At 60.7% G+C, this 115,343-nt stretch carries 93 protein-coding genes and 1 pseudogene (2 of these 94 cut by a window edge); 38 read left to right on the top strand and 56 right to left on the bottom strand.

What is annotated here, in order from left to right; translation table 11 throughout:
• Positions 1 to 199, bottom strand: the start of a protein-coding gene (locus tag JFU48_RS26480) for a 2-aminoethylphosphonate--pyruvate transaminase (protein ID WP_201138172.1). 911 nt of this gene lie to the left of the window's left edge; 199 of the gene's 1,110 nt are visible here — the first part of the coding sequence; the start codon lies at positions 197 to 199; its stop codon lies off the left edge, out of view.
• A gap of 113 nt (positions 200 to 312) precedes the next feature.
• On the opposite strand from JFU48_RS26480, the gene JFU48_RS26475 reads away from it, so the two are divergent.
• A complete protein-coding gene (locus JFU48_RS26475) occupies positions 313 to 1,173 on the top strand; it encodes a LysR substrate-binding domain-containing protein (protein WP_103486579.1) in 861 nt (286 codons plus the stop codon).
• Positions 1,174 to 1,269: 96 nt separating this feature from the next.
• Here JFU48_RS26475 and JFU48_RS26470 read toward each other — a convergent pair whose 3' ends face one another.
• Positions 1,270 to 2,142: a LysR family transcriptional regulator gene (locus JFU48_RS26470; RefSeq protein WP_201138171.1), complete on the bottom strand. Its 873-nt coding sequence runs from the start codon at positions 2,140 to 2,142 to the stop codon at positions 1,270 to 1,272.
• A 269-nt stretch (positions 2,143 to 2,411) separates the two neighbouring features.
• Between JFU48_RS26470 and JFU48_RS26465 the strand changes: the two genes are divergently transcribed.
• Positions 2,412 to 3,737 (top strand): MFS transporter, encoded by a 1,326-nt coding sequence (locus tag JFU48_RS26465; RefSeq protein ID WP_201138170.1) that lies wholly within the window; start codon positions 2,412 to 2,414, stop codon positions 3,735 to 3,737.
• Positions 3,738 to 3,807: 70 nt separating this feature from the next.
• Positions 3,808 to 5,199, top strand: coding sequence for an FAD-dependent oxidoreductase (locus JFU48_RS26460; RefSeq protein ID WP_201138169.1), 1,392 nt, complete (start codon positions 3,808 to 3,810; stop codon positions 5,197 to 5,199).
• Positions 5,200 to 5,725: 526 nt separating this feature from the next.
• On the opposite strand, the gene JFU48_RS26455 is transcribed toward JFU48_RS26460, so the two are convergent.
• On the bottom strand, positions 5,726 to 7,111 hold the full coding sequence (locus JFU48_RS26455) for a type VI secretion system Vgr family protein (RefSeq protein WP_201138168.1): 1,386 nt from the start codon (positions 7,109 to 7,111) through the stop codon (positions 5,726 to 5,728).
• Positions 7,112 to 7,332: 221 nt separating this feature from the next.
• Between JFU48_RS26455 and JFU48_RS26450 the strand changes: the two genes are divergently transcribed.
• Positions 7,333 to 8,037 carry a YebC/PmpR family DNA-binding transcriptional regulator gene (locus tag JFU48_RS26450; protein ID WP_003223660.1) on the top strand — a complete coding sequence of 235 codons (705 nt, stop codon included), beginning with the start codon at positions 7,333 to 7,335 and terminating at the stop codon, positions 8,035 to 8,037.
• A gap of 123 nt (positions 8,038 to 8,160) precedes the next feature.
• On the opposite strand, the gene JFU48_RS26445 is transcribed toward JFU48_RS26450, so the two are convergent.
• Positions 8,161 to 9,474, bottom strand: a complete 1,314-nt coding sequence (locus JFU48_RS26445; RefSeq protein ID WP_201138167.1) for a protein kinase — start codon at positions 9,472 to 9,474, stop codon at positions 8,161 to 8,163.
• Positions 9,475 to 9,689: 215 nt separating this feature from the next.
• Positions 9,690 to 10,811, bottom strand: a complete 1,122-nt coding sequence (zapE, locus tag JFU48_RS26440; protein WP_201138166.1) for a cell division protein ZapE — start codon at positions 10,809 to 10,811, stop codon at positions 9,690 to 9,692.
• 286 nt (positions 10,812 to 11,097) lie between these two features.
• On the opposite strand from zapE, the gene JFU48_RS26435 reads away from it, so the two are divergent.
• The 7 genes from JFU48_RS26435 (at position 11,098) to JFU48_RS26405 (ending at position 17,725) form a co-directional block, all read left to right on the top strand.
• Complete coding sequence (locus JFU48_RS26435; protein WP_201138165.1) at positions 11,098 to 11,619, top strand: spore coat protein U domain-containing protein; 522 nt, start codon at positions 11,098 to 11,100, stop codon at positions 11,617 to 11,619.
• 104 nt (positions 11,620 to 11,723) lie between these two features.
• A complete protein-coding gene (locus JFU48_RS26430; protein WP_201138164.1) occupies positions 11,724 to 12,257 on the top strand; it encodes a Csu type fimbrial protein in 534 nt (177 codons plus the stop codon).
• Between the two features lie 20 nt (positions 12,258 to 12,277).
• Positions 12,278 to 12,814, top strand: coding sequence for a Csu type fimbrial protein (locus JFU48_RS26425; protein WP_201138163.1), 537 nt, complete (start codon positions 12,278 to 12,280; stop codon positions 12,812 to 12,814).
• Positions 12,815 to 12,818: 4 nt separating this feature from the next.
• The gene (locus tag JFU48_RS26420; RefSeq protein ID WP_003223672.1) at positions 12,819 to 13,319 is read left to right on the top strand and encodes a Csu type fimbrial protein; all 501 of its coding nucleotides are present in this window, start codon (positions 12,819 to 12,821) and stop codon (positions 13,317 to 13,319) included.
• A 34-nt stretch (positions 13,320 to 13,353) separates the two neighbouring features.
• A complete protein-coding gene (locus tag JFU48_RS26415; protein WP_103486222.1) occupies positions 13,354 to 14,142 on the top strand; it encodes a fimbrial biogenesis chaperone in 789 nt (262 codons plus the stop codon).
• Between the two features lie 257 nt (positions 14,143 to 14,399).
• On the top strand, positions 14,400 to 16,757 hold the full coding sequence (locus JFU48_RS26410; RefSeq protein ID WP_201138162.1) for a fimbria/pilus outer membrane usher protein: 2,358 nt from the start codon (positions 14,400 to 14,402) through the stop codon (positions 16,755 to 16,757).
• A complete protein-coding gene (locus JFU48_RS26405) occupies positions 16,754 to 17,725 on the top strand; it encodes a Csu type fimbrial protein (RefSeq protein WP_003223679.1) in 972 nt (323 codons plus the stop codon). Before JFU48_RS26410 ends, JFU48_RS26405 begins: the two co-directional genes overlap by 4 nt.
• A 123-nt stretch (positions 17,726 to 17,848) precedes the next feature.
• On the opposite strand, the gene JFU48_RS26400 is transcribed toward JFU48_RS26405, so the two are convergent.
• Entirely contained in the window at positions 17,849 to 18,604 is a 756-nt protein-coding gene (locus JFU48_RS26400; RefSeq protein ID WP_201138161.1) for an anti-sigma factor family protein, read from the bottom strand.
• The gene (locus JFU48_RS26395) at positions 18,601 to 19,107 is read right to left on the bottom strand and encodes an RNA polymerase sigma factor (protein WP_003223683.1); all 507 of its coding nucleotides are present in this window, start codon (positions 19,105 to 19,107) and stop codon (positions 18,601 to 18,603) included. The genes JFU48_RS26400 and JFU48_RS26395 overlap by 4 nt, the downstream gene beginning before the upstream one ends.
• A gap of 157 nt (positions 19,108 to 19,264) precedes the next feature.
• On the opposite strand from JFU48_RS26395, the gene JFU48_RS26390 reads away from it, so the two are divergent.
• A complete protein-coding gene (locus JFU48_RS26390) occupies positions 19,265 to 20,359 on the top strand; it encodes a catalase family peroxidase (protein WP_201138160.1) in 1,095 nt (364 codons plus the stop codon).
• Positions 20,356 to 20,901 (top strand): cytochrome b, encoded by a 546-nt coding sequence (locus JFU48_RS26385; protein WP_201138159.1) that lies wholly within the window; start codon positions 20,356 to 20,358, stop codon positions 20,899 to 20,901. Before JFU48_RS26390 ends, JFU48_RS26385 begins: the two co-directional genes overlap by 4 nt.
• On the opposite strand, the gene JFU48_RS26380 is transcribed toward JFU48_RS26385, so the two are convergent.
• Positions 20,898 to 22,097, bottom strand: a complete 1,200-nt coding sequence (locus JFU48_RS26380; RefSeq protein ID WP_201138158.1) for an MFS transporter — start codon at positions 22,095 to 22,097, stop codon at positions 20,898 to 20,900. The genes JFU48_RS26385 and JFU48_RS26380 overlap by 4 nt on opposite strands.
• A 149-nt stretch (positions 22,098 to 22,246) precedes the next feature.
• Positions 22,247 to 23,398, bottom strand: a complete 1,152-nt coding sequence (locus tag JFU48_RS26375) for a M14 family metallopeptidase (RefSeq protein WP_003223690.1) — start codon at positions 23,396 to 23,398, stop codon at positions 22,247 to 22,249.
• Positions 23,399 to 23,494: 96 nt separating this feature from the next.
• On the opposite strand from JFU48_RS26375, the gene JFU48_RS26370 reads away from it, so the two are divergent.
• On the top strand, positions 23,495 to 23,659 hold the full coding sequence (locus JFU48_RS26370) for a hypothetical protein (protein ID WP_157160359.1): 165 nt from the start codon (positions 23,495 to 23,497) through the stop codon (positions 23,657 to 23,659).
• Positions 23,660 to 23,884: 225 nt separating this feature from the next.
• Here the strand turns inward: JFU48_RS26370 and JFU48_RS26365 are convergent, their stop codons facing one another.
• Positions 23,885 to 24,223 carry a DUF6124 family protein gene (locus JFU48_RS26365; protein WP_003223691.1) on the bottom strand — a complete coding sequence of 113 codons (339 nt, stop codon included), beginning with the start codon at positions 24,221 to 24,223 and terminating at the stop codon, positions 23,885 to 23,887.
• Positions 24,224 to 24,354: 131 nt separating this feature from the next.
• Between JFU48_RS26365 and JFU48_RS26360 the strand changes: the two genes are divergently transcribed.
• Positions 24,355 to 25,014 carry a LexA family protein gene (locus JFU48_RS26360; RefSeq protein WP_003223693.1) on the top strand — a complete coding sequence of 220 codons (660 nt, stop codon included), beginning with the start codon at positions 24,355 to 24,357 and terminating at the stop codon, positions 25,012 to 25,014.
• 39 nt (positions 25,015 to 25,053) lie between these two features.
• On the opposite strand, the gene JFU48_RS26355 is transcribed toward JFU48_RS26360, so the two are convergent.
• From JFU48_RS26355 to JFU48_RS26340, 4 genes are all read right to left on the bottom strand, one after another.
• Complete coding sequence (locus JFU48_RS26355) at positions 25,054 to 27,003, bottom strand: acetyl/propionyl/methylcrotonyl-CoA carboxylase subunit alpha (RefSeq protein ID WP_201138157.1); 1,950 nt, start codon at positions 27,001 to 27,003, stop codon at positions 25,054 to 25,056.
• The gene (locus tag JFU48_RS26350; RefSeq protein ID WP_003223699.1) at positions 27,003 to 27,818 is read right to left on the bottom strand and encodes a gamma-carboxygeranoyl-CoA hydratase; all 816 of its coding nucleotides are present in this window, start codon (positions 27,816 to 27,818) and stop codon (positions 27,003 to 27,005) included. The genes JFU48_RS26355 and JFU48_RS26350 overlap by 1 nt, the downstream gene beginning before the upstream one ends.
• A 119-nt stretch (positions 27,819 to 27,937) precedes the next feature.
• Positions 27,938 to 29,545, bottom strand: coding sequence for a carboxyl transferase domain-containing protein (locus tag JFU48_RS26345; protein WP_003223701.1), 1,608 nt, complete (start codon positions 29,543 to 29,545; stop codon positions 27,938 to 27,940).
• Positions 29,546 to 29,558: 13 nt separating this feature from the next.
• Positions 29,559 to 30,722, bottom strand: a complete 1,164-nt coding sequence (locus JFU48_RS26340) for an isovaleryl-CoA dehydrogenase (protein ID WP_003223703.1) — start codon at positions 30,720 to 30,722, stop codon at positions 29,559 to 29,561.
• Positions 30,723 to 30,930: 208 nt separating this feature from the next.
• Between JFU48_RS26340 and JFU48_RS26335 the strand changes: the two genes are divergently transcribed.
• The gene (locus tag JFU48_RS26335) at positions 30,931 to 32,628 is read left to right on the top strand and encodes an AMP-binding protein (RefSeq protein WP_201138156.1); all 1,698 of its coding nucleotides are present in this window, start codon (positions 30,931 to 30,933) and stop codon (positions 32,626 to 32,628) included.
• A 666-nt stretch (positions 32,629 to 33,294) separates the two neighbouring features.
• Here JFU48_RS26335 and JFU48_RS26330 read toward each other — a convergent pair.
• The 3 genes from JFU48_RS26330 to JFU48_RS26320 all read right to left on the bottom strand — a co-directional run bounded on the left by JFU48_RS26330 (position 33,295) and on the right by JFU48_RS26320 (position 35,870).
• Positions 33,295 to 34,194 carry a hydroxymethylglutaryl-CoA lyase gene (locus JFU48_RS26330; RefSeq protein ID WP_003223706.1) on the bottom strand — a complete coding sequence of 300 codons (900 nt, stop codon included), beginning with the start codon at positions 34,192 to 34,194 and terminating at the stop codon, positions 33,295 to 33,297.
• 147 nt (positions 34,195 to 34,341) lie between these two features.
• The gene (locus JFU48_RS26325; RefSeq protein WP_007951507.1) at positions 34,342 to 34,743 is read right to left on the bottom strand and encodes a MerR family transcriptional regulator; all 402 of its coding nucleotides are present in this window, start codon (positions 34,741 to 34,743) and stop codon (positions 34,342 to 34,344) included.
• 197 nt (positions 34,744 to 34,940) lie between these two features.
• A complete protein-coding gene (locus tag JFU48_RS26320) occupies positions 34,941 to 35,870 on the bottom strand; it encodes a LysR family transcriptional regulator (protein ID WP_201138155.1) in 930 nt (309 codons plus the stop codon).
• A 157-nt stretch (positions 35,871 to 36,027) separates the two neighbouring features.
• Between JFU48_RS26320 and JFU48_RS26315 the strand changes: the two genes are divergently transcribed.
• The gene (locus JFU48_RS26315; protein ID WP_003223710.1) at positions 36,028 to 37,257 is read left to right on the top strand and encodes an acyl-CoA dehydrogenase; all 1,230 of its coding nucleotides are present in this window, start codon (positions 36,028 to 36,030) and stop codon (positions 37,255 to 37,257) included.
• Between the two features lie 131 nt (positions 37,258 to 37,388).
• Here the strand turns inward: JFU48_RS26315 and JFU48_RS26310 are convergent, their stop codons facing one another.
• A complete protein-coding gene (locus JFU48_RS26310; RefSeq protein WP_003223713.1) occupies positions 37,389 to 38,723 on the bottom strand; it encodes a substrate-binding domain-containing protein in 1,335 nt (444 codons plus the stop codon).
• 188 nt (positions 38,724 to 38,911) lie between these two features.
• A complete protein-coding gene (gene xthA, locus JFU48_RS26305) occupies positions 38,912 to 39,724 on the bottom strand; it encodes an exodeoxyribonuclease III (RefSeq protein WP_201138154.1) in 813 nt (270 codons plus the stop codon).
• A gap of 303 nt (positions 39,725 to 40,027) precedes the next feature.
• Here xthA and JFU48_RS26300 point away from each other — a divergent pair, with 303 nt between their 5' ends.
• From JFU48_RS26300 to JFU48_RS26290, 3 genes are all read left to right on the top strand, one after another.
• Positions 40,028 to 40,678, top strand: a complete 651-nt coding sequence (locus tag JFU48_RS26300) for a GNAT family N-acetyltransferase (RefSeq protein ID WP_103485356.1) — start codon at positions 40,028 to 40,030, stop codon at positions 40,676 to 40,678.
• Positions 40,679 to 40,744: 66 nt separating this feature from the next.
• Complete coding sequence (locus JFU48_RS26295) at positions 40,745 to 42,472, top strand: autotransporter assembly complex protein TamA (RefSeq protein WP_103485355.1); 1,728 nt, start codon at positions 40,745 to 40,747, stop codon at positions 42,470 to 42,472.
• Complete coding sequence (locus tag JFU48_RS26290; RefSeq protein WP_201138153.1) at positions 42,469 to 46,143, top strand: translocation/assembly module TamB domain-containing protein; 3,675 nt, start codon at positions 42,469 to 42,471, stop codon at positions 46,141 to 46,143. Before JFU48_RS26295 ends, JFU48_RS26290 begins: the two co-directional genes overlap by 4 nt.
• Before the next feature lie 205 nt (positions 46,144 to 46,348).
• Here JFU48_RS26290 and JFU48_RS26285 read toward each other — a convergent pair whose 3' ends face one another.
• The 9 genes from JFU48_RS26285 to JFU48_RS26245 all read right to left on the bottom strand — a co-directional run bounded on the left by JFU48_RS26285 (position 46,349) and on the right by JFU48_RS26245 (position 60,356).
• Positions 46,349 to 48,835, bottom strand: coding sequence for a fimbria/pilus outer membrane usher protein (locus JFU48_RS26285; protein WP_201138152.1), 2,487 nt, complete (start codon positions 48,833 to 48,835; stop codon positions 46,349 to 46,351).
• A gap of 85 nt (positions 48,836 to 48,920) precedes the next feature.
• Positions 48,921 to 49,679: a fimbrial biogenesis chaperone gene (locus JFU48_RS26280; protein ID WP_201138151.1), complete on the bottom strand. Its 759-nt coding sequence runs from the start codon at positions 49,677 to 49,679 to the stop codon at positions 48,921 to 48,923.
• Between the two features lie 8 nt (positions 49,680 to 49,687).
• Positions 49,688 to 50,893 carry an ISL3 family transposase gene (locus JFU48_RS26275; protein WP_201135813.1) on the bottom strand — a complete coding sequence of 402 codons (1,206 nt, stop codon included), beginning with the start codon at positions 50,891 to 50,893 and terminating at the stop codon, positions 49,688 to 49,690.
• A 174-nt stretch (positions 50,894 to 51,067) separates the two neighbouring features.
• On the bottom strand, positions 51,068 to 51,664 hold the full coding sequence (locus tag JFU48_RS26270) for a fimbrial protein (protein WP_003223724.1): 597 nt from the start codon (positions 51,662 to 51,664) through the stop codon (positions 51,068 to 51,070).
• A gap of 108 nt (positions 51,665 to 51,772) precedes the next feature.
• The gene (locus JFU48_RS26265; RefSeq protein ID WP_003223726.1) at positions 51,773 to 52,420 is read right to left on the bottom strand and encodes a response regulator; all 648 of its coding nucleotides are present in this window, start codon (positions 52,418 to 52,420) and stop codon (positions 51,773 to 51,775) included.
• A 21-nt stretch (positions 52,421 to 52,441) separates the two neighbouring features.
• Positions 52,442 to 55,609 (bottom strand): hybrid sensor histidine kinase/response regulator, encoded by a 3,168-nt coding sequence (locus JFU48_RS26260; RefSeq protein WP_201138150.1) that lies wholly within the window; start codon positions 55,607 to 55,609, stop codon positions 52,442 to 52,444.
• Positions 55,610 to 55,695: 86 nt separating this feature from the next.
• The gene (locus tag JFU48_RS26255; RefSeq protein ID WP_201138149.1) at positions 55,696 to 56,883 is read right to left on the bottom strand and encodes an EAL domain-containing response regulator; all 1,188 of its coding nucleotides are present in this window, start codon (positions 56,881 to 56,883) and stop codon (positions 55,696 to 55,698) included.
• Positions 56,870 to 59,683, bottom strand: a complete 2,814-nt coding sequence (locus tag JFU48_RS26250) for an ATP-binding protein (protein WP_201138148.1) — start codon at positions 59,681 to 59,683, stop codon at positions 56,870 to 56,872. Before JFU48_RS26250 ends, JFU48_RS26255 begins: the two co-directional genes overlap by 14 nt.
• Before the next feature lie 52 nt (positions 59,684 to 59,735).
• Positions 59,736 to 60,356: a fimbrial protein gene (locus tag JFU48_RS26245; protein WP_242486721.1), complete on the bottom strand. Its 621-nt coding sequence runs from the start codon at positions 60,354 to 60,356 to the stop codon at positions 59,736 to 59,738.
• Between the two features lie 528 nt (positions 60,357 to 60,884).
• Between JFU48_RS26245 and JFU48_RS26240 the strand changes: the two genes are divergently transcribed.
• From JFU48_RS26240 to JFU48_RS26220, 5 genes are all read left to right on the top strand, one after another.
• Positions 60,885 to 62,204 carry a DUF308 domain-containing protein gene (locus JFU48_RS26240; protein ID WP_201138147.1) on the top strand — a complete coding sequence of 440 codons (1,320 nt, stop codon included), beginning with the start codon at positions 60,885 to 60,887 and terminating at the stop codon, positions 62,202 to 62,204.
• A 237-nt stretch (positions 62,205 to 62,441) separates the two neighbouring features.
• Positions 62,442 to 62,924, top strand: coding sequence for a MarR family winged helix-turn-helix transcriptional regulator (locus JFU48_RS26235; protein ID WP_045122382.1), 483 nt, complete (start codon positions 62,442 to 62,444; stop codon positions 62,922 to 62,924).
• Positions 62,914 to 64,383, top strand: a complete 1,470-nt coding sequence (locus JFU48_RS26230) for an efflux transporter outer membrane subunit (RefSeq protein ID WP_103522140.1) — start codon at positions 62,914 to 62,916, stop codon at positions 64,381 to 64,383. Before JFU48_RS26235 ends, JFU48_RS26230 begins: the two co-directional genes overlap by 11 nt.
• A 15-nt stretch (positions 64,384 to 64,398) precedes the next feature.
• Positions 64,399 to 65,601 (top strand): HlyD family secretion protein, encoded by a 1,203-nt coding sequence (locus JFU48_RS26225; protein WP_003223739.1) that lies wholly within the window; start codon positions 64,399 to 64,401, stop codon positions 65,599 to 65,601.
• Between the two features lie 166 nt (positions 65,602 to 65,767).
• Positions 65,768 to 67,297 carry a DHA2 family efflux MFS transporter permease subunit gene (locus JFU48_RS26220; RefSeq protein ID WP_103485343.1) on the top strand — a complete coding sequence of 510 codons (1,530 nt, stop codon included), beginning with the start codon at positions 65,768 to 65,770 and terminating at the stop codon, positions 67,295 to 67,297.
• A 125-nt stretch (positions 67,298 to 67,422) separates the two neighbouring features.
• Here the strand turns inward: JFU48_RS26220 and lpxH are convergent, their stop codons facing one another.
• Positions 67,423 to 68,175: a UDP-2,3-diacylglucosamine diphosphatase gene (gene lpxH, locus JFU48_RS26215; RefSeq protein ID WP_045122383.1), complete on the bottom strand. Its 753-nt coding sequence runs from the start codon at positions 68,173 to 68,175 to the stop codon at positions 67,423 to 67,425.
• Positions 68,172 to 68,678 carry a peptidylprolyl isomerase gene (locus tag JFU48_RS26210; RefSeq protein WP_003223743.1) on the bottom strand — a complete coding sequence of 169 codons (507 nt, stop codon included), beginning with the start codon at positions 68,676 to 68,678 and terminating at the stop codon, positions 68,172 to 68,174. Before JFU48_RS26210 ends, lpxH begins: the two co-directional genes overlap by 4 nt.
• Before the next feature lie 250 nt (positions 68,679 to 68,928).
• Here JFU48_RS26210 and JFU48_RS26205 point away from each other — a divergent pair, with 250 nt between their 5' ends.
• Positions 68,929 to 70,629 carry a glutamine--tRNA ligase/YqeY domain fusion protein gene (locus JFU48_RS26205; RefSeq protein WP_064586979.1) on the top strand — a complete coding sequence of 567 codons (1,701 nt, stop codon included), beginning with the start codon at positions 68,929 to 68,931 and terminating at the stop codon, positions 70,627 to 70,629.
• A 22-nt stretch (positions 70,630 to 70,651) separates the two neighbouring features.
• Positions 70,652 to 72,034: a cysteine--tRNA ligase gene (gene cysS / locus JFU48_RS26200; RefSeq protein ID WP_128614803.1), complete on the top strand. Its 1,383-nt coding sequence runs from the start codon at positions 70,652 to 70,654 to the stop codon at positions 72,032 to 72,034.
• Positions 72,035 to 72,097: 63 nt separating this feature from the next.
• Here cysS and uppP read toward each other — a convergent pair whose 3' ends face one another.
• Both uppP and JFU48_RS26190 read right to left on the bottom strand, forming a co-directional pair.
• Positions 72,098 to 72,970, bottom strand: a complete 873-nt coding sequence (gene uppP, locus JFU48_RS26195) for an undecaprenyl-diphosphatase UppP (protein WP_201138146.1) — start codon at positions 72,968 to 72,970, stop codon at positions 72,098 to 72,100.
• Positions 72,971 to 73,223: 253 nt separating this feature from the next.
• Entirely contained in the window at positions 73,224 to 75,071 is a 1,848-nt protein-coding gene (locus JFU48_RS26190; protein WP_201138145.1) for a sigma-54-dependent Fis family transcriptional regulator, read from the bottom strand.
• 383 nt (positions 75,072 to 75,454) lie between these two features.
• Here JFU48_RS26190 and JFU48_RS26185 point away from each other — a divergent pair, with 383 nt between their 5' ends.
• From JFU48_RS26185 to JFU48_RS26160, 6 genes are read left to right on the top strand one after another with little or no spacing between them, the layout of a single operon-like run.
• Entirely contained in the window at positions 75,455 to 76,549 is a 1,095-nt protein-coding gene (locus tag JFU48_RS26185) for an ABC transporter ATP-binding protein (RefSeq protein WP_003223751.1), read from the top strand.
• Positions 76,549 to 77,664, top strand: coding sequence for an ABC transporter ATP-binding protein (locus JFU48_RS26180; protein WP_201138144.1), 1,116 nt, complete (start codon positions 76,549 to 76,551; stop codon positions 77,662 to 77,664). Before JFU48_RS26185 ends, JFU48_RS26180 begins: the two co-directional genes overlap by 1 nt.
• Complete coding sequence (locus JFU48_RS26175) at positions 77,661 to 78,527, top strand: carbohydrate ABC transporter permease (RefSeq protein WP_003223756.1); 867 nt, start codon at positions 77,661 to 77,663, stop codon at positions 78,525 to 78,527. Before JFU48_RS26180 ends, JFU48_RS26175 begins: the two co-directional genes overlap by 4 nt.
• Positions 78,528 to 78,537: 10 nt before the next feature.
• A complete protein-coding gene (locus JFU48_RS26170) occupies positions 78,538 to 79,338 on the top strand; it encodes a carbohydrate ABC transporter permease (RefSeq protein ID WP_003223758.1) in 801 nt (266 codons plus the stop codon).
• A 10-nt stretch (positions 79,339 to 79,348) separates the two neighbouring features.
• Entirely contained in the window at positions 79,349 to 79,621 is a 273-nt protein-coding gene (locus tag JFU48_RS26165) for a DUF2160 domain-containing protein (protein ID WP_003223760.1), read from the top strand.
• A 45-nt stretch (positions 79,622 to 79,666) separates the two neighbouring features.
• On the top strand, positions 79,667 to 81,409 hold the full coding sequence (locus JFU48_RS26160) for an ABC transporter substrate-binding protein (RefSeq protein WP_103485333.1): 1,743 nt from the start codon (positions 79,667 to 79,669) through the stop codon (positions 81,407 to 81,409).
• Between the two features lie 777 nt (positions 81,410 to 82,186).
• On the opposite strand, the gene JFU48_RS26155 is transcribed toward JFU48_RS26160, so the two are convergent.
• Together JFU48_RS26155 and JFU48_RS26150 are read right to left on the bottom strand one after the other, a co-directional pair.
• A complete protein-coding gene (locus JFU48_RS26155; protein WP_201138143.1) occupies positions 82,187 to 83,620 on the bottom strand; it encodes a heavy metal sensor histidine kinase in 1,434 nt (477 codons plus the stop codon).
• Positions 83,617 to 84,291, bottom strand: coding sequence for a heavy metal response regulator transcription factor (locus tag JFU48_RS26150; protein ID WP_003223767.1), 675 nt, complete (start codon positions 84,289 to 84,291; stop codon positions 83,617 to 83,619). Before JFU48_RS26150 ends, JFU48_RS26155 begins: the two co-directional genes overlap by 4 nt.
• A gap of 411 nt (positions 84,292 to 84,702) precedes the next feature.
• Between JFU48_RS26150 and JFU48_RS26145 the strand changes: the two genes are divergently transcribed.
• The 5 genes from JFU48_RS26145 to JFU48_RS26125 all read left to right on the top strand — a co-directional run bounded on the left by JFU48_RS26145 (position 84,703) and on the right by JFU48_RS26125 (position 91,187).
• The gene (locus JFU48_RS26145; RefSeq protein WP_201138142.1) at positions 84,703 to 85,950 is read left to right on the top strand and encodes a TolC family protein; all 1,248 of its coding nucleotides are present in this window, start codon (positions 84,703 to 84,705) and stop codon (positions 85,948 to 85,950) included.
• Between the two features lie 49 nt (positions 85,951 to 85,999).
• Positions 86,000 to 87,193 (top strand): efflux RND transporter periplasmic adaptor subunit, encoded by a 1,194-nt coding sequence (locus JFU48_RS26140; RefSeq protein WP_201138141.1) that lies wholly within the window; start codon positions 86,000 to 86,002, stop codon positions 87,191 to 87,193.
• Positions 87,194 to 87,208: 15 nt separating this feature from the next.
• On the top strand, positions 87,209 to 90,358 hold the full coding sequence (locus JFU48_RS26135; RefSeq protein ID WP_201138140.1) for a CusA/CzcA family heavy metal efflux RND transporter: 3,150 nt from the start codon (positions 87,209 to 87,211) through the stop codon (positions 90,356 to 90,358).
• A gap of 212 nt (positions 90,359 to 90,570) precedes the next feature.
• Positions 90,571 to 90,774 (top strand): co-regulatory protein PtrA N-terminal domain-containing protein, encoded by a 204-nt coding sequence (locus JFU48_RS26130; RefSeq protein ID WP_003223774.1) that lies wholly within the window; start codon positions 90,571 to 90,573, stop codon positions 90,772 to 90,774.
• Positions 90,775 to 90,854: 80 nt separating this feature from the next.
• Positions 90,855 to 91,187 (top strand): DUF2790 domain-containing protein, encoded by a 333-nt coding sequence (locus tag JFU48_RS26125; RefSeq protein WP_003223776.1) that lies wholly within the window; start codon positions 90,855 to 90,857, stop codon positions 91,185 to 91,187.
• A gap of 118 nt (positions 91,188 to 91,305) precedes the next feature.
• On the opposite strand, the gene JFU48_RS30135 is transcribed toward JFU48_RS26125, so the two are convergent.
• The 22 genes and pseudogenes from JFU48_RS30135 to purB all read right to left on the bottom strand — a co-directional run.
• On the bottom strand, positions 91,306 to 92,007 hold the full coding sequence (locus JFU48_RS30135) for an acyltransferase family protein (protein ID WP_242486720.1): 702 nt from the start codon (positions 92,005 to 92,007) through the stop codon (positions 91,306 to 91,308).
• Complete coding sequence (locus tag JFU48_RS30130) at positions 91,941 to 92,489, bottom strand: acyltransferase family protein (protein WP_242486719.1); 549 nt, start codon at positions 92,487 to 92,489, stop codon at positions 91,941 to 91,943. Before JFU48_RS30130 ends, JFU48_RS30135 begins: the two co-directional genes overlap by 67 nt.
• 179 nt (positions 92,490 to 92,668) lie before the next feature.
• Positions 92,669 to 93,994: an OprD family porin gene (locus JFU48_RS26115; RefSeq protein ID WP_201138139.1), complete on the bottom strand. Its 1,326-nt coding sequence runs from the start codon at positions 93,992 to 93,994 to the stop codon at positions 92,669 to 92,671.
• A 426-nt stretch (positions 93,995 to 94,420) separates the two neighbouring features.
• Positions 94,421 to 94,516: pseudogene (locus JFU48_RS26110) on the bottom strand (transcriptional regulator); the annotation flags it as partial.
• A 270-nt stretch (positions 94,517 to 94,786) separates the two neighbouring features.
• Complete coding sequence (nuoN, locus tag JFU48_RS26105; protein ID WP_201138138.1) at positions 94,787 to 96,250, bottom strand: NADH-quinone oxidoreductase subunit NuoN; 1,464 nt, start codon at positions 96,248 to 96,250, stop codon at positions 94,787 to 94,789.
• Between the two features lie 7 nt (positions 96,251 to 96,257).
• Positions 96,258 to 97,790: an NADH-quinone oxidoreductase subunit M gene (gene nuoM, locus JFU48_RS26100; RefSeq protein WP_003223785.1), complete on the bottom strand. Its 1,533-nt coding sequence runs from the start codon at positions 97,788 to 97,790 to the stop codon at positions 96,258 to 96,260.
• Between the two features lie 39 nt (positions 97,791 to 97,829).
• Positions 97,830 to 99,683 (bottom strand): NADH-quinone oxidoreductase subunit L, encoded by a 1,854-nt coding sequence (gene nuoL, locus JFU48_RS26095; protein ID WP_201138137.1) that lies wholly within the window; start codon positions 99,681 to 99,683, stop codon positions 97,830 to 97,832.
• Positions 99,680 to 99,988: an NADH-quinone oxidoreductase subunit NuoK gene (nuoK, locus tag JFU48_RS26090; RefSeq protein ID WP_003223790.1), complete on the bottom strand. Its 309-nt coding sequence runs from the start codon at positions 99,986 to 99,988 to the stop codon at positions 99,680 to 99,682. The genes nuoL and nuoK overlap by 4 nt, the downstream gene beginning before the upstream one ends.
• 3 nt (positions 99,989 to 99,991) lie before the next feature.
• Positions 99,992 to 100,492, bottom strand: a complete 501-nt coding sequence (gene nuoJ / locus JFU48_RS26085; RefSeq protein WP_003223793.1) for an NADH-quinone oxidoreductase subunit J — start codon at positions 100,490 to 100,492, stop codon at positions 99,992 to 99,994.
• A gap of 9 nt (positions 100,493 to 100,501) precedes the next feature.
• Entirely contained in the window at positions 100,502 to 101,050 is a 549-nt protein-coding gene (gene nuoI / locus JFU48_RS26080; RefSeq protein WP_003223795.1) for an NADH-quinone oxidoreductase subunit NuoI, read from the bottom strand.
• An 11-nt stretch (positions 101,051 to 101,061) separates the two neighbouring features.
• Complete coding sequence (nuoH, locus tag JFU48_RS26075; protein ID WP_003223797.1) at positions 101,062 to 102,069, bottom strand: NADH-quinone oxidoreductase subunit NuoH; 1,008 nt, start codon at positions 102,067 to 102,069, stop codon at positions 101,062 to 101,064.
• Positions 102,066 to 104,780 (bottom strand): NADH-quinone oxidoreductase subunit NuoG, encoded by a 2,715-nt coding sequence (nuoG, locus tag JFU48_RS26070; RefSeq protein ID WP_201138136.1) that lies wholly within the window; start codon positions 104,778 to 104,780, stop codon positions 102,066 to 102,068. The genes nuoH and nuoG overlap by 4 nt, the downstream gene beginning before the upstream one ends.
• Before the next feature lie 135 nt (positions 104,781 to 104,915).
• On the bottom strand, positions 104,916 to 106,271 hold the full coding sequence (nuoF, locus tag JFU48_RS26065) for an NADH-quinone oxidoreductase subunit NuoF (RefSeq protein ID WP_027614663.1): 1,356 nt from the start codon (positions 106,269 to 106,271) through the stop codon (positions 104,916 to 104,918).
• Positions 106,268 to 106,765 carry an NADH-quinone oxidoreductase subunit NuoE gene (nuoE, locus tag JFU48_RS26060; RefSeq protein ID WP_003223804.1) on the bottom strand — a complete coding sequence of 166 codons (498 nt, stop codon included), beginning with the start codon at positions 106,763 to 106,765 and terminating at the stop codon, positions 106,268 to 106,270. The genes nuoF and nuoE overlap by 4 nt, the downstream gene beginning before the upstream one ends.
• A gap of 2 nt (positions 106,766 to 106,767) precedes the next feature.
• The gene (nuoC, locus tag JFU48_RS26055; RefSeq protein ID WP_003223807.1) at positions 106,768 to 108,552 is read right to left on the bottom strand and encodes an NADH-quinone oxidoreductase subunit C/D; all 1,785 of its coding nucleotides are present in this window, start codon (positions 108,550 to 108,552) and stop codon (positions 106,768 to 106,770) included.
• Between the two features lie 72 nt (positions 108,553 to 108,624).
• On the bottom strand, positions 108,625 to 109,299 hold the full coding sequence (locus JFU48_RS26050; RefSeq protein WP_003223809.1) for a NuoB/complex I 20 kDa subunit family protein: 675 nt from the start codon (positions 109,297 to 109,299) through the stop codon (positions 108,625 to 108,627).
• Between the two features lie 10 nt (positions 109,300 to 109,309).
• Positions 109,310 to 109,723 (bottom strand): NADH-quinone oxidoreductase subunit A, encoded by a 414-nt coding sequence (locus tag JFU48_RS26045; protein ID WP_003223812.1) that lies wholly within the window; start codon positions 109,721 to 109,723, stop codon positions 109,310 to 109,312.
• A gap of 644 nt (positions 109,724 to 110,367) precedes the next feature.
• Positions 110,368 to 111,693, bottom strand: coding sequence for an isocitrate lyase (aceA, locus tag JFU48_RS26040; RefSeq protein WP_003223815.1), 1,326 nt, complete (start codon positions 111,691 to 111,693; stop codon positions 110,368 to 110,370).
• 473 nt (positions 111,694 to 112,166) lie between these two features.
• Positions 112,167 to 112,904, bottom strand: a complete 738-nt coding sequence (locus JFU48_RS26035; protein ID WP_201138135.1) for a secretin N-terminal domain-containing protein — start codon at positions 112,902 to 112,904, stop codon at positions 112,167 to 112,169.
• A gap of 243 nt (positions 112,905 to 113,147) precedes the next feature.
• Positions 113,148 to 113,573: a GNAT family N-acetyltransferase gene (locus tag JFU48_RS26030; protein ID WP_003223818.1), complete on the bottom strand. Its 426-nt coding sequence runs from the start codon at positions 113,571 to 113,573 to the stop codon at positions 113,148 to 113,150.
• On the bottom strand, positions 113,566 to 114,738 hold the full coding sequence (locus JFU48_RS26025; RefSeq protein ID WP_003223820.1) for a ribosomal protein uL16 3-hydroxylase: 1,173 nt from the start codon (positions 114,736 to 114,738) through the stop codon (positions 113,566 to 113,568). The genes JFU48_RS26030 and JFU48_RS26025 overlap by 8 nt, the downstream gene beginning before the upstream one ends.
• Before the next feature lie 86 nt (positions 114,739 to 114,824).
• Positions 114,825 to 115,343, bottom strand: the end of a protein-coding gene (gene purB, locus JFU48_RS26020) for an adenylosuccinate lyase (RefSeq protein WP_003223822.1). It continues 852 nt past the right edge of the window; the window shows 519 of its 1,371 coding nt (coding positions 853-1,371); the start codon falls outside the window, past its right edge — the gene reads right to left on this strand; it ends in the stop codon at positions 114,825 to 114,827.

The following is a 115,343-nucleotide window of genomic DNA, read 5'->3' as shown; positions in this document are numbered from 1 at the left end:
AGGTGCCGCTGCCCTGCAACGGCACGCAGTGGTGAGTGGCAGCGCCGTTGAGGATCGCCAGCAGTTGCTCGCAGAGGCTGGCGGTCAGTTGATTGAAGCGGTCATCCCATGACCCCCAGTCGACCATCATTGCCTGGCGGGTGCGCGCCGAGGTGGTCAACGGGCCGGGAGTGAGCAGGATGGGGGCGGCAGTAGTCATTCGTGTGTCCTCGCGAAAGCGCTGTGGGATGAAGCTACGGGGCATACGTTGCAATTCGCCGTTGCATCAATCAAATTGTTTGTTGTTATGCCAGCCATCAGTGAGGATTATTCATGAATCTGTTCCAGCTGCGTGCCTTTGACGCCGTGGCCCGGGAAGGCAGCTTCACTCGCGCCGCCGCACGCTTGTTTATCAGCCAGCCGGCGGTCACCGGACACATCAAGGCGCTGGAGGAGCACTACCAGATCACCTTGTTGCGCCGTACGGCACGCCGGGTGGAACTGACCGAGGAAGGCACCAAACTGGCGGCGATCACCCGCGCCATGTTCGGTCTGGCCGAAGAAGCGCAGACCATGCTTGAAGCCAACCGCCAGTTGCTCACCGGGCGTCTGGAGGTGGCGGCGGACGGTCCGCACATGGTCATGCCGATGCTCGCCAGCCTGCGCGCACGTTATCCGGGGATCACGGTAAATCTGCGCCTGGGCAATGCGCAGGAAACCCTCGCCGCGCTGCTATCCGAGCATGCGGACGTGGCAGTGTTGACCGAGGTCGAACCGCGCAAGGGCCTGCACCTGCAAGCCTTGAGCGAATCGCGGATCTGCGCGCTGGTGCCCGCCGGGCATGCGTGGGCGCAGCGTGCCGGCGAAGTAAAGCTCAAGGAGCTGGATCAGGTGATCATGGTGCTGCGCGAGCCGAGTTCGATCACCCGGCGCACCTTTGATCAGGCCTGCATGCAGGCGGCGGTGCATCCGCGAGTGTTGCTGGAGCTCGACAGTCGCGAGGCGGTGACCGAAGCGGTGGCGGCGGAGCTGGGGGTGGGTGTGGTGTCTTCGGTGGAAGTCAGCCATGACCCGCGGGTGGTGGCGATTCCGATTGTCGGGGACGGGTTGGTCAATCGGCACATGATCGGGTGCATGGAGCGGCGGCGGGAGTTGCGCTTGATTCAGGCGTTCTTTGGTCTGACGACAGTCTGACAATTCGCGGCGCGTCATTCGCGAGCAAGCTCGCTCCCACATTGGAATGCATTTCAACTGTGGGAGCGAGCTTGCTCGCGAAGGGGTCAGGCCTGTTTACGCAAGACTCTCGCGCACCATATCGAGAAACGTCGCCACCACCCGCCGCGAACTCTGCTCACGCAAGCACACCAGCGTCTCGGTCAATCGCCGGGTGCAATCGGTAATCGGCAACGCACACACCCGCGAATCCGCGCCAAACTCCGCCGCCGACACCACCCCCACACCAATCCCCACCACCACCGCCTCACGCGCGGCTTCCCGGCCCTCGACCTGAATCGCCGGGCGAATACGAAACCCGGCGCGGGCCATTTCTTCTTCCAGGGTCTGCCGGGTCACCGAGCCGTGTTCGCGCAGCACCAGCGGCGTGTCGTCGAGATCGGCCAGGCAGATCGACTCACGCTCGGCCCAGGGGTGATGGCGTGAGACGAACGCCACCATCGGGTCGTTGCGCAGCGGCACGCACAGCAGACGTTCATCGCTGACATCGCGCCCGAGCAGCGCCAGATCGGCCTGATAGTTGAACAGGCGAAACAGCGATTCATCGGTGTTGCCGGTTTCGATCTTCACGCTGATCCCCGGGTAGCGCTCGCAAAACCGCGCGATCTGCGGCAGCACATGCACCGGCGCATCCACTGCCAGAATCAGGCTGCCGGTTTGCAAGGCCCGGGAATCCTGCAGCAACTCCTGTGCTTCAGCCTCGATCACAAACAGCCGTTGGGTAATCGCCAGCAGACGCTCACCGAGATCGGTCAGGCGCACCGAACGCTTGTTGCGGTGAAACAGCAACACGCCAAAGCGTTCCTCGAGTTTGCGCACCTGGTCGGAAATCGCCGGTTGTGTGAGAAAAAGCCGTTCGGCGGCTTTGGTGAAGCTTCCGTGGACAGCCACGGCGTGAAAGGCTTTGAGCTGGGCGTGGGACACCGACATGCAGCCTCCAGTAACAAGCTGAGCTTATGTGTGAAATACGATAAATCGATTTTATTTATTAAACAGTAATTGCTTTGATCCGCTCACGCCATCGCTGCCTGTCTGTTCGGACAGCAGGGTTGGCGATGAGCCTGTGCGTGCAACAACAGGACTCATCTGACCGCTATCGCCATCAGGGATGGGCGCTGGCGCAGTGCTCAACAATAAAAAACACAGGCGTTTACTTAACGATTCTGCCGGCACACTCACACCCTGAGGTCAGAACCACAATGAGCAAGCACATCGGCACTATTGCGCGTTGGCGCATGCAGATTTTCGCTGTCACCTGGCTCGCGTACGCCGCTTTCTATTTCACCCGCAAAGCGTTTTCGGTGGCCAAACTGGGCATCGCCGAAGACCCGACCTTCATGCTCGACAAGATGGCCATGGCCAACCTCGATGCGATCTATCTGGCGGCCTACGCCATCGGCCAATTCACCTGGGGCATGCTCGCCGACCGCTTTGGCCCGAGGGTTGTGGTGCTCGGCGGGCTGTTGATTTCCGCTGGCGCGGCACTGGTGATGGGTAGTTTTGCCACGCTGCCGATCTTCGCCACTTGCATGCTGATTCAGGGCCTGGCGCAGTCCACTGGCTGGTCGGGGCTGTGCAAGAACCTCGGCAGTTTCTTCCCGGCCGAACAGCGTGGGCGGGTACTCGGTCTGTGGAGTTCCTGCTACGCGTTTGGCGGTCTGGTGGCCTCGCCGTTCGCCGGCTGGTGGGCGTATACGCTGATGGGCACCTGGCACGCGGCGTTCATTTCCAGTGCGGCGGTAGTGGCGGCGGTGGCGGTGCTGTTCTTTATATTCCAGCGCAACAAACCGGAAGACGTCGGCTTGCCAGCGGTGGAGCCGGAGCCGGAACTCAGTGCAGCGGAAACCGAAGCCAACAGCAAGCTCAGCGTCTGGGAGCCGTTGAAGGAAATCCTGCGCAATCGCACGGTGCTGGTGCTGGGCCTGGCGTATTTCATGCTGAAACCGGCGCGCTACGCGATTCTGCTGTGGGGCCCGGTGATTGTCTTCGAACAGATGCCCAGTGTCGGCAAGGTCGGCGCGGCGATCATTCCCACCTCGTTCGAACTGGCCGGTCTGCTCGGCCCGATCATGATCGGCATGGCCTCGGACAAACTGTTCGGCGCCCGGCGCATGCCGGCCTGCGTCCTCAGCCTGCTGGCGCTGACCGTGACGTTGGCGCTGTTCATGGGCGCGTTGCACACCGGCAGCGTGATGCTGGTGGTGGCGCTGCTGTTTGTCATGGGCCTGACCCTGTACGGACCGGACTCGATGATCAGCGGCGCGGCGGCCATCGACTTCGGCAAGGCCAAGGCCGGTGCCACCGCGGCCGGTTTCGTCAACGGCTGCGGCTCGGTCGGCGCGGTGCTCGGCGGATTGCTGCCGGGCTACTTCGATTCGGTGACGGTGTTCATCGTCTTCGCCGGCTGCGCATTGTTCTCGGCGCTGGTGCTGATTCCGCACTGGAACAGCCGCCCGGTCGGGGTGATGGAGCCGCGCGCGTCCATCCCCAATTGCCCGCTGACCATCAAACCCCTGCGTAACTGAAACCCTTGCCTCGCGGCCTGCTGCGGCGCTCGCGGCAGGCTGTGTCGTGGCCATCTGACTGGAGAATCCCATGCGACCGTTTTGGCTCGAACAGGCCTTGCAGGCCGATCCATCCGCGACGTGCCCGCCGCTGCAAGGCGAAGTACGCACTGACGTGTGCATCGTCGGCGGCGGCTACACCGGGTTGTGGACGGCGATCATGCTCAAGCAGCAGAACCCTGAACTCGACGTGCTGCTGATCGAAGCCGACATCTGCGGCGCCGGTGCCAGCGGGCGCAACGGTGGTTGTGCGTTGTCGTGGTCAGCCAAGTATTTCACCCTCGAGCGGCTGTTCGGCGTCGAGGAGGCGGTACGTCTGGTCAAGGAATCCGAGCGCAGCATCCACGCCATCGGCGCGTTCTGCGAACAGTACGGCGTCGAGGCCGATTACCGCCTCGACGGCACGCTGTACACCGCCACAAACAAGGCGCAGGTTGGCTCGACCGACGCGGTGATCGCAGCACTGGAGCGCAACGGCATCAACTCATTCACCCAGCGCCCGGCGTCCGATGTGCAGCGCATGGCCGGTTCCAGCAAGCATCTGGAAGGCTGGTTCTCGCCGGCAGCTGCCAGTGTGCAACCGGGCAAACTGGTGCGCGGCCTGCGCCGGGTGGCGTTGCAGCTGGGCGTGGAGATCCATGAAAACACTGCGATGACCGGCCTGGAAGAAGGGCGCCCGGCGCGGATTCATACCGCTAACGGCAGGGTGATTGCCGACCGCGTGGTGTTGGCGATGAATGCGTGGATGGCCCGCGCGTTTCCGCAGTTCGAACGCAGCGTGGCGATTGTTTCCAGCGACATGCTGATCACCGAGCCACGCCCGGATCTGTTGCAGGACATCGGTTTGACCAGCGGCGTCACGGTGCTCGATTCGCGGATTTTCGTGCACTACTACCACAACACGCCGGACGGCCGGATCATGCTTGGCAAGGGGGGTAACACCTTCGCTTTTGGTGGGCGGATGTTGCCGGTGTTTGATCAGCCGTCGCCCTATGCGGATTTGCTCAAGCGCAGCCTTGGGGAGTTTTTTCCGGCGTTTGCCGAGGTCAAGGTCGATGCGACCTGGAATGGGCCGTCGGATCGTTCGGTGACCGGGTTGCCGTTTTTTGGCCAGATGAGTGCCAGTGGCAATGTGTTTTATGGTTTTGGTTATTCCGGCAGTGGTGTCGGGCCGTGTCACATGGGCGGGCAGATTCTTGCCTCGTTGGTGCAGGGGCTTGATAACCCTTGGACCCGTTCGCCATTGGTGAATGGGCCGTTGGGGTATTTTCCGCCGGAGCCGATTCGGTATCTGGGGTCGTTGATGGTGCGTAATGCGATTCGGCGCAAGGAGCGGGCTGAGGATCATGGGCGGCGGCCGCGGCATCTGGATGTGCGGTTGGCGAGGTTTGCGGCGGCGGCGGGGAAGGCTGACAAGGGGTGATTGGGGGGCTTTGATTTATGGGGGCATATCCGTTGCTGCGGTAACGGCTGCTTAGGGGGCCGCCCTTACGGCGGGTCACTTTTTCCAGACGCCGAAAAAGTAACCAAAAAGGCTTTACCCTGACGTTCGGCCCTCGCCTGGGCTCGGGTTCCTTCGCTGCGGGATTCATCCGGGGGGCAGCGCCTACGGTTTGCTTCGCTGCACCTCCTCTCGCTGTGTTTGGCTGCGCCAAACGGTCGCTGCGCTCCCACCCCCGGATAAATCCCTCCACTCAGCCTGCCGACGGGCCCTGAGATCAAAAGCTTTACTCGAGCTAACGCTCATTGTGTTGAGTGGGGCGGCTTCGCCGCATGCGGGGCACGCTCTCTGAACTGTAGGAGCCAGCCTGCTGGCGATGGCGGCCTGACAGCCGACCATTCTCTAACTGAACACACTTATGCCAACTGTAGGAGTGAGCCTGCTCGCGATAGCGCCCTCCCAGCCAACCAGTTTCCGGCCGCTGTACTCATTTCAATCTCTGCGGCGCTTACGGATCGGCGCCATGGAGCAGCCAATCGAGCAACAGGCTGCTGTCGCGCGGTGGCGACGTTTCGCGCGGTGGTGCGGGACGCGGGTTGGCGAGGCAGAGGATCGGTCGATCCGGGTCGCTGTCGAGGAAGCTCACCCACACCTCACTGCCGGCGCGGGGTAGCTGGTGGGCGGCGAGTTGGCCGGCGCCGGTCAGCGCGATCGGCAGCCACAGGCATGCAGACTCAGCGGTCTGCGCCGGCCAGAGGCTGACGCCGATGCGCCCGCGATCGTCCAGTGGCGCTGGCTGGCCGGGCGATCCCAGCACTTGCGCCAGGTGATAGCCGCCGATGTTCGGACGTGGCTGTGCCAGAGGCGGGCGGAAATCGCTCGACCAAGGCAGGGCAGTAAAGTCGTTTTGATAGCGATGCACACCCGTTGTTGGATCAAGAATCGAAGGGTGCTGGCCTTGATGGTGCAGTTCGGTGATCAGCCATTGTTCGTTGAAGGCATTGATCGGGTGCCCGCTGATCTGCAACAGATGGCCGCTGCGCAGTGCACTGCAATCGCAGCTGCCCCGGATCGTGCGCGACTGGCAGCGCTGGCGTTGCAGGTGGCGACGGCTGCGTTGTTCGGCGAGGCGCTGTTCGCCCGACAGGTTCAACGGTGTAAGCGCGGGCACGGGGTGATTGGCCGCGTCTGCGGCGCTGATCTCCTGGCCCCGGTTGCGAATGCTGTGCGCGGCCATGACGGGTGTCGCGTCATGGCGTTGCAACAGCGTGCTGATGCGCGGCGACGGCGTGTCGTCGGTCACGGCAAACGGCACGGGCAATGGTTCCTGCGGCAGGCTCAGGTTGTCATCGGCAAACACCACGACATGCCCCTGCGGGCGATGTTCGAAGTGATAGTGAATGCCTTCCTCCTCACACAGTCGTTGCATGAAGGCCAGGTCGCTTTCCTCGAACTGAAGGCAAAATTCCCTTGGTGGGTATTGGCCGACGCTCATCTCGATCCGGTAACTGTCCGCCGGCAGTTCATGTTCGCCGAGCAATTGCGCGAGGATCGCCGGCACACTCGCTTGCACGAAGACCCGGCGCCGCGGCGACTGCTCCAGACTCAGCAGATGCGGGACCAGCGTCAGCCGGTAGCCGATACGGTGGCTGGCGCGATGTTCGCAACTGACACTGTGGATCAGGCCATGAATCCCGTGATCGACGCCCAGACGCAGGAACGCTGGTTGGCGCAGCAGGCTTCCCGGCGGCAGGGCGGGGGCCAGACCGATCACATCAATCTCGAAACGAAAAGGCTGATTCAGTGCTTCCTTGCCGCTGAAACGCAGCACCGGCAGGCACAGTTGGCCGTCACTCAGGGTCAGGGTGAAAGGGCTTTCCTTGTCATTGAGCATTCGTACGGGCTCTGTGGGGCAATACGGACGGCAGAGGGTACGAAAACGCGAGCACGAATGGTCATGGCTAGTGTGGTTTTCAGAATCGCCCTACAAGGTGTGGTGAAGATGTCGATTCAACAATGAATATTTTTGGTCGATTGCCAACTTTAGGCCGTATAAACTTGGCGCCACGCGTCGGCCAATAGATGTCTCGGCGCCACAGATCAAGAGAGTGAGTAATGGGCGCACAGTGGAAGGTTAAACACAAAGAAGCGGCAGCCAATGCCAAGGGCAAGATCTTCGGCAAACTGGTGAAAGAAATCACCATCGCTGCCCGCAACGGTGCCGATACCGCCACCAACGCACACCTGCGTCTGGTGGTCGAACAGGCCAAGAAAGCTTCGATGCCCAAGGAAACCCTGGACCGCGCCATCAAGAAAGGCGCCGGCCTGCTGGGCGAAACCGTGCAGTACCACCGCGTGACGTACGAAGGTTTCGCGCCGCATCAGGTTCCGTTGATCGTCGAGTGCGTCACCGACAACATCAACCGCACCGTCGCAGAAATTCGCGTGGCCTTCCGTAAGGGCCAACTGGGTGCTTCCGGTTCGGTGGCCTGGGATTTCAACCACGTCGGCATGATCGAAGCTGCGCCGGACACCCCGGACGCCGATCCGGAAATGGCCGCGATCGAGGCCGGTGCCCAGGACTTCGAACCGGGTGAAGAGGGCGCGACCCTGTTCCTGACCGATCCGACCGACCTCGACGCCGTACAGAAGGCCCTGCCTGAGCAAGGTTTCACTGTGCTGTCGGCCAAACTCGGCTACCAGCCGAAGAACCCGGTCAGCGGCCTGAGTGCCGAGCAGATGGCTGAAGTCGAAGCGTTCCTCGAAGGCCTCGACAACCATGACGATGTGCAGGACATGTTTGTTGGTCTGGCGGGCTGATCTGTTGCAAAGATAACTGTGGCGAGGGCGCTGGCTCCCGCTCGGCTGCGCAGCAGTCGTTGTTTTTTGGACGGCTTTGCCGTCCAGCGGGAGCAAGTGCCCTCGCCACAGGATTTGCGTCAGTTACAGCTTTTCCAGCACCTCGATCACTTCGCTGAACCCCGGTCGCGCCAGCACATCCGGCTGACAGCAACGCTGTTCCAGCGCTTGCAGCCGCTCGCGCCGCTCATCGCTCAACCCCGAGTCGATGCGCGTCAGCAGTTCCCCGAGCAGAATCCCGAACGCCCGCACTTCGATGCGTTGCAGCGCCCGGGTTTCCAGGTTGTCGGTGGTGGCATGGAACGACGCCGCGCCGAAATCCCCCAGCAAGCAATCGCCCTGATCGTTCAACAGAATGTTGTGGCCGTAGAGATCGCCGTGGGTGATGCCCTGTTGATGCAGGTGTTCAGCCGCCGAAGCGATGCCTCGGGCAATGTTCAACGCCACCTCTGCACTGAACCGGCAATCCTCGGCATATACATCCCGCGAGCAACTGGCCAGGCTTGGCAATGCCGCGAGGTTACGGAAGCTCGGATCGATCAGTTGCATCACCAGGCCATGTTGGCCGTCAGGATGATCGTGAATGCGGCCCTCCACGCGAATCAGGTTCGGGTGCAGGCCAGCGGTGATGCAGGCGTTCATCTCGTGCAGCGGCGACCCGTCGCTGGTCATTTCACCTTTATAGAGCTTCACTGCGACCGGCACCTGCGAGCCGTCGGCGCGCTGCCACAATGCCCGGGAAATCACCCCCGAAGCGCCTTCGCCCAAGCGTTGTTCCAGACGCAGCGCCGACCAGTCGATGAGCGGCGTGGCTTCCAGCGCGGCGGCGTCGGCTTCGGTTTCCAGCGGATTACCGGCATAGGCCAGCCAGGTCAGGCTTGGCAGGGTCAGCAACCATTGCGGCAGTTCGCGCAAGCGGTTGGCGGCGATGCGGATCAGCTCCAGACGGTGACATTGGCTCATCGACGCTGGCAGCGTTTGCAGGCGATTGCCGGCCAGCAGCAGTTTTTGCAGGTAAGGACGCTCACCCAGCTCGGTCGGCAGGGTTTCGATGCAGTTGTCGGTCAGGATCAACCAGCGCAGCAGCGGCGGCAGTGCTGCGCCCGGCACGTGGCTGATGCGGTTGGCCTTGAAGCCGATCATCGTCAGCGCCGTACATTGGCCGACACAGGCTGGTACATCGGTGAAGTGGTTGTCCGAGCAGAACAGAATGCGCATTCGGGTCAGGCGATGCAGGTCGTCGGGCAGGCTGCTCAAGGCATTGCCGCTGAGGTTGAGTACCTCCAGCGTGTCGGCCAGCTCGAAAATTTCGCGGGGAAACTCGGTCAGACCGCAAGACAGATCAAGCCGGGTAATGCCCGACAACTCGCCGGCGCGCAATTGAGCAAGGGTGTGCATGTAGGTGTTCACTGTCCAGGGAAAGAAGCGCCGAGCGCTCGGAATGGGCGACATGATAGCGGCAAAGCCGGAATTTGCACTGATCTGACCCTGGACAACACCCTGATCCTCGGTGGGAGCGGGCTTGCTCGCGAAGGCGTCCTGTCAATCAGTGATTTGTCAGAGACACTCCGCTTTCGCGAGCAAGCCCGCTCCCACAATGGTGATCAATGGGCTCAGTGGATTTCCTGCAACTGCCCCAAACGGCTGCGGGTCCGGGCCAGGTCGATGGCGTTGCCGCCGAGCGCCTCGCGCAGTGGCAAGCGGCTGAGCAGAGTCAGGTGTTTGTCCTGGTCGTAGAGCACGTCGATCAGGTTGATGAAGCGTTGTTGCGCGGCGATCGAGCACTCATCCAGTTCCGGCAGGTCGTCGATGAGCCAGCGGTCGAAGCGCCGACACAGTTCCAGATAATCCATCACCGCCGTCGCTTGCTCACACACATCGTTGAACGTGAAGCCGACGGTGCGGCCCTCGCACAGACGTGCCTGAAAGTGCCGGGTGCCCACCGGCAAGGCAATGGCCGGCGCACCCTGCGGCGGCAGGTTCAAGGCCTGGCGCTGGGTCGCGGTGGCCGGCCACACATAGTGGCCTTGAGTGAACAACTGATGCGCATGATTGCTCGCCTGACTGCGGTAATCGTGGGGGCCGCCGACTTCCATGACCTGCATTCGCGCGTTGATCAAATCGATCACCGGTTTGAAACGCGCGTGATAGAGCGGGTTGGGCAGCAAGCCTTCCGGCGGATAGTTGGAGGTTACCAGCAACAGAATGCCGCGCTGGAACAAGGCCTTGAACAGGCGGGTAATGAGCATCGCATCGCCGATGTCATGCACATGAAATTCGTCGAAACACAGAACCCGACAATCGTCCAACAGCTCGTCGAGGGTGACGGCGAGGGCATCGTCCTGTTCGCGATGGTCGAACATGCCCTGATGCAGCCGGGCGAAGAACGCATGGAAATGCACACGCTGCTTCTGCGTGGTCGGCAGTGCCTGGAAAAAACCGTCGAGCAGCCAGCTCTTGCCGCGTCCGACCGCACCATGCAGGTACAGGCTCGGCGGCGTTTGCGCGCTGGCGCCGAACAACAGGCTGGCCTGCTGCGCCATGCAATCAATCACCCGCTGCTGGCTGTGGCTGAGGGTGTAGCCCTGACCATGGGCCTTTTGCCGGAAGTATTCGTGGATCGAGCGGGCAATGGCGTCATGCCCGGCGTTGGCTGGCCTGCCTTTGGCGAACCAGCGGCGCAACGCCGACCAGCGCGGGGCCAGTGGCGATCGTTTGGGCGCTCGAGAGGGCACTGTGCAGTCACTCCGTGTTCATCAGACCGGCGCCCGGGAGCGCGGCGACGTAGTGTAACCAGAGGCTGCGCCGAGCTTCCATCGCGGTTCGTCGACTGTGGGCGATAACTGAACAACTTTGTGCGGGGCGTATAGCTTTTTTCAGCGATGTAATTCGCCGTGTTGCCAAACTTTCGAAACATATCCCGGCAGATCCATGGATCCAATCGACTGGCGGATTCGTCGACCGTTGCTAACCTGAAACACAGTAACGTCATCCGGGTGGTCCCTCACAAGGAATGAGGCAGTGATTACACGTGTGGTGGTGGCCCTGCTCGGGTGGCTTGGGGGCTCGGTGTACGCGGCGGAGCTTCAGGTCGAGGTTCGCGTTGACGTGCAGCGCGGTTGCCAACTGATCGGCCAGCAGCGCGAGGCGCGTATCGAACAACTGGGCGTACTGGATTTCGGCAGCGCGGCGCGCCTCGATGATCCGGCCGGGCCACTGGGTGCGGCGCTGACCAACCAGCGCTTGCCGCGCCTGGAGTGCAACCCCGACACGCCGTATCAACTGCGTGTCGACGGCGGTCTGCATGGCGGGGTCGGCGAGGTTCGCTATCTGGTGGGGGCGGCGGGGAGCCAACCGATTCCTTACCGGCTGTATCAGGACGCGGCGCGGCGGGTGCCGCTGGTGGTGGACGTGCCGGTCAGCGGTCGGGTGCCGGACACCGGGACGGTGGAGTTGCCGCTGTATGGGCGAATCGAGCGCCTGGCGCAGGTGCCACAGGTCAGTCGGTATTCGGATCTGGTCAAAGTCACCGTGACGTGGTGATGACACGATTTCAGGCAATCCGCTGGAGGCGGGTTGCGCAGGGAAGGGGCGTTCAATGATGGACGCGAGTTTCGCAGGCATCCTGAAGGAGTAGGAAGGGCGCAATGACAGGCAAACACTGGATGGTCATCGCCACGGCTACGCTGCTGTTGCTCGCTGACGACGCACAGGCGGCGGTGAGTGGGCAGATACATGCGCGGCTGATCCTGATTGCCGGGTGCGAAGTCACCAACGGATCCAGTCCTGGAACCCCGGTCGGCAATCTCGGCTCCCTCGATTTCGGGCTGCAGGGGCCGACCTGGACTGCGCCGATCAAGGCCAGTCTCGACGCTGACAGCAGCGGCAGACTCAATGTTGCCTGCAACCCATCGGTCACCGGTTTCACCGTCACCATCAACGGTGGTACCCACGGTGATGGCAATACCCGGCGCCTGAGCAATGGTCGCCAGACCATCCCTTATCAACTCTATCTGGATGCTTCCGGCAGCCAGAGCTACAGCATTGGCCAACAGCACAATTTCGCTGTCACCAGCGGTGCGCAGATACCCATCCCGGTATTTGGCTCGGTGGTGGCGAATACCCGCGCGGTTCCGGCAGGGGTCTATACCGACACCCTGACGGTGACGCTCGACTGGTAACCCCGTAGAGGACGGACACCATGCGCAAGTTTGCATCAAGGATAGGTTTGTCATTGCTCGGCATGACGCTGGTTTCCAGTGCCAATGCCGCCACCACCGTTACTGGCCAGATCACTTCCAGCCTGATCCTGACCAGCAGTTGTCAGGTCAACGGAGCCGGGGGCACCACCGGGCTGAACTTCGGTGCGTTGAACTTCGGTACCGCCAACAGCCTGTTCACCACCGCCACCGGACAGGTGTTGGGCGGTGGCGGCGGAGCGCTGTCGATTCTGTGTTCCAGTGGCACCACACCTACGGTCACGGTAGGCGCGGGTGCCAATGACGGAAAATCGACGGGGGGCGCCCGGGCGCTGTACGACGGCGTCGCCAATTACGTGCCGTACGACTTGTACACCGACTCCGGGTTCTCGACGCTGCTGCCCGTCAACGGCACGATCAATCTGGCTCCCAGCACCGGTACGGCGCAGACGGTGAATATCTACGGTCAGGCCAAAGGCAAGGCTGGTTTGCCGGCCGGAACCTACACCGACACCATCGCCGTGCAACTGACGTTCTGATGCCATGCGCCGTCAGCTCTGCGCCGCGCTGCTCCTGCTCTGTGCGGGCAGTGTGCCGCTGCCGCTGGGGGCGGCGACCAGCCAGAGCTTTCAGGTCAGCGCCACCATCACGCCGGGGTGCCTGGTGGTCGGCGGAGTGTCGAATTACGGCGGGCTGAATTTCGGTTCGCACTCGGCCCTGGCCACTGGCACGGTGCAAGTCGCACTGACCGGGGGCGTGCAGCTGCAATGCACGCCCGGAGTGACATTGAACATGAGCGTCGATGGCGGCCAGTACAACAGCAGCGGCCGCCATATGCAGATCAACAGCGGCAGTGCGCGGGTGGCTTACGCGCTGTTTCGTGATGCGGCTTACAGCCAGAGCCTGGGCATCGGTCAGAGCGTGGCGGTGGCCTATAGCGATGCGAACAACATCAGCCTGCCGATTTACGGTCAGGTGCAATTGCCGGGCAATCAGCCTGGGGGGACGTATAGCGACGTGTTGCAGGTGCAACTGTCGTGGTGAGTAGACGTTTGGATGGCCGACAAGGAGCAGGTTCATGGGGGCAGTTACGTCAGGGCATTGGGTTGTACGGTGCGCGATGCTGGCACTGGTCATGCTCGGGGGCGGCAGTGCGCAGGCCGCCAGTTCGGTGTTGATCTGGCCGATCGATCCGGTGCTGGAAGCCGATCAACAGGCCAGTGCGTTGTGGCTGGAAAACCGTGGCACGGAAACCGCCAACCTGCAGATCCGTGTGTTCGGCTGGAGCCAGAGCGGCTTTGAGGAGCAATACCAGAACCAGCGCGACGTGATCGGCAGCCCACCGGTGGCGAAGATCGAACCGGGGCAGAAACAACTGGTGCGTCTGACCCGAACCAAGGATGTGCCACCGGGGCAGGAACTGGCCTACCGGATCATCATCGACGAAATCCCTTCCGCTCAGCCGCCGGCTGCCGAGGGCGGCAAAACGGCGGCGGCGATCCGCTTCCAGATGCGCTATTCGGTGCCGTTGTTTGCTTACGGCGCGGGGCTGTGGAGCAAGGAGGACAGCACGCGCCCGCGTGATCCCAAAGGTATCGGTGTGCCGCAGCTGAGCTGGCGCACGGTGGCGGTGGACGGTCGGCCGTACGTCGAGGTGCGCAACCAGGGCGCGGTACACGCGCGGCTGACCGACGTGGCAATCAAACAAGGTGGGCAAAGCAAGCCATTGGCCGAAGGCTTGCTGGGTTACGTGTTGCCGGGGGCGGTGATGCGCTGGCCGGCACCGGGGCCGTTGGCCAGTGAGTCGGCGTTGCAGGTGCGGGTCAATGGCGGGGCGCAGGTGCAGAGCATTGCGCCGGGACGCTGAAAAGAGAGCCATGCCGAGCGGACTTGTGTGGCGAGGGAGCTTGCTCCCGCTGGGTTGCGAAGCAGCCCCAAGTCAGGCGAGCGCGCAGCGTCAGTTAGTCCGCATAAACAGTTCTGACGACGGCTGCGCCGCCGAGCGGGAGCAAGCTCCCTCGCCACAATGATTGCATCGTGTCGTCAATAAACCAGAGAAAGATAACTGGCTCAGGCAAGAGTGGCATCAGGAGGATCAAGTCCATTGACGGACGTAAAGCGTGTATGAGCCCGGGATGGGCTCGTCGTATTCAGCGTCCGTTGTGGCTCATCGGCGGCGCCTGTTGCCTGATGTTCGTTCAACCATCCGGGGCCGGTGAATTGCCGCCGCCTCCCAGCGGCATGGAGGCCGTGAGTGATGCACAGCTGTTTCTGGAATTGGTGGTCAATCAGATGAATACCGGGCGGGTGGTGGCGGTGCAGCAGCGCGATGGGCGCCTGTTTCTGCCGACCAGTGCGCTGCAGGAAACCGGCATGAAGCTGCCGGACAATGTGGGGGCTGAAGTCGATCTCGACAGCCTGCCGGGCTTGCACAGTGATTACGACAGCGTCGGCCAGCGCCTGCTGCTCGATGTGCCGCCGCAGTGGCTGCCAGAGCAATTGATCGGCAATCGGCAGAACTACCCGCGCACCCCGGCGCTGAGCAGTTTTGGTGCGCTGCTCAACTATGACCTGTACCTCAATGACACCGACGATGGCGGCACCTATCTGGCGGCGTGGAACGAGGTACGGCTGTTCGACAGCTGGGGCACCTTGTCCAATACCGGGCAATACCGACGCACCTTGTCCGGCGATGCCGCCAGCACGCTGAACAACGGGTATCTGCGCTATGACAGCACCTGGCGCTATTCCGATGACGAACGCATGCTCACCTACGAGGCAGGTGACGTGATCAGTGGCGCCTTACCGTGGAGCAATTCGGTGCGTCTGGGTGGTGTGCAGTTTTCCCGGGATTTTGCCGTGCGCCCGGACCTGGTGACCTATCCGCTGCCGCAATTTGCCGGTGAAGCGGCGGTGCCATCCTCCGTGGACCTTTTCATCAACGGCTACAAGTCCAGCAGCACCGATCTGCAACCGGGGCCGTACACGTTGACCAACATTCCGTTCATCAACGGTGCCGGCGAAGCCGTGGTGGTGACCACCGACGCGCTGGGCCGGCAGGTCTCGACCACGGTGCCGTTCTACGTCACCAGCAGCCTGCTGCAAAAAGGCCTGAGCGATTTCTCGGTGGCCGCCGGTACCTTGCGCCGCGACTACGGCTTGAAAGATTTCAGCTACGGCACCGGGGTATCTTCCGGCAGTCTGCGATACGGTGTCAGTGACAGCTTCACCCTGGAAAGCCACGCCGAAGCGGCTGACTCGCTGACCCTTGGCGGGATTGGCGGCAACTTGCGCCTGGGCAATTTCGGTGTACTCAACAGCGCGGTCAGCCAAAGCCGCTTCGACGGCGACGGCGGCCAGCAATTGAGCCTCGGTTATCAGTACAGCAGCCAACGCTATAGCTTTACCTATCAACGCCTGCAACGTCGCGACCAATACGCCGACCTGAGCGTGATCGACAGCCCTTACATCAGCCTCAGTCGGCGCAGCGAGCAGGCGACCCTGAGTGTCAGTCTCGACCGCTGGGGCAGCCTCGGCGCCGGTTATTTCGATGTGCGCGCGGCGGACGATTCGCGCACGCGGTTGCTCAACCTGAGCTGGAGCAAAGCACTGTGGCGCAACAGCAGCGTCTATCTGTCGGCCAACCGCGAGATTGGCGACAGCAACTGGGCGGTGCAGGCGCAACTGGTGATTCCGTTCGATCTGCGCGGCAGCCTGGCGATCAGCAGCGAGCGCAGCAAGACCGGGCAGAGTCAGCAGCGGGTCAATTACAGCCGTTCGGTACCGACTGAGGGCGGAGTCGGCTTCAATCTGGGTTACGCCAAGGGTGACGGCCCGGATTATCGTCAGGCCGACGTGACCTGGCGTCTGCAATCGGTGCAATTGCAGGCCGGTGTCTATGGCACTTCGGAGGCTGAAACCCGCTGGGCCGACGCCAGTGGCTCGCTGGTGTGGATGGACCGGCAAGTGTTCGCCGCCAATCGCATCGATGACGCGTTTGTAGTGGTCAGCACCGACGGTTTCGCCGATATTCCGGTGCGCTACGAAAACCAGCAGGTCGGTCAGACCGATAAAAACGGTCACTTGCTGGTGCCGTGGAGTAGCGCCTACTACCGTGGCAAATACGAAATCGATCCGCTGAATTTGCCCGCCAACGTGCGCAGCCCCAACGTCGAACAGCGCATTGCCGTTCGCCGTGGCAGCGGCTATCTGCTGGAGTTTCCACTGACGCGGGTGGTTGCCGCGAGCATCGTGCTGGTGGATGCGCAGCAACGCGAACTGCCTTTGGGGGCGGGTGTGCTGCACGAACAGAGCGGTACGCGCACGGTGGTGGGCTGGGATGGTCTGGTCTATCTGGAAAACCTGCAGGCACAGAATTCGTTGCAGGTGACACTGGCCGACGGCAAGACCTGCAAGGCCCGATTCGACGTGGATACGCAGCAAAGCCAAGTGCCGCTGATCGGCCCGCTGGTGTGCCAATGATCGGTGCCCGAGTCTGCCTGTGTCTGGCGTTGCTGCTGCCGGGGGCGGCGCAGGCCCTGTGCTCGGTGGTCAGCACCACGCCGGCAGCGTTCGGTTCGATCAGCTCGATTGCCGTGCGCACCACGACGCAGCCCAGTTCCACGCTCAACGCCGGGTTGAGTTGTACCGGTTCGCTGCTGTCATTGCTGACCAGCAACGATCATTTCTACGCCACCATCACCTCGACCCAGAGCGGCTTGCTCGGGCCGACCGGCGACGTCATCGGCTACACGATCTACGCCAACAACAGCACCAGCTATCCGGTGACTCGCGGCACCGCCTATGACTTCGCGCGTAACGGCATCATCGATGCCTTGGGACTGCTCAACGGCACCACCCCGAAAACCGTGCCGCTGTATCTGGGCACGACCATTGGCAGCAACGTCGCCGCCGGGGTCTATACGGAAACCCTGAGCATTTTCTGGAACTGGAATTACTGCTCCGGGATCGGTATCGGCAGTGTTTGTCTGGGGCGCGACATCAATAGCGGTACCGCGACGTTGACCGTGAACCTGACCGTGTCCAACGACTGCACGATTACCGCGCCGAACATTGCCTTCGGCAGCGCACCGGTGATCAGCGCCTTTACCCCGGTGACCGGGCAGACGATCAATCTGGCCTGTACCAAGGGCAGTGCCTACACGGTCGGTTTGAGCGACGGGCAGAATCCGCTCAGTGTCGGCGGGCGACGACGGATGATTTCCGGGAGCAATTATCTGGCCTACGACATCTTCAAAAGCGCCGGCACCACTCGTTGGGGCAGTGTCGGCAGTGCGCGCCGCTCCAGTACCGATGCCGAGGTCAATCCGGGGAATGGCTTGGGCACGGGAAGTCAGATCTTCAATTACAACGCCAAGATCTACACCGACCAGACCACGCCGCCGGCGGGGACGTATCTGGACAATGTGGTGCTCGACGTTGGTTTCTGAATCATACGATGACCCCCTGTGGGAGCGGGCTTGCTCGCGAAAGCGGCAGATCAGTCGACAACATTGTTGAATGACACACCGCTTTCGCGAGCAAGCCCGCTCCCACAGGGGTATGCAGCAGATTCAGAAGGGTTGTGATTGCTTGAGCACCTGCGCCGCCGGCGAGTCCGTCGGGCTGACCAGGGCATAGTTGTATCCGCCACCGGACCAGTAATCGGCCTGCAGATCGCCGTCGCTGCGGCTGCCGCGTGGCAGGAAGGTGTTTTCAGGTCCCGGTGGTCGCACGTAGAAACTGATCTTGTGGCCGCTGCGATCCTCATACACCACCATCGCCGCCGGGCCTTCATCGGTGCTGAGCAGACGACCGCTGACCGGCTCGAAGCCGGCGGATTTCAGATCCGGCAAGCGACTGGCCCGGGTGAAATAGCGGTCGAGCCAATGCTGCATGTCGCCGTCACTGGCAACCTTGAAGTCCGCTGGCAGAATTCCCTGCTGGGCAACCAATCGATAGGCCTGCAAGGCATCGGTCATCGGTAGCGTGGAAGAGCGTACGAGGGTCATTTCCCGCGCCTGCCAGCCACTGAAACCGCCGATGCCGACCGCGATCAGCAACACCGCCGCGCTGGCCAGATGACGTCGCGACTGACGCTTGAGACGCTGGCGGATCAGCGCCGGTTCAAGCGCCGGATTGGCCGGTTGCTGCAATGCACCACCGAGTGCCGCGCGCAGTAGCTGGGCGTCGTGCTGCCAGGCGCGAACCTGCGCAGCCTCTTCCGGATGATTGACCAGCCAGGCGTCGAGTACCCGTCGGTCGGCCTCGTTGAGTTGATGGTCGACGTAAGCGTGCAGGTCACGCTCACTGGGAGGCATGCTGATCATTTGAGTATCCGCAAAGAAGGGCTGCTGATTTCGCCGTCGCTGAGCTGGCGCAGGGCCTGGCGGGCGCGGGACAGGCGCGACATCACGGTGCCGGTGGGGACGTTAAGGATTTCGGCGACTTCCTTGTAGCTCAGGCCTTCGACCGAGACCATCAGCAACAAAGCGCGTTGCTCGGTGGGCAGATGATCGAAGGCTCGCAAGGTGGATTGGGCGATGACTGTGCGTTCGGTGGAGGGCTCGGCGTCGTCGCGACCAGTGAAGAATTCGAGCATTCGCGCATAACGGCGTGAGCGCCGATGGGCGTCGAGAAACTGCCGATAGAGGATCGCGAACAGCCATGCGCGCACGTCACCCTCGGCGCGTTTTGCGCCCCAGCCGGACAGGGCCCGCTCGAGGCTGGCCTGTACCAGATCGTCGGCGCTGCTGCTGTTGCGGGTCAGTGACACGGCAAAGCGGCGCAATCTGGGAATGATTTCTCTCAACTGTTCGTCGAATTCGCTCATGAATTTCTGCTAGTCACTACGCTGTGGACTAGGGAGACGTCTGCCGTTCGAGGTTATTCCACGTTCGGAAAAATAAATACCGGGCCATGGAATAAATCCCGATGGGGTGCGTCTTGCTGATTCTTCCTACTTGTGGCCGATGGCCCTGGAGTTATTCATGGTTGATCGCACTTCACCGCCGGGCAGGCCGCCGCGCCCGCCCTTGAGTGCCGCGAGCACAGTGTTGCGCCTGACGGCGATTGCCGTGGTCGTTGCCGCTGTCGCCGGGGCGTTTGCCTACGTGCACGGTAATCTTGACCCACAACGTCTGACGCCCAAGGCGCTGGTTGATGTGCTGGAGAAAAACAACGGTGTGCATCCCGGGTTTCGGCGCAACCACGCCAAGGGCGTGTGCGTGATCGGGCATTTCGAAAGCAGTGGTGAGGCGCGGACGCTTTCTGCCGCGCAGGTGTTCAACGAGGCGCAGACTCCGGTAGTCGGGCGCTTCGCCTTGCCGGCGGGGAATCCCTACGCCCCGGACAGCAGCGTGCCGATCCGCAGTCTGGCGCTGCGTTTCACTCAAGCCAATGGTCAGCAATGGCGCACCGGGATGAACAGCATGCCGGTGTTCCCGGTCGGCACTCCCGAGGCGTTCTACCAGTTGCAGCAGGCACAGTCGCCGGATCCGGCCACAGGTAAACCGGACCCGTCGAAAGTGCCGGCATTCTTCGCCGCCCACCCGGAAGCCGTGCCGTTTCTGACGTGGGTGAAGACCGCCAAACCGTCGGCCAGCTATGCCACTGAAACCTACAACAGTGTGAATGCGTTCTATCTGGTCAACGCCAGCGGGCAGAAGCAGGCGGTGCGTTGGAGTGTCACGCCACTGGCGCGTGATGCCGCTGGCGCAGCGGCGCCGGAGGGTGCGGATTTTCTCGAGAAGGATCTGGTGCAACGTCTGGCCGAAGGGCCGTTGCGCTGGCAGTTGAATATCACCCTGGCCAACCCCGGTGATCCGGTGAACGATGCCAGCAAAGCCTGGCCCGAGGGCCGCAAGGTGATCAACGCCGGCACGCTGGTGCTGGAGAAGACTCAGCCGCAGCTCAGCGGCGAATGTCGCGACATCAACTACGATCCGCTGGTACTGCCGGCTGGTATCGAAGGCTCCGACGACCCGCTGCTCGCCGCGCGTTCCGCCGGTTACGCCGATTCCTATCTGCGGCGAACCAGCGAAGTCAGCCAATTGCCCGCCGCCCGTCAGGAGGCTCGCCCATGAGCACGCAACCGACTCATTTCGCGCTGTTGGCGCGGCTGCTGCACTGGCTGATGGCGCTGATGATCATCGCCATGTTGTTCATTGGCGCCGGCATGGTCACTTCGGTTTCACAGCGGCATGAATGGCTGATTCATCTGCATAAACCGCTGGGGATCGCGATTCTGCTGCTGGTGGTTGTGCGCCTGTTGGTACGGTTTTCTACCCGACAGCCGCCGCTGCCGGCCGATCTGCCAGGCTGGCAGGTGATGGCGGCCAAGGCTTCGCATGTGTTGCTGTACGCGTTGATGCTGGTGCTGCCGGTGCTCGGTTGGGCGATGATCAGTGCGTCGGGTGAGCCGGTGATGCTCAGCAATACCCTGCAATTGCCGTCGATCCTGCCGGCCGATGCGCAAGTGTTTGCCCTGCTGCGCAAGACACATGGCTATCTGGCGTACCTGTTGTTCCTGACGGTGCTGTTGCACCTGGCGGCGGCGCTGTTCCATGGTTGGGTGCGCCGCGACGAGGTGCTCGACAGCATGTTGCGCGGTCGCGATCGCGATTAACCCGCTTGTGTGGCGCACCGCTGGGGTGCGCCACTTCTCAGGGTCAGCCACCAATAACCCAGCGCCACTGCATTGATAGCGGCGCCAAGCAGACACACGCCGGTCCAGCCAGCCCAGGCGTACATCGCCGTCGAGGTAATCGAACCCAGTGCGCTGCCGATCGAATAGAACAGCATGTAGCCGGCGGTGAGGCGGCTTTGCGCTTCGGGACGCACGCTGTAGATCATGCTCTGGCTGGTGACATGCACGGCCTGCAAGCCCAGATCGAGGGTGATCACCCCCAGCAACAGCGCCCACAACGAGGACTGGGTGAGGGCGATCGGCAGCCACGAAGCGAGCATCAGCAGCAGCGACAGACCACTGACCCATTGGCCGAGGCCGCGATCAGCCAGATGTCCGGCACGCGCGGCGGCGAGTGCACCGGCGGCGCCGGCCAAGCCGAACAGGCCGATTTCACTGTGCGACAACGACAGCGGCGGGGCAGCCAGCGGCAGTACCATCGGCGTCCACAGGACCATGGCGCTGGCGAAGGTCAGCAACGCGAGGATTGCCCGTTGGCGCAGCACCGGCTCTTGCCGGAACAGGCTGAACACCGAAGCGATCAGCGCGCCGTAACGGCTCGCGGGCTGCGCGGCTTCATCCTTGGGCAATACGCGCAACAGCAGCAGCGCCATGAGCAGCGTCAGACCCGCAGACAGCAGATAGATCGCGCGCCAACCCGCCAGATCAGCCATGGCCCCGGCAATCGTGCGAGCAAGCAGAATGCCGACGACGATGCCGCTGGTGACCACGCCGACCACGCGACCGCGCTGCGCCGGGATCGCCAGTGTCGCGGCGTACGCCACCAGCACTTGCGTCACCACCGCGAGCAAGCCGGTCAGGGTCATGCCGAGCAACAACCACACGCTGCTGGGCGCCAGCGCGATCATCAACAGCGCGGCGGCCGAGAGCAGGGTCTGGGTGACGATCAGCCGGCGTCGGTTGAGCAGGTCGCCGAGTGGCACCAGCAACACCAGACCGATGCCATAGCCGATCTGCGTCAGAGTGATGACGATGCCGATGGTGGCTGGCGACATGGCGAAGGCTTCGGCCATGGCGTCCAGCAGCGGCTGCGCGTAATACACGTTGCCTACGGCCAATCCACAGGCGATGGCGAACAGCAGCACCACGCTGCTTTTGAGAGGTTGAGATTGCATGCCCTGATTCCTTTTTGGGTTTCAAATTAAAACCAGAATCACGGTAAGCATTCTGGTTTTAATTTGCAACCTTGTTGGTCGTGGCGGTTGATCGCGCAAAAAAAAGATCGCAGACACAGCTGCGATCTTTGGTTGGAGCGGGGGAGGGATCAGCGCAGGGTATCGACCATGTCGGCGATGGTGGTCAGCACGTCCTTGCCCAACTGTTTCGAGCGCTTGCCGGACCAGCCCGTTTCTTTGTTCGGATGGTCATCGTGATCCTTGAACGGCATTTCCAGGGTCAGCGACAGGCAGTCGTATTTCTGGCCGACAGCGTTGCAGGCCAGGGTCATGTTGGCCTGGCCCGGTTCGTCGCGGGTGTAGCCGTACTTGGTCTGGAAATCTTTGGTGGTGTGTTTGAGGTGGGTGCGGAAATGCTCTTCGAGCTTCTCGATGCGCGGCGTGTACCCCGGGTTGCCTTCGCAACCGGCGGTGAACACGTGGGGGATTTCCTCATCACCGTGTACGTCGAGGAACAGATCGACGCCGTACTTTTCCATTTGCTGCTGTACGAAAAGTACTTCGGGGCTGACGTCCTGACTGGCGCTCTGCCAGGCACGGTTCAAGTCCTGGCCCATGGCGTTGGTGCGCAGGTGACCGTGGAAGGCGCCGTCCGGGTTCATGTTCGGCACCAGATACAGATCGGCACTGGCGAGCAGCGTGTTCAGCACGGGATCGTCGTGGCGTTCCAGGCGCTCGATCACGCCTTCCATGAACCATTCGGCCATGTGCTCGCCCGGGTGCTGTTGCGCGATGATCCAGACTTTGCGCTGACCTTCGGCACCGCTGCCCTTGCGCAACAGTTGAATATCACGACCCTCGACGCTCTTGCCGGTGGCCAGCAGTTCGGTGCCGGCCTTGGTCAGCGCCTGCTCGATCAGCCAGTCGTGACGACCGCGGCTGTAGGGTTCGAAGTAGGCGAACCAGGCATGGGTTTGCTCGGCTTCGAGGCAAAAGCGCAGGCTGTCGCCTTCAAAACTGGTGGGAATGCGGAACCAGTTGACGTGATCGTAGGAAGCGACGGCCTGATAGCCGGTCCAGGCTTTGTTGTAAGAGGATTGGCTGGCGTTGACCAGGCGAAACCAGTGTTCCTGATGAACATGCAGGCCGCTGGCCTTGAAGTGGAACCACTGAAAATGCGCGCTGCGGGTATCGGGGCGAATGGCCAGAACCGGGTTGAGCGGATTGGAGATGTCGATGACTTGGATGTTGCCGCTGTCGAAATTGGCGCTGATGTCGAACGAAGATTTGGCCACGGTCATATCGATTCCTGAATATGATTTTTATGGCGGCTACTTTACACGCAAGACTGGAGGGAAACCGAGGGAAATTGCGGCTTGCGGTGGGGGGCGTCTTCCATGACGCGCAAGCAGCTTAGAGACTGTGCAATTGATTCTCAAGTGCTAATTGTCATTGGTTTGCCCCAATCTGGCCGGGCTGAGCTTGCCAAGCGATATTCTTTTGATATTATCCGCGCCATCGAATTTGCAGCATCCAAAGACTTCATTAGCCTGAAGCCATAAGCCCGAAAAACGGGCAAAAAAAAGACCCGGCAAAAAGCCGGGTCAAAAACCGTGATTAGCCTGATGAGGAGATAGTTCAGAGACCGACCTAAGGTCTCTGTTCCATCGACTGATCTCGCGACCAGCTGCTTGCAATAATAATAATAATCATTATCATTTGCAAGTCAAATGTTTTTATCTGCGCGATTGGAAAATTCTTTCCTGTCCGTCCTATTTCCGTGTTCGTCAGAGCTGCTCGCCATCAATTGAATGGTCGACCATCGCTCGTGCCATATCCACCATATGTACCACCGAAAATGCCAGGTCACGGCTTGCGCCTTGCAGGTTTTCGGCTGCCTTGAAGGCGGTGGCGGCTGCGCAGCGCAGCAGATCCGAGGCGTGCACCAGAGCCTCTTCGCCACTGAGGTGGCGTTTCACATCGAAAAAACGCTCGTCGACTTCGGGTTCTGACACAGCTGGTTTCAAGTAATAGTCCAGTGCTCGCTGCGCTGCTGCGTTGCCCTGAGGGGAGGTGAACGTGGTGTCCATTTGCAGGTCGGGCAAGTCTTTACTGCTGATATTCATGGTGAAGGGTCACTCCTTGTTCGATTGAAAGTCCGTGCTTTCAGCATAGTACGATGCGTAGTTGTGACCAGAATTTAAATACTACAATATGTGTTTTGCCGGCCGAAGGCGGGCCGAGTAAGGTGCCGCACATGGATAAATGGATTGAGTTGGTCAAGGCCAAGATGAGTGAACTCAAAATCACTCAAACAGAGCTCGGAGAGCGCGTCGGCATGTCCCAGGGCGGGATCGGCCATTGGCTGAACAAACGTCGCGAGCCGGGCATTACGGAAATGAACCGCGTGTTGCAGGCGCTGGGCATGGACTTCCTGGAAGTGGTGCTGGTGATTCGCGAACCGCAGGAAGTCGACGATGACGAGATGCCACTGGCGCAGAAGTACAACCCGTATTTCCGCTATCCGGTCAGCGACTGGCACACCCCGTGCGAAGTGCGTGAAGGTGCATCCACGACTTACGCCGCGACGCCTGACAAGCAGCGTTTCGAACTGACGGATTATCACGCCCGTGGCGCGGCGTTCTGGCTGACAGTGACGGGAAACTCGATGACCGCACCTTCGGGCCAGAGCATCGCCGAAGGCATGCTGATCCTGGTCGATCCGGAAGTGGAAGCGGTGCCCGGCAAACTGGTAATTGCCCAGTGGCAAGGTTGCGATGAGGCGATCTTTCGCAAACTGGACGAAGAGGGCGGCCAGCGTTACCTGGTACCGCTCAATCCGACCTGGCCCAAAGCCCTGTTGACCGACGAGTGTCGAATCATCGGCGTGGTGGTTCAGGCTACGGCGCGTTTCTAGTCAGATCGATCCTCGTTTTGCGTAGGATCGATCTCCCATTTACACGGCTTCCAGTTCAACCAAAGCGCTGCCTTCGCCGACCATTTCGCCTTCCTGGCAATACAGCGCTTTGATCACTCCCGCATGGGGCGCGCGGATGCTGTGCTCCATCTTCATCGCTTCCAGCACCACCAGTTGCGCACCGGCTTCGACCGACTGCCCGGCCTCCACCAATACCCGCACGATGCTGCCGTTCATTGGCGCGGTCAGACCGCCCTGATGGCTGTGGCTGGCGTCGACGGCGCTGATCGGGTCATACGCCTGAATGCGCCGCAACTCGCCGTCCCATTGCAGGTACAGCGAATCGCCCTGACGAATTGCCCGCAGGACACGGCGTACGCCGTCGTGCTCGACCACCAGTGCTTCACCGGACAGTGTGGCGTTGCCTGAGCTATTCAGCGTCAGCGCCCGATCCTGGCCCTCGCAGCTCAAATGCAAAGTGACTTCTGCCGGCAGACCGGCGCGCAAACCACTGTTCAACGCCCACGGCGACCCCGGATCATCCGCCCGAACAGTACCCGGCAAACTCTGCGCGAAAGCCTGCGCTGCCGTATTCCAGAACCCATCACTCAGTTCACCCGCAGCCGGCAGCAGCGTTTCCTGATAACGCGGAATAAACCCGGTGTCCAACTCCGCAGCGGCAAATGCCGGATGCGCAATGATCCGCCGCAGGAAGTTGATGTTGGTCTTCAAACCGCCAATCGCGAACTCATCGAGCATGCTCAACAGGCGCAGCCGCGCCTGCTCGCGATCCTCGCCCCAGGCAATCAGCTTGCCGAGCATCGGGTCGTAGAATGGCGAAATGTCGTCACCTTCTTCAACCCCGCTATCAACCCGCCGCCCCGGCCCTGCGGCCGATTCGCGGTAAAGCTCCAGACGCCCGGTGGCGGGCAGGAAATCATTCGACGGATCCTCTGCATACAGCCGCACTTCAATCGCATGGCCATTGAGCGGCACCTGATCCTGCGTGATCGGCAACGCTTCACCACGCGCCACACGAATCTGCCACGCCACCAGATCGAGGCCAGTGATCGCTTCGGTGACCGGGTGCTCGACCTGCAGGCGCGTGTTCATCTCCATGAAGAAGAATTCGCCACGTGCATCCAGGAGGAACTCCACGGTCCCCGCGCCGACATAACCGATTGCCTGCGCCGAACGCACGGCCGCTTCGCCCATGGCCCGGCGCAGTTCCGGGGGCAGGCCCGGGGCCGGGGCTTCTTCGACGACTTTCTGGTGCCGGCGCTGGATCGAGCAATCACGCTCGTTGAGGTACAGGCAGTTGCCGTGCTGGTCAGCGAACACCTGGATTTCCACGTGACGCGGCTTGAGCAGGTATTTCTCCACCAGCATCCGCGAATCGCCGAACGACGACTGCGCTTCACGCTGTGCCGAGGCCAGGGCTTCGGCCAGTTGGCTGACGTCCTCGACGACTTTCATGCCTTTACCGCCGCCACCGGCCGTGGCCTTGAGCAGCACCGGATAGCCGATGCGTGCGCAGGCCTCGCGGAAGGTTTCGAGATCCTGCGCCTCGCCGTGATAGCCCGGCACCAGCGGCACGCCGGCGGTTTCCATCAGCGCTTTGGCCGCGGATTTACTGCCCATCGCGTCGATGGCCGAGGCGGGCGGGCCGAGGAAAATCAGTCCGGCCTGTTCAATGGCACGGGCGAAGCCGGCGTTCTCCGACAGAAAGCCGTAACCCGGGTGAATCGCCTGCGCGCCGCTGGCCTTGGCCGCCGCGATCAGTTTGTCGATTTGCAGGTAGCTGTCGGCGGCTTTGCTGCCGCCGAGATCAACGCGGATATCCGCTTCGCGGCTGTGCCGCGCTTCGCGGTCGGTGGCGCTGTGCACGGCGACGGTGGTCAGGCCCAGCGCCTTGGCGGTACGCATGACCCGGCAAGCGATTTCGCCGCGGTTGGCCACCAGCAGGGTGGTGAGAACAGGTGCGCTCATCAACGCGGCTCCTTGGTGGTGGTTGCGGCTTGCCAGCTCGGCGCACGTTTTTGCAGAAAGGCGCGCAGGCCTTCCTGGCCTTCGGGGCTGACGCGGATGCGCGCGATGGCGTTTTCGGTGTAACGGCGCAGGGCCGGGGTCAGCGCGCCGTTGCCGACTTCGCGCAGCAGATCTTTACTGGCGCGCATCGCGGCGGGGCTGTTGAGCAGCAGGTTGTCGATCCATTGTTCGACGGCTTGATCAAGCTCGGCGGCCGGGTAGCTTTCGGACAACAAACCGATTTCCCGCGCCCGCTGCCCACCGAAGCGCTCGGCAGTCAGCGCATAACGACGCGCCGCACGTTCGCCGATGGCCTGCACCACGAACGGACTGATCACCGCCGGCGCCAGACCAATGCGCACTTCCGACAGACAGAATTGCGCATCGTCGGCGCCGATTGCCATGTCGCAGCAACTGATCAGCCCCAGCGCACCGCCGAACGCCGCACCCTGCACCACGGCCAGGGTCGGGATTTTCAGCTTGGCGAGGTTGTACATCAGCTCCGCCAGTTCGCGGGCGTCGTCCAGATTGGTGTGGTAATCGAGTTCAGCCGATTGCTGCATCCACGCCAGATCGGCGCCGGCGCTGAAGTGCCGGCCACGCCCGCGCAGCAGAAGGAAACGCAGGCTGGCGTCGCTGGCAACCTTGTCCAGTGCGAGGATCAGTTCGCGGATCATTTCGGCGTTGAACGCGTTGTTCTTTTCCGCACGATTGAGCCACAGGGTGGCGAAACCCCGAGGATCGTTGTGCAGTTCGAGGGTGTTGAAGTCGCTCATATTCTTCCGTCTCCACGGTTCTTGTGGGAGCGGGCTTGCTCGCGAAGACGGTCTGTCAGTTGCGGATACGTCGACTGATACACCGCTTTCGCGAGCAAGCCCGCTCCCACAAAAAAGCATCACATCCGGAACACGCCGAAGCGGCTCGGTTCGATAGGTGCGTTCAACGACGCGGACAAAGCCAGGCCCAGCACGTCGCGGGTCTGCGCCGGGTCGATGACGCCGTCGTCCCACAGCCGTGCGCTGGAGTAGTAGGGGTGACCCTGCTCTTCGTACTGATCGAGGATCGGTTGCTTGATCTCGGCTTCCTGCGCGGCGCTGAAGGTCTGGCCGCTGCGTTCGGCCTGCTCGCGCTTGACCTGCACCAACACGCCCGCGGCCTGCTCGGCGCCCATTACGCCGATGCGCGCATTCGGCCACATCCACAGGAAACGCGGATCGTAAGCGCGGCCGCACATGCCGTAGTTACCGGCGCCGAAGCTACCGCCGATGATCACGGTGAATTTCGGCACTTTGGCGCAGGCCACGGCGGTCACCAGTTTTGCGCCGTGCTTGGCGATGCCGCCGGCCTCGTATTTCTGGCCGACCATGAACCCGGTGATGTTCTGCAGGAACAGCAGCGGAATGCCACGCTGGCAGGCCAGTTCGATAAAGTGCGCGCCTTTCTGCGCGGCTTCGGCGAAGAGGATGCCGTTGTTGGCGAGGATCGCGATCGGGTAGCCATGCAAGTGCGCAAAACCGCAGACCAGCGTGGTGCCGAACAGCGCCTTGAATTCATCGAACACCGAACCGTCGACCAGTCGTGCAATCACTTCGCGCACATCGAACGGTTGCTTGGCATCGGCCGAAACCACACCGTACAACTCGTCGCTGGCGTACAGCGGCGCAATCGGCGTGCGCTGCTGCAGCTCGCCGAGCTTGCGCCAGTTGAGGTTGGCGACGCTGCGGCGGGCGAGGGCGAGGGCGTGCTCGTCGCTCTCGGCGTAATGGTCGGCGACCCCGGAAATCTTGCAGTGCACGTCGGCACCGCCAAGATCTTCCGCGCTGACCACTTCACCGGTCGCGGCTTTCACCAGCGGTGGGCCGGCGAGGAAAATCGTCGCCTGATTGCGCACCATGATCGCTTCGTCAGCCATCGCCGGTACATACGCGCCGCCAGCGGTGCAGGAGCCCATGACCACGGCGATCTGCGGAATGCCCATGGCGCTCATGTTGGCCTGGTTGAAGAAGATCCGGCCAAAGTGCTCGCGATCCGGGAACACCTCGTCCTGACGCGGCAGGTTGGCGCCGCCCGAGTCCACCAGATAGATGCACGGCAGGCGGTTCTGCTGGGCGATGGTCTGCGCGCGCAGGTGTTTTTTCACGGTCAGCGGGTAGTACGAGCCACCTTTCACTGTCGCGTCGTTGGCGACGATCATGCACTCGACACCTTCGACCCGGCCGATCCCGGCAATCACGCCCGCGGCGGGAACGTCTTCGCCATACACCGCGTGCGCGGCGAGCTGGCTGATCTCGAGAAACGGCGAGCCCGGATCGAGCAGGCGGTTGATGCGTTCGCGCGGGAGCAACTTGCCCCGCGAGGTGTGACGTTCCTGGGCTTTCGCGCCGCCGCCCTGCGCCACTTGGGCGAGCAGGGTGTGCAGCGCGTCGACCTGTTCAAGCATCGCCGCGCTGTTGGCGGCGAACTCCGCTGAACGGGGATTGAGCTGGGTATGCAGGATAGCCATGTGCAGCTCCGTTTTAGCGGGTTTCGTTGAACAGTTCGCGGCCGATCAGCATGCGCCGGATCTCACTGGTGCCCGCGCCGATTTCGTACAGCTTGGCGTCACGCAGCAGACGCCCGGCGGGGAATTCGTTGATGTAGCCGTTACCGCCGAGAATCTGGATCGCGTCGAGGGCCATTTGTGTGGCGCGCTCGGCGGTGTAGAGGATCACCCCGGCGGCGTCCTTGCGCGTGGTTTCGCCCCGCTCGCAGGCCTGAGCGACTGCATACAGGTAGGCGCGGCTGGCGTTGAGCTGGGTGTACATGTCGGCAACCTTGCCCTGGATCAGCTGGAATTCGCCGATGCTCTGGCCGAACTGCTTGCGGTCGTGGATGTACGGCACGATCAGGTCCATGCACGACTGCATGATCCCGGTCGGGCCGCCGGAGAGCACGACGCGCTCGTAGTCGAGGCCGCTCATCAACACCTTCACGCCGCCGTTGAGCACGCCGAGGATGTTTTCTTCCGGCACTTCGACGTCATCGAAGAACAGCTCGCAAGTGTTGGAGCCGCGCATGCCGAGCTTGTCGAACTTGTTGCTGCGGCTGAAGCCTTTCCAGTCGCGCTCGACGATGAACGCGGTGATGCCGTGCGGGCCTTTTTCCAGGTCGGTCTTGGCGTAGATCACGTAGGTGTTGGCGTCAGGGCCGTTGGTGATCCAGGTCTTGCTGCCGTTGAGCACGAAGCGGTCGCCGCGTTTGTCGGCGCGCAATTTCATCGAGACCACGTCGGAACCGGCGTTTGGCTCGCTCATGGCGAGGGCGCCGACGTGTTCGCCGCTGATCAGCTTCGGCAGGTATTGGCTTTTCTGTTCGTGGTTGCCGTTGCGGTTGATCTGGTTGACGCAGAGGTTGGAGTGCGCGCCGTAGGACAGCGCCACCGAGGCCGAGCCACGGCTGATTTCTTCCATCGCCACCACATGCGCCAGGTAACCCAGACCCGCACCGCCGTACTCTTCCGGCACGGTGATACCCAGCAGGCCCATGTCACCGAATTTGCGCCACATGTCGGCGGGGAACAGGTTGTCGCGGTCGATCTGCGCAGCGCGTGGGGCGATCTGATCGGCGACGAAGGACTGAACCTGATCGCGCAGCATGTCGATGGTTTCACCGAGGGCGAAGTTCAGGGATGGGTAGCTCATGGGTCACCTTTTGGCTTTTTTGTAGGGTGGGGAGGGCGGTCAATGGCTCTCACCTTTACGTTAACGTAAGCCTGTGGTGAATGGCTGTCAATCACCCTTTACGTTAACGTCAACTTGAGCGAGAGTAGGGGCAGTTCAAGATTGAAAGCGGACAGACTTGTTGAAGTGAGCTCCGGTAAACCCACTAATAAAGACAATAGGGGTCGTCATGGATCAACCCAGTGCAAACCCGCAGCGCAGCTACACCCGTGGTTCCCAGGACAAAGCCTTGCTGGCGATGACCATCGGGCAGAAGTTCGACCAGACTGTCGCGCAACACCCCCACGGCGAGGCGCTGGTGGTGCGTCATCAGCAGTTGCGCTACTCCTGGCAGCAACTGGCCGATAGCGTCGATCTGCACGCCAGAGCGTTGCTGGCGCTGGGTTTGCAGGCGGGGGATCGGCTCGGTATCTGGGCGCCGAACTGTGCGCAGTGGTGCATCACGCAAATCGCCACGGCGAAGATCGGCGTGATTCTGGTCAACATCAATCCGGCCTACCGCAGCTCCGAACTGGAATACGTGCTCAAGCAGTCCGGTTGCCAGTGGCTGGTCTGCGCCGGCGCGTTCAAATCCTCCAACTACCACGCCATGCTGCAAGGGCAGGTGCCGGAACTGGCAGAGCAATCCATCGGCCAGTTGCGCAGCGAGCGTCTGCCGGATTTGCGCGGGGTGATCAGCCTCGATGCGCAGCCTCCATCAGGCTTCCTGCCGTGGTCGCAACTGGCCGATCTGGCGAGCAGTGTTTCGCCCGAACAGTTGCGTGAGCGCAGCGACAGCCTGCACTTCGATCAGCCGGTGAACATCCAGTACACCTCCGGCACCACCGGTTTCCCCAAGGGCGCGACCCTCAGTCACTACAACATCCTCAACAACGGTTACATGGTCGGTGAAAGCATCGGCCTGACCCCGAGCGACCGCCTGGTGATCCCGGTGCCGCTCTACCACTGCTTCGGCATGGTCATGGGCAACCTCGGCTGTATCACCCACGCCAGCACCATGATTTATCCCAACGACGCGTTCGACCCGTTACTGACCCTGCAAACCGTCGCCGAAGAACAAGCCACCGGCCTGTACGGCGTGCCGACCATGTTCATCGCCATGCTTGATCAACCGCTGCGTGGCGAATTCGATCTGTCGAGTCTGCGCACCGGGATCATGGCTGGCGCGACTTGCCCGATCGAAGTCATGCGTCGGGTTATCAGCGAGATGCACATGAGCGAAGTGCAGATCGCCTACGGCATGACCGAAACCAGCCCGGTGTCGCTGCAAACCGGGCCAAACGATGAACTGGAATTGCGCGTGACTACTGTCGGTCGCACCCAGCCACAACTGGAAAGCAAGATCATCGACGAGGCCGGCAACCTGGTGCCGCGCGGCACCATCGGTGAACTCTGCACCCGCGGTTACAGCGTGATGCTCGGCTACTGGAACAACTCGCAAGCCACGGCCGAAGCCATTGATGAGGCAGGCTGGATGCACACTGGCGATCTGGCGAGCATGAACGATGAGGGTTACGTGAACATCGCCGGGCGCAACAAGGACATGATCATCCGGGGTGGCGAGAACATTTACCCGCGTGAGCTGGAGGAGTTTTTCTTCACCCACCCGGCGGTGGCGGATGTGCAGGTGATCGGCATTCCGTGCTCGCGTTACGGTGAGGAAATTGTCGCCTGGATCAAATTCCACCCCGGCCACAATGCTTCCGAACTGGAGTTGCAAGCCTGGTGCAAGGAGCGCATCGCGCACTTCAAGACGCCACGGCACTTCAAGTTCGTCGAAGAGTTTCCGATGACGGTGACGGGGAAGATCCAGAAATTCCGGATGCGTGAGATCAGTATCGAGGAGTTAAAAACAATCGAACGGTAACCACCACCCCTGTGGGAGCGGGCTTGCTCGCGAATGCGGAGTGTCAGGCGACAAATGTGTACCTGATACACCGCATTCGCGAGCAAGCCCGCTCCCACAATGGAGATAGAGTATTTTCAGGAATCACAGACAGCACAAAGGGGAGCCGAAGCTCCCCTTTAATTTTGTCGTCGCGTGCTCTTTCTTATTATTGAGGGGCGGTCTGTTGTTGTTTTTGGCAACCGTGGCCCTTTACCGCTGTTTTTGGCGACCCCCATCCGGGGTCAAGAGCAAACGTATTTTTTTGAGCGCTGATCTGCTTTCTCGTTAAACGATCCAACCGATTCGGGAGCTACCTGAAGGTAGTTTTATTGTTCTCTGCCCGGTTGCGGGTCACTCCTGAGAGCACCCTGAAAAGCACACCTTCTCCAAAAAAATCTGTTAGCTGCGTCTCTGCCGTGTTGTTTTTGTTATGTCAGAGTCGGTACGTCTTATTTTTATTGGTTTGCTGCTTTTTATTCTTGTTATGCCATAGAGATAGCAGAAGCCGTGCCAACTTTTAAAAACCCTTATAAATCAATTGCTTGAGTTTTTTGAAGGATTTTTCCTTCAGGGCAAACCAGACAATTTGTTTCCGTGTTACTCGTCTATGCCCACGTTTCGGACACAGCGGTAACACCTTCGCCCTCACTGTGCGCTGCGAGCCTTGGCGACACGCGAACCGCTCGGACGACCGAGCACCGCGCTGATCTGCTGACCCGCCGCAATCAAGGCATCCAGGTCGATACCGGTCTTGATGCCCAGACCATTGAGCAGGTACACCACGTCTTCGGTGGCGACGTTACCGCTCGCGCCTTTGGCGTACGGGCAGCCGCCGAGGCCGGCGATAGAGCTGTCGAACACCGCGATGCCTTCCAACAGGCTGGCGTAGATGTTGGCCATCGCCTGGCCGTAGGTGTCGTGGAAATGGCCGGCGAGTTTTTCCCGTGGCACTTGCGCCGACACCACTTCGAACAACCGCCGCGTGGCGCCTGCGGTGCCGGTGCCGATGGTGTCGCCGAGGGACACTTCGTAGCAGCCCATCGCGTACAACTCGCGGGCGACCATCGCCACTTGTTCCGGCGCGACTTGGCCTTCATACGGGCAGCCGAGCACGCAGGACACGTAACCGCGCACGGTAACGCCGTGCTGTTTCGCGGCTTCCATGATCGGCGCGAAGCGCGCCAGGCTTTCGCTGATCGAGCAATTGATGTTGCGCTGCGAGAACGCCTCGGACGCAGCGGCGAACACCGCGACTTCTTTCACGCCGGCAGCGAGCGCGTCTTCAAAGCCGCGCAGGTTCGGCGCCAGTGCGCCATAGGTCACGCCGGGCTTGCGCTGGATCTGCGCGAACACCTCGGCGGAGCCGGCCATCTGCGGCACCCATTTCGGTGAGACAAAACTGCCGACTTCGATATAACCCAAACCGGCGGCGCTCAGAGCGTCGACCAGTTGCACCTTGTCAGCGACGCTGATCGGTTGGGCTTCGTTCTGCAGGCCATCGCGCGGGCCGACTTCGATCAGGCGTACTTGGGAGGGGAGGGACATGGGTTGACCTGCTCATTTTCGGAATTACATGAGGTCCCTGGGGGAGCGGGCTTGCTCGCGAATGCGGTGTATCAGATACAAAATTTGTCGCCTGACACTCCGCCTTCGCGAGCAAGCCCGCTCCCACAGGGAATGAGTTGTGGCTGATTACTGCGCTACTTGCTGGCTCTTGAGTGTCTGCTCCAACGCCTGCACACAGCGCTCTTCAGCGGTATCGAGTTCCAGTTTCATCTGTTCGATGTCGAGCAACTGCTGCTCGAGCTGTTCGCGGCGTTCGCTGATTTTCGCCAGCATGCTGTTGAGCTGTTTGGTGTTACCGCTGGACGGGTCGTAGAGTTCGATCAGTTCGCGGCACTCGGCCAGCGAGAAACCGATGCGCTTGCCGCGCAGGATCAGTTTCAGGCTGACCTTGTCGCGTGGCGAGTAGATGCGTTCCTGGCCTCGGCGCTCGGGGCTGAGCAGGCCTTGTTCTTCATAAAAGCGGATCGCCCGGGTGGTGATGTCCAGCTCGCGGGCGAGGTCGGAAATGCTGTAGGTCTGGCTGCTCATGAAAGCGCTCGGAAAAAGGTCTTGGCGCTAAGCTAATGGCGAGTTGACGTTTACGTCAAGGTTCAAGATGTGTGCTGTGAGGGATGGCCCCTTCGCGAGCAAGCCCGCTCCCACATTTGATCGCGTTCCATCTGGTGGAACGCGGTCGTATGTGGGAGCGAGCCTGCTCGCGAAGAACGATAACGCGGTTGCCAGCCTTACACCTTATCCAGCTTCTTCTCCTGCGCCGTCACCTGCTGGCACAACTCGATCATCTGCTCGCGCATCCAGCGGTTCGCCGGGTCCTGATCGGTGCTCTCGTGCCAGTACAGGTGGGTCTCCACCGGGGGCACGTCGTTGACCGGCAGATTGAATGCATGCAAGTCATTACGCCGGGCGAAACGCTCGGGCACGGTCATCACCATGTCGGTCTGCTGCATCACCTGCGACGCCATCAGGTAATGCTGCGAGCGCAGGGCGATCTTGCGCTGAATGCCCATTTTGCCCAGCGCCAGATCGACATAACCCAGACCGCTGCGGCGGCTGGAGATGTGAATGTGAGTCAGCGACAGGTAATCATCGAGGCTGAGTTTTTCCTTGCCCGCCAGCGGATGGCCCTTGCGCATCGCACAGACGTAACGGTCTTCCATCAGCTTGACGTGGCGCACCTGCGGGTCGGTGTTGAGCGGTGCATCCACGGCGAAATCCAGGCGTCCGGCGGCCAGTTCCTTGGTGGTCTCGCGGCGTTTGGACAGAAAGCTCTCGATGATCACCGTCGGCGCCAGACGCCGCAAACGCTGGAACAGCGGCGGCAGAATCACTGCTTCAGTGAGGTCGGTCATGCTGATGCGATAAGTCTTCACCGCCTGCGCCGGGTTGAAAATCCGGCTCTCCTGCACCGACACCCGCAGCAACGACAGCGCGTTGCGCACCGGACCGATGATGTTCTGCGCCATCGGCGTCGGCACCATGCCTTGGGCGGTGCGCACGAACAGCGGATCGTTGAAGGTCTCGCGCAACCGCGCCAACGCGTTGGACACCGCCGGCTGGGTGATCCCGACAATCTGCCCGGCGCGGGTGAGGTTGGCTTCGGTGTAAATCGCGTCGAAGACGATGAAAAGGTTGAGGTCGACCTTACTCAGATTCATAACGCGGCTTCTCTTGTTCTAGGGGCTGACGATCAGCGGATCATATATCGGTGATGAATGTTTATACACGCCGAGAATAGGCTAGGTAGATTATCAACGCTGTTCTAGCATCGATTGCATGATCTGAACAACCTCTGCCCATAGAAGGTAATTGCTCATGGATTTCGCTTATTCGCCCAAGGTGCAAGAACTGCGTGAGCGCGTGACCGCGTTCATGGACACTTACGTTTACCCGGCCGAAGCCGTGTTCGAACGCCAGGTTGCCGAGGGTGATCGCTGGCAGCCGACCGCGATCATGGAAGAGCTCAAGGCCAAGGCCAAGGCCGAAGGTTTGTGGAATCTGTTCCTGCCTGAGTCGGAACTCGGCGCCGGGCTGACCAACCTCGAATACGCACCGCTGGCGGAAATCATGGGCCGGTCGTTGCTCGGGCCGGAGCCTTTCAACTGCTCGGCGCCGGACACCGGCAACATGGAAGTGCTGGTGCGCTACGCCAATGAAGAACAGAAACAGCGCTGGCTCGAACCGCTGCTGCGCGGCGAGATCCGCTCGGCGTTCGCCATGACCGAGCCTGACGTGGCCTCGTCCGACGCCACCAACATGGCCGCCCGCGCCGTGCGCGATGGCGACGAGTGGGTGATCAACGGCAAGAAGTGGTGGACCTCCGGCGCCTGCGATCCGCGCTGCAAGATTCTGATCTTCATGGGCCTGAGCAACCCTGACGCACCGCGCCACGCGCAGCACTCGATGATCCTCGTGCCGGTCGACACCCCCGGGGTGAAAATCGTCCGTCCGCTGCCAGTCTTCGGTTACGACGATGCACCGCACGGACACGCCGAAGTGCTGTTCGACAACGTGCGGGTGCCGTACGAAAACGTTCTGCTCGGTGAAGGGCGCGGCTTTGAAATTGCTCAGGGTCGCCTTGGCCCGGGGCGGATTCACCACTGCATGCGGTCGATCGGCATGGCTGAACGCGCACTGGAATTGATGTGCAAGCGTTCGGTGAGCCGCACCGCGTTCGGCAAACCGCTGGCACGTCTGGGCGGTAACGTCGACAAGATCGCCGACTCGCGGATGGAAATCGACATGGCGCGCCTGCTGACCCTGAAAGCGGCGTACATGATGGACACCGTCGGTAACAAAGTGGCGAAGAGCGAGATCGCACAGATCAAGGTCGTCGCGCCGAACGTGGCCCTGCGGGTGATTGACCGGGCGATCCAGATTCACGGCGGAGCCGGAGTCTCGAATGATTTCCCGCTGGCCTACATGTACGCCATGCAGCGCACCCTGCGCCTGGCCGACGGCCCGGACGAAGTGCACCGCGCGGCGATCGGCAAGTTCGAGATCGGCAAGTACGTGCCGAAAGAGATGCTGCGTAGCGGTCATTAAGACCGCGTCGCCGGCTTCGCGAGCAAGCCCGCTCCCACATTCGACCGCATTCCGACTGGAAGAATGCGATCAAAAGTGGGAGCGGGCTTGCTCGCGAAGGGGCCCATGCATCCAGCACACCTGCATCAGATTCAGTACACCCAAACCTCAACCCGCCGATTCTTGATCCTGCCTTCATCCGCGCTGTTCGTCGCCACCGGCATCTGCGCGCCAAATCCGCGTACCTCGCGCAGCACCACGCCGTTTTTCACCAGTTCGCGACGCACCGCCATCGCCCGCAGCTTCGACAGCAGATCGGCCCGTGCCGGGTCGTCTTTCTCGTCACCAAACCCCACCAGCGTCACCGCGCGCTCGGTCTTGTCGTGGCGCTTTATATAGTCGAGCACCCGCGCCAGATCCTGCCGTGCCTTGTTGTCCAGATTCGCGCTGCCTTCCTCAAAGCGGAAGTTCACCGTCAGACGCTGGGCGTGACGGCTGAGGGATTGATAACCCTCGGGCATCAGCGCATTCGGCGTGACGGTCATGGCACGCACGGTCTGGCTGATGAAACCATTGGCCGCGACGATCTTCTGGCCCTGTGGGCTTTGCGCAAAGGCCACCAGTGCTGACGCCCAGGGATTCTGGTTGCTGGGCGGTAGATAAAAGAACAAGCGGCGGGACAGCGGATAGTCTTCCGTCGCGATCAGACTATTGAGCGGCAACATCGATTGCGATGCGCCATCGGCGATTGCCACGGCTTTGGCCTGGCGCACATAAGGCAGACCGATAAAACCGATACCTTGCGGATCGCTGCTCACCGCATCGGACAATTGCTCGCTGGATTCGAAGCGTTTCGCAGTGGAACTCAGACTTTTCCCACGACGGCCCAGCACCAGTTCCTTGAACGTGTCGTAAGTGCCCGACTGATCATCCCGCGCATACAAATGAATCGCACCTCCGCGACCGCCGAGGTCTTCCCAGGTTTTCACCTCGCCGGCGAATATCCGCGCCAGTTGCTCGGTGTCCAGTTGCTGCAGCGGGTTGGCGGGATTGAGAATGATCGCCAGGCCATCGATGGCGATCACCTGTTCGGCGGCGGGACTTTTCAGGTCGCCGAGAAATTGCAGGCCCAGCAGTTCGCTGTCCTTGATTGGACGGGAGGAGGCGGCAAGGTCGGCGCTGGCGGTTTTCAGTGCAGTGAAGCCGGTGCTGGAACCGTGGGCGGCGACTTCCACTACCACCCGTTTGCCCTCGGTTGTCTGGCCGACGATGTGTTGTTCGTTGGCGGTATCGGGGTTTTCGCGGTGGATTTTCAGCAGACCCTGGTCCTGCAGAAAACCTTCGACCAGCGCCGGGCCGAGATCGGCGCCGATGGTGTTGGAACCCTGAATACGTAGCGCTGGGCCGTTTTCAGGGATGGGCAGGGCGGCGGCACTGACCGTCAGCCATGCACTCGACAGAAAAGCGAACAGAACACGCAGGGTCATGCCGGCACCGAATCAGGCCAAGGGGATTGCCGGGGAGATTAAGTCAGGTGCATGACCGAAACATGACAGGGATCCAATGTAGGAGTGAGCCTGCTCGCGATGGCGGAGTATCAGCCAACAAACATATCGACTGATCCACCGTCATCGCGAGCAGGCTCACTCCTACAAGGATCCCTTAAAGCTTGAGATCAGGCCAATTCCAGCCAGATCGGCGCATGATCCGACGGTTTTTCCATCCCGCGCAGTTCATAGTCCACGCCCGCATCCTTGACCCGTGGCAGCAAGCCATGGGACGCGAGGATCACGTCGATTCGCAGGCCACGCTTGGGCTCATCTTCAAACCCACGGCTGCGGTAATCGAACCAGCTGAACATGTCAGTCACGTCCGGGTTCAGGTGGCGGAAGCTGTCGGTCAGGCCCCAGTTTTTCAGGCGGGCCATCCACTCGCGCTCTTCCGGGAGGAAGCTGCATTTCCCGGTTTTCAGCCAGCGCTTCATGTTGTCCGGGCCGATGCCGATGTCGCAGTCTTCCGGGGAAATGTTCACATCACCCATCACCACCAGCGGCTGCTCGTTGTGAAACTGGCTTTCCAGCAGGGTTTGCAGGTCGCTGTAAAAGCGTTGCTTGGCCGGGAATTTGGTCGGGTGGTCGCGGCTTTCGCCTTGCGGGAAGTAGCCGTTCATGATGGTCACCGGCACGCCATTGGCGTCGGCGAAGGTGCCCCAGATAAAGCGGCGCTGCGCGTCTTCTTCATCGGTGGCGAAACCTTTGTGAATGGCAATCGGCTCTCTGCGCGAAAGCAGGGCGACGCCGTAATGGCCTTTCTGGCCGTGGAAATAAACGTGATAGCCCAGCGCCCGCACTTCTTCCAGCGGGAACTGGTCGTCGTGGACCTTGGTTTCCTGCAGGCCGATCACGTCCGGCTGATGCTTTTCGATCAGCGCTGCCAACTGATGCGGACGGGCGCGCAGTCCGTTGATGTTGAAGGAAACAATCTTCATGGTCGGCAGTCCTGGCAAAAGGGCGATGCTAGCTGACATGTGGGATGGGGGCCAGTGTGGGGTGGGAGAAATCATTTTTGTCTGTGGGATGTGGGTTGCCCGGGCGGGCCTCTTCGCGAGCAAGCTCGCTCCCACAGGGGTATGCATTCCAAATGTGGGAGCGAGCTTGCTCGCGAAGAGGCCCGCCCAGTCGATGAAGCTCACGGCTTGGTCTATACCTGTGGGGAACTGCGCCACCCGCAAAAGGTTCGTACCAACAAGAGCGCAGTCATTTGAGCCGCGCCCCGGGGGAGAATCACCGTCATGCCTGAAACCCAGACCGCCATCGCCGACATCCACATGCTCGACCGCGGTTACTCGCGCGAAGCCCGATCGCTGCTGTATCAGGCCTATCGCCACGAGCCGACTTTCGGCTATCTGTTCGAAGCCGAACGGCCGGGCTACGAGCAACGCGTGCGGGCCACGGTGCGTGAGTTGGTCAAACAGCATTTTCTACAGGATCTGCCGGCCATCGGCCTGCTGGTCAACGACCGTTTGATCGGCATCGCCCTGATCGCGCCGCCGCAGCGTCGTCTTGGGATTACCGAGAGTTGGGCGTGGCGCTTGCGCATGGTGCTCAGCACCGGATTTCGCTGCACCCGGCGCTATCTGGAATATCACGATGCGGTGGCCGCCTGCGTACCCAGCGATTCGGTGCACATGCTGCCGCTGCTGGGGATTCATCCGCAGTTTCAGGGTAAACACTTCGGCGAGCAGTTGCTGACGGCGGTGCACAACTGGTGCGCGGTGGATGAAACCTCGCAAGGCGTGGTGCTCGACACCGGCAACCCGCGCTATCTGGAATTCTACAAACGTCAGGGTTATGAGGAGATTGGCGAAGTGGCCGTCGGCCCGGTGCGCGAGCACGTGTTTTTCCACGCCAATCCGCAGGTGTTACAAACTGCAATGGCTTAGCGGTAGAACTTTTTCGGAAATTTCCTGTTCTATCACGCTCCCAAGCCCGTGATAGCATCCGCGCCTATGAAGTTTCCAGGAAGATTTACCAGTGGCGTGCTCATGCTGTTAACCAGCTGCGCGGCGCTGGCGCAAAGTGAATTGGACGTGCGGATCAAACCGTCCAACGACGAACTCAAGGCCAATATAGAAGGCTATATCGGCAGCCTCGGCGACCGTGACGAACAAGCCTTGCTGCGCTTCAGTCGCGGGGCCGAGGAGCAGGCGCGCAAAGCCGCGCAGGCCTTGGGTTATTACCAGCCGCAGATCGACAGTGACGTCAAGGGCGGTGAAAAACCGCGTCTGGTGCTGAACATCGATCCCGGTGAGCCGATTCGCCTGCGCAACGTCACCGTGCGCGTCGACGGGCCTGCCGCCTCCCTCAAATCCTTTCGTGTGCCAAGCAGCGACACGCTCAAGTCCGGCGCGGTGCTCAACCACGGGCGTTATGAAGACGCCAAACGCCTGATCCAGAACCAGGCCTCGCGCTTCGGTTTCTTCAGTGGCCATTTCACCAGTCAGAAACTCCTGGTCGACCCGCGAGCCGGGGTGGCCGACGTCGAATTGATCTACGAAAGCGGCCCGCGTTACGCGCTGGGCAAAGTCCATTTTGAAGGCGACACACCCTTCGACGAAGACCTGCTGCAACGCATGGTGCCGTTCAAGGCCGGCGACCCGTATGACTCCGAGCTGATCGCCGAACTCAATCGCGACCTGCAATCGAGCGGCTATTTCGAAGGTGTGCGCGTCGATGCTGCGCCGACGGCGGCGAAAAACGACGTGATCCCGGTCGACGTCAAACTCGACACGCGCAAGCCACGCACCATGGGCCTGGGCCTCGGTTACTCCACTGACGTCGGCCCGCGGATCAAGGCCAACTGGACCCGCCACTGGGTCAACCCGCAGGGCGACAGCTATGGCTGGGAAGCCGAGTTGTCGGCGCCACGGCAGAACGTCGGGCTGTTCTATGACATCCCGCTCGATCCACCGCTGACCGACAAACTGCGCTGGGCCGGTGGTTATCAATATGAAGACATCGACGGCTCGGACACCCTGAGCAAGCTGCTGACCTTCGGTCCCGAATGGCACAGCAAGTTGCCCAGCGGCTGGCAGCGGGTCATCTCGCTGAAATGGCAGCGTGAGGAATATCAGCTCGGTGACGACTCCGGTCTCAGTACCTTGTTGATGCCCGGTATCAGTTATTCGTACCTGAAAAGCGACAACCGCATCGACCCGCACAACGGCTATCGCCTGACCTTTGAAAGCAAAGTGGCGAAGGAAGGTCTCGGCTCTGACAACAATCTGCTGTATGGCACGGCGTTGATCAAAGGCCTGACCACCGTGTTCGACAACCACCGCTTCCTCGGCCGGGTGCAGGTCGGCGGCAGCGCCACCAACGGTTATAACTCGGTGCCACCGTCGCTGCGCTTCTTCGCCGGTGGCGACCAAAGCGTGCGCGGTTACGACTATCAAAGCCTGTCCCCGAAAAACTCTGAAGGCGACCGCATCGGTGGACGCTACATGGTCGCCGGCAGCGTCGAATATCAATATTCGATCGCCGAAAAATGGCGGGTCGCGACCTTCGTCGACCAAGGCAACTCCTTCAACAAACTCGAACTGCCGAACCTCAAGACCGGGGTCGGTATCGGTGTGCGCTGGGTCTCGCCGGTGGGGCCGATCCGCCTCGACCTGGCCCACGCGCTGGACGACGACGGCGGCATCCGGCTGCACTTTTCCATGGGGCCTGAGCTGTGAAGCGTGGTTTGAAAATTACCGCTCTGGCGCTGTTGGCGCTGGTGTTATTGATCGTACTGAGCATCAGCGCGGTACTCGGAACGCAGGCCGGCAGCCGTTGGGCGCTGGGCCTGGTGCCGGGTCTGAGCGTGGAAAATTTCCAGGGCCGTCTCGGCGGACAATGGAGCGCCGAACACCTGCTGTGGCAGCAGGGCAGCAGCCGGGTCGAGCTGAACCAGCCGATCTTCGCCTGGTCGCCGCTGTGCCTGACCCGCATGACGCTGTGCATCGAACAGCTCAAGGCTGATCAGGTGATCCTGCAATTTCCGCCGAGTGAAGAAACCAGCGAGAGCGGCCCGATCAAACTGCCGGATCTGCAATTGCCGGTGGCCATCGAGCTGGGTGACGTGCAGGTCGGCAGCCTGCTGTTCAACGGCAGCGAGCAGCTCAAGGGCCTGCAACTGGCGGCGCACTGGACCGCCCAAGGTATGCAGATCGATAGCGTGAAACTGCAGCGCGACGATCTGAGCCTGAACCTCTCCGGCCTGCTGCAACCGACCGGCAACTGGCCGCTGAACATCACCGGTGACCTGACCCTGCCGTCTCCGGGCGCAGGCCCATGGACACTGGCGTTGAAAGTCGACGGCGATCTGCTGAAAACCCTCAACCTGCATGCCGACAGCCGTGGCTACCTCGACGGCCAGTTGAGCGGCGAGCTGCAGCCGCTGGCAGAAAACCTCCCGGCCAAGGTGCGCATCACCTCCGAGGCATTCAAACCGAGCGCCGATCTGCCGGACACTCTGCAATTCAATCAACTGGTTTTGACCGGGGAAGGTGACCTGAAAAACGGTTACCAATTGCTCGGCAACGCCACGCTGCCCGCCGAAAAAGGTCCCGTAGCGTTGCTGCTCAAAGGCAAGGTCGATGCCAGCGGCGCGCAGATCGCCGGCCTCGACCTCAGTGCCAACGACAAGCAAAGCCTCAAACTCACCGGCAGCGTTGACTGGAGCAAGGGCCTCAGCGCTCAGGCCAACATCAACTGGCAGGATTTTCCGTGGCACCGGTTGTATCCCGAGATTGACGAGCCGCAAGTCGGCTTGCGCACCTTCACTGGCGAAGTCTCCTACACCGATGGCCAATACCTCGGTAACTTCGCCGCCGACCTCGATGGCCCGGCGGGGGCGTTCAGCCTGAGCAGTCCGTTCAGTGGCAGCCTGAAACAGATCGCGTTGCCGCAACTGAAAATGCAGGCCGGTCAGGGCAAGGCTGAAGGGCATGTGAACGTGCAATTCGCCGACGGCATCGCCTGGGACACGGCGCTGGATTTTTCGGCGCTGAACCCGGCGTACTGGGTCGCGGAGTTGCCGGGCACCCTGGCCGGGCCGCTGCGCAGCAAAGGCGAAATGAGGAACGAGCGCCTGAGCCTTACCGCCGACCTCGACCTCAAGGGCAAACTGCGCGGACAACCGGCGGTGCTGCAAGCCAAGGCTGACGGCGTCGGCGAACAGTGGAATCTCAACGCCCTGCAAATCCGCCTCGGCGACAACAGCATCAGCGGCAAGGGCAGCCTGCAACAGAAACTTACTGGCCAGATCGACATCAAGCTGACGCGTCTGGCCCAGCTCTGGCCGCAGCTGCGCGGACAGATCAACGGTCAGGTCAATGTCGCCGGCACGCTCCAGGCGCCGCAAGGCAAGCTCGACCTGCAAGGTTCGCAACTGGCGTTCCAGGACAATCGTCTGCAAAGCCTCAACCTCGACGCCACGCTCGACAGTGCGCAACGGGCGAAGATCGACTTGAAGGGCAGCGGCATTCAGGCCGGCGATACCAACCTCGGCGTGTTGACCGCCAGCGCTCAGGGCGATATCAAGCGCCAGACACTCAACCTCGACCTGCTTGGGCCGAAGCTCAAACTGGCCCTCGGTCTGGACGGCAATCTGGACAACGGCAACTGGCGCGGTCGTTTGGCCAGCGGCGATATTCAGGCCGGCGGCCAGGACTGGAAACTGCAGAACCCGGCCAAACTGGAGCGTCTGGCTGACGGCAAGGTCAACTTCGGCGCGCATTGCTGGATGTCTGGCAATGCCAGCCTGTGCGGTGAAGACCAGCGGCTGCTGCCCGAGCCGAAACTGCGTTACCACCTCAAGCAGTTCCCGATCGAAAGCCTCGCACAATGGTTGCCGAAAGACTTTGCCTGGCAGGGCAAGCTCAACGCCGATCTGCAACTGGACTTGCCGGCCAGCGGCCCGAACGGCGTGGTCAGCGTCGACGCCAGCGGCGGCACCTTGCGCATGAAGGAAAAGGATCAGTGGCTGGACTTCCCGTACCAGACCCTGAAGCTCACCAGCAAACTCACACCGAAGCGCATCGACACCGATCTCAATTTCGTCGGCGGCAAGCTCGGTGAATTGATGGTGCAGGCGCAGCTCAATCCGCTGCCGAAAAACAAGCCGTTGAACGGCTCGTTCCGGCTCTCCGGCCTGGACCTGTCGGTGGCGCGGCCGTTTGTACCGATGGTCGAGAAACTCACCGGGCGCCTGAACGGCAGCGGCACGATTTCCGGCGGGCTGCTGGCGCCGCTGGTCAACGGCACGGTGAAACTCAGCGACGGCGAAGTCTCCGGCGCCGAGCTGCCGATGGAACTCAAAGACCTGCAACTGCAAGCAGTGATTGCCGGCGAGTCCGTGCGTCTGGACGGCGGCTGGAAAAGTGGCAAGACCGGGCAGGGCAGTCTGAACGGTAATGTCGCCTGGGGTCAGGCGCTGATGGTCGATGTGGCGCTCAAGGGCACGCAATTGCCGGTCACCGTCGAGCCGTATGCCAAGCTGGAAGTGGCGCCGGATCTGAAAATCTCCATGGCCGGCGACGAGCTGAAGATTGCCGGCAAAGTGCTGGTACCCAGAGGCGAAATCACCGTCCGCGAACTGCCGCCCTCCACGGTTAAAGTCTCCGATGACACGATCATCGTTGGTGCGCAGACCGAGGAGGGTAAACCGCCGATGGCCATGAAGATGGACATTGATGTGGTGGTCGGTGACGACAAACTCAGCTTCGCCGGATTCGGCCTGACCGCCAACCTGCAAGGTCATGTGCACATCGGCGACAACATGGACACCCGTGGCGAGCTGTGGCTCAACGACGGCAAATACCGCGCCTACGGCCAGCGCCTGACGGTTCGGCGTGCACGGCTGTTGTTCGCTGGTCCCATCGACCAGCCGTATCTGGACATCGAAGCGATCCGCCAGACCGACGACGTGATCGCCGGTATTCGTCTGAGCGGCAGCGCCGAGCAGCCGACCACGCAAATCTTCTCCGAGCCGGCCATGAGCCAGGAGCAGGCGCTGTCGTATCTGGTGCTCGGTCGTCCGTTGAGCAGCAACGGCGAGGACAACAACATGCTTGCCCAGGCAGCACTTGGCCTCGGCTTGATGGGCAGTTCCGGGGTTACCAGCAGTCTGGCCAAAGACCTGGGGATTCAGGACTTCCAACTCGACACCCAAGGCAGCGGCAACACCACCAGCGTGGTCGCCAGCGGCAATATCTCCGAGAAACTCAGCCTGCGTTATGGCGTCGGTGTGTTCGAACCGGCCAACACCATTGCGCTGCGTTACAAGCTGAGCAAGAAGGTTTATCTCGAAGCCGCCAGCGGTGTCGCCAGTTCGCTGGATATCTTCTATAAGCGCGATTTCTAGATTGCACCTGTTTATTCGAATCGAGGCGCGGCCTGCGCGAGCAGGCTCGCTCCCACATTCGATCTGTGCCAGGCATGGATTTGTCTTCGCTCGATATCCCCTGTGGGAGCGAGCCTGCTCGCGAAGGCGTCTTCTCATTCATCGATGATGCTGAGGCTGACGAACGCTTCGCGAGCAGGCTCGCTCCTGATTTGAACTGTTGGGATTACTGGGGCGGGCGGCACACCAGCGCCACCCGCTCATAGTTCAGCGCCTTGTTGCGTTCCGGCAACGCATAAGGCGCTTCGCACTGCTGCCCCTGCCAATTGATGGTCAGGGTGCCGGTGTCGGCCTCCATGAGCGCCAGTGCCTTGCCGCCAGGGTCGGAGATCGCCAGTTGCTTGCCAGCGCTGTCCTCCAGCGATGCGCCAAACGGGATCGGTTTGTGCTGCGCGTCGAACAAGGCGAACTGCACGCGGCGTCCGGTCTTGCTGGCGTAACGCGCCAGTACCACGGCACCGCGGCGTGGCACCACTTGTCGGGTCGCATTGTCGATCTCGACGTCGCCGCCCAGATCGCGAGTGTCTAGGTTGATCCAGTTCACGCGATAGGGCTGGGCGTTGGGCACCACGGCGAAACCGTTGCTGCCGGTCTTGGCCCCGGAGAAACTGCCGATTTTTACCCCTTGCACACCTTCGACCTGCGCCAGCGCGAACGTCTCGCCAACGGTTTGCCCCAGGTTGATCCCGCCGGCATGGCCGACGATCGAACCTGCCAGGTTCAGGTTCTGCGAGTTGTAACCGCGGCCCTGACTGTAGCCGGCACTGATATCCATCACCGAGGTGCGGGTGCTCAGGTTGACCGAGCCGGAGCTGCCGCCGGTGCTGCTGTTGCCGGCTTGTACCGAGTAATAGGTGTCGCTGTCTTCTGACAGATAGCCGTTGATACCCATTTGCGTGGTGTCGCTGGATTTCTGCGTGCTGGCCGAGACAAACGCCCGCGGTGCACGAGGTTTGGAACCCAGTGGGAACGACACCGACAGGTTGACCAGCGTGTCATTGTTCGCCGTCCCGTAATTGCCGACATCCTTGGTATACGTCGCGCCGAGGTTGTAACTCACATCCCCCCAATAGTTGCTGTAACCGGCAGACAGGCTTTGCGAACCGCCGCGTCCCCAATAACGCTGGTCGCTGGCGTTCACGTAGACGCTGCCATATTCCTGGTTGCGCCCCAGGCTCTGGTTGACGGTCAGGTCGGTACGGGTTTTCGAGTTGCCGGTACGTTGCTGACCATCGCGGCTCAACTCCTCGACGTGCTCGGTAAGGGTGCGATAGCCCTCGGTCGAGTAGCGGTAGGCCGCCAATGTGAAGTTGGTGTCGGTGCCGGTGAACGTCTTCGCATACAAAGCGCGCAAGCTGTTGCCGGTGACCGTTTCGCCGAAGGTGTTACTCATGGAGTGGGTCAAGTCCAGTGAGATCGCACCGATGGCGGTATTGCGACCCGCTCCGACGGACAACGCCTTGAAGTCGTCCGTGGCTTGCATGCCGATGATCCCGGACAAGTTGCTGCTGATGCCACACGCCAGTGTGCTGCTGAAAAACTGCGGGGTCTTTTGATCCTCGCTGTTGCTGTTGTACTGGCCGGCCGAGACGCTGTACTTCAACTGGCCCTGACGCACCATGATCGGCAGGCTGGAAAACGCTTGCACGGTCACCCGGCGCCGACCATCGGCTTCGATAATCGTCACTTCCAGGTCGCCGTTGGAGCCGCTGGGATAGATATCACTGATCTCGAACGGACCCGGTGGCACGTTGGCCGAGTAGAGAATGTAGTTGTTCTGGCGAATCTCCACGGTGGCGCTGGACTGCGCAATGCCGCGAATGACCGGCGCATAACCGCGCTCGCTGTCGGCACGCATGCCGTCGTCGGACGCCAGTTTCAGGCCGCGGTAGCGCACGCTGTCAAACAGGTCGGCATCGGAGAAAATATCCCCGGCGCTGAACTGGCCTTTCAGGGTGGTCACGTCATGTTGCAGGTAACTGCGGTTGCTTTTGAACGTGCTGGGGCGACCAGTGCTGCTGCTGAAGTTCGACTCGTTGCGCAAGCGCCAGGAACCAAGGTTGATGCCGTTGCGCAGGCCGACGTTGTTGGACAGGGTGTTGTCAGCCTGAGTGCTGTTGCGGCTGCTGCTCAACTGATAATTGATGAACGCGGCGGGTACGCCTTCGTCCCACAGCGCCGGGTCGACGTAACCCCGTCGGCCACGCTCCATGGCGCTTTGCGGGACACTGACCAGCAGGCGCAGGCGCGGCACGTCGTAACGCACGCTGGCGTGATCGATCAGGGCGGGCAAGTTGATGCAGGCGTCTGGGTCATCACCGGCCAGTTTGCCGCTGGCTTGCAGTTTGCCGATGTCGACCCCCAGTTGCTGCACCATCTCCAGGGTCAGACAGGCCTCGACCTTGCCCGTACCGGGGTGGCGCCGGAAGTCGATATCGCGCCGGCCGACCAGCGTCTCGTTGCCGTAGAGGTCGACCCGGTAATTGCCGGGCAGCACGCGACTGCTGGCGAGCAGTGATCGCAGGTCGACAGAGGAGGGGGCGCCTTGCAGAAACGATGTATTGAATTGTTCTTCATCATCGGCCAGGCAGGTGCAACTGAACACCAGGGCAATCGAAAATGGTGCCAATCCGTCGCGCTTGAGTAAAAACATGCAGGAACCCTATATCACCTCCGATACGAACTAACGGAGCGAAGAGAAATACAGTGAAAGTGCTGCTGTAACAGCGGCACGAAAGTTATGGCGCTTCTTTATTCAAGCTGGCTCGAGTGTCGGCACTGCTGGAAAGTTGCGCGCTATAACGATCTTGTGCGCCGTAGTCATTAATGCTGTTGAATAACAGGCGCACTGTATTGGCGTTGTGAAGTTGTTTGAGACTGAACTCTTTTTGTTCGCCGGGCGCGATCATCATCGAATCAAAGGGATGTTCGTTGATTGCGCCGGATTGCAGAGTGATATCGGCAATCGACACGTGATACTGGCCTGGATTGTTCACCACCAACAAGTTCTTGCCGGCGCGTTGGGTCAGGCGCCAGGTCAGTTCGCTCGGTGCCAGATAGGCGTTGTTTTTCAATGCCGGCGGGCGGAAGAACACCTTGATGCGCTGGCGCACGGCCAACTGCAAAGTGTTGGCGGATTTCGCCGACTGGGGGATTTCCTGCACGTTGAGCCAGACCACCGACTCGCGGTCGGTCGGCATGCCCGCGCCTTCGTAGATCACCCGCAAGATCTGCTGTTCGTCGCCGCTGACGCGTACCAGTGGCGGGGTGACGGCAAACGGTACGGCGGCGGTTTCGCTGGAATCGGTGTCGATCCATGACTGAATCAATACATCTGCACCGCTGTTACGCACGGTGATTCCGGCTTCCTTGTGCTGGCCGTCGAAGACCAGACGGGTGCTGCTCAAGGAAATGCCGGCCATGGCCTGATTGGCCACGAGCAGGCCCAAAAGGCCCAAAAGGCCCGCGCAAAAGGACAATGAGTGACGATAAAACATAAGGTTCTTCACGGATTACCGGGAAAGACGCTCTTGATCTTCATGAAAAAGAATTCGCTATCCCGGTAACCGTACGCCATCCGCTTGATGACCTTTATTCGATTGTTTATTCCTTCCAACTGACCGGTGTGCATCGGCCAGCGAACCCGGCTCACGATGCCCCGCCAGTAACCCTTTAGCCGTGTGGCGAACTGGATCAGAGCTGGAATTTCGCTTTCATGCGCATGGCGCAGCCATTGCTTCCAGGCCGCTCGCCAACCCCAGGCAGTACTCGGAGTCCAGAGTGTTTTGAGTTCAGCCTTCATCAAATAGACCGTCATCAACGCTTGGTTGGCCGCCAGCAGATCCTCCAGGCGGACCTGTTGTTCCGGCGTTTTCAAGTTCTGCGGATTGCGCAGCAACAGCCATCGCGCCTGCTTGATAACCTTGCGGGCCGGCTTGTCGTGACGCAACCGGTTAGCCTCGTCGACGCGAACCCGATCAATCACCTCTCGGCCATATTTGGCCACCACATGGAAGAGGTCGTAGACCACTCGCGCGTTGGGACAGTGCTGACGAACCTCCAGGTCAAAAGCGGTGTTCATGTCCATCGCCACCGCTTCGATGCGAGCGCAACCCTCTGGCCCCAATTCTTCGAAGAAAGGCCTGACCGCTGCTCGGCTGCGGCCTTCACCGATCCACAGCACGCGGCGTGTATCCGCATCCAGCACCACGCTGGCGTAACGATGACCTTTGAACAGGGCGAATTCGTCCATCACCAGACGTCGCGGTTGCGCCTTTGGCAAAACGCTCAACGCCGCTTGCAAGGCTCGACGCTCCAGCAACCGAACGGTGTCCCAATGCAACCCGAACAGTTGAGCCACATGCAGTGTGGGGAGGCGTTCGCAGGCCTGAATGACCGCCTCGGCCAAACGCCGCGTCATGCGGGCATAGCGGTCCAGCCAACTGACGGCCTCCATACGTTTACCACAGTCACGACAGACAACACGCCTGAGCAACACGCTGAGGCGCACCGCACGGCCGAGAATCGGTAAATCGCGGACGGTTCGCTCGCAATACTCATGCGTGGTTGAACAGGTTTTTTGGCAGCCGCTACAGGAAGGGAATCGGGTGGCGTGGGGAATCAGGTCGATCTGAAGCGCGTCGCCATCAGGCTTGATCGTGACAACAGAAAAGCCCTCCCAAAAAGGAAGGAAAGTATTAATATCGCGCATAAGAACGCCGGTTTGTTAGATGTGTTTGCTCGCACGAACATCATCAATCAAATCGGCGTTCTTGTTTCTGTGTTTCCCGGGATTCCGTGAAGAACCAAACATAAGGGGTACCGCGCAGTTGAATGAGGGTGCAGGGCCGGACGGCCCCGCACCAGGCTTGATTGCTCGCGCGGGTTATTCGTATTGCAGCGTGAACGGCAGGGTGGCGTCACCACGACCGGCAACGGCGGTTGCCACGTCGCCAGTGGTGACATAGGCGGCCGAGAATTTCAGCGTGGCGTTGCTGTCTTGCAGGGTGTTTTCGATCTTCGCGGTGGACGGCGAACTCAGGTCGATCAACGCGCCGTTGGAGTCGAGCAAGGCGATACCGATGTTCTTCGCAGCGCCCAGACCGTCGATCAGCTTCAGCACTTTGGTCCCGGCAACGATGCCCGAACCTGCGCCCTTGGTCGGTTCGAAGATCATCGCAACCTTGGTCCCGGCGTTGCAGTTGATCTTCATGTCGAAGTTCTCGACGCTCAAAGTGCCGTTGCCTTTAGGTGCAGTGGCGGTGCCCATGTCCTTGATCGATACTTCGCCCATGTCGACAGAAATGGTTTTGTTCTTGCCGGCGCCTTCAACCGAGCAGGCATCGTTGTTGATGGTGCCGGTGAAGTTGATGGTGCCGCTGCCAGCCTTGGTCGGGGTTGGGGCAGGTGGATCTTCTGCCAGAGCGTTGCCGGCAGCGGCGATGATCGAAAGGGCGAGAAGTGCGCGAGTCAGCTTTTTCATGTTGTTTCCAATGGTTGGGATTAAAACAACAACACGATATAACGCGCACTTTTGCCGGGACATCAGACGATTCCTAGAAGTCGTCTTTAACTGGGGTGTGATTACCAGTTAGTTGAACAAGTCGCGCTCTATGCAATAAGTCAGCAAGTCCTGATCACTGCTGACTTCAAGTTTGCGCATGGCCGATATCTTTTGAGTGCTGATGGTCTTGGCACTTCTGTTCAAACTTCGGGCAATCTCGCTGACGCCCATTCCCGAAACGAACAAACGCAATATTTCATGTTCCTTGGGTGACAAGCGGGTAAAGCGCTCGTCGAGGTCAGCATTGTCGACGAGCACCGAAGTCGGCGGCGGCCCGTTGCTGCGCACCGGATTACCCCGGGCGATGGCCTTGAGCGCCGTTTCGATTTCGATGTGCAACTGGTTTTTCTGAATGATCGCCAGCACCCCGAGTTCTTGCAGGCGCGTCAGGATCAGCGGGTTGGAAATCATCGTCAGCACCAGCACGCGGACGCAGGGAAAGTGCCGCGTCAGGTACTCCACCAGTTTCAGACCATCGCCGTAGGTCGAGTCGCCGGGCATGTTGAAATCGGTGATGACCAGATCCACCTGGCGGGTTTCCAGCAGGTTGATCAGTTCGCTGGAGCAAACGGCTTCGCCCACCACGCGAAAGCGTTGGTCACGCTCAACCAGCTCACGTACCCCCACCAGAACGATGGGATGGTCATCGGCAATGACAACGTTGAGGGTTTCCATGGGTGATTATCCAGAGTGAGATTATTCAAGGGTATCCAATAGATCGTTCAATTGAGCCAGATTCCGGCGGACTTCCAGGTCCAGGGCGCTGGTCACGGCCATGCCGTGCAAACGGCACTCCAGCTCGACAAAGGTTGTGGCCATGGCTTCGATCTGCACTGCACCCAAAGCGCCGGCCATGCTGTGCAGTTGCTGCGCCACGCGATGGGCGTCGGCGCTGTCCAGTGCTGTCAGGGTGGTGTGGATGTCCTGACGCAGGGTGGTGACAAACAGTTCGCGCATTTTCGGCGACAGCTGGATCGGCGCAACGACTGCCGCCGGCAAGGCGATTTTGCAGTGTTTTTCCAGATGCGTGCGCAAGGTGGCCAGGTTCAGCGGCTTGACCATCCAGGCGTTCATGCCGACAGCGGCGCAGCGCTGGCCTTCTTCGCGCAGGGCGTTGGCGGTGACGCCGATAATCGGCAGGGCCTGATCCAGTTGGCGCAACGCCGTGGCCAATTGGTAGCCGTTCATGACCGGCATGTTGACGTCGGTCAGCAGCAGATCAAAGCGCCCCGGTACCCATTGCGCCAGTGCCTGTTCGCCATTCGTCGCGACGACCACCGAGCAGCCCAGCACCTCCAGTTGCTCCTTGATGATGGCCGAGTTGATCACGTTGTCTTCCGCTACCAGCACATGCAGCTTCAATGGCCGGGGCTTGTCCGCCGCCGCAGGCCGACTTTCGCTGCTGGCGCCGTGTTGCGCCCGATAAATCGCCCAGGCGATCGCGCGCACATCATGGGCGTCGACTTCATGATCGATCCCGCGTAACTGCGCCGGATTGGGGCCGTCCGCTGTGGCGATGATTCTCGGCCCGGGCCACGCGCTGATGTTGGCCAAAGGTGCAAGCTCGACCAGCAGCGCTGATGTCGCAGGGGTGTCGGCCGTCAGCGTAAGGCAGTCGAGGCCAAAACGGTTGAGCCAGGCGATCAGGTGTTGTGCCTGCTCAGTGACCTGTGCCCGCACGCAGACTGCGGGGGAACCGAGGCTGAATGCAGGGCAATCGGCAAGCTCGCCGGGCGCGTGTTCCAGCGCAAGTTGCAGGGTGAAACTGCTGCCGAGTCCGGGTTCGCTGACCACGTTCAACTGGCCTGCCATCAGCTCGCACAGCCATTTGCAAATGGCCAGACCCAGTCCGGCACCGGCCTGCTCGGTGGCGTCGTTGACCTGATAGAAGGGGTCGAACAGCTGCTGTTGTTGCGCTTGGGAAATCCCCACCCCGGAATCGCTGATCTGCCATTGCACGTTGGCTCGGCGATCGACGCTTTCCAGCAGCCGCACCCGCAGCACTACGCGCCCGTTATCAGTGAACTTGATGGCGTTGCTCAGCAGGTTGTTGAGGATCTGGCGAATCCGTATCGGGTCGCCGCGCAACCGATCCGGCAGCGTCGCGTCGATGCAGGCATACAGTTGCAGGCCTTTGGAACGGGCGAAGGCGCTGTAGGTGCGTACGGTGTCTTCGGTCAGTTCCAGTGGGCAGAAATCCTGAAGTTCGAGGGTCATCTGTCCGGTTTCGATTTTCGACACATCCAGCACATCGCTGATCAGTTGGAACAAGGTGGCCGAGGAACGCTGGATGGTCTGCAGGTAATTCTGCTGCCGCGGGGCGAGCGCGGTCAGACCCAGCAGTTCCAGAGTGCCGAGTACGCCATACAGTGGCGTGCGGATTTCATGGCTCATGGTGGCGAGAAAGCGACTCTTGGCCCGATTCGCCGAGTCGGCGGCCTGACGCGCCTCTTCCAGTGCTGCCGCATCTTCAACATGCCGGGTCACGTCGTGCAGCGCACACAACCAGGCGTCTTGACCCTGATAGCGGGTGGGCACGAAGGCAACGTGCAGGTAGCGTCCGTTGAGTTCAAGGTCAGCGTGGCCGGGGGCGGTGCGCGAGGAGAGCAAGCTCATCAACTGGCCGTTGTCATGCCACTGCTGCGCGCGCTGATTTTCCAGCAGCACATGGTGATCGCTGCGGCGAATCACGCACAGGCCGGTTGGTGCTGTGTCGATCACCGCGCGGCTGAACGCCTCGCTTTCGGCGATGCTGGCGTGCGCACTTTGCGCGGGCAGGATGACCCGGGTCTGGTACCAGCGATTGACCGCTCTACTGCAACCAAGCACCGCCAACACCAGCGCCAGCAGACACAGCAACGGCCACAGCGCGTAATCAAGGAAGCTGCGCACACTGATGAAGTAGATTGCCGTCCAGTGTTGTTCGCCGGGGCTGCTCAGTTTAAACACCAGTCCGTCACGCTTGAAGTTCACCCCTTCATCCAGCACCTCGCCGGGTTTCAGGGCGCCGGTCAAGACCACACCACGCGGGGTGATCAAGGTGAAGTCGTCGTAGATCGACCACTGCATCAGCCGCTCGATGTTATTGACCTGAGACAGGTTCATCAGCGAACCCAGTACCACCCAGGTATCGGCACCTTCGACGGTCAGCGCAGTGCTGGCCAGGTTGATACTCACGTAGGCCAGCAGGGTTGGCGTGCTCTTGTCATCCTCGGCAGAGACATAGGGTTCCCAGTGCACCTGAAGATCGGGCAGCGGCGAATTTTGCCCGCGCAGGCGCTGGTTCACCTGGGTCATTACGTCGACCAAATGACCGATCTGCGTCTGTCCCTTACCGCGCAAGCGCCCGGCAGAGGGTACGGCGACATCAAAATTATCGGGACCATTGATCAGCACGACGTGGGGCGACTGATAGTGCGACGCTGACCAGAACGCGCTGTAGTAAGCGGCCAGGTGGGTGCCGAGTGCGAAGATTTTCGGGTATTGGCTGGGCGCGATCCTGTCCGGATTGATCTTCAGGCTGTAGGGCAGCGAAAACGGCAGGCCACGGCCCTCATAGATGCCCGGCCCTTCATCGGGCAAGGGCTTTTGGGAGTAGGGCGGCAATACGGCATTGGTGAGCCGCTCGCCCTTGGCACTTTCCCGGGCGATATCCTGCAGGAACAGTTCCTGTTCGCGGACATTCTCCATCAGTCGGGCAAAGTGAAACTGCACGGTATCGTGTCGCTCTTCGACCATGCGCTTGACCCCCACGTAGCTGATACCCAGTAACAGCAACACCAAGGCGCCGAGCACCAGCAGGCTTTTATTCAGGCGCGATGAACTGCTGGCGAGCTTCTCCAGGAATGCATTGGGATGTGGCATCAGTGGGCCCGGGCAGCAGAGATGAGAGAGCCTTTGAACACAGTGACCTCGATAGCAAGTGACAGTCGTCAACACCCGCTTGCGGGTCAGTACGCGTTCGCCGGCCCGTCATGGGTCAGCAACTGCTGGAATTGATCCGAAGACACGGCATGGGAGATCAGGAAACCCTGAACCTGAGTGCAGTCGATTTTACGCAACAGAGCAAGTTCTTGCGCGGTCTCGACACCTTCGGCCACTACCGTCAGACCCAACTGCCGTCCCAGGCTGACAATACTGGTGAGGGCCTGGGCCAGCTCTTCGTTGGCGTTGCAGCCATGTACCAGCGTGCGGTCGATCTTCAATTCAGTGAACGGCGCCGAGACCAGATTCATGTACGAGCTGTAACCCTTGCCGAAATCATCCTGTGACAGATCGAACCCCTTGATCCGCAAGCGGCAGGCACCGGCGTAGAAGTTGCTGATGTCGTCGGGCACCGAGCACTCCATCAGCTCAAAACAGATCCGTGCCGGCAAGCCTTGATGGGCCAGCACGAACGCGTGGATACGGTCGGGCAGGTCGTGGTTGTTGAGCAGGTGCGTCGGCAAGTTGATCGAGACCGGAATGTCATAGCCCTGCTGGCGCCAGCCGACTTGGGCGGCAATCGCTTGTTCCAGCACTTTCCACAGCAGATGTTCTTCAAGGCCACAGGCGGCCAGCACCGGCAGGAACTCGCCGGGCAGCAGCGTGCCCTGTTCGGGATGAATCCAGCGCACCAGGGCTTCGGCGGCGACGATGCGGCCATTGTTCAGGGCTTTCTTGGGCTGGAACCAGGCTTGCAGTTCACCGTTGTCCAGCGCGTGCAGAATATGCTTGCAGCCAATGCCTTCGCGGGTCTCGGCCGGAACCATCTGGCGCAACGCCTGCAATTGATTGATCAGGCAGCGCAGGGCGGCGGTGGTCACCGGTTTGGAAATCAACCCGATCACTTTCACCTGCAGATTGCTCGCCACCAGACTGGCGCCCATCAACATCCGTCGCGAGGCCGCGCTCATGATCGCCAGTGCGGGGCGCGAACGTTGCGCGGCGAGGCCCTGAATGAGCTGCACGCCGTCCATGCCCGGCATCAGCAAGTCGGTGAGTATCAGGTCGAAGTCCCGCTGTTTCAGGCAGGCCAGTGCGGCTTCGCCGTCCCGGACGCCGACCACGTCAAAGTTGCCCAAATCGTTGAACAGATTCTGCAAATAACGGTGCTGGAAAGGGTGGTCTTCGACTATCAAAATGCTACAGGGCTTCATGAGCAACTCGTTCATAAGGAGCCAGGGCCGCGAGCAAGGCTCGCAGCGTAAAAGGTTTGACCAGACAGTGATTCATGCCGGCCGCCAGACACAGGGCATCTTCTCCGCGCAGGGCGTTGGCGGTGGCGCCGATGATCGGGGTGACACAGCCCGCGCGGCGCAGGGCTGCGGTCAGTTCGTAGCCGTTGAGGCGCGGCATGTTGACGTCGGTGAGGACAATGTCGAACTCACTGCCGCGCCAGAGTGACAAGGCCTCTTCGCCATCGCTGGCCAGCGCCACCGTGCAGCCCAGTTCTTCGAGCTGGTCGCGCAGGATCAGTTGGTTTATGGCGTTGTCTTCGGCTACCAGAATGTGCAGACGCAATGGACGCAGCCTATGCGGTTCGTGTTGCTCAGGGAGGGGGGCGATCTGGCCGCCCTGAGCCTGGCGAACGGCGCGCTGGATCGCTGCCAGATCATTCAGATTGACCTTCCAGCCATCAGCGCCGAACTGCGGCTCGTGAGCTCCGTCGCCGCTGGCCAATACTCGCGGGCCGAGCCATGCCTGGCTCGGGCGCAGATCGGAGGGCGTGGGATACAGCTCAAGCAGCACGACGCTACAGTCGGGTTCCGTGCAATCGGGTGTGCCTATCTGCGGACGGGCGCCCCAGCGGCGCAACCAGCCGCAGAGACTTTCGGCCAGTTCGCGCACAGGCGAAACCACGTAAACGAGGTCCGGCGCCAATGCCGGTACGACGGCCGGTGAGGTCTTGTTTGAGGTTTGCTCCAGCGGCACGCTCAAGGCAAAACTGCTGCCCAGCCCCGGCTCGCTGACCATGCGCAGGGTGCCGTTCATCAAGTGCGTCAGCCGCTGACAGATGGGCAGACCCAAGCCCGTGCCGGCCACCACGTTGGTGTTGCCTTCAGTCTGGTAGAACGGTTCGAAAATGAACGCCTGATCGTCATGGGCGATGCCTTTGCCGGTGTCCGAGACCTGCCATTGCAGGCACACCCGTTCGCCTTCGCGACCGAGCAGTTTGACCCGCAGCACTACGCGCCCGGAATCGGTGAACTTGACCGCGTTGCTCAGCAGGTTGTTGAGGATTTGCCGCACGCGGCTGGCATCGCCGATCAACCGCTCCGGCGTTTGCGGATCGACGCAGGCGTACAGTTGCAGGCCTTTGCTCTGCGCCGCCGCCGCGTAGCCTTGCACCACTTCGTGCACCAGCGTCGTCGGGCGGAACTCGCTCAATTCCAGCGCCAGTTGCCCGGCCTCGATTTTCGACACATCAAGCACGTCGCAAATCAGTTGCAGCAGGGTGGCAGAGGAGCCTTCGATGGCTTGCAGGTAACTTTTCTGTTGGGTATCGAGTTGCGTACGGGCGAGCAATTCCAGGGTACCGAGCACGCCGTACAACGGTGTGCGGATTTCGTGGCTCATGGTCGCGAGAAACAGGGTCTTGGCCTCATTGGCGGCGTCGGCCGACTGGCGAGCGTGTTCCAGCGCCGCTTCGATTTGCCGGCGTGCACTGATGTCGCTGAAGGCACAGAGCAACACGTCTTCGCCTTTGTAGCGGGTCGGCGCGCAGCTCAGGTACAAGTGACGGCCATCGGCGGTCTCGAAGTAATCGGTCAGACCGGGTTCGTTGTCGTCAAACGCCGCGCGGATCCAGCCCGGCCCCAGTTGTTCGCCACGGCGGCCCAGCCATTGGCGGGCGAGGGTATTTTCCAGCACCACTTGAGCGTCGGTGCGCCGCAGCACGCACAGCGCCACTGGCGCGGTCTGGATCACGTCGCGGCTGAACAGCTCGCTTTCCACCAACGCCTGGATCCGGTGAATCGCCGGGTTGATCACGCGGTGTTCCAGGCGTCGGGTCAGCAGGTACACCAGGCTGATGCTCAACAGGCAAAACAGCAGTGCGCCGAGCATTTGCGGCCACAGTGCCCATAGCACCTCGAGCAAATCGATGGAGTAAGTGAGCTGCCAATCCGATGATTTCAGTTGCTTGCGTAACACCAACTGTTCAGGCAGCCAGCCGTCACCGACAAAACCGAAAAAGTCCTGTTGCCGCAGCAGTGGCAGATACTGCCCCGGCGGCGGTTTTTGGCTGTTGCTGAACAGCGGCATGCCCTGCGAATTGAACATGGTGAACTCGCCGGCGCTGTGATCGCTCAAGGCGCTGGAAACTTCGCGGTCGTCCATTTCCAGACCGAGCCAGCCGGAGTTGATGTCGCGTTCGTCCAGGCGAATGAAGATGTACAGCTGCGAGTGCCCGTCAGCGGCATGGGTCAGCCAGAGTTCCTTCAGGTTGGCGCTGTTGTGGTGTTTGAGGGTTTGCAGTCGCTCAAGTGTGGCTCGGGGGAAAGCACTGGTCACCGGCGTCGCGTTGTAAAGGCGCCATACTTGAGACTGGGGGCCGCTGCTGACATATACCAGGTTGAGTTGCCGAGCCTTGAGGTAGTCGCGCATGCGTCGGGTCAGCCAGATGCTCCATTGCTGCGCCGGCGCTTGACCGAGCAGCAGGCGGATCTCTTCATCGGAGACCGGCAGGTCCATGTTGGCCATGCGCGTGGCCGACAGGCTGAGGCTTTCCAGGAGTGCTTCCCGGGTGGTGAAAAAGGTATGCGCTTCGGCGATCGCGCTGCTCATGTAGCTGCGCCGCTGGGACACTTCATTATTGAAGGTAAACAACAGAAAGCTGTAGACGCCGCCGAGAATGCCCACCAGCAGCACCAGGGCAAAAATGCGCAATAGGCGCCGTGCCGCGTGGGGCGAGGACAGGATCGGGCTGATCTGGTGGAGGTAGTTCTTCAATCTCATCCCGGCACTCTAGGGACGGCCAGGTGCCGGGAACATCAGACGATCCTTAGATTTAAAGGTAGTTGACGATGAAGGTGACCTCGGTGTTGGCACTGCCGGCCTTGAGTTCATCTGTCGGCAGACGGTAATACGAAGCCGACAAAGGAATCTTGAAGTCGGTGCCGGTGCTGGTGAACGCGTCGAACGGGTAGGTGGTGCCCAAGGCCATGGGCTGCCCGGCGTCATTCATCAATTGCAGGCCGATGCCCTTGGCGGTGGAGCTGTCATTGAGCGCGACGATGCCTTTGGCCGCATCGATCACCGTGGTATTGGCCTTGAGCGAGTAGGTGACTTTCTTGATGCCGGTCTGGCACTGGTTCAGGCCAATGTTGAATCGCACCGTGCGCGGTGTTGCGCCAGCCTGACTGAACTCGTTGAGTTGATAATCATCGCCCATGGCCACCGGTACGGACGGGGTCTGGCAGGAGGCTGCATTCAGTACCAGTGCATTGGCCAGATTAAACCTGTTCAGGATCAGCTCACCGGACTGCAGGTTGCCCAGATTGCCGGCATCAATCCTGACTTGCGACGCCAGTGGGCCGGTCTTGACGATTTCCAGTCTGACCGTACCGGCTCCGATGCCGTAGTAGGTTGAGCTGATCGCAAACAGGGAGGGCTCATAGCGACTTAACATATCCATCCAGATACGGAACGAGAGCCCGGTCTTGCCCAAGGGAAAGGTCGTTACGTTACTGGGTGGGGTGCCTAGCGCGGGATTGACTGCTACGCCGTATTGCGAAGTTGCGCTGCACGACCAGCTGTGCGAGCTCGATTGCTGCGCGGTGTCCTGGTAGACCACTGTGCCATCGGGTGTGTCGGCGGGGATTGTCAGGCCACCATTGGCAAGGCTTGCGCCAAAGTTGAGCGTTTGGGTGCGGGAAGAACCGTTGAATGTGCAATTCGCCGCTATCGCGTCCGACGCGCACGTCAGTAACGTCACCGCAGCCAGGGTGTGCATGGGGCGCTGAAGTTTTGATCGCTTCATGAAAAGGCTATTCGTGTTGGCCAGGGAGGACCGTACGTTAAACACGGGGTCTGCCGAGTGACATCAGGCGATTCCTAGAAAGCGCGTCCGCGCTTCGGAAATTTGAGGATGTATTAGACTCAGCGAAGCCTGAAATCCCGGTAGGTTGCAACTGCCCCAATGCAACAGGAAGCGCCTATGGTCCGCTTGAGTATGGTCTTGCTCGGTAATGACTTTGTCCGCAAGCGTTGGTCAGCACTGGCGGTGACCGGCATTGTCTGGGGCGCGGCCGGGGTGGCGATCTTTATCGATGCGCTGGACGGCGTGCTGTATTTTCCGCTGCATGTCTTTGGCTATCTGCTGTTACTCGAGGCCCTGATCATTCTGTTGGTGCCGGCACCGCAGACCGGCACCGCCGCCGCTTTGCGCAAGGCGCGCGGTCTGGCGTTCCTGCTGCTTGGGCTGCTGATCGTCGACCGACAACATGTCGCCAGCCTGATTCTGGCAGTGCTGTTCGGTGTGGCGTTTCTGCTCGATGGCGGCTTTCGGCTGGCGGCGGCGGTGGTGGTGCGCTTTGTCGGTTGGCGACTGTCACTGCTCACCGGATTGTTCGAAATCACCTTTGGCCTGTTCATCCTTGAACCGTATCCGACGCTGTATAAGGGCACGGTGCCGTTCTGCATTGGCATGAGCATCTTTCTTTCAGGCTGCGCGTTGTTGCGTCAATCACTGCGCTTCAAGCACCAGCCGCCGTTGGCTAGTCCGGCCTCGGTCGGTGGGCCGGCCCCCAGCACCGCGCTGGTGATCCATGTCTGGACACCCAGCGGCACCGTTGATGACACCCTGGTGCGCAACCGTCTGCTCAACCGCTATATCGCAGCGGTCGACATCAACGGTGTGATTTCTGCCGGCCACGCGGCCCTGGAATGCGGCCCGGATATTTACATCAGCCATTACCCGCTGGATGACATCGATCGTTCGGCGGGGGATTTCGTGCGTTTGCTGCGGGCGACGCCGAACAATGATGTCGCCGGCCGGTTTCTGTCTGACTATGCGGGTGAGGTGGCGGACTGGTGTCCGTCTTCGGTTCAGGTCAGTTTTGCTCACTATGACGCCCGGCGGTTGCAGGCGTTCTGGGCTGAGTATCGACAGAACAGCACATACAACCTCACCAGCCGCAACTGCTCGAGTGCCGTCGCCCACAGCCTCGAAGCAGCCCTTGAAGGGGCGATGAATCGCGGGCACTCGAGCATGCTCGATTTCGCCAGAGTGATCCTCAGCCCCGAGTTCTGGGTGGCGGCGCAGGTGCGTAAACGCGCCGAAGTGATGGCCTGGACGCCCGGTCTGGTGCTCGATTATGCACGGGCGTTGCATGCCGCCATCGAGCCGGCACCGCCGGGCTGGCACAGCATGTATGCGGTGATCAAACGCGCTTGCGGTTATGCGCTGACGGCCTTGCGCGGGCGCGAAGTGCATCCCCTCCAGCCGCCATCTGTGCATCCTTCCGACAAATCCTGACCGACGTTACACCCAGTCGCTGCCTTCGCGAGCAAGCTCGCTCCCACATTGATCCATGTATGCATGAGATCCCTGTGGGAGCGAGCTTGCTCGCGAAAGCGTCAGTGCGGGCAACACAAAAACCCACTCCACTGGTCAACTAATTACAAAGCAACCTAACTATTACGTTGACATTCGCTGCCTAGGCAGTAACATCTCGACATACATTCACTGCCTAGGCAGTTATTAGGTGAGCACATGAAGCATTTCACCCCGGACGAATTCAAGCATTGCCATCTCGGCCTGTTGCTGGGCCGTGCCGCGCTGCTCAAGGACAAGATCATCGACACCCACATGGACCCCCACGGTATCACCGCCGCGCAGTTCAAGGTGTTGATCATCATGGCCCAGTACGGCGTCGATACTCCGGCCGAGCTGTGCCGGCATCTGTCGCTCGACAGCGGTTCGATGACACGCATGCTCGATCGTCTGGAACAGAAAGGTTTCCTGGCTCGCCAACGCAGTGAAGGCGATCGCCGTCAGGTGCAGCTCAAACTCACCGAGCAGGGCCAGCAACTGGCCGATCGTCTGCCGCACATCGGCGCCGATGCAATGAATGAACTGGCCGGCGCCGTCACTACGGACGAGTTGAAGACCCTGGAATACATCCTCAAGAAAATCCTGCTGGCCGCCGGTGACCCGATCACCATCCAGCGCTTAGGTGAACACAATGAGCAGTAAAACCTTGCGCAGCAGCCTGACCCTGGTGCTGTCGGCGATGATCCTCGCCGGCTGCGCCAATTACAGCGGCCTCGACACTCAAGGCAAAAATCTTGATGCGAAAAGCCTGAAAGTCGGCCAGTCCCTCAACGGTGTGACCCTGTCGCCGGCGGCATGGCCGAAAAGCGACTGGTGGACCAGCCTTGGCGACCCACAACTCGACGGTCTGATCCGCGAAGCCCTGCACGACAGCCCGGACATGCAAATTGCTGAAGCCCGCGCGCATCAGGCCAGCGCCGCCGCGTATGCTGCCGATGCCGAACGCTATCCGACCCTCGACGCCAGCGCCGGTATCAGCCGCTCGCGTCTGGCCAAGGACCAGGATCCGCTGGGCAAGGGCGATGCCTATGCCACCGTGCGCAATATCAGCGCCGGTTTCAATTATAACTTCGACCTGTGGGGCGGCCAGCGAGATGCCTGGGAAGCCGCTCTCGGTCAGGCCCGTGCTGCGGAAGTCGACCGTCAGGCCGCGCAATTGACCCTCGCCGCCGACGTGGCCCGGGCCTACAGCGATCTGGGGCAGGCGCACATTGTCTACGACCTGGCCAACGACGATCTGAAACGCACCAAACAGATGCTCGATCTGAGCCAGCGCCGCTTGAGTGCCGGGATCGACAGCCAGTACCAGTTCCAGCAAACCCAGAGTCTGGAAGCCAGTTCCGAAGCCAGCCTGATCGATGCCGAAAAACGCTTGAACAGCGCGAAAATCGCCCTGGCCGTGCTGCTCGGCAAAGGCCCGGATCGCGGCAACGAAATTGCCCGGCCGAAAGTCCTGCAAGCCAGCGCCGTGGCGGTGCCGTCGGTATTGCCGGCGGAACTGCTCGGTCGGCGTCCGGATCTGGTCGCTGCGCGCTGGCGCGTAGAGGCGGCGAGCAAAGACATCGACTCGGCGAAAACCCGCTTCTATCCCAACCTGAACCTTACGGCGTCTGCCGGTGCCGAATCCTTGTTGGGTGACGCAATGTTCGGGTCGGCCAGTCGCTTCTTCAGCATCGCCCCGACCATCTCGGTGCCGATCTTCGACGGCGGGCGCCTGCGCGCCAACCTTGATGCGCGCGACGCCGATTACGATCTGGCAGTGGCGCAGTACAACAAAAGCCTGGTGAAAGCACTGGGTGATGTCAGCGACACGATCAACCAGTTGCGTGACATCGGCCGGCAGATCGGTGCGCAGCAACACGCCACCGAGATTGCCCAGGACTCTTACAACACCGTCGTCCAGCGTTACGGTTCCGGCATCGGCAACTACCTGGACGTGCTCAGCATCGAGCAGCAATTGCTGCAGGCCCAGCGTCAGCTGGCCAACCTCAATGCCGAGCAGATCGACCTGTCGATTCAACTGATGCAAGCGCTGGGCGGCGGCTTTCAGGGTGAAACCCTGACCGCAGCCAACGCCACCCCAGCCACGTCGCACAACTAATTTCAGGTATTTGTCATGGCCACCGCCGAAAACACTCAAACTCAAGACAACACCCCCGACACCGGTAATCCACGCAAGCGCAAAGTCATGCTGCTGGTGCTGGCCGTCGTGGTTCTGCTCGCCGGGGCCGGCGTGTGGGCGTATCACGAATTCATCGGGCGCTTCAACGAAAGCACCGACGACGCCTACGTCAACGGCAACGTCGTTGAGATCACCCCGCTGGTCACCGGCACCGTGGTCAGCATTGGCGCTGACGATGGCGATCTGGTCCACGAAGGCCAGGTGCTGATCAACTTCGACCCCAACGATGCCGAAGTCGGTCTGCAAAGTGCCCAGGCGAAACTGGCGCGTACCGTGCGTCAGGTGCGCGGCCTGTACAGCAACGTCGACGGCATGAAAGCCCAGGTCAACGCGCAACAGGCTGAAGTGCAGAAGGCCCAGGACAATTACAACCGGCGGAAAAACCTCGCTGCTGGCGGCGCGATTTCCCAGGAAGAACTGTCTCACGCCCGCGATGACCTGACCTCGGCGCAAAACGCCCTGGCCAACGCCAAACAGCAACTGAAAACCACCAGCGCGCTGGTCGATGACACCGTGGTTTCGTCGCACCCGGACGTGATGCAGGCTGCTGCTGAACTGCGTCAGGCCTACCTGACCAACGCTCGCAGCACCCTGATTGCGCCGGTCACCGGTTACGTCGCCAAACGTACCGTGCAACTCGGTCAGCGCGTACAGCCGGGCACCGCGCTGATGGCGGTGATCCCGCTGGATCAGCTGTGGATCGACGCCAATTTCAAGGAAACCCAACTGCGTGACATGCGCATCGGCCAACCGGTGGACATCGAGTCTGACATCTACGGCAGCAGCGTGAAGTACAGCGGCACCGTCGACAGCCTCGGCGCCGGTACCGGCAGTGCGTTTGCTCTGTTGCCGGCGCAGAACGCCACCGGTAACTGGATCAAGATCGTCCAGCGTGTGCCGGTGCGGATTCACATCAACGCCGAAGAGCTGGCCAAGCATCCGCTGCGGGTCGGTCTGTCGACCAACGTTGAAGTGAACCTGCACGACCAGAGCGGTCCGGTGCTGGCCCAGCAACCGCCGCAAAAGGCCTCGTTCAGCACCAACGTCTACGAGCAGCAACTGGCCGAAGCCGACGCGATGATTGCGCAGCTGATCCACGACAACAGCGCAGCGGTGAGCAAGACCGCGCAACGCTAAGGTCACACCCTTCAGGTGCGGGCTTTTGTGGCGAGGGAGCTTGCTCCCGCTCGGCTGCGAAGCAGTCGTGAAGCTTTTAGGGCCGCTTCGCGGCCCAGCGGGAGCAAGCTCCCTCGCCACAAAAAGCGCGCTCCCATAGCGTCAACCCGGTTTCATAGGATTCACAATGAGCAATAACGCCTCTTTCACGCCGCCCAGCCTGTTGCTCAGCACCATCGGCCTGTCGCTGGCGACTTTCATGCAAGTGCTCGACACCACCATTGCCAACGTGGCCTTGCCGACCATTTCCGGCAACCTGGGCGTGAGTTCGGAGCAGGGCACCTGGGTCATCACCTCGTTTGCCGTGAGCAACGCCATTGCGCTGCCGCTGACCGGTTGGCTCAGTCGGCGTTTCGGCGAGGTGAAGCTGTTTCTCTGGGCGACCATTCTGTTTGTGCTGGCCTCGTTTCTCTGTGGTATCTCCACGTCGATGCCGGAACTGATCGGCTTCCGTGTGCTGCAAGGCCTGGTGGCCGGGCCGCTGTACCCGATGACACAGACCCTGTTGATTGCGGTCTATCCCCCCGCGAGGCGCGGCATGGCCCTGGCATTGCTGGCGATGGTCACGGTGGTTGCGCCAATTGCCGGGCCGATTCTCGGCGGCTGGATCACCGACAGCTATAGCTGGCCGTGGATCTTCTTCATTAACGTACCGATCGGCATCTTCGCGGTGATGGTGGTGCGCTCGCAACTGGCCAAGCGTCCGGTGGAAACCAGTCGCCAACCAATGGATTACGTCGGCCTGATCTCGCTGATCATCGGCGTCGGCGCGTTGCAGGTGATCCTCGACAAGGGCAATGACCTGGACTGGTTCGAATCGAACTTCATCATCATCGGCGCGGCGATTTCGGTGATCGCCCTGGCGGTGTTCGTCATCTGGGAAATGACCGACCAGCACCCGGTGGTGAACCTGCGGTTGTTCGCTTACCGCAACTTCCGCATCGGCACGCTGGTGCTGGTGCTGGGTTACGCCGGGTTCTTCGGCATCAACCTGATCCTGCCGCAGTGGCTGCAAACGCAGATGGGTTACACCGCGACCTGGGCCGGTCTGGCCGTGGCGCCGATCGGCATTCTGCCGGTGCTGCTGTCGCCGTTTGTCGGCAAGTACGCGAACAAGTTCGACTTGCGCCTGTTGGCCGGTCTGGCGTTCCTGGCGATTGGCCTGAGCTGTTTCATGCGCGCCGGATTCACCAACCAGGTGGACTTCCAGCACATCGCTCTGGTGCAGCTGTTCATGGGTATCGGCGTGGCACTGTTCTTCATGCCGACCCTGAGCATCCTGATGTCCGACCTGCCGCCGAGCCAGATTGCCGACGGTGCGGGGCTTGCGACGTTCCTGCGGACCTTGGGCGGTAGCTTTGCGGCATCGCTGACCACGTGGATCTGGATTCGCCGCGCCAATCAGCATCATGCCTACATGAGCGAAAGCATCAGCACCTTCGAGCCGGCGACCCGCGAGACGTTGAATCATTTAGGCGGCGCGAGCCAATCGGCGTACGCGCAGATGGATCAGATCCTCACCAGCCAGGCGTACATGCTCTCCACCGTGGATTACTTCACGTTGCTGGGCTGGGGGTTCATGGGGCTGATTCTGATTGTGTGGCTGGCGAAACCGCCGTTTGCGGCGAAGGCCGGCCCGGCTGCCAGCGGTCACTGAGCAAAACGCGGTCAAAAATGTGGGAGCGGGCTTGCTCGCGAAAGCGGTGTGTCATTCAGCAGAGATGTCGACTGAACCACCGCCTTCGCGAGCAAGCCCGCTCCCACATTGGGTTTTGTGTTGTGTCAGTTGGCAGGTGCTGCCAGTTGTGGTGGCGGGGCGAAGTCGAACGGTGCCAGGGCATACCCGTTCTCATCCACCTGCAACGCCCAACCCTGACGATCCCAGTCCCCCAGCACAATCCGCTTGGCTGCCTGCTCACCGAGCTGCAGCTTGTGGATCGCCGGACGATGGGTGTGGCCGTGGATCAGGGTTTTCACTCCGTATTGCTGCATGATCCGCGGAATCTCTTCCGGCGTGACATCGACGATGTCATTGGCCTTCATCCGCACCTGCGCACGGCTTTCGCTGCGCAGCTTGCGCGCCAGTTTGTGGCGGGTGCTCAGCGGCAGGTGGCGCAGGATGAACAGGGTGATCGGGTTGCGCAGGTAGCGCCGCAGCTTCATATAGCCGACATCGCGGGTGCACAGGCTGTCGCCGTGCATCAACAACACCGGCTCGCCGTAAAACTGCACGACACTCGGGTCCTTCAACAGCGTGCAGCCGGCTTCTTTGCAGAAGGCCTTGCCGAGCAGGAAGTCGCGGTTGCCGTGCATCAGAAAAATCGCCGTGCCGCTGTCGCTCAATTGGCGAAGGGCCTGGCAGATGGAACGCTGGAAGGGCGTCATGGCATCGTCGCCAATCCACGCCTCGAAAAAGTCGCCCAAGATGTACAACGCACTCGCCGAGCGGGCGCGTCCGGCGAGCAAATCCAGAAACGCCCGGGTGATGTCCGGGCGCTCCTCTTCCAGATGCAAGTCTGAAATCAGCAATATCACGCTTCGATGATCTCGGCTTTCTCGATGATCACGTCGTCTTTCGGCACGTCCTGGTGACCGGCCTTGGAAGTGGTGGCAACGGCTTCGATCTTGTCGACGACATCGGTACCGGCAACGACTTTACCGAACACGGCATAACCCCAGCCCTGAGCGGTCTTGGCGGTGTGGTTGAGGAAGCTGTTGTTGGTGGCGTTGATAAAGAACTGCGCCGAGGCCGAATGTGGATCCATGGTGCGGGCCATGGCCAGGGTGTACTTCTCGTTCTTCAGGCCGTTGTCGGCTTCGTTCTGGATGCTCGGGCGCTTGTCTTTCTTTTCCTGCATGCCAGGCTCGAAACCGCCGCCCTGGATCATGAAACCCTTGATGACGCGGTGGAAAATCACGTTCTCGTAGTGACCGTTTTTAACGTATTCGAGGAAGTTGGCAGCGGTGATCGGCGCTTTTTCCGCGTCCAGTTCGATGACGATGTCGCCGTAGTTGGTGGTCAGTTTGACTTGAGTCATGATCGCTACTCTTTATAAGGAATTCGTGGTTATGGGACATTCAGCCCCATGACCGGTTCAGCCTGCATCGGCCAAGGTGCGCAGTTTAGCGTGACAGGCGCGAATTTCGAGGCTGTTTTTCATATCCCGGCGATTAAATGCGCTCCTTTATAGGCCGCGCTCTGTCAGGCCCTTGACAGCATCGGCTATGATAGCGGCTTTGTTTTGTCTGGCCCCCTTTGCGGCCGCGCACATGTAAGTCAAGGATCCTATGAGCAAGCCCACTGTCGACCCTACCTCGAATGCCAAGTCCGGCCCTGCCGTGCCGGTCAATTTCCTGCGGCCGATCATCCAGGCAGACCTGGACTCGGGCAAGCACACCCAGATCGTCACCCGTTTTCCGCCTGAGCCCAACGGCTACCTGCACATCGGCCATGCCAAGTCGATCTGCGTGAACTTCGGCCTGGCCCAGGAGTTCGGTGGCGTGACGCACCTGCGTTTCGACGACACCAACCCGGCCAAGGAAGACCAGGAATACATCGACGCGATCGAAAGCGACGTCAAATGGCTGGGCTTCGAGTGGTCCGGCGAAGTGCGCTACGCCTCGCAGTATTTCGACCAGTTGCATGACTGGGCGGTCGAGCTGATCAAGGCCGGCAAGGCCTACGTCGACGACCTGACCCCTGAGCAGGCCAAGGAATACCGTGGCAGCCTGACCGAGCCGGGCAAGAACAGCCCGTTCCGCGACCGTTCGGTGGAAGAGAACCTCGACTGGTTCGCACGCATGCGTGCCGGTGAGTTCCCGGACGGCGCCCGCGTGCTGCGCGCGAAGATCGACATGGCCTCGCCGAACATGAACCTGCGCGACCCGATCATGTACCGCATCCGCCACGCCCATCACCATCAGACCGGTGACAAGTGGTGCATCTACCCGAACTATGACTTCACCCACGGTCAGTCCGACGCCATCGAAGGCATCACCCACTCGATCTGCACCCTGGAATTCGAAAGCCATCGTCCGCTGTACGAGTGGTTCCTGGAAAACCTGCCGGTGCCGGCCAACCCGCGCCAGTACGAATTCAGCCGTCTGAACCTGAACTACACCATCACCAGCAAGCGCAAGCTCAAGCAACTGGTCGATGAAAAGCACGTCAACGGCTGGGACGACCCGCGCATGTCGACGCTGTCCGGCTTCCGTCGCCGTGGCTACACGCCGGCTTCGATCCGCAACTTCTGCGACATGATCGGCACCAACCGTTCCGACGGCGTGGTCGACTTCGGCATGCTTGAGTTCAGCATCCGTCAGGACCTCGACGCGAACGCCCCGCGCGCCATGTGCGTGTTGCGTCCGTTGAAAGTCGTGATCACCAACTACCCGCAAGACCAGGTCGAAAACCTCGAACTGCCGCGTCATCCGCAGAAAGAGGAACTCGGCGTGCGCAAGCTGCCGTTCGCCCGTGAAATCTACATCGACCGCGATGACTTCATGGAAGAACCGCCAAAGGGCTACAAGCGCCTGGAGCCGAACGGCGAAGTGCGTCTGCGTGGCAGCTACGTGATCCGTGCCGACGAAGCGATCAAGGACGCCGACGGCAACATCGTCGAGCTGCGTTGCTCGTACGATCCGGACACCCTCGGCAAGAACCCTGAAGGCCGCAAGGTCAAAGGCGTGATCCACTGGGTGCCGGCGGCTGCCAGCATCGAGTGCGAAGTGCGTCTGTACGATCGCCTGTTCCGTTCTCCGAACCCGGAGAAGGCCGAAGACAGCGCGAGTTTCCTCGACAACATCAACCCTGACTCACTGCAAGTGCTGACCGGTTGTCGTGCTGAGCCATCGCTGGGCAATGCACAGCCGGAAGACCGTTTCCAGTTCGAGCGCGAAGGCTACTTCGTCGCCGACATCAAGGACTCGAAACCAGGTCAGCCGGTATTCAACCGTACCGTGACCCTGCGTGATTCGTGGGGCCAGTGATTTAGCGTCAAGGAAATATAAAGTGCTGACGATCTACAACACGCTCACCAAGAGCAAAGAAGTCTTCAAGCCGCTGGATGGCAACAAGGTGCGCATGTACGTGTGCGGCATGACCGTGTACGACTACTGCCACCTCGGCCACGGCCGCAGCATGGTCGCGTTCGACCTGGTGACCCGCTGGTTGCGGTTCAGCGGTTACGACCTGACCTACGTGCGCAACATCACCGACATCGACGACAAGATCATCAATCGTGCCCGCGAGAACGGTGAGTCGTTCGACGCGCTGACCGAGCGCATGATCGCGGCGATGCACGAAGACGAAGCGCGCCTGAACATCAAGAAGCCGGACATGGAGCCGCGTGCCACGGATCATATTCCGGGCATGCACGCGATGATCCAGACCCTGATCGACAAGGGCTTTGCTTACGCCCCGGGCAATGGCGACGTGTACTACCGCGTCGCCAAGTTCATGGGCTACGGCAAGCTGTCGCGCAAGAAGATCGAAGACCTGCGCATCGGTGCGCGCATCGAAGTCGACGAGTCGAAAGAAGATCCGCTGGACTTCGTCCTGTGGAAAGCCGCCAAGCCGGGCGAGCCGAGCTGGGAATCGCCGTGGGGCGCCGGGCGTCCGGGCTGGCACATCGAGTGCTCGGTGATGTCCACCTGCTGCCTCGGCGAGACCTTCGACATTCATGGCGGCGGCAGCGACCTCGAGTTCCCGCACCATGAAAACGAAATCGCCCAAAGCGAAGCGGCCACCGGCAAGACCTACGCCAACGCGTGGATGCATTGCGGCATGATCCGTATCAATGGCGAGAAGATGTCCAAGTCCTTGAACAACTTCTTCACCATTCGCGACGTGCTCGACAAGTACCACCCGGAAGTCGTGCGTTACCTGCTGGTGTCGAGCCACTACCGTAGCGCGATCAACTACTCGGAAGACAACCTCAAGGACGCCAAGGGCGCTCTCGAGCGTTTCTACCACGCGCTGAAAGGCCTGCCGAGCGTCGCCCCGGCCGGCGGCGAAGCCTTCGTCGAGCGTTTCACCACGGTGATGAACGACGACTTCGGCACCCCCGAAGCCTGCGCGGTGCTGTTCGAGATGGTGCGTGAGATCAACCGCCTGCGCGAGAGCGATCTCGATGCAGCGGCCGGTCTGGCGGCACGTCTGAAAGAACTGGCGAGCGTGCTGGGTGTGTTGCAACTGGAAGCCGATGACTTCCTGCAAGCGGGCGCCGAAGGGCGTGTCGATGCCGCTGAAGTCGACGCACTGATTGCAGCACGTCTGGCGGCACGCGCCGGCAAGGACTGGGCCGAATCCGACCGCATCCGCGACCAGCTCACCGCCATGGGCGTGGTGCTGGAAGACGGCAAGGGCGGCACGACCTGGCGTCTGGCTGACTGATTGCTTGATCCGCTTAAAACAAAACCCGCCTTGTGCGGGTTTTGTTTTATCTAGAGGGTGGGGTTAGCTCAAGGCCCCGGTGCTGACCGCGACGATCAGGAAAATCCCCAGCACCGCGCGGTAGATGACGAATGGCCAGGTGGAGAATTTCTCCAGAAAACGCATCAGGCCCCAGATCGCGAAGAACGCCGAGATGCTGGCAATCACCAGACCAAAAATCAGGTGTCCCCAAACGGCTGCTGGAAGATCGGCGTGGAACAACACCCACAACTCTTTCAAACCGGCGAGGGCAATCGCCGGCAGCCCGAGCAGGAACGAGAACCGCGCCGCTTCTTCACGCTTGAAGTTGAGAAACAACGCTGCCGTCAGCGTCGAGCCGGAGCGCGACACCCCGGGAATCAACGCGCCAATCTGCGCAATGCCGACGATCAGCGCATCGCGCAGACGCATTTCGTCCACGGTGCGCCGATGCCGGCACGACAGTTCGGCAGCGGCCAGCAGAACCGCCATGACCACGCAGGAAATCCCGATCACCATCAGGCCGCGAAGGGGCGAGTTGCAGGCGTTGAGCGTCGAGGACAGCGCAATGCCGGCAATGCCGATGGGTATGGTCGCCAGCACGATGGCCACCGCGAGAATGAACCAGCGGTTGTTGAAATCCCGTTGGCGCACCGCCTCGACGCTGCCACCGACCACTTGCTTGACATCGCGCCAGAAATAACTGACCACCGCCGCCAGTGCAGCCAGCTGCATGGCCGCGGAAAACGCCGAGCCGGGATCCGGCCAGCCGAGCAGGGCCGGGACGATGCGCATATGCGCGGTGGAGGAAACGGGCAGCAACTCGGTGATGCCTTGAATAATGCCGAGGAAGCCGATCTGCAGGTAATCCAGCGAGGCGAAACCGATATCAAGGCCGGTGGAACAGATGTTGGTCAAAGCACTTATCCTGTGAAAATCAGGAGGAGGGAGGTGTCTGAATCAATGGCATGGCGAAAAACTGAAACATTTCGTCACAGTCTAGTCGGTTCGGTCAATGGGGGCGGTTTGATAGTTGTGGGGTGACTGGGCTGGCGCCTTCGCGAGCAAGCCCGCTCCCACATTGGATTTTTGTCATGTCTGATTTTTGATTACGACACTGATCCCCTGTGGGAGCGGGCTTGCTCGCGAAGAGGCCGGTTCAGCCACCCTGTCACTCAGCCTGACGCAAGCGCTTGTAAAGGGTGTTACGACTAACCCCCAACCGCCGCGCCAGATGCGAAATATTGCCCCCAGCCGCCAGCAATTCGCGGCTCAACGCCTCGGCATCGTTCAGATCAACCCCTAGCGGCGGCGCCAACTCCACCGGCTCCATCTCCAGATCGACAAAAAAATCATCCGGCAGATGCTCCGGCCGCACCGGTTGTTCCTCGGCCATCGCCAGTGCCACCTGCATCACGCTGCTGACCTGGCGCAGATTGCCCGGCCATGGATGACGGATGAACAGCTCCAGCACCTCGCGGCTCAGCCCGGCCCATTGCGTCGGTTCGCGATGTTGCTCCCACAGGCGTTTGAACAGCGCCTCCTTATCGCTGCGCTCGCGCAACGGTGGCAGTTCCAGGGTCAGCCCACCGATGCGGTAGTACAAATCTTCGCGGAACCGCCCCAGTTGCACCTGCTCCCTGAGCGAGCGGTTAGTCGCCGAGATGATCCGCAAGTCCACCGCGAACAACTCGCTGCTGCCCACCGGTTGCACGCAGCGCTCCTGCAACACCCGCAGCAACCGCGCCTGAGTGGGCAGCGGCATGTCGCCGATTTCGTCGAGGAACAGGGTGCCTTTGTCAGCCTTGCGGATCAGGCCGATGCTGCCTTTCTGGTTGGCGCCGGTGAACGCACCTTTTTCATAGCCGAACAGTTCCGACTCCACCAGTTCGGCCGGGATCGCCGCGCAGTTGACGGCGATAAATGCCTGTTTGCTGCGTGAGCTGGCCTGATGCAGGGCTTTGACGAAGACTTCTTTGCCAACCCCGGTTTCGCCGTGGATCAGCAGCGGAATGTCTTTCTCCAATAGGCGCTCGGCCTGGCGCACGGCTTTTTCCACGCGGCTCTCGCCAAAATGCAGGGAACTGAGGCTGATCGTTCCCGGCACTTTGATCGGCGCTGCGGCGGGCTTGGGTTCGGCAAATACCCGAGCCTGAATCGGCGCCTGTTGCGGGCGCTTCAATAAACACTGAAAACGGTTGCGCCCGGTGGTCTGCAGGGCGAACGGCAAGCCGTCAGGCTGATTCAACAGCTCCAATAGCGACACGTTGAACAGGCTCTCGACACTGACCCGCGACAGGCGCACGCCGAGCAGATTGTCCGCCCGCCGGTTGGCCGACAGCACCTGGCCGCTCTCATCGAAGATCAACAACCCCGCCCACTGACTGTCGAGATTGTTCAACCCGGTGTTGAAGGTCAGTTGAAAGTGCTGGCCGTGGAACAGGTTGAGGATCAGCCGGTTCTCCACGGTCTGGCTCATCATCTTGACCATGCCCAGGGTGTGCGAGGGCGGCAGGTAGCTGTCACTGGACACATCGAGTACGGCGATGACCTTGCGCTCGGCGTCGAAAATCGGCGCGGCGGAGCCGGTCATGAAGCGATTGGCCTTAAGGAAATGTTCATCGTGTTCGATGTGCACCGCTTGTTCGCAGGCCAGCGCAGTGCCGATCGCATTGGTGCCGCTGGAGCGCTCCATCCAGCTCGCCCCGGCGCTAAACCCACGGGCGAGGTGCGGTTCGATAAAACGCTGAGTGCCCCACGATGTCAGCACTTGGCCCTGATGGTCGGCGAGCATGATCAGGCAATTGGAGTTGCTGAGGATGTTTTCGTAATAGGGCAGGACTTCCTGGTGGGTGGTCTGCACCAGTGAATGATGACGCTCAAGTAAATGCGCGATGCCGGAGGCGGGCAATTGATCGAACGCCGGGCTGCTTTGGTGGCTGAGGCCGAACGCGCGGCACCGTTGCCAGGAGTTCTGGACGATCGCGTCGTGGGACAGCGGCGGGGTAGGTGCGGCCATGGTGGTGGGCCTCTGAAGGGCATTTTTATTGTTGTTATGGCACTGCTTTCAAAACCAACCCAGATCAAAACTGTGGGAGCGGGCTTGCTCGCGAAGGCGGTATATCAGACACATTTACATCGACTGACACACCGCCTTCGCGAGCAAGCCCGCTCCCACATTGGATCTTCGGTGTTCACGAAATCTGGGCAAAAAGCGTTCACAGAGTGTTGTTCACGATTGTTCATTGTCAATCGCCAGACTGTTCAAATCTGTTCAGTCATGAACACCCATTCCCCACGTTTTCGGTGCTTTTCACGACAAATCAACCACTTGCCATTTCTGGCACGAATGTCGCTCTGCTGCACAGGTCGCTTGACTCCAATAATAAAAAAGGCCGAGCCATGTCACTCACCCTGGAGCACGTCTGCCGTACCGTCGAGGGCCAGACCTGGATCGACGATGCCTGCCTGACATTCGAACCCGGATCCTTCAACGTTCTGCTCGGCCGCACGCTGTCCGGCAAAACCAGTCTGATGCGCCTGATGGCCGGTCTGGACAAGCCTGACAGCGGGCGCATCCTGATGAACGGCGTCGATGTCACCCAGCGCCCGGTGCGCCTGCGCAATGTGTCGATGGTCTATCAGCAATTCATCAACTACCCGACCATGACCGTGTTCGAGAACATTGCCTCGCCGTTGCGTCAGGCCGGTGTTGCCAAGGACATCATCCACAGCAAGGTGCAGGAAACCGCACGGATGCTGCGCATCGAGAAGTTTCTGCAGCGCTATCCGCTGGAGCTGTCCGGCGGCCAACAGCAGCGCACGGCGATGGCCCGGGCGCTGGTCAAGGATGCCGAGCTGATCCTGTTCGACGAGCCGCTGGTCAACCTCGACTACAAGCTGCGCGAAGAGCTGCGCCAGGAAATGCGCGAGCTGTTCAAGCTGCGCCACACCATCGCGATCTACGCCACCACTGAGCCCAACGAAGCGTTGGCGCTGGGCGGCACCACGACGATTCTGCACGAGGGCCGGGTGATCCAGAGCGGCCCATCGACCTCGGTCTACCACCAGCCGCAAACCGTGCTGGCGGCGGAGTTGTTCTCCGAGCCGCCGATCAACCTGATGCCCGGGCGCATCGCCGGCAACGAAGTCAGCTTCGCCAACTTCGTGCACTTCCCGTTGAACGTCGACCTGCGCCCGGTGGGTGAGGGCGAGTTCCGCTTTGGCGTGCGCCCCAGCCATATCTCGCTGGTGCCGAGCAACGATGACGACCTGGAACTGGCAGTCACCGTCGAAGTGGCGGAGATCAGCGGCTCGGAAACCTTCCTCCACGTGCGCAACGAGCATTTCCTGCTGGTGCTGCACCTGCCGGGCGTCCATGAATACGACGTCGATGCGCCGATCCGCATCTACATCCCGACCCACAAACTGTTCGTGTTCGATGCGCAGGGCCGGCTGGTGCAGGCACCGGGCCGGCGTGTCGCGAGGGTAGCGTGATGGCCGAAATCCGTTTGCAGCACCTCGCCCACAGCTACAGCAAAACCCCGAGCGGGCCAGAGGAGTACGCGATCCGCGAGATGGATCACATCTGGGCGCAGGGCGGCGCCTATGCCTTGCTCGGCCCTTCGGGCTGTGGCAAGTCGACCTTGCTCAACATCATTTCCGGCCTGCTCAGCCCCTCGCAAGGGCATGTGTTGTTCGACGGCAAAGCGGTCAACGACCTGACCCCGGAGAAGCGCAACATCGCCCAGGTGTTCCAGTTCCCGGTGGTCTACGACACCATGACCGTGTTCGACAACCTGGCTTTCCCCCTGCGCAATCAGGGCATGGCCGAGGCGAAAGTGCACAGCAAGGTGCAGGAAATCGCCGAAGTCCTCGACCTGCAAAACCTGCTGGGCAAGAAGGCGCGCAACCTCACCGCCGACGAAAAACAGAAAGTTTCCATGGGCCGCGGCCTGGTGCGCGACGACGTCTCGGCGATCCTCTTCGACGAGCCGCTGACGGTGATCGACCCGCACCTGAAGTGGAAGCTGCGACGCAAGCTCAAGCAGATCCACGAGCAGTTCAACATCACCATGGTCTATGTGACCCACGATCAGCTCGAAGCTTCGACCTTCGCCGACAAGATCGCGGTGATGTACGGCGGGCAGATCGTGCAGTTCGGCACGCCCCGGGAATTGTTCGAGCGGCCGAGCCACACCTTCGTCGGCTACTTCATCGGCAGCCCGGGGATGAACCTGATCGAGGTGCAGCCGCAACCGGGCGGGGTCGGTTTCGCCTCGACGCACCTGCCGTTGTCCGACGCCTTGCAACGACATATCGAACACGGCCAGTGGAAAAATCTGAAGGTCGGCATCCGCCCCGAGTTCATCCATGTCTGGGACGAGCCGTTTGACGAGGCGATGCAGGCGCGGGTGGTTCACGTCGAAGACCTCGGCACCTACAAGATCCTCACCCTCGACCTCGATGGCGCGCCGTTGAAGGTGCGTCTGGCCGAAGACAAACCGGTGCCGCAGGGCACGGCGTACATCAGTTTTCCGGCGCAGTGGCTGATGGTCTACGCCGACGAATTCCTCCTGGACGACACCGACCTTACCGAGGGGCAGCCATGAACAAGGTGCAGAACAACAAGGCCTGGTGGCTGGTGTTGCCGGTGTTTCTGCTGGTGGCGTTCAGTGCGGTGATCCCGATGATGACCGTGGTCAACTACTCGGTGCAGGACATCTTCGACCAGTCCAGCCGCTACTTCGTCGGTGCCGACTGGTATCGCCAGGTGCTGCTCGATCCACGTCTGCACGACTCATTGCTGCGTCAGTTCATCTACTCGGCCTGCGTGCTGCTGATCGAAATCCCGCTGGGCATCGCCATCGCCCTGACCATGCCGACCAAGGGGCGCTGGTCATCGGTGGTGCTGATCATTCTGGCGATTCCACTGCTGATTCCGTGGAACGTGGTCGGCACCATCTGGCAGATCTTCGGCCGCGCCGACATTGGCTTGCTCGGGTCGAGCCTGAACGCGCTGGGCATCAGCTACAACTACGCGGCCAACACCATGGACGCCTGGGTCACGGTGCTGGTGATGGACGTCTGGCACTGGACCTCGCTGGTGGCGCTGTTGTGTTTCTCCGGGTTGCGGGCGATTCCCGACGTGTATTACCAGGCGGCGCGGATCGATCGGGCTTCGGCGTGGGCAGTGTTCAGGCACATCCAGTTGCCCAAGCTGAAAAGCGTACTGCTGATCGCGGTGATGCTGCGCTTCATGGACAGTTTCATGATTTACACCGAGCCGTTCGTGCTCACCGGCGGCGGGCCGGGCAATGCCACGACCTTCTTGAGTCAGACGTTGACCCAGATGGCCGTAGGCCAATTCGATCTGGGGCCGGCGGCGGCGTTTTCGCTGGTGTACTTCCTGATCATCCTGCTGGTCTCGTGGCTGTTCTACACCGCCATGACCCATTCCGACGCCAACCGCTGAGGGCCCGGCCATGAGCAAGACAAAGCTTTTCCCGCTGCTGATCTACATCCTGTTCGTGCTGGTGCCGATCTACTGGCTGCTGAACATGTCGTTCAAGAGCAACACCGAAATCCTCGGTGGCCTGACGCTTTTCCCACAGAACTTCACGCTTGCGAACTACAAGGTGATCTTCACCGATCCGAGCTGGTACAGCGGTTACATCAACTCGGCGTACTACGTGACACTCAACACCGTCATCTCCCTGAGCGTGGCGTTGCCGGCGGCGTACGCGTTTTCGCGCTATCGCTTTCTGGGCGACAAGCACTTGTTCTTCTGGCTGCTGACCAACCGCATGGCGCCGCCGGCGGTATTCCTGTTGCCGTTCTTCCAGCTGTATTCGTCGATTGGTCTGTTCGACACGCACATCGCCGTGGCGCTGGCGCACTGCCTGTTCAACGTGCCACTGGCGGTGTGGATTCTCGAAGGTTTCATGTCCGGTGTGCCCAAGGAAATCGACGAAACCGCCTACATCGATGGCTACAGCTTTCCCAAATTCTTCGTGAAGATTTTCATCCCGCTGATCGGCTCCGGGATCGGCGTCACCGCGTTTTTCTGCTTCATGTTTTCCTGGGTCGAACTGCTGCTGGCGCGCACGCTGACCTCGGTGAACGCCAAGCCGATAGCTGCGGTGATGACCCGCACCGTGTCGGCCTCGGGCATCGACTGGGGCGTGCTGGCGGCGGCGGGGGTGTTGACCATCCTGCCGGGCATGCTGGTGATCTGGTTCGTGCGCAATCATGTGGCCAAGGGCTTTGCTCTGGGTCGTGTATGAGGAACGAATGATGGAATGGATGAGCTGGACGGCCCCTACGGCGGGTTTCTTCATCGCCATTGGCTTGCTGCTGGTCGGCATGACCACCTGGGAGTTGCGTTCGCCGAGCATTCTGCGGCGAGGTTTTCTGCCGATTGCCACCACCCGTGGCGATCGCTTGTTCATCGGTCTTCTCGGCAGCGCCTACCTGCATCTGCTGGTCATTGGCGTCACCGACTGGAGCATCTGGGCGGCGTCCGCGCTGTCTTTGGTGTGGCTGTTGCTTGTGATGCGTTGGGGCTAGTCGACTCTCGGCAATCGTGCTCCGAAAATCAAACAGGAGGTCTCTATGTTCGACAAAAACAATAAGCTGCGACATAGCATTTCATTGGCGGCCGTGCTGGCACTCAGCGGTTTGAGCGCATCGGCCTGGGCCGATGCCTATGAGGACGCTGCGAAAAAATGGATCGGCAGCGAATTCAAGCCATCGACCCTGACGCCCGAACAGCAACTCGATGAATTGAAGTGGTTCATCAAGGCCGCCGAGCCGTTTCGCGGGATGGACATCAAAGTGGTCTCGGAGACCCTGACCACCCACGAATACGAGTCCAAAGTGCTGGCCAAGGCCTTCACCGAAATCACCGGGATCAAGTTGACCCACGACCTGCTGCAAGAAGGCGACGTGGTGGAAAAACTGCAGACGGTGATGCAGTCGGACAAGAGCATCTACGACGGCTGGGTCAACGACTCGGACCTGATCGGTACGCACTTTCGCTACGGCAAGACCGAGGCGATCACCGACCTGATGGCCAACGAAGGCAAGAACTTCACCTCGCCGACGCTCGACATCAAGGACTTCATCGGCATCTCGTTCACCACGGCGCCGGACGGCAAGATCTATCAACTGCCCGACCAGCAGTTCGCCAACCTGTACTGGTTCCGCGCCGACTGGTTCGAACGGGCGGATCTGAAAGCCAAGTTCAAGGAAAAGTACGGCTACGAATTGGGCGTGCCGGTGAATTGGTCGGCTTATGAAGACATCGCCAAATTCTTCAGCGAAGACGTCAAGGAAATCGACGGCAAACGTGTCTACGGGCACATGGACTACGGCAAGAAAGACCCGTCGCTGGGCTGGCGTTTCACCGATGCCTGGTTCTCCATGGCCGGTGGCGGCGACAAGGGTATTCCCAATGGTTTACCGGTGGACGAGTGGGGGATTCGCGTCGAGGATTGCCACCCGGTTGGTTCCAGCGTGACCCGCGGCGGCGACACCAATGGCCCGGCGGCAGTGTTCGCCACGCAGAAATACGTCGACTGGCTCAAGGCCTACGCGCCACCGGAAGCGGCGGGCATGACCTTCTCCGAGTCCGGCCCGGTGCCGTCGCAGGGCAATATCGCCCAGCAGATCTTCTGGTACACCGCGTTCACCGCCGACATGACCAAGCAGGGCCTGCCGGTGATGAATGCCGATGGCACACCGAAGTGGCGCATGGCGCCGTCGCCGCGCGGGCCGTATTGGGAGGAGGGCATGAAGCTTGGTTATCAGGACGTGGGTTCGTGGACGTTCATGAAATCCACGCCTGAGAAACAGAAACTGGCGGCGTGGTTGTATGCGCAGTTCGTCACTTCGAAAACCGTGTCGCTGAAGAAAACCATCGTCGGCCTGACGCCGATCCGCGAGTCGGACATCAACTCGCAGGCGATGACCGATCTGGCACCGAAACTCGGTGGACTGGTCGAGTTCTACCGCAGCCCGGCCCGCGTGCAATGGACCCCGACCGGGACCAACGTGCCGGACTATCCGCGTCTGGCGCAATTGTGGTGGAGCCACATCGCCGAAGCGGCCAGCGGCGAGAAGACTCCGCAACAAGCATTGGATGGCCTGGCCAAGGATCAGGACGCGATCATGTCGCGCCTCGAACGCTCCAAGGCGCAAGCAGTGTGCGCCCCGAAAATGAACCCGGAACGCGACGCGCAATATTGGTTCGACCAGCCGGGCGCACCGAAACCGAAACTGGCCAACGAGAAGCCGCAGGGCGAGACCGTGAGCTACAACGAACTGCTGAAATCGTGGGCGGATGCGCGTAAGTGATGGTTGATGTGTGAAGAGCAAACGGCACCGTGAGGTGCCGTTTTTTTTGTTGCCTGTGCCATTGCTATCGCGAGCAGGCTCACTCCCACAGATTTAGTGCCGTTCACAGACGCGTTGTATGCCGCAAACTTCTGTAGGAGTGAGTCTGCTCGCGATAGCGGAGTGTCAGACAACAAAAATGTGACTGAGCCGCCGCCATCGCTTGCAGGCAAGCTCCCACAGGTTTTGTATTGCCATCAAAATTCGGGTTCACCTCGATTCACTGTAGGAGTGAGCCTGCTCGCGATAGCGGAGTGTCAGACAACAAAGATGTGACTGAGCCGCCATCGCTTGCAGGCAAGCTCCCACAGGTTTTGTATTGCCATCAAAATTCGGGTTCACCGCGATTCACTGTAGGAGTGAGCCTGCTCGCGATAGCGGAGTGTCAGACAACAAAGATGTGACTGAGCCGCCGCCATCGCTTGCAGGCAAGCTCCCACAGGTTTTGTATTGCCATCAAAATTCGGGTTCACCACGATTCACTGTGGGAGTGAGCCTGCTCGCGATAGCGGAGTGTCAGACAACAAAGATGTGACTGAGCCGCCATCGCTTGCAGGCAAGCTCCCACAGGTTTTGTATTGCCATCAAAATTCGGGTTCACCGCGATTCACTGTAGGAGTGAGCCTGCTCGCGATAGCGGAGTGTCAGACAACAAAGATGTGACTGAGCCGCCGCCATCGCTTGCAGGCAAGCTCCCACAGGTTTTGTGACGCCATCAAAATTCGGGTTCACCACGACTCACTGTGAGAGCTTGCCTGCAAGCGATGGGGCCATGGGGGGCGCCGCGGGAAAACCGAGGCGGAATACGGTCATGACGCCGGGCAAGCTCTTCACCTCAGCTACTCCCTGATGCAAGCTCATGATCGAACGCACGATCGCCAGTCCCAGCCCGGTGCTGCCCTGCGAGCGCGAGCGGGCGCTGTCGACGCGGTAGAAGCGGTCGAACAGATGCGGCAGGTGTTGCGCCTCGATGCCGGCGCCGGGATTGCTGACCAGCAGTGAAGCCTGCGTCGCGCCTTGCTCGATCAGCAAGGTGATGGTTTTGCCGTTCGGGCAATGACGCAGCGCATTCGACAGCAGATTGGAAATCGCCCGCTGGATCATCAATCGATCGCCCAGCACCGATGCGCAACCAACAACATTCAAATGAATCTGCTTGTCCTGCGCCGACAGCGAAAACATCTCCGCGACCTTCGCCGCTTCATCCTCCAGCGCCACCGATTCAAACGGCGCCAGCGCCGACGGATGACTGACCTGCGCGAGAAACAGCATGTCGGAAACAATCCGCGCCACGCGCTCCAGCTCCTCGGTGCAGGACACCAACACGTCCTGGTATTCCTCGGTCGTGCGCTCACGAGACAGCGTCACCTGCGCCTTGCCCATCAAGTTGTTGATCGGTGTGCGCAGCTCATGCGCCAGGTCATCGGAGAACTGCGACAACTGCTGCACCCCGGCATCCAGCCGATGCAGCATGAAGTTGATGCCCTGTGCCAGTTCACTCAGCTCCTGCGGCATGTTCACCACCGACAGCCGATGATCCAGATCCTGAGTCGAGACCATCGCCGCCACCTTGCGAAATTCGCGCAGCGGCGCCAATCCACGCTGCACCGCGCCCCACGCCGTCAGGCCGATGAACACCAGCAACAGCGGCAAGGCAATCAGCGTCGAGCGCAGGTAGGCGCTGAGCAGCGCCTGATCATGTGCGTTGTCCATCGACAGCAGCACCGGCACGCGGCTGCCGTCCTTGAGGCGAATCAGCTTTGACGCGGTAAGGAATTTCGCACCCTCGCCATCGCTGCTGTCGCTGTAGGTCAATTGCTCGGTGGCGGCTCGCACCGCGCGCAACTCGGCGCGCGGATCCTTCAGTCCTGAGCCGGACTTGAGCAGCGGCGAACGCAGATTCGAACGGTCATAAATCGTCAGCGTCAGGTTGTCATGGCCCATGACCTGATCGAGCAGAATGTGCGGCTTACCACTGACTTCATTGGCGTCGACGTACAGCGACAGGCTGTGTTCAACCTGCGCCATCTTCTTGTCCAGGCTGTCGCGGGACAGCGCATTCAGCTCATGGGTCAGGGCGAAATAGGCGAGGATCGCCAGAAACACCACCAACAGCGCGCCGAGAATACTCACGGTCAGACCGAGGCGCATCGACAGGCTGGCCGGCTTCATTCCCGCGCCTCCAGCACGTAGCCGACACCGCGCAGGGTGTGGATCAGCTTGTTATCGAACGGGTCATCGATCTTCGCCCGCAAGCGCCGGATCGACACTTCGACCACGTTGGTGTCGCAGTCGAAATTCATGTCCCACACCAGTGAGATGATCTGCGTGCGGGTCAGCACCTCGCCGGACTGGCGCATCAACAAGTGCAGCAGGGCGAATTCCTTGGTGGTCAGGTCGATGCGCTGTTCGCCACGAAACGCCCGATGCCGGCCCGGATCAAGCTCCAGATCAGCGACTTTCAACACTTGCGGCACCGGGATATTTTCACTGCGGCGCATCAGGGTGCGTACCCGCGCCAGCAGTTCGGGAAACTCGAACGGCTTGACCAGATAGTCGTCGGCGCCCAGATCCAGACCACGAATCTTGTCCGCCAGCCGCCCGCGCGCGGTGAGCATCATCACCCGCGTCGAGTGGGTGCGGCGCAGTTGTTCCAGCACGCCCCAGCCGTCCAGTTCCGGCAAGTTCACGTCGAGAATGATCAGGTCATACGCCTGCTGTTGCGCCAGATGCAATCCATCGGCACCGGTGGCGGCGTGGTCAACGATATAACCACTTTCGGTCAAACCCTGATGCAAGTATTCGGCAGCTTTAAGCTCGTCCTCGACGACAAGGATTCGCATGATCTATCACCACTTTTATTTAAGGGATATTTAATTAAGGTGGCCGGGAAAATTATGGTTTTGTAAGTTCTTCCGGACGCAGTTCAATAACTGAATGACGAGCACGGTAAAGGCTGTAGTGGCTACAGAGTCAATCTCGGAGGCCTTTAAAACGGCCATCCGCGACAGCCTGTCGCAGCTTGAATGCGCCAGCAGACATGTATTGCATTCAGGCAAGTGCTGTTCGGCAGATAACTACCGAGTATTTGTTTCCATGTATTACGGCAAAGCCGTTTGCACTTCGCATCCTAGAACAAAACAACTTTGCCAAACCGTGGATAACGGATTTGTAATGTTCCAGTCACCTTGTCGATAAGTTCAAAACCCTAACGTGGCGGCATCGAAAAATCCTGAATTAAAGGAAGTCCTCCATTGCCCGGTTTAATCGAACTGACGGCGCGATCACGCCTGAACAAAACCGCCAGCGGCCTCTTGTTGTTGGCGTGCAGCAGCCTGGCCAGCGCATCGACCTTGACGCTGGATCAGGCGCTGCAAAGCGCCTTCGCCGGCAACCCCGATCTCGCCGCCGCGCAGTGGGAAATCGGCATAGCCGAGGGCGACCGCCAACAGGCTGGACTGATCCCCAACCCCGAGGTGTCGTGGGAAGCCGAAGACACCCGACGCGACTCGCGCACCACCAAGGTGATGCTCAGCCAGCCGATCGAACTGGGCGGCAAACGCGGTGCGCGCATCGATGTTGCCAGCCGTGCGCAGGACGCCGCCGGTATCGAACTGGAGCGCAAACGCAATGCCTTGCGCGCCGATGTGATCCAGGCGTTCAACAGCGCGCAAACCGCGCAGCAACGCTTGCAGTTGTCGCGCCAGTCACTGCAACTGGCCGAGCACGGTTTGCGCGTTGCTCAGGGGCGGATCGAGGCCGGTAAATCGTCGCCAGTCGAAGGCACGCGAGCGCAGGTGCAGCTCTCGGAAGTGCGCCTGGAGGTGAGCCGCGCCGAGCGCGATCAGGCCAACGCCTATCAGCAACTGGCGCAAGTCATGGGCGCACCGTTGCCGACCTCGACCAATGTGCAAGCCGCGACGCAAAACCTCGCCACGCTGCCGCCGCCCAGTCGTTTGCTCGAGCGTCTGAACCAGACCGCCGAGCTGCGTCTGGCGAAACTGCAGATCGATCAACGCGAAGCATCGTTGGGCCTGGAAAAGTCGCAGCGCATTCCCGACCTGACCGTGAGCATTGGCAGCCAGTACAGCGAAACCGAGCGTGAGCGAGTCAACGTGGTCGGGCTGTCGATGCCGATTCCGCTGTTCAACCGCAATCAGGGCAACGTGCTCGCCGCGGCACGGCGCACCGATCAGGCGCGGGATCTGCGCAACGCCACCGAGCTGCGTTTGCGCACCGAAGTCCAGACCAGCCTTGAGCAATGGCAGACCGCCAATGGCGAAGTCAACGCGTTCAACCAGAGCATCCTGCCCGCCGCACAAAGTGCAGTGGACAGCGCCACCCGTGGTTTCGAAATGGGCAAATTCGGCTTCCTCGATGTGCTCGACGCCCAGCGCACCCTGATTGCCGCGCGCAGCCAATACATCCAGGCCGTCAGCGAGGCGACCGACGCCCGCGTGCGCCTTGAACGGATCTTCGGCGACCTCAGCGTCAGCCCTTGAATTTCACTTTTCAGACAACTGCGCGATGGCACGGCGCAGAGGAGTTTCCATGGATAAAAAACTGCTGGTGGTCGCGGTCGCGACCTTGGCGCTGGGCATCGGCATCGGCTCGATGTGGCCGGCCAATTCAAATATCGACGCGCATGCCGATGAAGCGGCGGAGCACGCCGATCACGCCGAGGAGGGCGCGGCCGCCGAAGGCGAACATGCCGAAGAAGGCCACATCGAATTGAGTACCGAGCAGATCGCGGCGGCAGGCATTCAACTGGCCGAGGCGCGGGCGCAGAGCATCAGTCTCGGCCTGTCGTTCCCCGGCGAAGTGCGCTTCGACGAGGACCGCACGGCGCACGTCGTGCCGCGCGTGCCGGGGGTGGTCGAGTCGGTGGCGGTCAACCTCGGGCAACCGGTGAAGAAGGGCCAGTTGCTGGCGGTGATCGCCAGTCAGCAGATCTCCGATCAGCGTAGCGAGCAGGCCGCCGCGCAACGTCGCTTGGCGTTGGCGCGCACCACCTACGAACGCGAGAAAAAGCTCTGGCAGGACAAGATCTCCGCCGAGCAGGATTTCCTCCAGGCCAAGCAAGCGTTGGAAGAGGCGGAAATCGCCATGAACAACGCCCGGCAGAAAATCAGCGTACTCAGCGGCAGCGTGGTCGCCACCGGCGGCAATCGCTACGAACTGCGCGCACCGTTCGATGGCGTGGTGGTGGAAAAACACCTGACGCCGGGCGAGGTGGTCGATGAGACCACGGCAGCGTTCACCCTTTCGGACTTGTCCCGCGTGTGGGTGACCTTCGGCGTTTCGCCCAAGGAGCTGACCCAGGTGCAGGTGGGCAAAACCGTCACCGTCAGTGCGCCGGAATTGCAAGCTGAAGTCACTGGCAGCGTGGCGTACGTCGGCAGCCTGCTCGGCGAACAAACGCGCACCGCGACCGTGCGCGTGACGCTGGAAAACCCGCAGGGTTCATGGCGCCCGGGGCTGTTCGTGACCGCGCGGGTCGCCACCGACAGCCGCCAGGCCAAAGTCGCGGTGCCGGAAACCGCGATCCAGACCGTCGAGGACAAACCCACGGTGTTCGTCCGTACCGACGACGGTTTCAAGGCGCAGGCAGTGGAACTGGGCAGCCGCGCCGCCGGGCACGTGGAAGTCACCCAAGGGCTGGAACCGGGCGTGCAAGTCGCCAGCGCCGGCAGCTTCGTCCTCAAGTCGGAGCTGGGCAAAGCCTCAGCCGAGCACAGTCATTAATTCTGGAAGGTTCCCATGTTCGAACGCCTGATCCAGTTTGCCATCGAGCAGCGCATCATCGTGCTGCTCGCCGTTCTGCTTATGGCCGGCCTCGGCGTCGCCAGTTATCAAAAGCTGCCGATCGACGCCGTGCCCGACATCACCAATGTCCAGGTGCAGATCAACACCGGCGCCGCCGGGTTCTCGCCGCTGGAGACCGAGCAGCGCATTACTTTCCCGATTGAAACCGCGATGGCCGGGTTGCCGGCGCTGGAGCAGACCCGTTCGCTGTCGCGCTCGGGCCTGTCGCAAGTGACGGTGATCTTCAAGGACGGCACCGACCTGTTCTTCGCTCGCCAACTGGTCAACGAGCGCTTGCAGATCGCCAAGGCGCAATTGCCCGAAGGCGCGGAAGCGGTGATGGGGCCGATCTCTACCGGCCTCGGTGAGATCTTTTTATGGACGGTGGAAGCCCAGGAGGGCGCGCTGAAGGAAGACGGCAGCGCCTACACGCCGACCGATCTGCGGGTGATTCAGGACTGGATCATCAAGCCACAATTGCGCAACGTGCCGGGTGTCGCCGAGATCAACACCATCGGCGGGTTTGCCAAGGAATACCAGATCGCGCCGGACCCGAAACGCCTCGCCGCGTACAAGCTCACCCTCACCGATCTGATCACCGCGCTGGAGCGCAACAACGCCAACGTCGGCGCCGGGTACATCGAGCGCAGCGGCGAGCAATTGCTGATCCGCGCGCCGGGGCAAGTGGCGAGTACCGAGGACATCGCCAACATCGTCATGGCCAACGTCGATGGCACGCCGATCCGGGTGAAGAACGTCGCCAGCGTGGAAATCGGCCGTGAATTGCGCAGCGGTGCGGCCACCGAAAACGGTCGTGAAGTGGTGCTCGGCACGGTGTTCATGCTGATCGGCGAGAACAGCCGCACCGTCTCGCAAGCGGTGGCCAGCAAGCTCGAACAGATCAACAAATCCTTGCCCAAAGGCGTGATCGCGGTGCCGGTCTATGACCGTACACACCTGGTCGACAAAGCCATCGCCACGGTGAAAAAGAACCTGATCGAAGGCGCGATTCTGGTGATCGCGATTCTGTTCCTGTTCCTCGGCAACATCCGCGCCGCGTTGATCACCGCGATGGTGATTCCGCTGTCGATGCTGTTCACCTTCACCGGGATGTTCAGCAACAAAGTCAGCGCCAACCTGATGAGCCTCGGCGCGCTGGACTTCGGGATCATCGTCGACGGTGCGGTGGTGATCGTCGAAAACACCCTGCGCCGGTTGGCTCACGCACAGCAGCATCACGGCCGTTTGCTGACTCGTGCCGAGCGTTTCAAGGAAGTTTTTGCGGCAGCGAAAGAGGCGCGCCGACCACTGATTTTCGGCCAGTTGATCATCATGGTGGTGTACCTGCCGATCTTCGCCCTGAGCGGCGTCGAAGGGAAAATGTTCCACCCGATGGCGTTCACCGTGGTCATCGCGCTGCTCGGTGCGATGCTGCTGTCGGTGACCTTTGTGCCGGCAGCGATTGCGCTGTTCGTCACCGGCAAAGTCAAGGAAGAGGAGGGTGCGGTGATGCGCGGCGCCCGTCGTATTTATGCGCCGGCGCTGGCCTGGGTCATGACGCATCGCGCGGTGGCCGTGGGCGCGGCGTTGGCGGTGATCGTGCTCAGCGGCGTGCTCACCAGCCGCATGGGCAGCGAGTTTGTGCCGAGCCTCAGTGAGGGGGATTTTGCCCTGCAAGCGCTGCGCGTGCCGGGCACCAGCCTGACGCAATCGGTGGACATGCAGCAGCGGCTGGAGACGCTGATCCTGGCCAAAGTGCCGGAGGTTGAACGGGTGTTCGCCCGCACCGGTACGGCGGAAATCGCTTCCGACCCGATGCCGCCGAACATCTCTGACAGCTACGTGATGCTCAAGCCCAAGGACCAATGGCCAGACCCGAACAAGTCCCGCGAAACCCTGATGGCCGAGTTGCAACAAGCCGCCGCGACGTTGCCGGGCAGCAACTATGAGCTGTCGCAGCCGATCCAGTTGCGCTTCAACGAACTGATCTCCGGCGTGCGCAGCGATGTCGCGGTCAAGGTGTTCGGCGATGACATGGACGTGCTCAACGCTACGGCGGCGAAGATCGCGGCGGCGATGCAGAAGGTCAACGGCGCCTCTGAAGTAAAGGTCGAGCAGACCACCGGGCTGCCGGTGCTGACCATCAATATCGATCGCGACAAGGCGGCGCGTTATGGCCTCAACGTTGGCGATGTGCAGGACACCATCGCCGTCGCAGTGGGGGGACGGCAGGCTGGCACTTTGTACGAGGGTGATCGGCGCTTCGACATGGTGGTGCGCTTGTCTGATGCGATGCGCAAGGACATCGACGGCTTGTCGGCGCTGCTGATTCCGGTGCCGGCGCTGAGTGGTGCGGCGAACCAGATCGGTTTTATCGCCCTGAAGGACGTCGCCAGCCTCGATCTGGTGCTCGGGCCAAACCAGGTCAGCCGCGAGAACGGCAAGCGTCTGGTGATCGTCAGCGCCAACGTGCGCGGGCGGGATATCGGCTCGTTCGTCAGTGAGGCGGGTGCGCTGATCGAGCGCGAGGTGCAGGTGCCGGCCGGTTACTGGACCAGTTGGGGCGGGCAGTTCGAGCAAATGCAATCGGCGGCCAAGCGCTTGCAGATCGTGGTGCCGGTGGCGTTGCTGCTGGTATTTGGATTGCTGTTCATGATGTTCAACAATTTGAAGGACGGCTTGCTGGTGTTTACCGGGATTCCGTTTGCCTTGACCGGCGGGGTGATGGCGCTGTGGCTGCGGGATATTCCGTTGTCGATTTCCGCTGGCGTGGGGTTTATCGCGTTGTCCGGGGTGGCGGTGCTCAACGGTTTGGTGATGATCGCGTTCATTCGCAATTTGCGCGAGGAAGGGCGCTCACTGACGGAGGCAATCAACGTCGGCGCGCTGACGCGCTTGCGGCCAGTGTTGATGACCGCACTGGTGGCGTCGCTGGGGTTTATTCCGATGGCGCTGGCGACTGGCACCGGCGCCGAGGTGCAGCGGCCACTGGCAACCGTGGTGATCGGCGGGATTCTGTCCTCGACGATCCTCACGCTGCTGATCTTGCCCGCGCTGTACCAGATCGCCCATCGCCGGGATGAGGACACCGTACCGTCTGAGTAGGTGATCTCCTGTGGGAGCGGGCTTGCTCGCGAAGAGGCCGTGTCAGTCGACATCAATGTTGGATGACACACCGCTTTCGCGAGCAAGCCCGCTCCCACATGGGTTCCGTGCACTGATCCGGCAGATAACGGATATGTAATTCCCCCGCCACCGTCACGAAAGGTTCACCTTGTTACCTTGATCCCGTCAGTTACTTAAACGAGGAATCAACCATGAAATTCGCCCAACTGAGTGCCTTCGCAACCGCCCTGATGCTGTCGTCACTGGCTATGGCCGAAGGCGGTGGTGACCGCACCTTCGACCGGATGATGACCGCCAACGACCGCGCCGTGGAGCTGTTCGTGGCCAAGGAAAAAGCCGCTGCCAACCCGGTGGTGGTCAATGAAAAGAACGACCAGAAAACTCAGGATCTTTAACGCGGCCTGAACCTGCGCAAGCCCGTCATCGCGCATCGATGCCGGGCTTTTTTTCGGGCCTGGAAGGGAAGGAAATGGAGATGAAAATGCTTAAGTCGATCGTGTTTGCCAGCGTCATGGCGATGTCCGTGAATGCACTTGCCGAGGGCGGCGGTGATCGCACCTTCGAGCGCGCGTTCAGCGCCAACGCCAAAGCCATGGAACAATACGCGGCTGAACGCGGCAAAGCGGCGCCGGTGGTCAAGGAATACGAATACGGCATGCAGCTCGACGTGGTGAAAATCGTCAGCGTGGTGAAGCCGCAACCTGCCTGCTCGGTGGTCCCTACCGCTATGACCTACGAAGACTCGCAAGGGCAACTCAACACCCTCAGATACAGCGTGGCCGGCGTGTGCCGCAACAGTGGTGGCTAACCAACACCTGATCCCCGGAGCTGCATTTAAAAGTTGTGTGGGAAAAGCAGAACCTTCCCACAATGTTTTCAGGTTGTCCTTCGGACGTCAGCTCTCTAGCCTTTGTGTTCAAGGAGGGTTACTTGGTCGGCAAGGGCTCGACGTCGACAGTGGCCGGGAGCGGAGACGCTTCCTGGTTCAACTTGCGTCGGGCAATCTCGGCGCCGCGCAGACGCAGAGGGGTTTCGATAAAGCGGTAGTTGAGTTCGCTCAGCAGCACCAGCAGACCCACCGACGTCAGTAACAGCTCAAGGGTGAAACGCCCATCCAGCGGCACGCCTTGGTTGGCGGCAACACGCGTCCAGATCTCTGTACTCAGGTGATTGGTGAAAACGTGGATCACGTAGAGCCCATACGACCGTGAGCCGAGCCACTGCATGAGACCGCGCATGAACGCCGGGCAGTAGATGTAGCCCTTCTGATAACTCGCCAGCCAGACAATCAATACCGCGACCATCGCGACGATGCCGACAGCAATGGGCATGGCAATCAGCTGGATGGCGACAGAACCCAGCATGTAGAGCAGGAACAGCGTGCAAAGCAGCGGTTTGATCGTTCCCTGACCCAGCCCGACCGGTTCTATCTGCCGATAGAGGCGGGTACGGGTGAACAGGCACAGGAGAATTCCCCAGAGCATTGCATCCAGACGGAAGTGCGTGAGGATGCTTGTGGGTTGGCCGTAGGGGTTTCGATCAATACCGAACTGCAACGCAATCAGTGCGAACAGGGCAATGATCCGCCAACGCGGGGCCGTGACAAACAGCAGAAAAAAAGGAAACACGAAGTAAAACTGCTCTTCGAGCGCCAGGCTCCAGTATTGAGGCTAGGGCCCAGCAGCGAGTTGTAATGCATCGCCAGATTGCCGCTGAAGGTCGCGACGGCGGTGAAACTGCGCAGATTGTCATACCACGAACCAAAGGCGTTCGATTGGTTGAAAACAACGGAAAACAACAGCGGAATCAGTATCCAGAGCCATGCTGTGGGCAGCAGGCGATAGGCGCGGCGCAGCCAGAAACAGGCAGTTGCCAGACCGAACTGACCTTGGGCGCGCTGTTGGTCGAAATGGTCCAGATAGGCCTTGCTGACCACGAAACCGGAAATGCAGAAGAACAGGTCGACACCGGTCCAGGGCATGAAAATCGAGAATATTCTCAGCAGCGTATCGGTATGGAACGGCAGCATCATGGTGACATGGCACAAGAAGGTCATGGCCACAGCAGCCCCTCGCAAGTACTCGATTTCCAGGTTCTTACGGCTACTCATCGGTCCCTCGTTATTCTTGTTGGTCAGCGCAGGCGAAGATGGCAGGTGGCTTGCGGTTCGGTCAAGAAAACGATGATTTTTCCCAGGGCAAAAAAAGGCGCCCCGAAGGACGCCAAAAAATTCACCTCTGACCAAAGGAGCAAGGAGCTTCTAAAGGTGAATGGTATTGCTCGGGAAACTCAGAGAATCGCCAGCGGGTATTCGACGATCACCCGCACTTCATCCAGGTCTGACTCGAACGCCGTGGCGCGGGTGGTGGCCTGGCGCAAACGCAGCGACAGGTCTTTCATCGAACCGCTCTGCACCACGTATTTGACTTCGACGTCGCGCTCCCAGCGCTTCTGGTCGGTCAGCGGATTGCCTTCGGCATCACGGCGCATGTAGACGGCGTTGGCGTTGGAATAGTCGGCGTCGGTGCCGCGTGCGTAACGGGTCATGAACGACAGACCGGGTACGCCGTAAGGGCTCATGTCGAGGTCGTAGCGCACCATCCACGAACGTTCCTTCGGCGAGTTGAAGTCGCTGTACTGGATCGAGTTATCGAGGAAGATCGAGTCGGACTGGCGCAGGTAATCGAAGTCGTCATTGCCGTTGTTGCGCTGGTGGGAGAGGGCGACGGAGTGCGCGCCGAGTTTCACCCCGACGCGGCCGCTCCAGATGTTGTTGTCGAATTGGCCGAGCAGTTGCTTGCCTTCGTCGACCGCCTTGTAATAGTTCAGGCCGCCGAACAGCGACAGGTCGTCCGCCAGCGGATAGGTCCAGGCGGTGCCGGCATAATACTGATTCCAGGCATCCTTGAGGCGGCTGGAGTACAGGCTGAAACTGAGGTTCTTGTTCAGCACGTAGTCGCCCCCGCCATAAGCGATCCACGGCGAATTGACCGGGCCGGCGTAGAACGTGGCGAAATTTTCGCGCATGTCGCTGGACACCGGTTGGCTCATCGCATGCAAACGACCGCCCTGAATCGACAGACCGTCGATGCTGGTGTTGGTCGCCGTCACACCGCGAAAGCTTTCCGGCAGCAGGCGCGAATCACCTGCGGCCACCACCGGGTTGGCCGGGAACACATCACCGACCTTGACCACGGTATCGAACGCCCGCACTTTGGCAGCGCCACCGATCTTGGTGTATTCATCCCGCGCCTGGCCGTCACGGTTGACCGGCAGCACATCGAACGAACTGCGCCCGCCGTTGCGGCCGTCACCGGTGTCGAGTTTCAAGCCGAGCATGGCAAATGCGTCGACACCGACCCCGACGGTGCCTTGGGTGAAACCGGATTCGAACTTGCTGATGACCGCATGCGCCCAGGCTTCGGAATAACCGTTGCCGGTTGGGCTGGACTGGCCGTTGCGGTGATCACGATTGAAGTAGAAGTTGCGGTTGAGCACCGTCAGGCTGCTGCCTTCGACAAAGCCTTCGGGCTTGTCTTCTGCAAACACCATGGACGGCCCGGAGCCGACCACCACCGCTAAAGCGGCCATCGACATTTTTGTATTGTTAACCATCAAACACTCCTTGGGTTCGGCAGAACGGGAACGTGCGTCGGCGTGGTTTTATTGTTCGACGGGCAAAGGCCCGCCGGCATTGGTCGCCGGGTCACATCGTTGCAAGCTGCGGATAACGCCAAGGTGATGGGGGAATTACAATTTCGTCATGTGGCTGAACCTGGGTTTTGTGAACGCCACGCAACCTGTGGGAGCGAGCCTGCTCGCGAAAGCGGAGTGTCAGGCACTGAAGATGGGGATGTGCCGACGCCTTCGTCGGAACGCCGCCCGGAGCAGGCTCGCTCCCATAGTGGGTTGAGTGAGTCTGATAGATCACATGAGAGCAGATGTGGCTTTTTATCGTTCGAAGGTATCCCGCAAACCGTGTGATAGAGAGGCATCAGTTTCGGCGGGAAGTAGGAGTTTGCCCTTCGTGTCGCCGATCCGTTTTACACGCGTCTTCTTCAAGGTAATTTTGCCTTGGCGTTCTTCGGCTATCGCATCAAGGCCATCCATCAACTCTGAAAAAATATCCCGCTTCATGGTTCGTGGATCTCCACTTGATAGGTGATCCTCAAATTTAACCGCAATTACCTTCTGCAGAATGTCAGCCATTGCTCACCGCTTTGCAGGCAAATTCCTAGAAAGGGGAGAGCGTTATAAGTCAAAAGATCGCAGCCTTCGGCAGCTCCTACAGACCGCATACCATCCCAATGTAGGAGCTGCCGAAGGCTGCGATCTTTTGATGTTGAATCCCGCAAAAACAAAAACGGCACCCGAAGGTGCCGTTTTCATGTGTAGCCAGCCGAGCAATCAGCCCGCCAGACCCGCCTGCTGAACCAGAGTCAGCAATGGCTGCGGGTACACACCCAGGAAGAACGCGACCAGGGCGATGGCCAGCAGCATTACGCCGCCAGCCTTCTGTTCCCAGTGCAGCTGGGCGTCGTGGCGGCGCAGGTTCGGTTCGATCAGGTACAGGGTGACCATCACGCGCAGGTAGTAGAACACGCCGATGGCGCTGCCCAGTACCAGCGAACCGACCAGCCACCATTGGTGCGACTCGACGCCGGTAGCGATGATGTAGAACTTGCCGATGAAGCCAGCGGTCAGCGGGATACCGGCCAGGGACAGCATCATCACGGTCAGAACGGCGGTCAGGTACGGACGGCGCCAGAACAGGCCGCGGTACTCGTACAGCGCGTCGGCGTCACGGCCGTTGTATGGCGACGACATCAGAGTGATCACGCCGAACGCGCCGAGGCTGGTGATCACGTAAGTAACCAGGTACACGCCGATGGCTTCCACCGCCAGACCCTTGCTCGCCACCAGGGCAATCAGCAGGTAGCCGAAGTGCGCAATGGACGAGTAACCGAGCAGACGCTTGAGGTTGCTCTGGGTCAGGGCCAGCAGGTTACCGAACAGGATCGAGGCGACGGCGATCACACTCAGTACGTCGCTCAGCACGCCACTGCTCGCGGCAGGGGAGATCTGGAACAGACGCACCATCACCGCGAACACGGCAACCTTCGACGCGGTGGCGAGGAACGCGGCCACCGGTGCCGGAGCACCTTCGTAGACGTCCGGGGTCCACAGGTGGAACGGTACCAGCGACAGCTTGAACGCCAGACCGATCAGCATCATGCCCAGACCCAACTGCGCCAGCGAGCTCGGCAGGTTGGTGGTGGCCAGGGCCTGACCGATACCGTTGAAGCTCAGGGTGCCAGCGTCAGCGTAGAGCATGGCCATACCGAACAACAGGAACGCGGAACCGGCCGCGGACAGCACCATGTACTTGATGCCGGCTTCCAGCGAACGCTTGTTGAAGAAGGCATAAGCCACCAGACCGTAGACCGGCACCGACAGCAGTTCCAGACCGATGAACAGCCCGGCCAAGTGCTGCGCGCTGACCAGAACCAGACCACCGGCGGCGGCCATCAGGATCAGCAGGTACAGTTCTTCACGGTTGCCCGGGTAACCCGAACCGCCATCGCCGAGGTAGGCGTGGGCGAGGGTTACACAGGCGAGGGTGGCGACCAGGATCAGCGCCATGTACAGGCAGGCGAAGGTGTCGACTTGCAGCAGTGGCGTCACGGCCAGAGGCGCGACTTTCAGGGCTGGCAGGATCGACAACAAGGCCAGGTTCAGACCGGCGACCGAGATCAGGAAGGTCTGCGAGTGGTTGCGGCGCCAGGCGATTGCCAGCATCACCACGATAATGGTGAGGCTGGTGATCAACAGTGGCGCAAGCGCAATAAAGTGTTGAATCGTGAATTCCATAGCGCTCTTACCGGGCCGAAGCGAGTTGAGTGAAGGCGGTGCCGAGCCACTGCTGCACGCCATGCATCGTGGCGGCGGAAGTGTCGAGGAACGGTTGCGGGTAAACGCCGAGGTAAATCAGCAGCACCGCAAGGCCCAGCACCATGATCAGTTCGCGACCGTCCATGCCGTGCAGGATCGAATCCGATTTCGACGGACCGAAGTAGGCACGGTGGATCATGATCAGCGAGTAGACCGAACCGAACACCAGACCGGAGGTGGCAATCGCCGTGATCCATGGCGCACTGGCGAACGTACCGATCAGGATCAGGAACTCGCCGACGAAGTTACCGGTACCCGGCAGACCCAGCGAGGCGGCGGCGAAGAACAGGCTGATCGCCGGCAGGTAAGCGATACGCGACCACAGACCGCCCATCTCACGCATGTCACGGGTATGCAGACGCTCGTACAGCTGACCGCTGAGGATAAACAGTGCCGCGGCCGACAGACCATGCGCCAGCATCTGGATCACTGCACCTTGCAGTGCCAGTTGGCTGCCGGAGTAGATGCCGATCAGTACGAAGCCCATGTGGGAAACGGACGAGAAGGCGATCAGACGCTTGATGTCGGTTTGCGCGAAAGCGAGGAACGCACCGTAGAAGATCCCGATCAGACCGAGGGTCATGGCGATCGGCGCGAACTCGGCCGAAGCATTCGGGAACAGCGGCAGGGCGAAACGCAGCAGACCGTAGGCAGCGGTTTTCAGCAGGATACCGGCGAGGTCGACGGAACCGGCAGTCGGCGCCTGGGCGTGGGCATCAGGCAGCCAGGAGTGGAACGGCACCACAGGCAGCTTGACCGCGAAGGCGATGAAGAAGCCGAGCATCAGGATGTACTCGGTGGTCATTGACATCTTGGTCTTCAACAGGTCGGCGTAGTTGAAGGTAATCACGCCAGTGTTGTTGAAGTTGACCAGCACCAGACCGAGGATCGCCACCAGCATGATCAGGCCGGAAGCCTGAGTGAAGATGAAGAACTTGGTCGCTGCGTAGATCCGGGTTTTCTTGCCGTCCGAAGAACTGTGACCCCAGAGCGCGATGAGGAAGTACATCGGCACCAGCATCATTTCCCAGAAGAAGAAGAACATGAACAGGTCGAGGGCGAGGAACACGCCGACAACGCCGCCCAGGATCCACATCAGGTTCAGGTGGAAGAAGCCAACGTGACGTTGAATCTCTTTCCACGAGCAGAGTACCGAGAGGATACCCAGCAGGCCGGTCAGCAGGATCATCAACAGCGACAGGCCGTCGAGGGCCAGGTGCACGTTGATGCCGAAGCGCTGGATCCAGACGTGCTTGAACTCAAGCGCCCAGGTCGGATCGGCGCCAGGCGCCGGAGCAAATGAATAGTCACCGTGGGCCCACAGCCAGAGGCCGAGGGCGAGTTCCAGGGTCATGGTCAACAGCGCAATCCAGCGGGGGAGGGTAGCGCCGAAGCGCTCACCCATCCAGCACAGCAGGCCGCCGATGAAGGGGATCAGGATTAGCCAAGGCAGAATCATGACGGGCTCGTTTCCTTTCGCAAATTCGCAAGGTTCATATCAGACCGCTACCAGCACGATGGCGCCGATTACCAGCACGGCACCAGCAGCCATCGAGGCGGCATACCAACGCAGTTGACCGGTCTCGGTGCGGCTCAGGGCGGTGTGACCGCCTTTGGCCATACGCGGGATCAGACCGATGGTCTGGTCGAGCGGGTCTCTGCGCAGTACATGGCTGATCGCAAGGTACGGCTTGACGAACAGTTTGTCGTAGATCCAGTCGAAGCCCCAGGCAGCGAACCACCAGGCCGAAAGGAAACGGCCGATGCCGCTGTTGGCGATTGCCGTCACGAAGCGACGCTTGCCGAGGAACAGCAGGGCCGCCAGCAGGATACCGGCCAGGGCGATGGCGCCCGAAGCGATTTCCAGACTGTGCTTGGCTTCGCCACCGGCATGGCCAACGCTTTCCGGCAGTACGCCGTGCAGCGGTGGAACGATCATGGCGCCGATGAAGGTCGACAGCACGATCAGTACCGACAGTGGCAGCCAGTGAGCGATGCCGTGACCGGCGTGGGCTTCAGTCTTGGCTTCACCGTGGAACGTGATGAAGATCAGGCGGAAGGTGTACAGCGAAGTCATGAACGCGCCGACCAGACCTGCGTAGAGCAGACCGTGGTTGCCGCTGGCGAACGCTTCCCAGAGGATTTCGTCCTTGGAGTAGAAGCCGGCGGTGACCAGTGGCAGGGCGGCCAGTGCAGCACCACCGACGATGAAGCTGGCGTAGGCCAGTGGCAGTTTTTTCCACAGACCGCCCATCTTGAAGATGTTCTGCTCGTGGTGGCAGGCAACGATCACCGCACCGGACGCAAGGAACAGCAGGGCCTTGAAGAAGGCGTGGGTCATCAGGTGGAAAATCGCGCCATCCCATGCACCAACGCCCAGCGCCAGGAACATGTAGCCGATCTGGCTCATGGTCGAGTAGGCGAGGATACGTTTGATGTCGGTTTGTACCAGTGCGGCGAAACCGGCCAGTACCAGAGTCACACCACCGACGATGCCGACCAGGTGCAGGATTTCCGGCGCCAGGGTGAACAGACCGTGGGTACGGGCGATCAGGTAGACACCGGCGGTCACCATGGTTGCAGCGTGGATCAGTGCCGACACCGGAGTCGGGCCAGCCATCGCGTCCGCGAGCCAGGTTTGCAGTGGCAGTTGTGCCGATTTACCGACCGCACCACCCAGCAGCATCAGGGTCGCCAGGGTGATCCAGAAGTCGCCGACCTGGAATTTCTGCGGTGCCAGCACCAGCAGTTCCTGGATGTTCAACGTGCCCACTTGCTGGAACAGGATGAACAGGCCGATGGCCATGAACACGTCGCCGATCCGGGTCACGATGAAGGCCTTGAGTGCGGCGTTACCGTTGTTGCGGTTGCTGTAGTAGAAACCGATCAACAGGTACGAGCACAGACCCACGCCTTCCCAGCCGAAGTACAGGAACAACAGGTTATCGCCGAGCACCAGGAACAGCATGCTGGCGATAAACAGGTTGGTGTACGAGAAGAAGCGCGAGTAACCCGCTTCGCCGCGCATGTACCAGGACGCGAACAGGTGGATCAGGAAACCTACGCCCACCACCACGCCGAGCATGGTGATCGACAGGCCGTCGATGTAGAGGGCGAAGTCAGGCTTGAAGCCTTCGACCGCCATCCACTTCCACAGCACCAGGGTGTAGTGACCGCCCTCGGGAGGCGCGACGTTGAATTGCCAGATGACGTAGGCGGCGACAATCGCCGACAAGCCAATGGAACCCACGCCGATCAGCGCCGAGAGGTTTTCCGACCAGCGTCCACGGGAGAACGACAGCAGCAGGAAACCGATCAGAGGGAATACAAAAGTCAGAAAGATTAGGTTCATCCGCGCATCTCACTGGCAGCGTCGATATCGAGCGTGTGGAAGCGGCGATACAGTTGCAGCAGGATCGCCAGGCCAATACTGGCTTCGGCGGCTGCCAGGCTGATCACCAGGATGAACATGATCTGTCCATCCGGTTGGCCCCAACGGGCGCCTGCAACGATGAAGGCCAGTGCAGAGGCGTTCATCATCACTTCCAGACTCATCAACACGAACAAAATGTTGCGGCGGACCATCAGGCCGACCAGACCAAGGCAGAACAGGATGCCGGCAACGGCCAATCCATGTTCGAGAGGGATAGCAGGCATGTCTTACTCCTTCGCCTCGTTACGGCCCAAATGGAACGCCGTGACGGCTGCGGCGAGCAGCAGCATCGAGGCGAGTTCGACCACCAGCAGATACGGACCGAACAGGCTGACGCCCACGGCTTTTGCATCGACGGTGGTGTGGCCGATGGCCTGGCCGCTTTGGTGAGCGAACAGCACATACAGCAGTTCGGCCAGCAGCAGGGCAGCGAGAATCACCGGCCCGGCCCAGATACCGGGCTTGAGCCAGGTGCGTTCCTGCTGAACCGAGGCGGGACCCAGGTTCAGCATCATCACCACGAACACGAACAGCACCATGATGGCGCCGGCGTAGGCGATCACTTCCAGCACGCCGGCGAACGGTGCGCCGAGTGCGAAGAAGGTCATGGCCACGGCGATCAACGAGATGATCAGGTAGAGCAGGGCGTGCACAGGGTTGGTGTTGGTGACCACACGAAGCGTGGACACCACCGCGATACCCGATGCGAAATAGAAAGCGAATTCCATCGTTCTTCCTTAAGGCAGCAAGCTCTTCACGTTGATCGGTTCGGCTTCGTTCTGCGCAGAGCCTTTCGGCTTGCCAGCGATTGCCATACCTGCAACACGATAGAAGTTGTAATCAGGGTTTTTGCCGGGGCCGGAGATCAGCAGATCTTCTTTCTCGTACACCAGGTCCTGACGTTTGAACTCGGCCATCTCGAAATCCGGGGTCAACTGGATTGCGGTGGTCGGACAGGCTTCCTCGCAGAGACCGCAGAAAATGCAGCGCGAGAAGTTGATACGGAAGAAGTCCGGGTACCAGCGACCGTCTTCGGTTTCAGCTTTCTGCAGCGAGATGCAACCTACCGGGCAAGCCACGGCGCACAGGTTGCAGGCTACGCAACGCTCTTCGCCATCGGGGTCACGGGTCAGGACGATGCGACCACGGTAGCGTGGCGGCAGGTAGACCGGCTCTTCCGGGTATTGCAGGGTGTCGCGCTTGCGGAAGCCATGGCCGAAGACCATGACCAGGCTGCGCAACTGGGTACCGGTACCCTTAACGATGTCGCCAATATATTTGAACATGGGTCAAATCCTCACTGAACCGCAACCGCAGGTGTGTTCCACAACACAACCGCAGCGGTTATCAGCAAATTGATCAGGGTCAGTGGCAGGCAGAATTTCCAGCTGAAATCCATCACCTGGTCATAACGCGGACGCGGGATGGAAGCGCGCAGCAGGATGAACAGCATGATGAAGAACGCGGTCTTCAGTGCGAACCAGACGAAGGACAGTTGCGGCAGGATGCCGAACGGACCGTGCCAGCCACCGAAGAACAGGGTGACCAGCAGCGCCGAGATCAGGATGATGCCGATGTATTCACCGACGAAGAACATGCCCCATTTCATACCGGCGTATTCAATGTGGTAACCGTCGGCCAGTTCCTGTTCCGCTTCCGGCTGGTCGAACGGGTGACGGTGAGTCACGGCCACGCCAGCGATGAAGAAGGTACAGAAGCCGAAGAACTGCGGAATGATGAACCACAGGTTCTGCGCCTGGTACTCGACGATGTCGCGCATGTTGAACGAGCCGACCTGCACCACGATGCCCATCAGGGACAGGCCCATGAACACTTCGTAGGACACGGTCTGCGCCGAGGCACGCAAGCTGCCGAGCAGGGCGAACTTGTTGTTGCTCGACCAGCCGGCGAACAGCACCGCGTAGACCGACAGACCGGCCATGGCGAAGAAGAACAGCAGGCCGATGTTCAGATCCGCCACGCCCCAGGTCGGGGTGATCGGGATGATCGCGAACGCGATCAGCAGGGCGGACATGGCCACCACCGGTGCCAGGGTGAAGATCACCTTGTCGGCAAACGGCGGGGTCCAGTCTTCCTTGAAGAACATCTTCAGCATGTCGGCGGCGATCTGGAACATGCCGAACGGGCCAACGCGGTTCGGACCGTAACGGTCCTGCCACCAGCCCAGCAGGCGACGTTCGACAAAGCTGAGCAACGCGCCCGCGACCACGACGGCCAGCAGAATCACGATGGCTTTGATGACCGTCAGGATCACATCGATCACTTCAGGGGTGAACCAGGTCATTGCGCTGCCTCCTGCAGACCGTCGACGGATACGCCGGCGAATGCCGGTGGAATGCCGGCGATGCCCGCAGGCAAGGCCACCAGACCAGCGCCCAGTTCTTCATTGATGCGCAGCGGCAGACGCAGGGTCTGGCCGGCCACGTTCAGGCTCAGCAGAGCACCGTCGTTGACGCCCAGGCGATCCGCTTCGGATTTGGCCAGAGCCACGTACGGAGCCGGGATGCGTTCCTGTACCGGCGCGGCTTTCGACGAGTTTTCGTCGCTGCCGAACAGGTGGTAGAACGGCACGGCCTGCCAGGTGCCCGGCGCCGGGTTGAATGCGCGCGGAGCAGCGGCGAACCAGTTCAGCGAATCGCCGGTGCTTTCGATCAGGCGGGTGCCCGGGTCGCCAGCACGCAGGTGACCACCGACTTCGTCCTGGAACTTGTTCCAGGCTTGCGGCGAGTTCCAGCCCGGCGACCAGGCAAACGGCACCTGCTGACGCGGTTCGGCAGAGCCCGAGTAACCTTCCATGGAGAAGGCAAACGCGGTGTCTTTGTCTTGCGGGGTGCGCGGTTCGTGAACGCTGATGTCGGCGCGCATCGCGGTGCGACCGGAATAACGCAGCGGCTCACGCGCCAGTTTCAGACCCTTGATGCGGAACGCGGCAGACGGTGCGGCGTCGACGATACGTGCCAGTTGCTCGGTGCTCGAAGCCACGGCAGCGGTGACGTGGTCGAGTTGCGTCCAGTCGATTGGCTGGTTCAGCAGGGTCGAGCGCAGGGCGTGCAGCCAGCGCCAGCCTTCGTGAACCAGAATGCTCGCATCCATGTATTGCGGATCGAAAACCTGGAAGAAGCGCTGGGCGCGACCTTCCTGGCTGACCAAAGTACCGTCGCCTTCAGCGAAACTCGCCGCTGGCAGCACCAGTTGCGCGCGGTCGGTGGTGGCGGTCTTCTGGTGGTCGGCAACGATCACGACTTTCGCAGCGTTCAGCGCGGCATCGACCTTGGCTTTCGAGGTGCGGGTGTACAGATCGTTTTCCAGCACGACGATGGCGTCGGCCTTGCCATCGATCACGGCTTGCAGCGCCGCGTCGACCGATTCGCCACCGAGCATGGCCAGGCCAAGACTGTTGGCTTCCGGCACGATCAGGCTGATCGAACCGTTCTTCTCGCGCAGCTTCAGGGCTTTGGCGATGTTCGCCGCCGCTTCGATCAAGGCTTTGGAGCCCAGCGAAGTACCGGCGATGATCAGCGGACGTTTGGCCGCGAGCAGGGCGTCGGCAATGCGCTTGGCCAGCTCCTCGGCTTCCGCGTCCAGACCTTCAACGGCCGGGGCGCTGGCGTCCAGAGCGTGAGCCACGGCGAAACCGATACGCGCCAGATCGTCGGGAGCGGCGTGAACGCATTCTTCAGCGATGTCGTCGAGCTTGGTTTCGGCCAGGCTGGCGATGAACAGCGGGTTCAGTTCGTGCTGACCGATGTTCTTCACCGCAGCATCGAGCCACGGCTGAACGCGCATGGCTTCGGCCATGTCTTCAGCTTTGCCCTTGACCGACTGACGCAGGGACAGCGCCATACGGGCGGCGGTCTGGGTCAGGTCTTCACCGAGGACGAACACGGCGTCGTGGTCTTCGATGTCGCGCATGTTCGGCACGGGCAGCGGGCTGTCTTTGAGCACTTGCAGGACCAGACGGATGCGCTCCAGTTCGGAGGCTTCGATACCGGAGTAGAAGTGCTCGGCGCCGACCAGTTCACGCAGCGCGTAGTTGCTTTCGAGGCTGGCACGCGGTGAACCGATACCGACGATGTTGCGCCCGCGCAGCAGATCGGCCGCCTTGTCCAGCGCCTGATCCAGACCCAGCTTGGTGCCGTCGGCCAGCATTGGCTGACGTGGACGGTCGGTGCGGTTGACGTAGCCATAACCGAAACGGCCACGGTCGCACAGGAAGTACTGGTTCACCGAACCGTTGAAACGGTTTTCGATGCGACGCAGTTCGCCGTAACGCTCGCCCGGAGAGATGTTGCAACCGCTGGAGCAGCCATGGCAGATGCTCGGCGAGAACTGCATGTCCCATTTACGGTTGTAGCGCTCGGAGTGAGTCTTGTCGGTGAACACACCGGTCGGGCAGACCTCGGTGAGGTTGCCGGAGAACTCGCTTTCGAGGGTGCCGTCTTCAACGCGACCGAAGTACACGTTGTCGTGGGCGCCGAATACACCGAGGTCGGTGCCGCCGGCGTAGTCCTTGTAGAAACGCACGCAGCGGTAGCAGGCGATGCAGCGGTTCATTTCGTGGGAAATGAACGGGCCCAGTTGCTGGTTCTGGTGGGTGCGTTTGGTGAAGCGATAACGGCGCTCGTTGTGGCCGGTCATCACCGTCATGTCTTGCAGGTGGCAGTGACCGCCTTCTTCGCACACAGGGCAGTCGTGCGGGTGGTTGGTCATCAGCCATTCGACAACACTGGCGCGGAACGCCTTGGATTCTTCATCGTCGATGGAGATCCAGGTGTTGTCGGTGGCTGGCGTCATGCAGGACATGACGATGCGACCACGGGTGTCGTTCTCGTCGGTGTACTGCTTGACCGCGCACTGGCGGCAGGCCCCGACGCTACCAAGTGCGGGGTGCCAGCAGAAATAAGGGATGTCGAGGCCCAGCGACAGACATGCCTGTAACAGGTTGTCTGCCCCGTCGACTTCGAGCGCTTTGCCGTCTACGTGGATAGTGGCCATGGTTCAAAGGTCTTCGTTGGCCCGGTGTCAGCGGGCGTGGCTAATGGAATCTTGTTATCCGTCCGAATCCAGTCAGCCCCGAAAGGCGTCATCGGACGAAAGGCGAAGGGCACGGACCCTTCGCCTTTTAAGCGTTTACGCGCCGACTACGATCGGCCTTGCCAGAGGCGGGACGGCGGCGCTTGCAGGCGCGATACCGGCTTCGAACTCTGGACGGAAGTATTTGATGGCACTGCCCAACGGCTCCACGGCACCCGGTGCGTGAGCACAGAAGGTCTTGCCTGGGCCGAGGAAACCGACCAGACCCAGCAGGGTCTCGATGTCGCCTGGCTGACCGCGGCCTTCTTCGATGGCCATCAAGAGCTTGACGCTCCATGGCAGACCATCACGGCACGGGGTGCAGAAGCCGCACGACTCGCGGGCGAAGAACTGCTCCATGTTGCGCAGCAGGGAGACCATGTTGACGCTGTCGTCCACCGCCATCGCCAGGCCGGTACCCATCCGGGTGCCCACTTTGGCGATGCCGCCGGCGTACATCTGTGCGTCGAGGTGTTCCGGCAACAGGAAACCGGTACCGGCGCCACCTGGCTGCCAGGCCTTGAGCTTGTAACCGTCGCGCATGCCGCCGGCGTAGTCTTCGAACAGCTCGCGCCCGGTGACGCCGAATGGCAGTTCCCACAGGCCAGGGTTCTTGACCTTGCCGGAGAAGCCCATGAGCTTGGTGCCCATGTCTTCGCTGCCTTCGCGGGCCAACGATTTGTACCAGTCAACGCCGTCGGCAATGATCGCCGGCACGTTGCACAGGGTTTCAACGTTGTTCACGCAGGTCGGCTTGCCCCACACGCCAACGGCGGCAGGGAAGGGCGGCTTGGAGCGCGGGTTGGCGCGGCGGCCTTCGAGGGAGTTGATCAGTGCGGTTTCTTCACCGCAGATATAACGCCCGGCGCCGGTGTGCACGAACAGTTCGAAATCGAAGCCGCTGCCCAGAATGTTCTTGCCCAGCAGACCTGCCGCCTTGGCTTCTTCCACGGCACGGTTGAGGTGCTTGGCGGCGGTGGTGTACTCGCCACGCAGGAAGATGTAGCCACGGTAGGTTTTCAGAGCGCGGGCACTGATCAGCATGCCTTCGATCAGCAGATGGGGCAGTTGCTCCATCAGCATGCGGTCTTTCCAGGTGTTCGGTTCCATTTCGTCCGCATTGCACAGCAGGTAGCGGATGTTGATGGATTCGTCTTTGGGCATCAGGCCCCACTTCACGCCAGTGGGGAAGCCTGCACCGCCGCGGCCTTTGAGGCCGGCGTCTTTCACGGTCTGGACGATGTCGTCCTGAGCCATGTCGGCGAAGGCTTTGCGCGCAGCGGCGTAACCGTTCTTGGCCTGGTATTCGTCGAGCCACACGGCTTCGCCGTCGTCACGCAGACGCCAGGTCAGCGGGTGAGTCTCGGCCGAACGCTTGATGCGGTTGGCAGGACCGAAAGATGTCAGGGTCATACGTAGCCCTCGAGCAGTTTGGCCACGCCGGCAGGCTGCACGTCGCCAAAGGTGTCGTCGTCGATCATCAGCGCCGGTGCCTTGTCGCAGTTGCCGAGGCAGCAGACAGGCAGCAGGGTGAAACGACCGTCGGCGGTGGTCTGACCCAGGCCGATGCCCAGATTGTTCTGGATTTCGCTGACCACCGACTCGTGGCCGCCGATGTAGCAGACCATGCTGTCGCAGACGCGAATGATGTGGCGGCCGACCGGCTGACGGAAGATCTGGCTGTAGAACGTCGCCACGCCTTCAACGTCGCTGGCGGGGATGCCGAGGATCTCGCCGATCGCGTACAGGGCGCCATCCGGCACCCAGCCGCGTTCTTTCTGAACGATCTTCAGGGCTTCGATCGACGCCGCGCGCGGGTCTTCGTAGTGATGCAGCTCGTGCTCGATGGCCGAGCGCTCGGTTTCACTCAAGGTGAAACGGTCTGTCTGGATAAGCGTGCTGTTCATGCTTAGCGGTCCACGTCGGCCATAACGAAGTCGATACTACCCAGGTACGCAATCAAGTCCGCGACCATGCTGCCTTTGATCACCGAAGGGATCTGTTGCAGGTGCGGGAAGCTCGGAGTGCGGATCCGGGTACGGTAGCTCATGGTGCCGCCGTCGCTCGTCAGGTAATAACTGTTGATGCCCTTGGTCGCTTCGATCATCTGGAAGGATTCGTTGGCCGGCATGACCGGACCCCACGAAACTTGCAGGAAGTGCGTGATCAGGGTTTCGATGTGCTGCAGCGTGCGCTCTTTCGGCGGCGGCGTGGTCAGCGGGTGATCCGCCTTGTACGGGCCTTCCGGCATGTTGCGCATGCACTGGTCGATGATCTTGATGCTCTGGCGCATCTCTTCGACGCGGACCATGCAGCGATCGTAGGCATCGCCATTGGCGGCCAGCGGTACTTCGAACTCGAAGTTCTCGTAGCCGGAGTATGGGCGCGCTTTACGCAGGTCGAAGTCGCAACCGGTCGAACGCAGGCCGGCACCGGTGACGCCCCATTCCAGGGCTTCTTTGGTGTTGTACTGCGCGACGCCGATGGTCCGGCCTTTGAGGATGCTGTTCTGCAGGGCAGCCTTGGTGTATTCGTCGAGGCGTTTTGGCAGCCATTCAACGAAGTCTTTCACCAGTTTGTCCCAGCCGCGCGGCAGGTCGTGGGCGACGCCACCGATGCGGTACCAGGCCGGGTGCAGACGGAAACCGGTAATGGCTTCGATCACCGTGTACGCCTTCTGGCGGTCGGTGAAGGTGAAGAACACCGGGGTCATGGCGCCGACGTCCTGGATGTAGGTCCCCAGGAACAGCAGGTGGCTGGTGATCCGGAAGAACTCGGCCATCATGATGCGGATGACGTCGACCTTCTCGGGCACCTTGATGCCGGCCAGCTTCTCGACCGAGAGCACGTACGGCAGGTTGTTCATCACGCCGCCGAGGTAGTCGATACGGTCGGTGTACGGGATGAAACTGTGCCAGGACTGACGCTCGGCCATCTTCTCGGCACCACGGTGGTGGTAACCGATGTCCGGTACGCAGTCGACGATCTCTTCGCCATCGAGTTGCAGAATGATGCGGAACGCACCGTGCGCCGAAGGGTGGTTCGGGCCCAGGTTGAGGAACATGTAGTCCTCGTTGGCCCCGGAACGCTTCATGCCCCAGTCTTCAGGACGGAAGCGCGCGGCTTCTTCCTCAAGCTGCTGCTTGGCGAGGTTGAGGCTGAACGGATCGAATTCGGTGGCGCGCGCCGGGAAGTCCTTGCGCAGCGGGTGACCTTCCCAGGTCGGCGGCATCATGATGCGCGACAGGTGCGGGTGGCCTTTGAAGTCGATGCCGAACATGTCCCAGACTTCGCGCTCGTACCAGTTGGCGTTCGGCCAGATGCTGGTGACGGTCGGCAAGCTCAGGTCGCTTTCGGACAAGGCGACTTTGATCATCACGTCACTATTACGCTCAAGCGACATGAGGTGATAGAACACGGTGAAGTCGGCGCCCGATGGCAGCCCTTGACGCTTGGTGCGCAGACGCTCGTCCACGCCGTGCAGGTCATAGAGCATGACGTACGGCTTGGGCAGGTTGCGCAGGAAGGTCAGGACTTCGACAAGTCTGGCGCGCGCCACCCACAGCACCGGCATGCCGGTGCGGGTCGACTGAGCGGTGAACGCTTCGGCGCCAAAACGGTTGTTCAATTCGACGACCACATCCTGGTCGTCTGCCTTATAAGGCGGGATGTACAGAGCGCTGCCTGTAGTCATGGTTATTTTTTCGCTTTCGGTCAACGTAAAGAATGAAGCCAGCTTCTCGTTTCTTTGTAAGAACAGACTGGATCAGACTTCGTCAGGGCTGCGCAGGTTGGTGACTGCGATTCGCTGTTCGCGGCGCTGTTCCTTTTGCGAAGGCATGTCGGCGCGATAAACGCCTTGGTCGCCAACGACCCAGGAAAGCGGACGACGCTCCTGTCCAATCGATTCCTGCAACAGCATCAAGCCTTGAAGGAATGCTTCTGGACGAGGCGGGCAGCCAGGTACGTAGACGTCCACGGGCAGGAACTTGTCCACCCCTTGAACCACGGAGTAGATGTCGTACATGCCACCGGAGTTGGCGCACGAACCCATGGAGATAACCCACTTCGGCTCGAGCATCTGCTCGTAGAGACGCTGAATGATCGGCGCCATCTTGATGAAGCAGGTACCGGCGATAACCATGAAGTCGGCCTGACGCGGTGATGCCCGGATCACTTCGGCGCCAAAGCGCGCGATGTCGTGGGGCGCCGTGAAGGCGGTGGTCATTTCCACGTAGCAGCACGAAAGGCCGAAGTTGTACGGCCACAGGGAGTTTTTACGCCCCCAGTTGACCGCGCCACTCAGCACGTCTTCGAGCTTGCCCATGAAAATGTTTTTGTGAACTTGATCCTCTAACGGATCGGAAACGGTTTCCCGTTCGCCAATCGGATACTGCTCGTTAGGAGCATCTGGGTCGATTCTGGTGAGATTGTATTGCATTGCCAAAGCCTCATTGTTTCAGCTTCGCCTGCCGCTTGCGACGAGCTTCCGGAGCCCAGTCAAGGGCGCCCACTCGGAACAGGTAGACAAGACCTGCCAACAGAATTGCTATGAAAACGAGAGCTTCGACGAATCCGGTCCAGCCGCTTTCGCGGACGGACACAGACCATGCAAAGAGAAAGAGGGCTTCGATATCGAAGATCACGAACAGCATCGCGACCAGATAGAATTTGGCTGAGAGCCGCAAGCGGGCGCCACCGGTAGGTAGCATGCCGGACTCGAACGGTTCGTTTTTGCTGCGGCCCCAGGCTTTTGACCCGAGGAGGCTGGAGACGCCGAGCATGAAGGCACACAGGCCGACTACACCCAGAAGGAAAATGGCAAAGCCCCAGTTGTGGGCCATGAGTCCTGTCGCTTCGGGCATGCTGGTAATCCTTAACAGAGAGCAAAGGTCTCTGAGCTTGATAAAGAAATAAGGCAGTGACGATATGTCGCAGCAATCAATCGCGCTGATTTTATGGCTAAACACCCGGCAAGTAAAATTCCTATAGCGAAATTATTTATTGGAATAAGGACATAGCGCACCTCCAATGCCCTGTAGCCCATGCAGTGCGGGCATTAGCCGGGTTTCCGCGAATTATGTTTTGTAGGAAATGTAACGAACATAGTTGCTGCTAAATGATAATTGATATCGTTTGGAGTGGTTTTGTAACTGTTTAGCGGTGCAGTAAACAGAAAGTTGTCTTATATGCCTGTTACTGCAAGTAGCGGTTGCGCCAGTTTTAGCTGATTTTTCTGGCGTTCGTACCGCTCTGGATCAATGTTTTTGTCCGGGCGACGTCGATCCCTGTAGGAGTGAGCCTGCTCGCGATAGCGGTTTGTCAGCTAGCACATGCATTGACTGACCCACCGCTATCGCGAGCAGGCTCACTCCTACAGGGGGGGTTGTGGTCTTTGGGAAATCGGCGCGCAAAAAAAACGCCCCGAACCAGTCGGGGCGTCAGTCTTGCGGCTATGCGGTTAGCTTTTCATCCGATCCGCAAAGGCCGTTTGCTCAGCGAAGCCGAATCAGTGGAACTGTTCTTCTTCGGTCGAACCGGTCAGCGCGGTCACCGACGACGAGCCACCCTGAATCACGGTGGTCATGTCGTCGAAGTAGCCGGTGCCCACTTCCTGCTGGTGAGCCACGAAGGTGTAACCCTTGGCGGCGTCAGCGAATTCCTGTTCTTGCAGCTTCACGTAGGCAGTCATGTCGTTGCGGGCGTAGTCGTGCGCCAGGTTGAACATGCTGTGCCACATGTTGTGAATGCCGGCCAGGGTGATGAACTGGTGCTTGTAACCCATGGCGGACAGTTCGCGCTGGAACTTGGCGATGGTCGCGTCGTCCAGGTTTTTCTTCCAGTTGAAGGAAGGCGAGCAGTTGTACGACAGCAGTTGATCCGGGTATTCCTTCTTGATCGCTTCAGCGAAGCGGCGGGCTTCTTCCAGATCCGGTTTGGCGGTTTCGCACCAGATCAGGTCGGCGTAAGGGGCGTAAGCCAGGCCACGGGCGATCGCTTGATCCAGACCGGCGCGAACTTTGTAGAAACCTTCCTGAGTACGTTCGCCAGTCACGAACGGCTGGTCGTACGGGTCGCAATCGGAAGTCAGCAGGTCAGCCGCGTTGGCGTCGGTGCGGGCCAGGATGATGGTCGGCGTACCGGCAACGTCAGCCGCCAGGCGTGCAGCGGTCAGCTTCTGTACCGCTTCCTGAGTCGGAACCAGTACCTTGCCGCCCATGTGACCGCATTTCTTCACGGAAGCCAGTTGGTCTTCGAAGTGAACGCCAGCGGCGCCTGCTTCGATCATGCTCTTCATCAGCTCGTAGGCGTTCAGCACGCCGCCGAAACCGGCTTCAGCGTCAGCCACGATTGGTGCGAAGTAGTCGATGTAGCCTTCGTCGCCCGGGTTCTTGCCGGCTTTCCACTGGATCTGGTCGGCACGACGGAATGAGTTGTTGATGCGCTTGACCACGGTTGGCACCGAGTCCACCGGGTACAACGACTGGTCCGGGTACATCGATTCTGCGGAGTTGTTGTCCGCAGCCACCTGCCAGCCCGACAGGTAGATCGCCTGGATACCGGCCTTGACCTGCTGAACAGCCTGGCCGCCGGTCAGGGCGCCCATGCAGTTGACGAAATCTTTCTCTGGGCGGAAGGACGGCTTGGCACCCTGGGTCACCAGGTTCCACAGCTTCTCGGCGCCCATTTTCGCGAAAGTGTGCTCAGGTTGAACCGAGCCACGCAGACGGACGACGTCAGCAGCGGAGTAAGTGCGAGTCACGCCTTTCCAGCGCGGGTTTTCAGCCCAGTCTTTTTCAAGGGCTGCAATTTGCTGTTCGCGTGTCAGTGCCATGGAGATAAACCTCGTCGCGTCTTTATGAAAAGTTGTTCTGCGGTGGAAAATTCCTGCGCTCGCTGACCAGAAGCTTAGGTGGTCAAGTCGGATTCGGCGGGGGAGGCGACGGGATGAACGATGGGCTCGAGGGGAAGTGAGCAGGTAAAGGCGGACTGCGGGCGCATTCAGGCGTCGTGGGCCTTGGTACGAACATCAGTGTGGTGCCGGGTTACCTAATAACGCTTCCGTCCCTCGGGACAACTTCGTTCCAGTCGACAACCTCGTCAAACACACCTTGTGGGCGGTACAGACACGAAGCGGTTCGCGGGGTAGGTGCGAACATCGCTTCGAAGGCCCTTGCCAGGGCCTCTGATTAGCGGGAGCGAGGCCATCATGCCTTCGCTTTTTTGGCCCGTCAAACGTTTTGTAGTGCTTTTTTTCAAGCACTACATCTTTCGTCTAATACGACTAATCAGTCAGTTTTCGGTGCTTTAGTCCAGGGAATCGACTTTGACCCGCAGCGTCATGTCATCCCGGCCTTGAGTCGAGTAGCTGCGGGTCGCGCCCTGTTTGTCGGCCTGGGTTTCGCGGTTCACCCCGGCCAGGGTAATCCATTCGCCCAAGCGTCCGCTGACGGTTGTGTCGGTACTTTGCACGTTCACTACATCGGGACGTTCCTGGCTCATTCGGTCACGATTGGTGCTGATCGCCAGATGAACGATGTCGCCGGTGACGCTGGCTGTCACGTAGAAACCCTGGGTGACGTTGCGATATTGCGTCTGGCTGCTGTAATCGCCGTAGGAATTGCTCTGGCTGCTGGTGATCGGCACGCTCTGGCCGACCTGGATCAATGCCGGTGCGCCTTCGCTGGCCTGAATCTGCTGGATGCCGCCATCACGGCTGGCGGTGCTGTAGTTGATGATCCGGGTTTGTTGATCGCCAGTGTTCTGTTGGTTGTTTTCGTTGGTATCGACGGTGATCAGCAGGCGTTTGGGCGCAGTGTCGAGCTGGGTGATCAGCGCTTTGACTTCCTGAATCTTGTCCGGCTCGGCCTTGATGATCAGTTGATTGCCATAGGCGCTGACCTGGCCGTCCTTGCCGATGAAGTCCTGCGCCATCGGCAGCATGTCGGCGCTGGTGCGGTACTTGAGAGGCACGATTTCTGTGGCTGCCATCACCGACAGGCTGCAGCCGAGCAGCAGGGTGGTGAGCAGGGTGCGTAGGGACATGTCCGTTATCTCCGCTTTCGAAAGGCTTGATATTGCCAGTTTGTCGGCCCGGGGTGGGGCAAGTTGAATCGTAGACAGCAAAACGCCCCGGCATCGGTTGATGTCGGGGCGTTTTGTGGTGTTTTTGCTGGCCTCTTCGCGAGCAAGCTCGCTCCCACATTGAATCTCTGTCTGACACACAATCTGTGTCTAATGCAGATCAACTGTGGGAGCGAGCTTGCTCGCGAAAGCCGCGCCGCGGTCTCAGGCCGAATGGCGAACCATATCGACATGCGGAATCCCCGCTTCAAGGAATTCCTCGCTGACCAGGCTGAAACCCAGGCGCTCATAGAACGCCGTGGCTTGTACCTGGGCGCTGAGCATCTGCTGCTGCAGGCCACGGGCTTCGGCTTCAGCGATGACCGCTTGCATCAGCGCATCGCCTACCTTCATGCCGCGCCAGTCCTTCAGCACCGAAACCCGGCCAATGTGCCCGTCGGGCAGCAGGCGGGCGGTGCCGATCGGAAAGTCGCCTTCGAACGCCAGAAAATGCACGGCGGTCGCGTCATCGGCGTCCCATTCAAGCTCGGGTGGCACCGATTGTTCGGCGATGAACACCGTTTCACGAATGCGCCGGATCTCGGCGTTGTCCTTTTGCCAGTCTGCGACACGTACGCGAATCTTATTCATCGGCAAATCCCAGGCTGCCTTGTTTGACCAGTTCGCACAGCAGGCCGCGACCGTCTTCGTCGTTCAGCCACTCGCCGAGGTTGTCGACATGCAGCGCATCGGCGGCGCAGATCATCTTCAGCAGCTCGCGCAGCTTGCCCGGCAGGTAACGACTCTGGCCGCTGGCGAACAGCAGCAGGTCGTCATCGACTTCCGACCAGGCCAGGCGCGCACTCGGGTTGCGGATCAGCACCGCGCCGTCCTGCAGGGCATTGAGGAAGTCATCTTCTTCAACGTCTTCCGGGCCAACCACCAGTTCCGGGTAGCGCGGCTCGGTCATGTACTGGCCGAACCAGGTCAGCAGCAGGCGCTCGTCGCTCATGTGCTCGGCGAGCAGGCTTTTCAGGCGGCCGAGTGCGTCGTGCTGGATCTGATGTGGATCATCGCTGACCGGTTTCGCATCGGCGTCGGTGTAGCGTTCTTCGTCAGTCAGGAACTGGCTGAGGAAGTCGGTGAAGTGGGTCAGCACTTCCGAGGCGCTTGGCGCACGGAAACCAACCGAGTAGGTCATGCAGTTGTCCACGGCGACACCGCAGTGAGCCAGGCGCGGCGGCAGGTAGAGCATGTCGCCCGGTTCCAGCACCCACTCTTCGGTCTCGTGGAATTCGGCGAGGATGCGCAGATCCGCGTGTTGCAGCAGCGGGCTCTCGGAGTCGCACATCTGGCCGATCTTCCAGTTGCGCTGGCCGTGGCCTTGCAGCAGGAACACGTCGTAGTTGTCGAAGTGCGGACCAACGCTGCCACCCGGGGCGGCGAAGCTGATCATCACGTCATCGACGCGCCAGCTCGGCAGGAAGCGGAAGTTTTCCAGCAGCTCGCTGACTTCCGGGACGAATTGATCAACGGCCTGAACCAGCAGCGTCCACTCTTTTTCCGGCAGTTTGCTGAATTCGTCTTCGGCGAACGGGCCGCGACGCAGCTCCCACGGACGCTCGCCGTGCTCGATCACCAGGCGCGACTCGACCTCTTCTTCCAGGGCCAGGCCGGCCAGTTCATCGGCGTCGATCGGGCTTTCGAAGTCAGGAATGGCCTGACGGATCAGCAGCGGCTTTTTCTGCCAGTAATCGCGCATGAATTCGCGCGCCGTGAGACCGCCCAGAAGTTGAAGAGGAGTATCAGGATTCATGTGTAACCTATTGAAAAAAAGCATTTTTCAGACGGGAATAAAAACGCCCGGCGCGGCCGGGCGTCTCAAACGGGTCAAGCGGTGAATCAGATGCGTTTGGCTTGCGCTACAGCGTTGCCGATGTAGTTGGCCGGGGTCAGCTGTTTCAGCTCGGCTTTCGCTTCGGCTGGCATGTCCAGGCCGTCGATGAAAGTCTGCAGCGCTTCCGGGCTGATGCCCTTGCCGCGGGTCAGTTCTTTCAGCTTTTCGTACGGGTTTTCGATGTTGTAGCGGCGCATCACAGTCTGGATCGGCTCGGCCAGCACTTCCCAGCAGGCGTCGAGGTCAGCAGCGATCTTCTGCTCGTTGAGCTCCAGTTTGCTGATGCCTTTGAGGCTGGCTTCGTAGGCGATCACGCTGTGAGCGAAGCCCACACCGAGGTTGCGCAGTACGGTGGAGTCGGTCAGGTCGCGCTGCCAGCGGGAGATCGGCAGTTTGCTCGCCAAGTGCTGGAACAGTGCGTTGGCGATGCCCAGGTTGCCTTCGGAGTTTTCGAAGTCGATCGGGTTGACCTTGTGCGGCATGGTCGACGAACCGATTTCGCCAGCGATGGTGCGCTGCTTGAA

This window comes from Pseudomonas sp. TH49, assembly GCF_016650625.1.
Classification (GTDB): domain Bacteria; phylum Pseudomonadota; class Gammaproteobacteria; order Pseudomonadales; family Pseudomonadaceae; genus Aquipseudomonas; species Aquipseudomonas fluorescens_H.
This window is presented reverse-complemented; position numbering and strand designations above follow the sequence as displayed.

Excerpts from the sequence above, each read along its gene's own strand:
- JFU48_RS26235 (WP_045122382.1), top strand. The coding sequence starts at position 62,442 with ATGAAGCATTTCACCCCGGACGAATTCAAGCATTGCCATCTCGGCCTG.
- JFU48_RS26320 (WP_201138155.1), bottom strand. The coding sequence starts at position 35,870 with ATGAATCTGAGTAAGGTCGACCTCAACCTTTTCATCGTCTTCGACGCG.
- JFU48_RS26130 (WP_003223774.1), top strand. The coding sequence starts at position 90,571 with ATGAAATTCGCCCAACTGAGTGCCTTCGCAACCGCCCTGATGCTGTCG.
- JFU48_RS26405 (WP_003223679.1), top strand. The coding sequence starts at position 16,754 with ATGATCGGTGCCCGAGTCTGCCTGTGTCTGGCGTTGCTGCTGCCGGGG.
- JFU48_RS26335 (WP_201138156.1), top strand. The coding sequence starts at position 30,931 with ATGGATCAACCCAGTGCAAACCCGCAGCGCAGCTACACCCGTGGTTCC.
- nuoM (WP_003223785.1), bottom strand. The coding sequence starts at position 97,790 with ATGATTCTGCCTTGGCTAATCCTGATCCCCTTCATCGGCGGCCTGCTG.
- JFU48_RS26370 (WP_157160359.1), top strand. The coding sequence starts at position 23,495 with ATGACGCGCAAGCAGCTTAGAGACTGTGCAATTGATTCTCAAGTGCTA.
- nuoJ (WP_003223793.1), bottom strand. The coding sequence starts at position 100,492 with ATGGAATTCGCTTTCTATTTCGCATCGGGTATCGCGGTGGTGTCCACG.
- nuoG (WP_201138136.1), bottom strand. The coding sequence starts at position 104,780 with ATGGCCACTATCCACGTAGACGGCAAAGCGCTCGAAGTCGACGGGGCA.
- JFU48_RS26050 (WP_003223809.1), bottom strand. The coding sequence starts at position 109,299 with ATGCAATACAATCTCACCAGAATCGACCCAGATGCTCCTAACGAGCAG.
- JFU48_RS26375 (WP_003223690.1), bottom strand. The coding sequence starts at position 23,398 with ATGACCGTGGCCAAATCTTCGTTCGACATCAGCGCCAATTTCGACAGC.
- JFU48_RS26420 (WP_003223672.1), top strand. The coding sequence starts at position 12,819 with ATGCGCCGTCAGCTCTGCGCCGCGCTGCTCCTGCTCTGTGCGGGCAGT.
- JFU48_RS26310 (WP_003223713.1), bottom strand. The coding sequence starts at position 38,723 with ATGACCCTGCGTGTTCTGTTCGCTTTTCTGTCGAGTGCATGGCTGACG.
- JFU48_RS26350 (WP_003223699.1), bottom strand. The coding sequence starts at position 27,818 with ATGAGCGACTTCAACACCCTCGAACTGCACAACGATCCTCGGGGTTTC.
- JFU48_RS26325 (WP_007951507.1), bottom strand. The coding sequence starts at position 34,743 with ATGAGCAGCCAGACCTACAGCATTTCCGACCTCGCCCGCGAGCTGGAC.
- JFU48_RS26160 (WP_103485333.1), top strand. The coding sequence starts at position 79,667 with ATGTTCGACAAAAACAATAAGCTGCGACATAGCATTTCATTGGCGGCC.
- JFU48_RS26265 (WP_003223726.1), bottom strand. The coding sequence starts at position 52,420 with ATGGAAACCCTCAACGTTGTCATTGCCGATGACCATCCCATCGTTCTG.
- JFU48_RS26340 (WP_003223703.1), bottom strand. The coding sequence starts at position 30,722 with ATGAGCTACCCATCCCTGAACTTCGCCCTCGGTGAAACCATCGACATG.
- aceA (WP_003223815.1), bottom strand. The coding sequence starts at position 111,693 with ATGGCACTGACACGCGAACAGCAAATTGCAGCCCTTGAAAAAGACTGG.
- nuoN (WP_201138138.1), bottom strand. The coding sequence starts at position 96,250 with ATGGAATTCACGATTCAACACTTTATTGCGCTTGCGCCACTGTTGATC.
- JFU48_RS26400 (WP_201138161.1), bottom strand. The coding sequence starts at position 18,604 with ATGATCAGCATGCCTCCCAGTGAGCGTGACCTGCACGCTTACGTCGAC.
- JFU48_RS26315 (WP_003223710.1), top strand. The coding sequence starts at position 36,028 with ATGGATTTCGCTTATTCGCCCAAGGTGCAAGAACTGCGTGAGCGCGTG.
- JFU48_RS26180 (WP_201138144.1), top strand. The coding sequence starts at position 76,549 with ATGGCCGAAATCCGTTTGCAGCACCTCGCCCACAGCTACAGCAAAACC.
- JFU48_RS26230 (WP_103522140.1), top strand. The coding sequence starts at position 62,914 with ATGAGCAGTAAAACCTTGCGCAGCAGCCTGACCCTGGTGCTGTCGGCG.
- JFU48_RS26190 (WP_201138145.1), bottom strand. The coding sequence starts at position 75,071 with ATGGCCGCACCTACCCCGCCGCTGTCCCACGACGCGATCGTCCAGAAC.
- JFU48_RS26210 (WP_003223743.1), bottom strand. The coding sequence starts at position 68,678 with ATGACTCAAGTCAAACTGACCACCAACTACGGCGACATCGTCATCGAA.
- JFU48_RS26030 (WP_003223818.1), bottom strand. The coding sequence starts at position 113,573 with ATGAATAAGATTCGCGTACGTGTCGCAGACTGGCAAAAGGACAACGCC.
- JFU48_RS26470 (WP_201138171.1), bottom strand. The coding sequence starts at position 2,142 with ATGTCGGTGTCCCACGCCCAGCTCAAAGCCTTTCACGCCGTGGCTGTC.
- JFU48_RS26225 (WP_003223739.1), top strand. The coding sequence starts at position 64,399 with ATGGCCACCGCCGAAAACACTCAAACTCAAGACAACACCCCCGACACC.
- JFU48_RS26185 (WP_003223751.1), top strand. The coding sequence starts at position 75,455 with ATGTCACTCACCCTGGAGCACGTCTGCCGTACCGTCGAGGGCCAGACC.
- JFU48_RS26460 (WP_201138169.1), top strand. The coding sequence starts at position 3,808 with ATGCGACCGTTTTGGCTCGAACAGGCCTTGCAGGCCGATCCATCCGCG.
- JFU48_RS26165 (WP_003223760.1), top strand. The coding sequence starts at position 79,349 with ATGGAATGGATGAGCTGGACGGCCCCTACGGCGGGTTTCTTCATCGCC.
- JFU48_RS26360 (WP_003223693.1), top strand. The coding sequence starts at position 24,355 with ATGGATAAATGGATTGAGTTGGTCAAGGCCAAGATGAGTGAACTCAAA.
- JFU48_RS26295 (WP_103485355.1), top strand. The coding sequence starts at position 40,745 with ATGAAGTTTCCAGGAAGATTTACCAGTGGCGTGCTCATGCTGTTAACC.
- JFU48_RS26430 (WP_201138164.1), top strand. The coding sequence starts at position 11,724 with ATGACAGGCAAACACTGGATGGTCATCGCCACGGCTACGCTGCTGTTG.
- nuoI (WP_003223795.1), bottom strand. The coding sequence starts at position 101,050 with ATGTTCAAATATATTGGCGACATCGTTAAGGGTACCGGTACCCAGTTG.
- nuoL (WP_201138137.1), bottom strand. The coding sequence starts at position 99,683 with ATGAACCTAATCTTTCTGACTTTTGTATTCCCTCTGATCGGTTTCCTG.
- nuoH (WP_003223797.1), bottom strand. The coding sequence starts at position 102,069 with ATGACCTGGTTCACCCCTGAAGTGATCGATGTGATCCTGACGGTCATC.
- JFU48_RS26445 (WP_201138167.1), bottom strand. The coding sequence starts at position 9,474 with ATGCACACCCTTGCTCAATTGCGCGCCGGCGAGTTGTCGGGCATTACC.
- nuoC (WP_003223807.1), bottom strand. The coding sequence starts at position 108,552 with ATGACTACAGGCAGCGCTCTGTACATCCCGCCTTATAAGGCAGACGAC.
- JFU48_RS26035 (WP_201138135.1), bottom strand. The coding sequence starts at position 112,904 with ATGTCCCTACGCACCCTGCTCACCACCCTGCTGCTCGGCTGCAGCCTG.
- JFU48_RS26260 (WP_201138150.1), bottom strand. The coding sequence starts at position 55,609 with ATGCCACATCCCAATGCATTCCTGGAGAAGCTCGCCAGCAGTTCATCG.
- JFU48_RS26285 (WP_201138152.1), bottom strand. The coding sequence starts at position 48,835 with ATGTTTTTACTCAAGCGCGACGGATTGGCACCATTTTCGATTGCCCTG.
- JFU48_RS26045 (WP_003223812.1), bottom strand. The coding sequence starts at position 109,723 with ATGCCCGAAGCGACAGGACTCATGGCCCACAACTGGGGCTTTGCCATT.
- xthA (WP_201138154.1), bottom strand. The coding sequence starts at position 39,724 with ATGAAGATTGTTTCCTTCAACATCAACGGACTGCGCGCCCGTCCGCAT.
- JFU48_RS26275 (WP_201135813.1), bottom strand. The coding sequence starts at position 50,893 with ATGCGCGATATTAATACTTTCCTTCCTTTTTGGGAGGGCTTTTCTGTT.
- JFU48_RS30130 (WP_242486719.1), bottom strand. The coding sequence starts at position 92,489 with ATGAGTAGCCGTAAGAACCTGGAAATCGAGTACTTGCGAGGGGCTGCT.
- JFU48_RS26170 (WP_003223758.1), top strand. The coding sequence starts at position 78,538 with ATGAGCAAGACAAAGCTTTTCCCGCTGCTGATCTACATCCTGTTCGTG.
- JFU48_RS26155 (WP_201138143.1), bottom strand. The coding sequence starts at position 83,620 with ATGAAGCCGGCCAGCCTGTCGATGCGCCTCGGTCTGACCGTGAGTATT.
- JFU48_RS26025 (WP_003223820.1), bottom strand. The coding sequence starts at position 114,738 with ATGAATCCTGATACTCCTCTTCAACTTCTGGGCGGTCTCACGGCGCGC.
- JFU48_RS26390 (WP_201138160.1), top strand. The coding sequence starts at position 19,265 with ATGGTTGATCGCACTTCACCGCCGGGCAGGCCGCCGCGCCCGCCCTTG.
- JFU48_RS26455 (WP_201138168.1), bottom strand. The coding sequence starts at position 7,111 with ATGCTCAATGACAAGGAAAGCCCTTTCACCCTGACCCTGAGTGACGGC.
- JFU48_RS26415 (WP_103486222.1), top strand. The coding sequence starts at position 13,354 with ATGGGGGCAGTTACGTCAGGGCATTGGGTTGTACGGTGCGCGATGCTG.
- JFU48_RS26220 (WP_103485343.1), top strand. The coding sequence starts at position 65,768 with ATGAGCAATAACGCCTCTTTCACGCCGCCCAGCCTGTTGCTCAGCACC.
- nuoF (WP_027614663.1), bottom strand. The coding sequence starts at position 106,271 with ATGACCCTGACATCTTTCGGTCCTGCCAACCGCATCAAGCGTTCGGCC.
- JFU48_RS26175 (WP_003223756.1), top strand. The coding sequence starts at position 77,661 with ATGAACAAGGTGCAGAACAACAAGGCCTGGTGGCTGGTGTTGCCGGTG.
- JFU48_RS26270 (WP_003223724.1), bottom strand. The coding sequence starts at position 51,664 with ATGAAAAAGCTGACTCGCGCACTTCTCGCCCTTTCGATCATCGCCGCT.
- JFU48_RS26140 (WP_201138141.1), top strand. The coding sequence starts at position 86,000 with ATGGATAAAAAACTGCTGGTGGTCGCGGTCGCGACCTTGGCGCTGGGC.
- JFU48_RS26475 (WP_103486579.1), top strand. The coding sequence starts at position 313 with ATGAATCTGTTCCAGCTGCGTGCCTTTGACGCCGTGGCCCGGGAAGGC.
- JFU48_RS26395 (WP_003223683.1), bottom strand. The coding sequence starts at position 19,107 with ATGAGCGAATTCGACGAACAGTTGAGAGAAATCATTCCCAGATTGCGC.
- JFU48_RS26385 (WP_201138159.1), top strand. The coding sequence starts at position 20,356 with ATGAGCACGCAACCGACTCATTTCGCGCTGTTGGCGCGGCTGCTGCAC.
- JFU48_RS26425 (WP_201138163.1), top strand. The coding sequence starts at position 12,278 with ATGCGCAAGTTTGCATCAAGGATAGGTTTGTCATTGCTCGGCATGACG.
- nuoK (WP_003223790.1), bottom strand. The coding sequence starts at position 99,988 with ATGCCTGCTATCCCTCTCGAACATGGATTGGCCGTTGCCGGCATCCTG.
- JFU48_RS26250 (WP_201138148.1), bottom strand. The coding sequence starts at position 59,683 with ATGAGATTGAAGAACTACCTCCACCAGATCAGCCCGATCCTGTCCTCG.
- JFU48_RS26330 (WP_003223706.1), bottom strand. The coding sequence starts at position 34,194 with ATGTCCCTCCCCTCCCAAGTACGCCTGATCGAAGTCGGCCCGCGCGAT.
- JFU48_RS26410 (WP_201138162.1), top strand. The coding sequence starts at position 14,400 with ATGAGCCCGGGATGGGCTCGTCGTATTCAGCGTCCGTTGTGGCTCATC.
- JFU48_RS26150 (WP_003223767.1), bottom strand. The coding sequence starts at position 84,291 with ATGCGAATCCTTGTCGTCGAGGACGAGCTTAAAGCTGCCGAATACTTG.
- JFU48_RS26205 (WP_064586979.1), top strand. The coding sequence starts at position 68,929 with ATGAGCAAGCCCACTGTCGACCCTACCTCGAATGCCAAGTCCGGCCCT.
- JFU48_RS26365 (WP_003223691.1), bottom strand. The coding sequence starts at position 24,223 with ATGAATATCAGCAGTAAAGACTTGCCCGACCTGCAAATGGACACCACG.
- nuoE (WP_003223804.1), bottom strand. The coding sequence starts at position 106,765 with ATGAACAGCACGCTTATCCAGACAGACCGTTTCACCTTGAGTGAAACC.
- JFU48_RS26450 (WP_003223660.1), top strand. The coding sequence starts at position 7,333 with ATGGGCGCACAGTGGAAGGTTAAACACAAAGAAGCGGCAGCCAATGCC.
- JFU48_RS26380 (WP_201138158.1), bottom strand. The coding sequence starts at position 22,097 with ATGCAATCTCAACCTCTCAAAAGCAGCGTGGTGCTGCTGTTCGCCATC.
- JFU48_RS26255 (WP_201138149.1), bottom strand. The coding sequence starts at position 56,883 with ATGAAGCCCTGTAGCATTTTGATAGTCGAAGACCACCCTTTCCAGCAC.
- JFU48_RS26135 (WP_201138140.1), top strand. The coding sequence starts at position 87,209 with ATGTTCGAACGCCTGATCCAGTTTGCCATCGAGCAGCGCATCATCGTG.
- JFU48_RS26280 (WP_201138151.1), bottom strand. The coding sequence starts at position 49,679 with ATGTTTTATCGTCACTCATTGTCCTTTTGCGCGGGCCTTTTGGGCCTT.
- JFU48_RS26345 (WP_003223701.1), bottom strand. The coding sequence starts at position 29,545 with ATGGCTATCCTGCATACCCAGCTCAATCCCCGTTCAGCGGAGTTCGCC.
- JFU48_RS26465 (WP_201138170.1), top strand. The coding sequence starts at position 2,412 with ATGAGCAAGCACATCGGCACTATTGCGCGTTGGCGCATGCAGATTTTC.
- JFU48_RS26355 (WP_201138157.1), bottom strand. The coding sequence starts at position 27,003 with ATGAGCGCACCTGTTCTCACCACCCTGCTGGTGGCCAACCGCGGCGAA.
- JFU48_RS26245 (WP_242486721.1), bottom strand. The coding sequence starts at position 60,356 with ATGTTAAGTCGCTATGAGCCCTCCCTGTTTGCGATCAGCTCAACCTAC.
- JFU48_RS26115 (WP_201138139.1), bottom strand. The coding sequence starts at position 93,994 with ATGGTTAACAATACAAAAATGTCGATGGCCGCTTTAGCGGTGGTGGTC.
- JFU48_RS26300 (WP_103485356.1), top strand. The coding sequence starts at position 40,028 with ATGCCTGAAACCCAGACCGCCATCGCCGACATCCACATGCTCGACCGC.
- JFU48_RS26240 (WP_201138147.1), top strand. The coding sequence starts at position 60,885 with ATGGTCCGCTTGAGTATGGTCTTGCTCGGTAATGACTTTGTCCGCAAG.
- JFU48_RS26125 (WP_003223776.1), top strand. The coding sequence starts at position 90,855 with ATGAAAATGCTTAAGTCGATCGTGTTTGCCAGCGTCATGGCGATGTCC.